This window comes from Corynebacterium tuberculostearicum SK141, from assembly GCF_000175635.1.
In the GTDB taxonomy this organism is placed as follows: domain Bacteria; phylum Actinomycetota; class Actinomycetes; order Mycobacteriales; family Mycobacteriaceae; genus Corynebacterium; species Corynebacterium tuberculostearicum_C.
The window spans coordinates 1-114,166 of the sequence record NZ_ACVP01000012.1; the positions used below are offsets into that span (position 1 = coordinate 1).

104 protein-coding genes, 1 tRNA gene and 1 pseudogene (1 of these 106 cut by a window edge) are annotated in these 114,166 nt (G+C 60.4%); 61 read left to right on the forward strand and 45 right to left on the reverse strand.

From position 1 onward, the window contains the following. Positions 1–238: 238 nt before the first annotated feature. The 3 genes from CORTU0001_RS03480 (at position 239) to CORTU0001_RS03490 (ending at position 3,952) form a co-directional block, all read left to right on the forward strand. The gene (locus tag CORTU0001_RS03480; protein WP_005327420.1) at positions 239–988 is read left to right on the forward strand and encodes a Bax inhibitor-1/YccA family protein; all 750 of its coding nucleotides are present in this window, start codon (positions 239–241) and stop codon (positions 986–988) included. 471 nt (positions 989–1,459) lie between these two features. Then, the gene (locus tag CORTU0001_RS03485) at positions 1,460–2,074 is read left to right on the forward strand and encodes a DUF3558 family protein (RefSeq protein ID WP_244262093.1); all 615 of its coding nucleotides are present in this window, start codon (positions 1,460–1,462) and stop codon (positions 2,072–2,074) included. A 306-nt stretch (positions 2,075–2,380) separates the two neighbouring features. Continuing rightward, positions 2,381–3,952, forward strand: coding sequence for a hypothetical protein (locus CORTU0001_RS03490; protein WP_005327422.1), 1,572 nt, complete (start codon positions 2,381–2,383; stop codon positions 3,950–3,952). Positions 3,953–3,995: 43 nt separating this feature from the next. Here the strand turns inward: CORTU0001_RS03490 and CORTU0001_RS03495 are convergent, their stop codons facing one another. From CORTU0001_RS03495 to CORTU0001_RS03505, 3 genes are all read right to left on the reverse strand, one after another. Next, on the reverse strand, positions 3,996–4,274 hold the full coding sequence (locus tag CORTU0001_RS03495) for a hypothetical protein (RefSeq protein ID WP_005327425.1): 279 nt from the start codon (positions 4,272–4,274) through the stop codon (positions 3,996–3,998). Between the two features lie 41 nt (positions 4,275–4,315). Further along, positions 4,316–4,837, reverse strand: a complete 522-nt coding sequence (gene greA / locus CORTU0001_RS03500; protein ID WP_005323614.1) for a transcription elongation factor GreA — start codon at positions 4,835–4,837, stop codon at positions 4,316–4,318. Positions 4,838–4,957: 120 nt separating this feature from the next. After that, positions 4,958–5,428 carry a DUF4307 domain-containing protein gene (locus CORTU0001_RS03505; RefSeq protein ID WP_034668116.1) on the reverse strand — a complete coding sequence of 157 codons (471 nt, stop codon included), beginning with the start codon at positions 5,426–5,428 and terminating at the stop codon, positions 4,958–4,960. Between the two features lie 95 nt (positions 5,429–5,523). Here CORTU0001_RS03505 and mca point away from each other — a divergent pair, with 95 nt between their 5' ends. From mca to CORTU0001_RS03520, 3 genes are read left to right on the forward strand one after another with little or no spacing between them, the layout of a single operon-like run. Then, positions 5,524–6,414, forward strand: a complete 891-nt coding sequence (mca, locus tag CORTU0001_RS03510) for a mycothiol conjugate amidase Mca (protein ID WP_005323612.1) — start codon at positions 5,524–5,526, stop codon at positions 6,412–6,414. 3 nt (positions 6,415–6,417) lie between these two features. Next, a complete protein-coding gene (locus CORTU0001_RS03515) occupies positions 6,418–6,729 on the forward strand; it encodes a hypothetical protein (protein WP_005323610.1) in 312 nt (103 codons plus the stop codon). Between the two features lie 12 nt (positions 6,730–6,741). Continuing rightward, entirely contained in the window at positions 6,742–7,518 is a 777-nt protein-coding gene (locus CORTU0001_RS03520; protein ID WP_005323608.1) for an isoprenyl transferase, read from the forward strand. Positions 7,519–7,521: 3 nt separating this feature from the next. On the opposite strand, the gene coaA is transcribed toward CORTU0001_RS03520, so the two are convergent. After that, the gene (gene coaA, locus CORTU0001_RS03525; protein WP_005327431.1) at positions 7,522–8,448 is read right to left on the reverse strand and encodes a type I pantothenate kinase; all 927 of its coding nucleotides are present in this window, start codon (positions 8,446–8,448) and stop codon (positions 7,522–7,524) included. A gap of 118 nt (positions 8,449–8,566) precedes the next feature. On the opposite strand from coaA, the gene glyA reads away from it, so the two are divergent. Next, positions 8,567–9,850: a serine hydroxymethyltransferase gene (gene glyA, locus CORTU0001_RS03530; protein WP_005323605.1), complete on the forward strand. Its 1,284-nt coding sequence runs from the start codon at positions 8,567–8,569 to the stop codon at positions 9,848–9,850. On the opposite strand, the gene CORTU0001_RS03535 is transcribed toward glyA, so the two are convergent. Beyond that, positions 9,847–10,176, reverse strand: coding sequence for a DUF5997 family protein (locus tag CORTU0001_RS03535; RefSeq protein ID WP_023021891.1), 330 nt, complete (start codon positions 10,174–10,176; stop codon positions 9,847–9,849). The two genes, glyA and CORTU0001_RS03535, sit on opposite strands and share 4 nt — an antisense overlap. Positions 10,177–10,247: 71 nt before the next feature. Here CORTU0001_RS03535 and CORTU0001_RS03540 point away from each other — a divergent pair, with 71 nt between their 5' ends. From CORTU0001_RS03540 to CORTU0001_RS03555, 4 genes are all read left to right on the forward strand, one after another. After that, positions 10,248–10,922, forward strand: a complete 675-nt coding sequence (locus CORTU0001_RS03540) for a LysR family transcriptional regulator substrate-binding protein (protein WP_005327433.1) — start codon at positions 10,248–10,250, stop codon at positions 10,920–10,922. 146 nt (positions 10,923–11,068) lie between these two features. Continuing rightward, the gene (locus tag CORTU0001_RS03545; RefSeq protein WP_005327434.1) at positions 11,069–11,686 is read left to right on the forward strand and encodes an LGFP repeat-containing protein; all 618 of its coding nucleotides are present in this window, start codon (positions 11,069–11,071) and stop codon (positions 11,684–11,686) included. A gap of 184 nt (positions 11,687–11,870) precedes the next feature. Then, on the forward strand, positions 11,871–13,235 hold the full coding sequence (gene phoH2, locus CORTU0001_RS03550; protein WP_005323596.1) for an RNA 5'-3' helicase PhoH2: 1,365 nt from the start codon (positions 11,871–11,873) through the stop codon (positions 13,233–13,235). Between the two features lie 78 nt (positions 13,236–13,313). Further along, complete coding sequence (locus tag CORTU0001_RS03555; protein ID WP_005327435.1) at positions 13,314–13,883, forward strand: GNAT family N-acetyltransferase; 570 nt, start codon at positions 13,314–13,316, stop codon at positions 13,881–13,883. A gap of 311 nt (positions 13,884–14,194) precedes the next feature. Here the strand turns inward: CORTU0001_RS03555 and CORTU0001_RS03560 are convergent, their stop codons facing one another. The 4 genes from CORTU0001_RS03560 to glpX all read right to left on the reverse strand — a co-directional run bounded on the left by CORTU0001_RS03560 (position 14,195) and on the right by glpX (position 19,054). Beyond that, positions 14,195–15,763 (reverse strand): MDR family MFS transporter, encoded by a 1,569-nt coding sequence (locus CORTU0001_RS03560; RefSeq protein WP_005327436.1) that lies wholly within the window; start codon positions 15,761–15,763, stop codon positions 14,195–14,197. Further along, entirely contained in the window at positions 15,757–16,380 is a 624-nt protein-coding gene (locus CORTU0001_RS03565; protein WP_005327437.1) for a TetR/AcrR family transcriptional regulator, read from the reverse strand. The genes CORTU0001_RS03560 and CORTU0001_RS03565 overlap by 7 nt, the downstream gene beginning before the upstream one ends. A gap of 174 nt (positions 16,381–16,554) precedes the next feature. Continuing rightward, positions 16,555–17,955 carry a class II fumarate hydratase gene (locus CORTU0001_RS03570; RefSeq protein WP_005323592.1) on the reverse strand — a complete coding sequence of 467 codons (1,401 nt, stop codon included), beginning with the start codon at positions 17,953–17,955 and terminating at the stop codon, positions 16,555–16,557. Positions 17,956–18,040: 85 nt separating this feature from the next. Beyond that, on the reverse strand, positions 18,041–19,054 hold the full coding sequence (gene glpX / locus CORTU0001_RS03575; RefSeq protein ID WP_005327438.1) for a class II fructose-bisphosphatase: 1,014 nt from the start codon (positions 19,052–19,054) through the stop codon (positions 18,041–18,043). A 188-nt stretch (positions 19,055–19,242) separates the two neighbouring features. Between glpX and CORTU0001_RS03580 the strand changes: the two genes are divergently transcribed. Continuing rightward, on the forward strand, positions 19,243–19,812 hold the full coding sequence (locus CORTU0001_RS03580; protein WP_005327440.1) for a DUF4245 domain-containing protein: 570 nt from the start codon (positions 19,243–19,245) through the stop codon (positions 19,810–19,812). Here CORTU0001_RS03580 and CORTU0001_RS03585 read toward each other — a convergent pair. From CORTU0001_RS03585 to xseA, 3 genes are read right to left on the reverse strand one after another with little or no spacing between them, the layout of a single operon-like run. Further along, complete coding sequence (locus CORTU0001_RS03585; protein WP_005327442.1) at positions 19,796–20,164, reverse strand: hypothetical protein; 369 nt, start codon at positions 20,162–20,164, stop codon at positions 19,796–19,798. The genes CORTU0001_RS03580 and CORTU0001_RS03585 overlap by 17 nt on opposite strands. Further along, positions 20,164–20,433, reverse strand: a complete 270-nt coding sequence (locus CORTU0001_RS03590) for an exodeoxyribonuclease VII small subunit (protein WP_005327444.1) — start codon at positions 20,431–20,433, stop codon at positions 20,164–20,166. The genes CORTU0001_RS03585 and CORTU0001_RS03590 overlap by 1 nt, the downstream gene beginning before the upstream one ends. 21 nt (positions 20,434–20,454) lie before the next feature. Beyond that, positions 20,455–21,696 (reverse strand): exodeoxyribonuclease VII large subunit, encoded by a 1,242-nt coding sequence (gene xseA / locus CORTU0001_RS03595; RefSeq protein WP_005327446.1) that lies wholly within the window; start codon positions 21,694–21,696, stop codon positions 20,455–20,457. Between the two features lie 141 nt (positions 21,697–21,837). Here xseA and CORTU0001_RS03600 point away from each other — a divergent pair, with 141 nt between their 5' ends. Then, a complete protein-coding gene (locus CORTU0001_RS03600) occupies positions 21,838–22,788 on the forward strand; it encodes a 4-hydroxy-3-methylbut-2-enyl diphosphate reductase (protein ID WP_005327447.1) in 951 nt (316 codons plus the stop codon). 65 nt (positions 22,789–22,853) lie between these two features. Here the strand turns inward: CORTU0001_RS03600 and CORTU0001_RS03605 are convergent, their stop codons facing one another. The 3 genes from CORTU0001_RS03605 to CORTU0001_RS03615 all read right to left on the reverse strand — a co-directional run bounded on the left by CORTU0001_RS03605 (position 22,854) and on the right by CORTU0001_RS03615 (position 26,296). Next, positions 22,854–23,657: a DUF6542 domain-containing protein gene (locus tag CORTU0001_RS03605; protein ID WP_005327448.1), complete on the reverse strand. Its 804-nt coding sequence runs from the start codon at positions 23,655–23,657 to the stop codon at positions 22,854–22,856. 62 nt (positions 23,658–23,719) lie between these two features. Next, on the reverse strand, positions 23,720–24,790 hold the full coding sequence (locus CORTU0001_RS03610; protein WP_034668173.1) for a DNA recombination protein RmuC: 1,071 nt from the start codon (positions 24,788–24,790) through the stop codon (positions 23,720–23,722). A 36-nt stretch (positions 24,791–24,826) separates the two neighbouring features. Beyond that, positions 24,827–26,296 (reverse strand): AI-2E family transporter, encoded by a 1,470-nt coding sequence (locus CORTU0001_RS03615; RefSeq protein WP_005327450.1) that lies wholly within the window; start codon positions 26,294–26,296, stop codon positions 24,827–24,829. Between the two features lie 47 nt (positions 26,297–26,343). Here CORTU0001_RS03615 and ychF point away from each other — a divergent pair, with 47 nt between their 5' ends. The 4 genes from ychF (at position 26,344) to CORTU0001_RS03635 (ending at position 30,673) form a co-directional block, all read left to right on the forward strand. Continuing rightward, positions 26,344–27,429, forward strand: coding sequence for a redox-regulated ATPase YchF (ychF, locus tag CORTU0001_RS03620; RefSeq protein ID WP_005323582.1), 1,086 nt, complete (start codon positions 26,344–26,346; stop codon positions 27,427–27,429). 130 nt (positions 27,430–27,559) lie between these two features. Beyond that, positions 27,560–28,093: a type 1 glutamine amidotransferase domain-containing protein gene (locus CORTU0001_RS03625; protein WP_005323581.1), complete on the forward strand. Its 534-nt coding sequence runs from the start codon at positions 27,560–27,562 to the stop codon at positions 28,091–28,093. 226 nt (positions 28,094–28,319) lie between these two features. Continuing rightward, positions 28,320–29,231 (forward strand): cation diffusion facilitator family transporter, encoded by a 912-nt coding sequence (locus CORTU0001_RS03630; RefSeq protein ID WP_005323580.1) that lies wholly within the window; start codon positions 28,320–28,322, stop codon positions 29,229–29,231. A 512-nt stretch (positions 29,232–29,743) separates the two neighbouring features. Then, positions 29,744–30,673 carry a PRC and DUF2382 domain-containing protein gene (locus CORTU0001_RS03635; protein ID WP_005323579.1) on the forward strand — a complete coding sequence of 310 codons (930 nt, stop codon included), beginning with the start codon at positions 29,744–29,746 and terminating at the stop codon, positions 30,671–30,673. 69 nt (positions 30,674–30,742) lie between these two features. On the opposite strand, the gene CORTU0001_RS03640 is transcribed toward CORTU0001_RS03635, so the two are convergent. Beyond that, positions 30,743–32,104, reverse strand: coding sequence for a dicarboxylate/amino acid:cation symporter (locus CORTU0001_RS03640; RefSeq protein ID WP_005327454.1), 1,362 nt, complete (start codon positions 32,102–32,104; stop codon positions 30,743–30,745). Positions 32,105–32,385: 281 nt separating this feature from the next. Here CORTU0001_RS03640 and CORTU0001_RS03645 point away from each other — a divergent pair, with 281 nt between their 5' ends. The 5 genes from CORTU0001_RS03645 to nrfD all read left to right on the forward strand — a co-directional run bounded on the left by CORTU0001_RS03645 (position 32,386) and on the right by nrfD (position 39,730). Beyond that, positions 32,386–33,468 carry a thermonuclease family protein gene (locus tag CORTU0001_RS03645; protein ID WP_005327456.1) on the forward strand — a complete coding sequence of 361 codons (1,083 nt, stop codon included), beginning with the start codon at positions 32,386–32,388 and terminating at the stop codon, positions 33,466–33,468. A gap of 189 nt (positions 33,469–33,657) precedes the next feature. Continuing rightward, entirely contained in the window at positions 33,658–34,245 is a 588-nt protein-coding gene (locus CORTU0001_RS03650) for a pyroglutamyl-peptidase I (RefSeq protein ID WP_005327458.1), read from the forward strand. Between the two features lie 47 nt (positions 34,246–34,292). Continuing rightward, on the forward strand, positions 34,293–37,559 hold the full coding sequence (gene fdnG / locus CORTU0001_RS03660) for a formate dehydrogenase-N subunit alpha (RefSeq protein WP_244262083.1): 3,267 nt from the start codon (positions 34,293–34,295) through the stop codon (positions 37,557–37,559). Continuing rightward, positions 37,560–38,618 carry a 4Fe-4S dicluster domain-containing protein gene (locus CORTU0001_RS03665; RefSeq protein WP_005323573.1) on the forward strand — a complete coding sequence of 353 codons (1,059 nt, stop codon included), beginning with the start codon at positions 37,560–37,562 and terminating at the stop codon, positions 38,616–38,618. Next, positions 38,615–39,730, forward strand: coding sequence for an NrfD/PsrC family molybdoenzyme membrane anchor subunit (nrfD, locus tag CORTU0001_RS03670; RefSeq protein WP_005327464.1), 1,116 nt, complete (start codon positions 38,615–38,617; stop codon positions 39,728–39,730). Before CORTU0001_RS03665 ends, nrfD begins: the two co-directional genes overlap by 4 nt. Here the strand turns inward: nrfD and CORTU0001_RS03675 are convergent. The 3 genes from CORTU0001_RS03675 to CORTU0001_RS03685 form a co-directional block, all read right to left on the reverse strand. Continuing rightward, entirely contained in the window at positions 39,727–39,969 is a 243-nt protein-coding gene (locus CORTU0001_RS03675) for a hypothetical protein (RefSeq protein WP_050776581.1), read from the reverse strand. The genes nrfD and CORTU0001_RS03675 overlap by 4 nt on opposite strands. Before the next feature lie 69 nt (positions 39,970–40,038). After that, the gene (selD, locus tag CORTU0001_RS03680; RefSeq protein WP_005327469.1) at positions 40,039–41,022 is read right to left on the reverse strand and encodes a selenide, water dikinase SelD; all 984 of its coding nucleotides are present in this window, start codon (positions 41,020–41,022) and stop codon (positions 40,039–40,041) included. A gap of 12 nt (positions 41,023–41,034) precedes the next feature. Then, a complete protein-coding gene (locus CORTU0001_RS03685; protein ID WP_005327472.1) occupies positions 41,035–41,592 on the reverse strand; it encodes a hypothetical protein in 558 nt (185 codons plus the stop codon). 213 nt (positions 41,593–41,805) lie between these two features. On the opposite strand from CORTU0001_RS03685, the gene CORTU0001_RS03690 reads away from it, so the two are divergent. From CORTU0001_RS03690 to selB, 3 genes are all read left to right on the forward strand, one after another. Further along, positions 41,806–41,900 (forward strand) — tRNA-Sec (locus CORTU0001_RS03690). A 79-nt stretch (positions 41,901–41,979) separates the two neighbouring features. After that, positions 41,980–43,242 carry an L-seryl-tRNA(Sec) selenium transferase gene (gene selA / locus CORTU0001_RS03695; protein ID WP_050776582.1) on the forward strand — a complete coding sequence of 421 codons (1,263 nt, stop codon included), beginning with the start codon at positions 41,980–41,982 and terminating at the stop codon, positions 43,240–43,242. Beyond that, on the forward strand, positions 43,243–45,015 hold the full coding sequence (selB, locus tag CORTU0001_RS03700) for a selenocysteine-specific translation elongation factor (protein ID WP_005327475.1): 1,773 nt from the start codon (positions 43,243–43,245) through the stop codon (positions 45,013–45,015). 27 nt (positions 45,016–45,042) lie between these two features. On the opposite strand, the gene CORTU0001_RS03705 is transcribed toward selB, so the two are convergent. Next, entirely contained in the window at positions 45,043–46,128 is a 1,086-nt protein-coding gene (locus CORTU0001_RS03705) for a hypothetical protein (protein ID WP_005327476.1), read from the reverse strand. Positions 46,129–46,321: 193 nt separating this feature from the next. Here CORTU0001_RS03705 and CORTU0001_RS03710 point away from each other — a divergent pair, with 193 nt between their 5' ends. Then, the gene (locus CORTU0001_RS03710) at positions 46,322–48,259 is read left to right on the forward strand and encodes a BCCT family transporter (RefSeq protein ID WP_005327477.1); all 1,938 of its coding nucleotides are present in this window, start codon (positions 46,322–46,324) and stop codon (positions 48,257–48,259) included. 34 nt (positions 48,260–48,293) lie between these two features. Then, positions 48,294–49,091 carry a zinc transporter ZupT gene (gene zupT, locus CORTU0001_RS03715; protein ID WP_005323563.1) on the forward strand — a complete coding sequence of 266 codons (798 nt, stop codon included), beginning with the start codon at positions 48,294–48,296 and terminating at the stop codon, positions 49,089–49,091. A gap of 27 nt (positions 49,092–49,118) precedes the next feature. Here zupT and CORTU0001_RS03720 read toward each other — a convergent pair whose 3' ends face one another. From CORTU0001_RS03720 to CORTU0001_RS03730, 3 genes are read right to left on the reverse strand one after another with little or no spacing between them, the layout of a single operon-like run. Beyond that, positions 49,119–50,066, reverse strand: coding sequence for a DUF808 domain-containing protein (locus tag CORTU0001_RS03720; protein WP_005327478.1), 948 nt, complete (start codon positions 50,064–50,066; stop codon positions 49,119–49,121). A gap of 3 nt (positions 50,067–50,069) precedes the next feature. Continuing rightward, positions 50,070–50,606: a ribonuclease FAU-1 family protein gene (locus CORTU0001_RS03725; protein ID WP_005323560.1), complete on the reverse strand. Its 537-nt coding sequence runs from the start codon at positions 50,604–50,606 to the stop codon at positions 50,070–50,072. After that, positions 50,607–51,383 carry an Rv1157c family protein gene (locus CORTU0001_RS03730; RefSeq protein ID WP_005323559.1) on the reverse strand — a complete coding sequence of 259 codons (777 nt, stop codon included), beginning with the start codon at positions 51,381–51,383 and terminating at the stop codon, positions 50,607–50,609. A 227-nt stretch (positions 51,384–51,610) separates the two neighbouring features. Between CORTU0001_RS03730 and typA the strand changes: the two genes are divergently transcribed. Next, positions 51,611–53,521, forward strand: a complete 1,911-nt coding sequence (gene typA / locus CORTU0001_RS03735; protein WP_005327480.1) for a translational GTPase TypA — start codon at positions 51,611–51,613, stop codon at positions 53,519–53,521. A gap of 11 nt (positions 53,522–53,532) precedes the next feature. Here typA and CORTU0001_RS03740 read toward each other — a convergent pair whose 3' ends face one another. Further along, on the reverse strand, positions 53,533–54,195 hold the full coding sequence (locus tag CORTU0001_RS03740; protein ID WP_005327481.1) for a GOLPH3/VPS74 family protein: 663 nt from the start codon (positions 54,193–54,195) through the stop codon (positions 53,533–53,535). Positions 54,196–54,284: 89 nt separating this feature from the next. On the opposite strand from CORTU0001_RS03740, the gene CORTU0001_RS03745 reads away from it, so the two are divergent. The 7 genes from CORTU0001_RS03745 to CORTU0001_RS03775 are packed head-to-tail and all read left to right on the forward strand — an operon-like array spanning position 54,285 to position 60,047. After that, positions 54,285–55,916 (forward strand): ABC transporter family substrate-binding protein, encoded by a 1,632-nt coding sequence (locus tag CORTU0001_RS03745; protein ID WP_005327484.1) that lies wholly within the window; start codon positions 54,285–54,287, stop codon positions 55,914–55,916. Further along, entirely contained in the window at positions 55,906–56,775 is an 870-nt protein-coding gene (locus tag CORTU0001_RS03750; protein WP_005327487.1) for a PIG-L family deacetylase, read from the forward strand. Before CORTU0001_RS03745 ends, CORTU0001_RS03750 begins: the two co-directional genes overlap by 11 nt. Further along, positions 56,775–57,152: a hypothetical protein gene (locus tag CORTU0001_RS03755; protein WP_005327488.1), complete on the forward strand. Its 378-nt coding sequence runs from the start codon at positions 56,775–56,777 to the stop codon at positions 57,150–57,152. The genes CORTU0001_RS03750 and CORTU0001_RS03755 overlap by 1 nt, the downstream gene beginning before the upstream one ends. 53 nt (positions 57,153–57,205) lie before the next feature. Next, on the forward strand, positions 57,206–57,529 hold the full coding sequence (gene fdxA / locus CORTU0001_RS03760; protein ID WP_005327491.1) for a ferredoxin: 324 nt from the start codon (positions 57,206–57,208) through the stop codon (positions 57,527–57,529). A gap of 3 nt (positions 57,530–57,532) precedes the next feature. Beyond that, positions 57,533–58,621, forward strand: a complete 1,089-nt coding sequence (dapC, locus tag CORTU0001_RS03765) for a succinyldiaminopimelate transaminase (protein ID WP_005327493.1) — start codon at positions 57,533–57,535, stop codon at positions 58,619–58,621. Then, a complete protein-coding gene (locus tag CORTU0001_RS03770) occupies positions 58,578–59,453 on the forward strand; it encodes a pseudouridine synthase (protein ID WP_244262085.1) in 876 nt (291 codons plus the stop codon). The genes dapC and CORTU0001_RS03770 overlap by 44 nt, the downstream gene beginning before the upstream one ends. Before the next feature lie 30 nt (positions 59,454–59,483). After that, a complete protein-coding gene (locus tag CORTU0001_RS03775) occupies positions 59,484–60,047 on the forward strand; it encodes a GtrA family protein (protein WP_005323549.1) in 564 nt (187 codons plus the stop codon). A 189-nt stretch (positions 60,048–60,236) separates the two neighbouring features. On the opposite strand, the gene CORTU0001_RS03780 is transcribed toward CORTU0001_RS03775, so the two are convergent. The 6 genes from CORTU0001_RS03780 to CORTU0001_RS03805 form a co-directional block, all read right to left on the reverse strand. Further along, a complete protein-coding gene (locus CORTU0001_RS03780) occupies positions 60,237–60,719 on the reverse strand; it encodes a hypothetical protein (RefSeq protein ID WP_005327497.1) in 483 nt (160 codons plus the stop codon). Beyond that, positions 60,712–60,921: a helix-turn-helix transcriptional regulator gene (locus CORTU0001_RS11855; protein ID WP_005327499.1), complete on the reverse strand. Its 210-nt coding sequence runs from the start codon at positions 60,919–60,921 to the stop codon at positions 60,712–60,714. Before CORTU0001_RS11855 ends, CORTU0001_RS03780 begins: the two co-directional genes overlap by 8 nt. A gap of 54 nt (positions 60,922–60,975) precedes the next feature. Continuing rightward, entirely contained in the window at positions 60,976–61,836 is an 861-nt protein-coding gene (locus CORTU0001_RS03790) for a type IV toxin-antitoxin system AbiEi family antitoxin domain-containing protein (RefSeq protein WP_034668122.1), read from the reverse strand. Between the two features lie 313 nt (positions 61,837–62,149). Next, positions 62,150–63,481, reverse strand: a complete 1,332-nt coding sequence (locus tag CORTU0001_RS03795) for an amino acid permease (RefSeq protein WP_244262094.1) — start codon at positions 63,479–63,481, stop codon at positions 62,150–62,152. A 99-nt stretch (positions 63,482–63,580) separates the two neighbouring features. Then, positions 63,581–64,552: a 2,3,4,5-tetrahydropyridine-2,6-dicarboxylate N-succinyltransferase gene (gene dapD / locus CORTU0001_RS03800; RefSeq protein WP_005327503.1), complete on the reverse strand. Its 972-nt coding sequence runs from the start codon at positions 64,550–64,552 to the stop codon at positions 63,581–63,583. Positions 64,553–64,569: 17 nt separating this feature from the next. Continuing rightward, the gene (locus tag CORTU0001_RS03805; RefSeq protein WP_005327504.1) at positions 64,570–65,928 is read right to left on the reverse strand and encodes an amino acid permease; all 1,359 of its coding nucleotides are present in this window, start codon (positions 65,926–65,928) and stop codon (positions 64,570–64,572) included. An 89-nt stretch (positions 65,929–66,017) separates the two neighbouring features. Between CORTU0001_RS03805 and dapE the strand changes: the two genes are divergently transcribed. From dapE to CORTU0001_RS03835, 7 genes are read left to right on the forward strand one after another with little or no spacing between them, the layout of a single operon-like run. After that, complete coding sequence (gene dapE, locus CORTU0001_RS03810) at positions 66,018–67,106, forward strand: succinyl-diaminopimelate desuccinylase (protein WP_005327505.1); 1,089 nt, start codon at positions 66,018–66,020, stop codon at positions 67,104–67,106. 2 nt (positions 67,107–67,108) lie between these two features. Further along, the gene (locus tag CORTU0001_RS03815; RefSeq protein ID WP_005327506.1) at positions 67,109–67,873 is read left to right on the forward strand and encodes an LOG family protein; all 765 of its coding nucleotides are present in this window, start codon (positions 67,109–67,111) and stop codon (positions 67,871–67,873) included. A 14-nt stretch (positions 67,874–67,887) separates the two neighbouring features. Next, positions 67,888–68,700, forward strand: coding sequence for a dihydropteroate synthase (folP, locus tag CORTU0001_RS03820; protein ID WP_034668124.1), 813 nt, complete (start codon positions 67,888–67,890; stop codon positions 68,698–68,700). Beyond that, positions 68,697–69,419: a glucosyl-3-phosphoglycerate synthase gene (locus CORTU0001_RS03825; protein ID WP_005327509.1), complete on the forward strand. Its 723-nt coding sequence runs from the start codon at positions 68,697–68,699 to the stop codon at positions 69,417–69,419. Before folP ends, CORTU0001_RS03825 begins: the two co-directional genes overlap by 4 nt. Before the next feature lie 3 nt (positions 69,420–69,422). Continuing rightward, a complete protein-coding gene (locus CORTU0001_RS03830) occupies positions 69,423–69,716 on the forward strand; it encodes a DivIVA domain-containing protein (protein WP_005327512.1) in 294 nt (97 codons plus the stop codon). Positions 69,717–69,728: 12 nt separating this feature from the next. Continuing rightward, positions 69,729–69,896, forward strand: a complete 168-nt coding sequence (locus CORTU0001_RS11400) for a DUF3117 domain-containing protein (RefSeq protein ID WP_005323535.1) — start codon at positions 69,729–69,731, stop codon at positions 69,894–69,896. A gap of 9 nt (positions 69,897–69,905) precedes the next feature. Next, positions 69,906–70,772 carry a methyltransferase domain-containing protein gene (locus CORTU0001_RS03835; protein WP_005327514.1) on the forward strand — a complete coding sequence of 289 codons (867 nt, stop codon included), beginning with the start codon at positions 69,906–69,908 and terminating at the stop codon, positions 70,770–70,772. A 340-nt stretch (positions 70,773–71,112) separates the two neighbouring features. Here the strand turns inward: CORTU0001_RS03835 and CORTU0001_RS03840 are convergent, their stop codons facing one another. Beyond that, positions 71,113–72,555 (reverse strand): GH32 C-terminal domain-containing protein, encoded by a 1,443-nt coding sequence (locus CORTU0001_RS03840; protein WP_005327515.1) that lies wholly within the window; start codon positions 72,553–72,555, stop codon positions 71,113–71,115. 12 nt (positions 72,556–72,567) lie between these two features. Next, complete coding sequence (gene glgA, locus CORTU0001_RS03845; RefSeq protein ID WP_034668178.1) at positions 72,568–73,722, reverse strand: glycogen synthase; 1,155 nt, start codon at positions 73,720–73,722, stop codon at positions 72,568–72,570. Between the two features lie 109 nt (positions 73,723–73,831). On the opposite strand from glgA, the gene glgC reads away from it, so the two are divergent. Further along, positions 73,832–75,049, forward strand: a complete 1,218-nt coding sequence (gene glgC / locus CORTU0001_RS03850; RefSeq protein ID WP_005327517.1) for a glucose-1-phosphate adenylyltransferase — start codon at positions 73,832–73,834, stop codon at positions 75,047–75,049. On the opposite strand, the gene CORTU0001_RS03855 is transcribed toward glgC, so the two are convergent. Further along, positions 75,046–75,693: an O-methyltransferase gene (locus tag CORTU0001_RS03855; RefSeq protein ID WP_005327519.1), complete on the reverse strand. Its 648-nt coding sequence runs from the start codon at positions 75,691–75,693 to the stop codon at positions 75,046–75,048. The genes glgC and CORTU0001_RS03855 overlap by 4 nt on opposite strands. 151 nt (positions 75,694–75,844) lie before the next feature. Between CORTU0001_RS03855 and sigE the strand changes: the two genes are divergently transcribed. The 3 genes from sigE to CORTU0001_RS03870 all read left to right on the forward strand — a co-directional run bounded on the left by sigE (position 75,845) and on the right by CORTU0001_RS03870 (position 77,599). Then, the gene (sigE, locus tag CORTU0001_RS03860) at positions 75,845–76,474 is read left to right on the forward strand and encodes an RNA polymerase sigma factor SigE (protein WP_005323510.1); all 630 of its coding nucleotides are present in this window, start codon (positions 75,845–75,847) and stop codon (positions 76,472–76,474) included. 100 nt (positions 76,475–76,574) lie between these two features. Then, the gene (locus CORTU0001_RS03865) at positions 76,575–77,024 is read left to right on the forward strand and encodes an anti-sigma factor family protein (protein ID WP_034668126.1); all 450 of its coding nucleotides are present in this window, start codon (positions 76,575–76,577) and stop codon (positions 77,022–77,024) included. A gap of 23 nt (positions 77,025–77,047) precedes the next feature. Continuing rightward, positions 77,048–77,599, forward strand: coding sequence for a twin-arginine translocase TatA/TatE family subunit (locus CORTU0001_RS03870; RefSeq protein ID WP_005327521.1), 552 nt, complete (start codon positions 77,048–77,050; stop codon positions 77,597–77,599). 4 nt (positions 77,600–77,603) lie between these two features. Here CORTU0001_RS03870 and CORTU0001_RS03875 read toward each other — a convergent pair whose 3' ends face one another. Further along, positions 77,604–78,734, reverse strand: coding sequence for an Mrp/NBP35 family ATP-binding protein (locus CORTU0001_RS03875; RefSeq protein WP_005327523.1), 1,131 nt, complete (start codon positions 78,732–78,734; stop codon positions 77,604–77,606). A gap of 105 nt (positions 78,735–78,839) precedes the next feature. Between CORTU0001_RS03875 and CORTU0001_RS03880 the strand changes: the two genes are divergently transcribed. Next, complete coding sequence (locus CORTU0001_RS03880) at positions 78,840–79,580, forward strand: hypothetical protein (protein ID WP_005327525.1); 741 nt, start codon at positions 78,840–78,842, stop codon at positions 79,578–79,580. Positions 79,581–80,032: 452 nt separating this feature from the next. Here CORTU0001_RS03880 and CORTU0001_RS03885 read toward each other — a convergent pair whose 3' ends face one another. Then, the gene (locus CORTU0001_RS03885) at positions 80,033–83,755 is read right to left on the reverse strand and encodes a multifunctional oxoglutarate decarboxylase/oxoglutarate dehydrogenase thiamine pyrophosphate-binding subunit/dihydrolipoyllysine-residue succinyltransferase subunit (protein WP_005327527.1); all 3,723 of its coding nucleotides are present in this window, start codon (positions 83,753–83,755) and stop codon (positions 80,033–80,035) included. Positions 83,756–83,932: 177 nt separating this feature from the next. Continuing rightward, a complete protein-coding gene (locus tag CORTU0001_RS03890; protein ID WP_005323499.1) occupies positions 83,933–84,667 on the reverse strand; it encodes a hypothetical protein in 735 nt (244 codons plus the stop codon). A gap of 116 nt (positions 84,668–84,783) precedes the next feature. On the opposite strand from CORTU0001_RS03890, the gene CORTU0001_RS03895 reads away from it, so the two are divergent. The 3 genes from CORTU0001_RS03895 (at position 84,784) to CORTU0001_RS03905 (ending at position 88,434) form a co-directional block, all read left to right on the forward strand. Further along, positions 84,784–86,487, forward strand: coding sequence for a carboxylesterase/lipase family protein (locus CORTU0001_RS03895; protein ID WP_005327529.1), 1,704 nt, complete (start codon positions 84,784–84,786; stop codon positions 86,485–86,487). Between the two features lie 81 nt (positions 86,488–86,568). Beyond that, complete coding sequence (locus tag CORTU0001_RS03900) at positions 86,569–87,417, forward strand: hypothetical protein (protein ID WP_005327531.1); 849 nt, start codon at positions 86,569–86,571, stop codon at positions 87,415–87,417. 174 nt (positions 87,418–87,591) lie between these two features. Beyond that, positions 87,592–88,434: a hypothetical protein gene (locus tag CORTU0001_RS03905; protein ID WP_005327533.1), complete on the forward strand. Its 843-nt coding sequence runs from the start codon at positions 87,592–87,594 to the stop codon at positions 88,432–88,434. Here the strand turns inward: CORTU0001_RS03905 and CORTU0001_RS03910 are convergent. Further along, on the reverse strand, positions 88,431–88,949 hold the full coding sequence (locus CORTU0001_RS03910) for a hypothetical protein (RefSeq protein ID WP_236587076.1): 519 nt from the start codon (positions 88,947–88,949) through the stop codon (positions 88,431–88,433). The two genes, CORTU0001_RS03905 and CORTU0001_RS03910, sit on opposite strands and share 4 nt — an antisense overlap. A 112-nt stretch (positions 88,950–89,061) precedes the next feature. On the opposite strand from CORTU0001_RS03910, the gene CORTU0001_RS03915 reads away from it, so the two are divergent. Beyond that, positions 89,062–90,303, forward strand: a complete 1,242-nt coding sequence (locus CORTU0001_RS03915; protein ID WP_005327544.1) for an MFS transporter — start codon at positions 89,062–89,064, stop codon at positions 90,301–90,303. A 14-nt stretch (positions 90,304–90,317) separates the two neighbouring features. On the opposite strand, the pseudogene CORTU0001_RS03920 reads toward CORTU0001_RS03915, so the two are convergent. After that, positions 90,318–91,610, reverse strand: a pseudogene (locus tag CORTU0001_RS03920) (Nramp family divalent metal transporter). 93 nt (positions 91,611–91,703) lie between these two features. Further along, the gene (locus CORTU0001_RS03930; RefSeq protein ID WP_005327554.1) at positions 91,704–94,826 is read right to left on the reverse strand and encodes a DEAD/DEAH box helicase; all 3,123 of its coding nucleotides are present in this window, start codon (positions 94,824–94,826) and stop codon (positions 91,704–91,706) included. Positions 94,827–95,141: 315 nt separating this feature from the next. Here CORTU0001_RS03930 and CORTU0001_RS03935 point away from each other — a divergent pair, with 315 nt between their 5' ends. Continuing rightward, positions 95,142–95,396 carry a hypothetical protein gene (locus CORTU0001_RS03935; protein ID WP_244262086.1) on the forward strand — a complete coding sequence of 85 codons (255 nt, stop codon included), beginning with the start codon at positions 95,142–95,144 and terminating at the stop codon, positions 95,394–95,396. On the opposite strand, the gene CORTU0001_RS03940 is transcribed toward CORTU0001_RS03935, so the two are convergent. Continuing rightward, positions 95,383–95,778 carry a (deoxy)nucleoside triphosphate pyrophosphohydrolase gene (locus CORTU0001_RS03940; RefSeq protein ID WP_005327558.1) on the reverse strand — a complete coding sequence of 132 codons (396 nt, stop codon included), beginning with the start codon at positions 95,776–95,778 and terminating at the stop codon, positions 95,383–95,385. The genes CORTU0001_RS03935 and CORTU0001_RS03940 overlap by 14 nt on opposite strands. 133 nt (positions 95,779–95,911) lie before the next feature. Between CORTU0001_RS03940 and CORTU0001_RS03945 the strand changes: the two genes are divergently transcribed. Continuing rightward, positions 95,912–97,258 (forward strand): YjiH family protein, encoded by a 1,347-nt coding sequence (locus tag CORTU0001_RS03945; protein ID WP_005327560.1) that lies wholly within the window; start codon positions 95,912–95,914, stop codon positions 97,256–97,258. Between the two features lie 8 nt (positions 97,259–97,266). On the opposite strand, the gene hutG is transcribed toward CORTU0001_RS03945, so the two are convergent. Next, positions 97,267–98,199, reverse strand: coding sequence for a formimidoylglutamase (hutG, locus tag CORTU0001_RS03950; protein WP_005327563.1), 933 nt, complete (start codon positions 98,197–98,199; stop codon positions 97,267–97,269). A 63-nt stretch (positions 98,200–98,262) separates the two neighbouring features. Here hutG and CORTU0001_RS03955 point away from each other — a divergent pair, with 63 nt between their 5' ends. Next, positions 98,263–99,006, forward strand: a complete 744-nt coding sequence (locus tag CORTU0001_RS03955) for an IclR family transcriptional regulator (protein WP_034668180.1) — start codon at positions 98,263–98,265, stop codon at positions 99,004–99,006. A gap of 78 nt (positions 99,007–99,084) precedes the next feature. Beyond that, positions 99,085–100,638 (forward strand): histidine ammonia-lyase, encoded by a 1,554-nt coding sequence (gene hutH / locus CORTU0001_RS03960; protein ID WP_005327570.1) that lies wholly within the window; start codon positions 99,085–99,087, stop codon positions 100,636–100,638. Here hutH and CORTU0001_RS03965 read toward each other — a convergent pair. Next, complete coding sequence (locus CORTU0001_RS03965) at positions 100,616–101,407, reverse strand: SGNH/GDSL hydrolase family protein (protein ID WP_244262087.1); 792 nt, start codon at positions 101,405–101,407, stop codon at positions 100,616–100,618. The two genes, hutH and CORTU0001_RS03965, sit on opposite strands and share 23 nt — an antisense overlap. A gap of 189 nt (positions 101,408–101,596) precedes the next feature. On the opposite strand from CORTU0001_RS03965, the gene hutU reads away from it, so the two are divergent. From hutU to CORTU0001_RS03985, 4 genes are all read left to right on the forward strand, one after another. Continuing rightward, on the forward strand, positions 101,597–103,273 hold the full coding sequence (gene hutU, locus CORTU0001_RS03970; RefSeq protein ID WP_005327580.1) for a urocanate hydratase: 1,677 nt from the start codon (positions 101,597–101,599) through the stop codon (positions 103,271–103,273). Continuing rightward, positions 103,274–104,443 carry an imidazolonepropionase gene (hutI, locus tag CORTU0001_RS03975; RefSeq protein WP_005327582.1) on the forward strand — a complete coding sequence of 390 codons (1,170 nt, stop codon included), beginning with the start codon at positions 103,274–103,276 and terminating at the stop codon, positions 104,441–104,443. A gap of 43 nt (positions 104,444–104,486) precedes the next feature. Continuing rightward, on the forward strand, positions 104,487–106,346 hold the full coding sequence (locus tag CORTU0001_RS03980) for a DEAD/DEAH box helicase (protein ID WP_005327584.1): 1,860 nt from the start codon (positions 104,487–104,489) through the stop codon (positions 106,344–106,346). Between the two features lie 148 nt (positions 106,347–106,494). Then, the gene (locus CORTU0001_RS03985) at positions 106,495–107,721 is read left to right on the forward strand and encodes an HNH endonuclease signature motif containing protein (protein WP_005327586.1); all 1,227 of its coding nucleotides are present in this window, start codon (positions 106,495–106,497) and stop codon (positions 107,719–107,721) included. A 20-nt stretch (positions 107,722–107,741) separates the two neighbouring features. Here the strand turns inward: CORTU0001_RS03985 and CORTU0001_RS03990 are convergent, their stop codons facing one another. From CORTU0001_RS03990 to putP, 3 genes are read right to left on the reverse strand one after another with little or no spacing between them, the layout of a single operon-like run. Next, a complete protein-coding gene (locus tag CORTU0001_RS03990; protein WP_005327587.1) occupies positions 107,742–108,191 on the reverse strand; it encodes a hypothetical protein in 450 nt (149 codons plus the stop codon). Positions 108,192–108,235: 44 nt separating this feature from the next. Then, the gene (locus CORTU0001_RS03995) at positions 108,236–108,814 is read right to left on the reverse strand and encodes an HNH endonuclease family protein (RefSeq protein ID WP_005327589.1); all 579 of its coding nucleotides are present in this window, start codon (positions 108,812–108,814) and stop codon (positions 108,236–108,238) included. Between the two features lie 37 nt (positions 108,815–108,851). After that, positions 108,852–110,417 (reverse strand): sodium/proline symporter PutP, encoded by a 1,566-nt coding sequence (gene putP / locus CORTU0001_RS04000; RefSeq protein WP_005327592.1) that lies wholly within the window; start codon positions 110,415–110,417, stop codon positions 108,852–108,854. Positions 110,418–110,584: 167 nt separating this feature from the next. Here putP and CORTU0001_RS04005 point away from each other — a divergent pair, with 167 nt between their 5' ends. After that, positions 110,585–113,620, forward strand: coding sequence for a DEAD/DEAH box helicase (locus CORTU0001_RS04005; RefSeq protein WP_005327594.1), 3,036 nt, complete (start codon positions 110,585–110,587; stop codon positions 113,618–113,620). 3 nt (positions 113,621–113,623) lie between these two features. After that, on the forward strand, positions 113,624–114,166 hold the 5' portion of the coding sequence (locus CORTU0001_RS04010; protein WP_005327595.1) for an SWIM zinc finger family protein. Its footprint extends 279 nt past the window's final position; the window shows 543 of its 822 coding nt (coding positions 1–543); the start codon lies at positions 113,624–113,626; its stop codon lies beyond the right edge, outside the window.

A 114,166-nucleotide genomic window follows, 5' to 3' on the forward strand; every position in this document is an offset into this window, starting at 1 on the left:
TCCGAACCAGACACCACTGGGGGCACCATGTGAAGTCTCGAGACATCGTTCCGGTCGGTGTCTCGAGACTTTTCTCGTTAACAGGTCTTCACAGGGTTGATGTAGAAGTTGCACACAAAACTTCTAGCTAAATGGAAAGAATGTGGAACTTTATGGGGTGGTGTCTCGTTGAATGGGGTGAGATAGCTAATTTGCACCTCTCTTAGAAAGGACAACCGTGCGTTCAAGCAATCCGGTAATGAGTTCTCTGACCGAAAATAGTAGCCGCCAAAACTCTGGTTATGAGGACGTATCTACTCGTCCCATGACCGTGGATGACGTAGTGACCAAGACGGGCATTACCCTCGGCGTCATCATCGTCGCCGCAGCCATCAACTTCGCCCTGGGAATGCTAGTAAGCCCAGGTATCGCCATGGCCTTGACCTTGGTCGGTGGTATCGGTGGCTTCATTACCGTGCTCGTTGCCTCTTTTGGCAAGAAGTGGGGTTCTGCTGCAGTCACCCTGATTTATGCCGTATTTGAAGGCCTATTTGTCGGTGGCTTCTCCTTGATGTTCTCCAACGTCAACTTCCAGGGCGAGGGCGGCATGGCCATCATTGGCCAAGCGATTGTCGGCACCATTGGTGTATTCATTGGCATGCTGATTGTGTACAAGACTGGCGCAGTGAAGGTGACTCCGAAGTTCACCAAGATCCTTTTCGGCCTGATTGCTGGCGTTGCTGTCATGGCTCTTGTTAACTTCTTGGGCGCGATTTTCTTTGACTTCAACCCACTGCGTGATGGTGGCCCGATTGCCATTATCTTCTCGCTCGTCTGCATCGTTCTGGGTGCCCTGTCCTTCCTGACCGACTTTGATCAGGCTGACCGCATGATCCGCGCTGGTGCTCCTGCTAAGAACGCTTGGGGCGTAGCTCTTGGCCTCGCTGTGACCCTGGTCTGGCTCTACACTGAGATCCTCCGTCTGCTGAGCTATTTCCAGCGAGACTAACTGACTCTTTTGCATTGGCCCGCACTTCGGTGCGGGCCTTTTTGTTGCCAAAAATCGCTTACAAACGTGTAATTTCTGGGGTAATTCTGGGGGATAAAGTGCGGGTTTAGCCTTCATTTGGTCTACAAAACCACTCCCCGGGGTGGTACAGCTAATGAGCAGGAAATTTCGCCCTTTAGACGTTATGGATGTGACATATGGGGCAAATAATTTTGTTAAATTGCCGTTAACCTTTGCGGTTGCATAGAAAATTCTTGGGGCCTCATGCATGCTGTGTACCGGAACGGGAAATACGAAGTGAAAAGTTCTCTGTTTCACTTTTCCTGTTCCTCTCGTCAGGAAGTGAGTGCGCGAAGGATTGTTGTGAAGCGTCAGGTCACCGTAGCAACGTTGATGGTCAGCAGCACCGTTATGCTGAGTAGCTGCGTTGCGGACATCGGTACGAGGAGCGCGTCAGAGGAGACCACCAAGGTGGACGAGGCTGGCGGCATTAGTTCGGCCGACGGTGCAGGGGGAACCAACGGGGACCCGGGGGATGATGCGGACGACAATCAGGGGGAATCGGCACACACTAATGGCGGGGAGAATGCGGACGGCGCCGGCCAACCGGGGGAGGCCGGCGCCACGGGGTCGGGAGACACTTCCGGCGTCCTACCGCCACTGGGGGAATTCGATCCGGCAGACCCGAGTTTCGAGCTTTTTGATCCGTGTACGGAGATTCCGTACGGCAGATTAGAAGCTTCTGGGATACATCCTGAGCCTATTTCGGTTCATCGGGAGTCAGGATGGAGTTTCTGTGGATTTCGTGGCTCTGAGGCGAGGTATGGAAAAGCCTCTATCACTTTGGCGTCAAAGAATTTGGGGATCGATCAAGAAACAATCAAATTTACCGGTGAACCAATTTTGACTGGCGAGAATCTACCTCTCGTAGCTTATCCAGAAGATGGTCCTTTGGGCCGATACTGTTCGGCATTTCTAGAGACTAAAGGTGGAACAGTGAAAGTTAGCTTTTCCAATCTTCAAGAAGGTTCTGTAGAGACTACCTGCGAAAATGCCGAGCAAATATTTGAAGACCTTACAATGTAAATAAAAATCGGGGGAGCAATGAAGCTGAATAGTCAGAATCTTGAGCTGAATTCTATGGCAATTAATGAATTTCAATCAAGAATTAGTGAAGTAGGAGCGGGGATAAATTCTCCACTTAATGCAGGATTTTCTTCAGTTAATGGAATTGATCATGTAGGTGCGGTTCACCAGAGGGTTCTTGAGACTGACCCGGGATCTGCGTGTGAATCAATCAAGACCTTTTCAGAGCAATTAGAATGGTTGTACGACAGTCTCGGGCGGGAGGCTCGAGGGTTTCAGGCACAGGAAGACGCGAATAGTCGGGGAATGGAGATCGCGGATGCGGGTGGGGATATCGGCATTGAGTCGATGCCGATTATGAACCAGCCTGAGCCGGGGTACAGCCCATTTGGGTTTTCCATGCCGGTGGTGAATGTCGGTACGGACATTGTGAAGCTGGCTACGGACCTGATGTCGACGCAGATTTGGAATGTGTCAGAGGCGAATGCGCGGTGGAGCTCGTTGGCGTCGGAAGTCGACGATATTGTTAGCGGGTTACAGGAAGCAGCCGGGTCTTTGGAAGGCGAGAACGACAGTGAGGCAACGTCGAGGGCGGCGGCAAAGATTAGGGAAGTGGCGGCGTCGGGAAGCCACTTTGTAGCAAATGCCAAGGTCATGGGGGAGAAGCTGACCGGATTCCACGCCAAGTTGATGGGCATGCAGCCGACTGCGATGGCCATGGCGATGGAAGTGATGGCCATTCCAGAACCGGTGGAGCGCGAGATTGCGGAAAAGGCCGCATTGGCCGCGTTGCAACCTGACCTGCAGCGCTTCGCGGTAGAGGCAATGCCGTACCAGCACGCTTTGATGGAACAATCGCCGGCGTCGGGAGGCGGCGGCGTTGAGGCCGGCCTCGCCGGAGTTGACGGTGATGGGCAGCGCTACACCACCGATGCTGTGGTATGGCCAAAGAAGATTGCGGAAGCGATAGCGCGAGGAGATTTGGGGCCGGGGAACTTCGACGTCGTCAATGGCAATGTGGACGGGCTAGAAGCAGTGGGGATGAGCCCACAGGAAATTACTGATTTTCACCAGCAGATGCATACTAGCGGCAGGAATGCGCTGGAAAAGCTGGGCCTAGGAGACCACGTAGCCATCGGCGGCAATGACGTGTCCACCCAAGGTGCATCCATGCCGGGCGTAACTGCGCCGAACGGGGCGATGGGGCAGGTTCCTAGTGGCACGGCGCATCCGGTTGCCGCAGGAGCAAACGCTGGCGCGCTTAATAACAGTGGTGCGATGGCGCCGACAGCTACAGCGCAATCCGCTACTTCTGGGATGGCGCCGATGATGGCAGCTGGAAGGCCTGCGGATGCGGGCCGTGGCGTACTCGGCGGTCAGTCGCTACGAGGCGGAATTGGATCCGCTGCAGGAAGTGTAAGTGGCGGCGCCGATATTGCGCGTGCCGGAAAAGGGGCGCAGTCGGGCCTGCACCTTGGACGCGGAGCCGGAGCGCCCTACGCCGGTGTTGGTTCAGGCGTGCGCGCTGGCCATAGCAATGCACTCGGCGGCGGTTCGGGTATGCGCGCTGGTCTTGGCAGCGGTGCTGGTGCGGGCATGCGGCCCGGCGTGGGTGGCGGCCTTGTTCCAGGAACAGGTGGCAGCGAAAGCGCCGCGGCAGCGCGCGGTGGCAATGCAGGCCGCTCAACCGGAGGGGCGCGAGCCTATGGTCCAATGATGGGGATGCGCGGAGGCAAAGACAGTGAGAAAAAGCGCGTAAAGTCCGTCACCACGCAGGTCGAAAGGGACCCGAATAAGCGCGACCTCCTGGGGGAGCCGCCCGCTGTCGTACCCGGTGTCATCGGGGATTGGGTGCGAGAAGTGGACCCAGGAAAATAGCATGAAAAAGGGCCGAGGATATCCCTCGGCCCTTCAAGCCTTATTACTGCTGTGGCAGTTCGGTGGCGGTACCGTTCAAGTGCGGCTGTGCAGGCTCTTCTGGAACACCGGACTCGACTACAGGTGCTTCCTCTTCAATAACGGTCTCTGGTGCGGAAGAGCTGGTCTCAGCAGCCTTCTGCATCGGGGCCTCACCAGTGAAGGTGGAGGCATTTTCTACCTTGGAATCAGAATCCTGCTGGTTCGGTGGGTGGCAAGCAGCGAGGGAGAGGCCAGCGGTGAAGACCAGGCCAGCGGCGGCGAAACGGGAGAACTTCTTCATGGGGATGTGCTCTTTCTCCAGAGTAGTAAGTGGTTAAAAGTTTAGGACTCGCGTGGAGCAGCGGCCTTAGCAGAATCATACGGCGCTGCGGATTCGATGGTGACCGAAATGGTCTTGCCATTCGGAGCGGTGTACTCGCGGGTCTCGCCCTCTTGTGCACCAAGGATGGCAGCGCCCAGCGGGGACTGCTCGGAATAGGTTTCTAGGTCCTTGTTATCGGAAGCAGCGGCGCGGGTACCGATGAGGAAGGTCTCCTTATCGTCCTTGTCACCGTTGTAGTAAACGTGAACTACGGAACCGGTGTGGGCGACGCCTTCCTGAACAGCACCGCGCTCGGTGGTGGCATTCGCAAGAACCTCAGAAATCTGCTTGATGCGGGCCTCTTCCTGGTCCTGCATCTCACGTGCGGCGTCGTAACCGGCGTTCTCTTTGAGGTCGCCTTCCTCACGACGCTCGTTGATCTCAGCCGCGACTACTGGGCGGTGGTCGATGAGCTCCTGCAGCTCGGCCTCGAGCTTCGCCTTGGTTTCCGGGGTGATGTACTGCTTTTGCTGCTCAGCCATTCTGCAACCTTCCGTAGATAGGAATTGTGGTCAAAGCCCCTGCTAATCCCTGGGGCTATAAGTAAAAGTGGAACGGGGCATATGCCCAGTTCTAGGCGCTACAAATCCTAGCACACGCGGCTAGCGGCTTTCCGCGTAGTCAGGGTTATCCATATCTAAGTATTCGGGGATATTGCCGGAACAACCATAGGCCCCGCCAGCTACGGCACGAGCGTTGGTCGGCACGTCGACAGCGATGCGCTGGGTTTCGTTTCCGCCCGCGGGAACAGGGAATTCGCGGCGGCCTACTTCGGACTTGGAATAGTCAAAGGCCTGGACAATGCAATAAGCATCTTCATCGGTGTGATTGCGGGTGACATCGACCCAAACGCGGGTGGAATCATCGCTCAAAACCTCCTGGGTCACGATGGACACCTGTGCGTTCACGCGTTCCTTTTCCTGGAAGTACCGGAATCCGAAGAAAATAAGCGCGATAAAAATGGCGACAAAGATGAGCACCAGCGCCTTATTAGTCCAGCTACCAGAGTTCTTTTCAGAGGAGCCGCGGGAGCCGTAGCGGGCGACTGAGCGAGATTTTCCGGCGGAAGTCATGGCTTCCACTCTAGCCGAGGACCACTGTTTTCCAATTATCTACTAGGATAATCATCTGTTCAAAGAACCTAGATTAATAAGGGGATGGATTTTCAGTGAGCGATTTTCGCCTACTAGCGATCCACGCGCACCCAGACGATGAATCATCCAAGGGTGCTGCAACCACCGCGCGCTATGCCGCAGAAGGCAATGAGGTTTTGGTGCTAACTTGTACCGGCGGCGAGCGCGGCGATGTGATTAACCCCGCCATGGATCGCCCGGGAATCAAGGAAAAGATGGGCGAGGTGCGCCGGGAAGAAATGGCTAACGCTGCGCGGGCGCTGGGCGTACAACACCGCTGGCTGGGCCACGTTGATTCCGGATTGCCCGACCCAGTTGAAGGCAAGACTATGGAGGAATTGCTTCCGGAGGGCTGTTTTGCGTTGCTGGGCGATGACACCGTCGCGCAGGAATACGTCCAGGTTATCCGCGAATTTCGACCACACGTCATTGTCACCTATGACGAAAATGGCGGTTATCCGCACCCAGACCATTTGGTGGTGCACCGGGCTTCCATGATCGCGTGGGAGAAGGCAGGCGATGCCGAGTACCACCCAGAGCTGGGTAAGCCGTGGGAGCCGCTGAAGCTGTACTATTCGCACGGCTTTGTTTATCAGCGCATGAAGATGTTCCATGATCTGCTGCTAGAAGAGGGTAAAACCAGCCCTTATGGGCCGATGCTGGCGCGCTGGGACACCACTTTTGGAGATATCATGGCGCGTGTCACCACCCAGGTGGAATGCGCGGATTACTTCAGCAATCGCGAGGAGGCCTTGCGGGCGCACGCTACGCAGATCGATCCGGCGGGTGCCTTCTTGGCGACGTCGGTGGAGGTACAGCAGCGCCTTTGGCCCACCGAGGAGTTCGAGCTGGCGAAGACTCGCGTTTCTACCTCCCTGCCAGAAAATGACCTCTTCGCCGGCATCGAAGAGGAAGAGGAGGCTTAAGATATGAGCATGTATGGTTCTTTCGTGCTTGCCGCACATGACGTATTTGTACTTGCCCAAGGAACCGAGGGCGCCGAAGGCGGCCCAATGGGCCCTGAATTTGGCAAAGCTTCGCCCATTGGCCTGCTGATCCTGGCGCTTATGGGCGTTGCGGTACTGTTTGCAGGCTGGAATTTCCATCGCCGGTACTCACGCTTTCGCCGCCGCATGATGTTTGCGGAGGACCACGGAATCGATCCGTTCGATGAGGAAGCCGTGGATAAGGCGATGAAGGAAGCCGGCATTTACGATAACCGCAAGAAGTCCATTTTCTAGGCGGATAGACTAATGAGCGTGAGTTCTCTCAAGCAGCTGGCTTACCCAGCTTATGAAGCCCGTCTGGCGCGCCTGATCAAGGGCAAGCCGCAGCCTAAGCACATCGCCATCATGGCCGATGGCAATCGTCGGTGGGCGCGTGAGGCTGGGTTTACCGATATCAGCCATGGTCACCGCCAAGGCGCAAAGAAAATCGGAGAGATGATCTCGTGGTGCCGCGATACCGATATCGAAGTGGTCACCATTTATTTGCTGTCCACGGAGAACCTGAAGCGCAGCGAGCAGGAAGTAGAGCTGCTCTTTGACATCATCTCGGACGTGGTCACGCACCTATCGCATAGCGACGTCGGCTGTCAGGTGCGCCTTGTTGGCCACCTCGATCTGCTCCCGGACGAAATTCGCCAGCGCATGGTGACGGCGGCGGCGGAAACCGAGGACAATACCGGGGTCATCGTCAATGTGGCGGTGGGCTATGGCGGGCGCCAAGAAATTGTGGACGCAGTGCAGAACTTGGTGCGCGCGGAAGCAGAGAAGGGAACTACCGCAGCGGAGATGGCGGACCGCGTTACCGCAGAGTCCATTGGGGAGCACCTGTACACCAAGGGACTACCGGACCCAGACTTGGTTATCCGCACCTCTGGTGAACAACGCCTGTCGGGCTTCCTTCTGTGGCAGGCCGCGTACTCCGAAATCTGGTTTACGGATACTTACTGGCCTGCATTCCGCAAGGTGGATTTCCTTCGCGCCTTGCGGGACTACTCCCAGCGTTCGCGCCGCTTTGGCAAATAGGCTCTAGAGCTTGCGCATTCGCACCTGTTCTACCAGGTGATGCGAGCCCTTTTTCAGCACGAGGGAGGCTCGCACACGGGTGGGCAGGATATTTTCCACCAAGTTCGGCAGGTTAATGGACTGCCAAATTTCGCGGGCCTGGTCGCGGGCCTCCTCATCGTTCATGTCTGCAAAGGCAGAGAAGTGGGCGTTGGGCTCGCGAAAAGCGGTGTGGCGCAGAGTAAGGAAGCGGTCGATATACCACTGCTCGATATCGTCGGTGCGGGCATCAACATATACCGAGAAATCAAAGAGGTCCGCCACGGTCAACGTGGGGCTCGTTTGTAGTACATTGAGCCCTTCCAGAATAAGGATGTCGGGCTGGTGAACTTCTTGATATTCCCCGTCCACAATGTCATAGGAGATATGGGAATAAAGCGGCGCCTTGACCAGAGGCTTTCCTGATTTTACGTCCGTGACAAAGCGAAGGAGTGCACGCCGGTCGTAGGATTCTGGAAATCCCTTGCGCTGCATGAGGCCGCGTTTCTTGAGGGTTTCGGTGGGGAAGAGGAAGCCGTCGGTTGTCACGAGCGCCACCTTGGGGTGGGACTCCCAGCGTTGCAAGAGCACCTGAAGGAGGCGGGCGGTGGTGGATTTTCCCACTGCCACGGAGCCGGCTACACCGATGACAAAGGGAACGTGCGTCGGAGGGTTGCCTAAGAAAGATTCGGTAGCCGTGGTGAGCTGCTGGCGTGCCATGACCTGCATATGGATGAGGCGGGAGAGGGGGAGGTAGACATCAGCTACCTCGTCCAAGTCGATGCGGTCTCCTAGGCCGCGAAGCTTTTCCACCTCGGTTTCCGTGAGTACCTGGGGCATGGATTTACGCAGTTCACGCCAGGTCTCGCGGTCAAAATCTAGGTAGGGACTCGAATCCAATGTGCGCGCCATGGCTCCATTGTTGCACTTGCATAATCTGTGGGTAAAAGTATGCCCCCTTAGGGTGCATGGCACGATAAGATATGCAGCAGCCCATACCGCATGATTTTGAGAAGGGGACCACACCTTTATGGCTTCTTTTACCTCTGACCTCCGCGACCTCGATCCGGACGTATTCGGCGCAATTCAGGGAGAGATTTCCCGCCAGCGCGAAACCCTGGAAATGATCGCCTCTGAGAACTTTGTGCCTCGCGCCGTGCTCCAGGCACAGGGCTCCGTGCTCACTAACAAGTACGCCGAGGGCTACCCGGGTCGCCGCTACTACGGCGGCTGCGAGCATGTCGACGTCGTTGAGGACCTAGCCCGCAACCGCGCTAAGGAACTCTTTGGTGCGGAATTCGCCAATGTTCAGCCGCACTCCGGCGCGCAGGCGAACGCCGCGGTTCTTTCCACCATCGCTGAGCCGGGCGACAAGATTTTGGGCCTGTCCCTGGCTCACGGCGGCCACCTTACCCACGGCATGAAGCTGAACTTCTCCGGCAAGCTTTATGATGTCGCAGCCTATGAGGTGGATCCAGAGACCATGCGCGTGGACATGGATAAGCTGCGCGAGCAGGCGCTGAAGGAAAAGCCGAAGGTCATTATCGGCGGCTGGTCTGCCTACCCGCGCACCATGGATTTCGCGGCCTTCCGTGAAATCGCTGATGAGGTCGGCGCTTACCTGTGGGTAGATATGGCCCACTTTGCGGGTCTTGTGGCGGCGGGCCTGCACCCGAGCCCAGTTCCTCACGCGGATATCGTGTCCACCACCGTGCATAAGACCCTGGGTGGCCCGCGCTCCGGCATGATTTTGGCCAAGCAGGATTATGCCAAGAAGATCAATTCCAACGTCTTCCCGGGCCAGCAGGGCGGACCGCTGATGCACGTGGTCGCTGCCAAGGCCATTGCTATGAAGATTGCTGCTACCGAGGAATTCAAGGAGCGCCAGGAGCGCACCTTGGAGGGTGCTCGCATCCTGGCAGAGCGCCTTACCGCAGATGATGCCAAGGCGGCTGGCGTGGACGTGCTGACCGGCGGCACCGATGTGCACTTGGTCTTGGCGGACCTGCGCAATTCCGAATTGGATGGACAGCAGGCAGAGGATCTGCTGCATGAGGTGGGCATTACCGTTAACCGAAATGCCGTGCCGAATGACCCGCGTCCGCCGATGGTCACCTCCGGCCTGCGCATTGGTACTTCTGCGCTGGCAACCCGCGGCCTCGATGCCGAGGCCTTCACCGAGGTTGCAGATATTATCGGCACCGCCCTAGTCCAGGGCAAGAATGCCGATGTGGAGGCCCTGCGCGCTCGCGTGGACAAGATTGCCCAGCACTACCCGCTGTATGAGGGCCTCGAGGACTGGAAGCTGGTTTAGTCCTTCACCTCATGGCCACGGGCCTGCGCCATGGTAGCGCGGGCCTGCTGAAGCCATTCCGGCTGCTCTTGGAGGAGCTGATTGATTTCCGCTGTGGTCAGCGGCTTATCCATATCGTTCTTCTTGAGCGCGGTAACAGAGATTCCCAGCTTATGGGCAACCTCGGGGCGGGGGTGGGGCCCTTCGCGGCGCAAGGTTTGCAGCCACTCGGGTGGGTTATGCTGCAGTTCGCGCAGCTCTTCGTGGCTAATGGCGCTATTTTGGAACTCGTCCGGCGCGGCGGGCAGGTAGATGCCTAGCTTCTTCGCCGCGGTTTGGGCACGCATGGCGGTGCCGGATGGTTGCTTTTGTTCTTCAGTCACGCTTTTACCGTAGCACTTTCAGTAGACTGTCCTCTATGCTGCGCTTAGCTTTTGCCACGGGTACAGAACCTGGAAAGTGGTTCCGCCGATTCGAGGAAAATACTGCTCATGGTGGCTTGTCCACCATTGATGCGGACGATGCGCTTGCCCCGCTGGTAGCCGGCGAGGTGGACCTAGCTCTCGCGCGCTTGCCGGATGCGCGGGTGGATGACACCTTTCACGTGGTGCGACTTTATAAAGAGGCCCCTGGCATTGCCGTTCCCAAAGACTCGGTCTATGCGGAGGTGGGCGAGGAGCTTGCGCTTGCCGACGTCGCCGATGAACACCTCAACTACCGCCTCGCCGATTCCGGGCGTGTCGATGTCCCCGCAGTCCGCGACGCCTTGCAGGTAGTGGCGGCCAACGTGGGTATCGCGATTGCGCCGCGGCCCCTGCTGAAGGTCCTGAGCAAAAAGCAGGTGGTGCCGTTGGGCCTTAAGGACGAGTCCGTGCCGGTTACGGAGATTGCGTTGGTGTGGCGCAAGGATGAGGATGGGGAGGCGATCCAGGACTTCGTGGGCGTCGCTAAGGGCCGTACGGCTCGTTCCTCCCGCCAAGAGAAGCCGAAGCGCAGCGCCAGGGAAAAGGCGAAGGCGAAGCAGGCGCGGAGAAACGTTAACAATTCGTTACAAAAGAAAAAGAAGGTCCCTAAGCAGCGCAAACGTAGGTAGGCCTTTACTGTTTGCTGTCTACTTCCTGTCCGGACGGGTGGCGCCAGCTGGGAGTCGTCGTTACGGTGGTCGTTGTTCGCCATAAAGGGTGATTTAACAATAATTTTAGAATTAACTTACTTTCTCGATGAAAGGATGATGCAGTAATGCAGAAGATGACCCGTCGTATCGCAGGTGGCTTTGCAGCCGCAACCCTGTCCGTTGCTCTCGTAGCGTGCTCCGATGCTGAGGATGCAGCTAACGACGCTAAGGATACCGCCGGCTCCGTAGCTGCAGACGCTACCGACGCTGCTGGCTCCGCTGCTGCTGAGGCTACTTCCAAGGATGACGCCGACGATGCGGACGCTTCCGAAGGTGCGGATGCTTCCGACGACGCCGATGACAAGGGCGGCGCTACCAAGTCCATCGCTACCGCTAACGGTGACGTAGACGTTCCGGCTGATTTCGCTTCCGCTATTGAAGAGAAGAAGGCTGAGTGGGGCGACGTAAAGAGCATCGAGCAGGGTGACGATGATGAGTTCCTCGCTAACTTCGATAACGGCAACCTGCTGACCTTCGACGACGATGAGGGCGCTCAGCCTATCGTCGGCAAGATTGCTGAAACCTGGAAAGAGCAGGGCGGCTTGGACTCTGAGGTAGGCCTGCCTAAGGCTGCTGAGGAGAAGGCTGCTCAGGGCAAGGGCTGGACCCAGCAGTTCGACAATGGCGTAATCTCCTGGATCCAGGACGAGAGCGGTAAGTTCACCTCTTCCGTAGAGAAGTAAAAAGCTCCTTTAGAGCTTCTCCCTCTGCAGCAAGTGCTGCGGAGGGATTTTTCGTTTTCTTAATGTTCATCTTGCACCCATGTAATTTCAACCTTCGGTGCCTACTTTGGGTGGCAACCCCGTGGATCCGGGGTGATTCGGAAGAAGTCTGATCTACCGCACACTAAGGGAGAACCCTGCCATCATGTCTCGTCCCTCTGTACTTTCTACTCCGCTTGCCGCTACTGATAACACCGTCGCTACCAAGACCTATGTAGTGGATACCTCGGTCTTGCTTTCTGACCCTTGGGCCCTGCGCAAATTTGCGGAACACGACGTGGTCCTTCCCGTTGTAGTTATTTCTGAACTGGAAGGAAAACGTCATCACCCGGAGCTTGGCTGGTTCGCCCGCCAAGCTCTTCGCTTTTTGGAGGAGCTGCGCGCTACCTATGAGGCCTTAGACCAGCCGGTTCCCGTCAACGTCGATGGCGGCACCCTGCGCGTGGAATTGAACCATCAAGACCAATCCTTGCTGCCTACCGCATTCCGCGGGCCAGAAGGTGACCACCGCATCTTGGCGTGCGCGCTTAACCTTGCGCACGAGGGGAAGGACACCGTGTTGGTCACGAAGGACGTGCCCCTGCGCGTAAAGGCCGGCGCGGTTGGCGTGCAGGCGGATGAGTATCACGCCCAGGACGTAGTCTTGACCGGCTATACCGGAATGGCGACGGTGCAAACCAGCTCGGATGTCATCGATGCCCTCTATCGTGATGGGGAAGTCATGCTAGACGGCGTCGAAACTGAAAAGGGTACCGCCGTTGAGGATCTACCGGTGCACTGCGGTTTGACCTTGGCGGCAGGCGCGCAATCCGCGCTGGGTCGCATGAGTGCTGATGGCGTGGTCGAGCTCGTACGTGGTGATATCAATGCCTTTGGCCTCCAGGGACGCTCCGCGGAGCAGCGTATCGCTTTGGATTTGCTGATGGATCCCAACGTAGGGATTGTCTCCATCGGTGGCCGCGCCGGCACCGGCAAGTCGGCACTTGCGCTGTGCGCCGGCTTGGAGGCGGTGCTCGAGCGCGGCGAGCACCGGCGCATTGTGGTCTTCCGCCCGATGTATGCGGTTGGCGGGCAGTCGCTGGGATACCTACCGGGCACGGAATCGGACAAGATGAACCCGTGGGCGCAGGCGGTCTATGACACCTTGGAAGGCTTGGTGTCTGAAAACGTCATGGAAGAGGTGCACGAGCGCGGCCTCATCGAGGTCTTGCCCCTGACGCATATTCGCGGTCGCTCGCTGCATGATGCTTTTGTCATCGTGGATGAGGCGCAGTCCTTGGAGCGAAACGTCCTACTTACCGTGCTTTCCCGGTTGGGGAAGGGCTCGCGAGTAGTTCTTACTCACGATGTGGCGCAGCGCGATAACCTTCGCGTAGGCCGGCACGACGGAGTGCAGGCAGTGATTGAAAAGCTCAAGGGGCATGAGCTTTTTGCACATATTACGCTGCAGCGTTCCGAGCGCTCGGCCATTGCGGAGCTCGTTACTGACCTATTGGAAGGCGGCAACTAGGCCAAGTTCGTTCGCGTTGGGCGATCTTTATGTGTACAGCGTGGCGAAGCTGGGCATGTCCCAGTAATAATGTTGTATATGAGCGAGAACGCCAAGCAGACGTCTTCGGACGATAAGAAGAAAGATTTCCGCATCCGCCCCTTCACCGCGGCGGATTACCCGCAGATGCGAGAGATCTATGAACAGGGGCTCAATACTGGGCACGCCACCTATGAGACCCGATCCCTGACCTTTGAAGAATTCAAAGCCGGCAAGATCATGCCTTCGGTGCATGTGGCCGTTGAGGCAAATGATGATTCTAAGGTCTTGGGGTGGGTTTCCGCGGCCCCTGTATCTACCCGCACCGTCTTCCACGGAGTAGTGGAGGACTCCATCTACCTAGGTGCCGAGGCACAGGGCCGTGGTATCGGCGGCGCACTTCTGGATCGCCTGATCGAGGTGTGCAAGGACCTGCACAAGTGGGCTATCCACTCGTGGATTTTCCCTGAGAACGCAGGTTCTGCGGGGCTGCATAAGTCGCGCGGCTTCGTGAAAGTAGGCACCTACTCGCACATGGCAAAGATGACCTACGGCGAGCTTGCGGGCCAGTGGCGCGACACCGACGTATATGAGCTGCTTTTGCCCAAGCCGGAGGAAAAGAAGCGGTAGCTTCCCCGGCGCATACTAGCCCCTGCTCGTACCACACTCGTGGTAACGATGGCAGGGGCTTTTTGTTTAGGCCTTAGAACCAGGGGAGCGGCAATAAAAATGCCCCGCCTAGGGCGGGGCATATCGGCCCACCGTGCGCGCGGGCTTGCGCCACACTTCGATGGGACCGGCCTGGATTTGTAACGCCGCTTGGAGGCCGCCGGGGGCATAGCCGAGGGCGGATTCAATGGGGGCGTCGGCAAGCGGGAGTGCATCGCGCAGGGCATGCAGCTACCGGCTAGTGGCCTGTATTTCTGCAGGTGAAGGTGATATTAGTCAATCGTTTCCTTCAGTCGCTCCTCGCGCAGTGGCAGGAGGAGGATGAGGGCGACGATAACCAGCGGAACCATGAGGGCGATGACCGGGGTCAGTCCGTCATTGTAGGAGTTGAGGATTGCTTCCTCGATGGGCTTGGGGAAGGACGCAACCAAATCCGGGGTGAGGCTATTGGCACCGCCATTGGCGTCGCCGAACTTCTCCGCGTAGGCGGCGCCCTCCGGTCCCATCTTCTGGAAAGCCTCTGGCAAGCGGGTGGCCATCTCATCCTTCATATTGTGGATGAACATGGAGCCAACCAGGGAAGCACCCAGTGCGGAGCCGATCTGGCGGAAGAAGTTATTCGCCGCGGTAGCCGTACCCACCTGGGACAGCGGGAAGGAGTTCTGGACGATGAGCACGAGGACCTGGATAACCATGCCCAGGCCGATGCCGAAGACGAGGAACTCGCAGCCCAGCTGCTTCAGGGAAGTCTCTACGGAGAGGTGGGACATCCAGAACAGGGCGCCGGCGGTAATCGCCAGGCCGATGATGGGGTAGACCTTGTAGTGGCCGGTGCGGGCGATGATAAAGCCCACGCCAGTGGAGGTGCCGATAAGGCCAACCATCATCGGGATCATCATGAGACCCGCCTTGGTTGGGGTCAGGGTGTGCACCATCTGCAGGTAGGTAGGCATGTAGCCCAGAACACCGAACATTGCCAGGCCAAGTACCACGCCGGAGAGGGTAGTCAGGGCCATGTTGCGGTTCTTGAATAGGCGAACCGGGATGAGCGGTTCTTTAGCGCGCAGCTCCACAAAGACGGTGATGATGGCGCCGATAATGGTGATGGCACCCAAGGTGAGGATCATGGAAGAGCCCCACTCGTACTCGGTGCCGCCCCAGGTGGTCATGAGGATAAGGGAGGCGGTGGTGATGGCGATGAAGGTGGCACCTAGCCAGTCAAAGCGCTTCATATCGGCATCACCTACGCGCAGGTGCAGCACGAGGGTGCACACGATAATGGCGAGGATACCCAGCGGGATGTTCATCCACATGCCCCAGCGCCAGCCTGGGCCGTCGGTGAACCAGCCGCCGAGGACGGGGCCGAGAACCGAGGACAGGCCGAAGACGCCGCCCATGATGCCCATGAACTTGCCGCGCTCACGGGAGGAGGTGACCTCGGCGATGATGGACTGGGAGGAAATCATCATAAAACCTGCGCCAAAGCCCTGCACAGCGCGGGCGATGATCAGCAGTGTCATGGAGTTTGCAAAGCCGCCGAGGGTAGAGCCCACGACGAAGGTGGCGATACCACCGATGTAGAGCCACTTGCGGCCCAGCATGTCACCCAGCTTGCCGGAAATAGGCATGGCGATGGTCATGGTGACAAGGAAGGCGGAGATGACCCAGCTCATGTGGTCGACGCCGCCAAGCTCACCAACGATGGTGGGAAGAGCAGTAGAGAAGATCATTTGGCCCAAAGAGCTCATCAGCATGGTGAGCATCAAAGCCGAGAAGATAAGCCCGAGGTTATCGGCTCGGGACTGGCCCTGCGTGGGGGCCTTAGTAGCCGTATCTACCATCGCATTCCTTTCATAAAATCTGTTATTAGCGTGAGGGAGGTATCGAGTCGCGCGTGGAGGTCCTTGCTGCAATCCGCATCGGGGGATGCCATCGCGAGCCAAAGTGCCTCGCGGACGAGGCCGGCGATGAGCATCGCCTCGGTACTTGCGGAGCAGTTATCGAGGACGCGAAGCTCCGGTTCTGTGGTGAGGCGTTCTTCAATGAGATCGATAAGCTCAATGGACTTTGCCCGCTTCCGGCTTATTGCCGCCGCGGCCGCATCCGGATCATTAGAGATGCGCTTGCGGCGGTCCCGGATGGTCGGGTTGATGTGGTGGCCTTCCATGTGTTGCCTGACCAACTGGAGGACGAGTCCCACCATGCTGGTCGTTGGCTCCGTGAGGAAGAATTCCCGCATCTCCTCCGTAAACTCGGTGCTCGGGGCGCCCAGCACGGCGGATTCTTTGGAGTCGAAGTAATTGAAGAAAGTGCGCCGAGAAATACCGGCTACTTCGCAGATCCTCTCAATCGTGACCGCGCTAAAGGATTGTTCATCCACCAGCTTTGTGGCGGCATCCTCAATGCGCAGGCGCGTCTCGAGGCGCTTCTGCTCGCGTAGTGATAATTCTTCTTGCACGGCATGCAACTTTACACTCGGTGCAAACTTGCACCAAGTGCAAAAGTGGTGATTTTAGAAGTGCGTTTCCACTAATGTGTGCTATGCCATAGCGCTTGCCGACGCCCCCTTACCCCAAGCATGCGAAAACCCCGCCCGAGTCCTGCCCGGGCGGGGTGGCGGTGCGGCGATTACTTAGAAGTTATCGCGGTCGCGGTTAGTCATGCTCAGCACGTTGAGGCGCTTATCCAGCTCTTCCTCGGTGAGGTTTTCGCCGTCGACGAAACCCAAGTCAATAACGGCCTGGCGGACGGTGATCTTCTCGTGCAGGGCGTGCTTTGCTGCCTTTGCTGCGTTCTCGTAGCCGATGGCAGAGTTGAGCGGGGTCACGATGGAGGTGGAAGACTCCGCAAAGTGCTTCATGCGCTCCTCGTTGGCTTCGATGTGATCGATGCACTTATCGGCAAAGACGCGGGAAGCATTGGCCAGCAGGCGAGCGGACTCGAGTACGTTGCGCGCCATCATCGGGATGAAGACGTTGAGCTCGAAGTGGCCCTGAGCGCCGCCGAAGGCTACGGCTGCGTCGTTGCCTACCACCTGGCCCGCCACCATGGTGACGGCCTCTGGGATAACCGGGTTGACCTTACCCGGCATGATGGAAGAACCCGGCTGCAGGTCCTTTAGGTGAATCTCGGCCAGGCCGGTCAGCGGGCCGGAACCCATCATGCGCAGGTCATTGGCAATCTTATTGAGGGATACAGCAACCGAGCGCATGGCGCCGGAGAATTCTACCAAGCCATCGCGGGCAGCCTGTGCCTCGAAGTGATTTTCTGCTTCCTTCAGTTCCTTCACGCCGGTGAGCTTCTTAAGCTCCTCGGTCACCTTGGCGCCGAAGTCAGCGGAGGTATTCAGGCCGGTACCGGTGGCGGTGCCGCCGATGGCCAGCTCACCCAGACGCGGCAGGGTGGCCTCAATGCGTTCAATGCCCAGCTCGATCTGGCGGGCGTAGCCGCCGAATTCCTGGCCCAGGGTAACCGGGGTGGCATCCATCAGGTGGGTGCGGCCGGCCTTGACCACATCAGCGAATTCCTTGGCCTTCTTGGTCAAGGACTCGTGGAGGACCTTCAGGCCCGGGATGAGGTCATTAACGGCAGCTTCCGTAGCAGCCACGTGCGTAGCGGTGGGGAAGGTGTCATTGGAAGACTGGCCCATGTTCACGTGGTCATTCGGATGAATTTCCACGCCATTGTTATGTGCCAACGAGGCGATGACCTCATTGGTGTTCATATTGGACGAGGTGCCGGAACCGGTCTGGAAAACGTCGATAGGGAAGGCATCGTTATGCTTGCCCTCGGCGATTTCGGTAGCGGCGGCAATAATGGCATCGGCCTTATCTGCATCCAGCTTGCCGGAATCCTTATTTACCTGGGCGCAGGCTGCCTTGAGCAGGCCAAGAGCGCGAATCTGCGCATTTTCCAGGCCACGGCCGGAAATAGGGAAGTTGTCCACTGCGCGCTGGGTCTGTGCACGCCACAGGGCATCTGCAGGAACCTTAACTTCGCCCATGGTGTCATGTTCAATGCGGTATTCAGTCATGTGAAGATCACCTCAGTTAATTGGGGAGTGTGTGCTATCCAGTATGGCGGAGAACTACAAGAAGGGCCGCCTTCGGGGGTGAACCCTAGTTTTTGGTCGGGGTGGTGTAATCCACTACGGAATACTCCTGCAGCTTAGATAGCTTATGGATGGAGTCGATGTAGCGGATGGTGCCGGACTTAGAACGCATAACCAGGGAGCGGGTCGTAGCGCCGGAATTGCGGTAGGAAACACCGCGCAGCATGTCACCATTGGTCACGCCGGTGGCAGCGAAGTAGCAGTTTTCAGAGGAGACCAGATCATTGGTCTTGAGGACACGGTCCAAATCATGGCCGGCGGCGCGGGCCTTTTCTGCTTCCTCTTCATCCTTCGGCCACAATTTGCCCTGGATTTCGCCGCCCATGCAGCGCATAGCGCAGGCAGTGATGATGCCCTCCGGGGTGCCGCCGATGCCCATCATCATGTCGATGGAGTTCGAATCCTGGCAGGTGGCGATGGCGCCGGCTACGTCACCATCCATGATGAGGCGCACCTTGGCGCCTGCGGCGCGAATTTCAGAGATGAGCTGTTCGTGGCGGGGACGGTCAAGGACCACCACGGTCAGATCGGTAGGGCGAATATTCTTCGCCTTAGCCACGGACTGGATATTCCATTCCACGGATTCGTTGATGTCAATGGCACCTACGGCCTCTGGGCCGACAGCAATCTTTTCCATGTAGAAGACTGCGGAAGGGTCATACATGGTTCCGCGCTCGGCGGCTGCGATGACGGAGATGGCGTTGGGGCGGCCTTCCGCCATCAAACGGGTACCGTCGACTGGGTCCACGGCGATATCCATGGCGGCACCCTCGCCGGTGCCGACCTCTTCGCCGTTAAAGAGCATGGGGGCCTCATCCTTTTCGCCCTCACCAATGACAACGACGCCGTTCATCGCTACAGAATTGATGAGCTTGCGCATGGCGTCGACCGCCGCGCCATCGCCCTCATTCTTCTGGCCGCGGCCTACCCAACGGCCGGAAGCGAGTGCTGCTGCCTCGGTGACACGAACCAGTTCCATTGCCAGGTTGCGGTCAGGAAGATAAGACGTATTTTCGGACATGTGTAGTGGTTGCCTTCCATAGTTTTCTCATCGAGGGGTGTTCCCCTTGATGCTCTACCTTTCCATTCTCGCACTTTTTTGCTCTAATGGGTTCGATTTTGCGCCCCATTTGTGGGGGATTGACAGATCTTTCGGGGCAAAAGGGGCCGTGTGGCTTTTTGAAAGCAGGCCGTGCGATACTAAGGCGCGTGGCTGCAGAAGAAAGACCAAAGATTTTTGAAGGCGCGAAGGATATTTCCCTGTCCCTCGCCGTCGTGGTGATTATGATGCTGCTCGCCGTGGGAGCGACCGGCCTGTGTTCAATTAACTCCGAAACCCAGCAGGGAGCGGTGCAGGAAGTGGATGAACAAACCTTCCTAAACACCCAAGCCCGCGCAGGGGTCGGTGCAATTCGCAATCCCGAAATGCCGGAGGGCTGGGAGGCCAATGCTGCCCGCCGCGTAGATATGGGCGGCGAGAACGCCACCGTGGTCAGTTGGGTGACCGCTGACCAAGGGTTTGTGGAATCTACGCAAACGCAGGTCGCGGCCGATAAGGCAGGCGAGGCGTACGATGCCAACTACCGCGGCATCGAATCCGCCCGCGAGGTCAAGGGGCACCAAGTGCGGGTGCTAGAAAGCGACGATGATTCCGTGCGCCGCCTGTGGGTTACGGATTTGGGCGATGCCCGCCTCATCATTTCCGGCGCCGCGGACGACAGTGACTTTGAGGCTGCTACCGCTGCGTTTATCGACGCCGCACCTATAGCCGAAAAATAACCTCGCCCAAGCCTTCTTCCGCGGCGGTGGCGCTAAGACCGTCGCCGGCCTGGGCAATAACCTCCGCCAAAGCCTCCGCATCCAGGCCGCTGAGGCGTGTCTTTCCTACAAAGACATCGACGCGCTCACGTTGCGAGCGCTGCGGATAAACGGCGATTTCGCGTACTTTGTCGTCCGTAAAGCGCAGCACCACGGATCGGGAGAAGTAGCTCACCTCATTATCGTCGCGGGTGTGTGCAGGACCGAAGAATTCTTCTACGAAATCTCGGGAATCTCCCGTCATGATGGAACCGGCGGCCGCGGATTTCGACACAAAATCCACGCGCTCGCCTGGATAACCATAGATCTGCACTACTCGTCTCCTTCAGCGTCTGCGTCCTCGGCCTTATCGAGCGCGTCTTCCACACGCTTCGCCGCGCCGTCGAGGTGCGCCTCGCACGCACGGGCAAGGGCTTCGCCGCGCTCCCAGTACTTCAGCGACTCATCCAAGCCCATCTGCCCAAGCTCGAGAATCTTCACGGTTTCAATGAGCTCATCGCGGGCTTGCTCATAGCTCAATTCTTCTACTGGGGTAAAAGCATCCTGGCCTGGCTGGCCGGTACCAATGGTGTCATCGGACATGATTTTCTCCTCGGTTGGTGATTAATCGGCGGCCTGGGAGGCCATAGAAACTGCGGTAATAGATCCGTCGCCCACTCGAATGCGCAGTTGAGCGCCAGGCGGGGATTGCTTATAAGAGGTGACAACCTCGGGCCCGGAACCGTCCTTGGGCACTACCTGAACAATGGAGTATCCGCGGGCGAGAGTTGCCGACGGTCCCAACGCCGATATGCGGGCGCGCAGCGATTCCACGTGGCGGGTTTCCCGCTCCACCATGACTTCAATTTCTCGCCGCATGGTAGCGCGGGTTCGCTCCACCTCCTCGCGGCGCGCACGGATAGGGGTCATCGGGTCTGCCATGACAGGCCGGGAACGAATATTGTCGAGGCCGCGACGTTCCCTTTCCACCCAGCCGCGCAGTGCGGCCGCCATGCGAGAGCGAGCCTCTGCGACGATGGCGCGTTCCTCGGCTACAGAGGGCACGACGCGTTTTGCGGCGTCGGTAGGCGTGGCGGCGCGCAGGTCGGCGACGTTATCGAGTACTGGGCTATCCGGCTCGTGGCCAATGGCAGAGACTACCGGGGTGCCTGCTGCTGCTACTGCGCGTTGCAGTGCTTCTTCCGAGAAGGGCAGCAGATCTTCCACGGAGCCGCCGCCACGGGCGATGATGATGACGTCCACCTCAGGATCCGCATCAAGCTGCTGGAGCGCATCAATAACCTCAGGTACGGTATTCGCACCCTGAACCGCGGTATTGAGGACGCGGAATTGCACCGCCGGCCAGCGGTCGTGGGCAACCGCCATCACATCCCGCTCTGCAGCCGAGCCGCGTCCGGTAATCAGCCCAATTTTGTGTGGCAGGTAGGGGAGGGGCCGCTTGCGTGCGGGATCGAAAAGGCCTTCAGCAGCTAGCTGTTGGCGCAGCTTTTCAATGCGAGCAAGCAGATCGCCAATGCCCACATGACGAATTTCGGTGGTCCACAGTGAAAAGGATCCGCGTCCAGCGTAAAAGGCGGGCTTACCGTGGACAATGACGCGGTCGCCGTCTTTCAGCGGTGCAGACAATGACTGCAACATCGATGATGGGCAAGTCAATTGCACGGACTTTTCCTGCTGTACGTCACGCAGAGTGAGGTAGGACAGCTTCCAGGTGGGCTTGAAGTTAATTTGGGTCAACTGACCCTCTACCCACAGGTAACCCAGGCGCTCAATCCAGCCCTTGACTTGGTCATTGACCTTGCCAACGGGCCAGGGAGTATCCGGAGTATTTGCCGGTTGATTCACACAGCCTCCCTTTCTTCAGTCTGCCGTGTTCTTCCGTCTAGTTTAGGGGCCAGCGCGGTCTATTGCCCCGCTCGGGGTAGCCAGAAAGGTGACGTTAGGCCCCACTATTGTTTTGCGTAGTGTTTCGATACTCTGGGAGCCATGACTGATGGTAAAAATGTTCTCCTCGCGGCCCCGCGCGGATACTGCGCAGGCGTGGACCGCGCGGTCGAGACCGTAGAAAAGGCGCTGGAAAAGTACGGCGCGCCCATTTATGTACGCAAACAAATCGTGCACAACCGTTACGTCGTAGAATCTCTGGCAGAACGCGGCGTCATCTTCGTCGACGAGGCCTCTGAGGCACCAGAAGGCGCCCACCTAGTCTTCTCCGCCCACGGTATTTCCCCTGCCGTGCGCGCAGAGGCAACGCAGCGCAAGCAGCTTACTTTGGACGCCACCTGCCCATTGGTGACCAAGGTGCACAAGGAAGCCCAGCGCTTCCAGCGCGATGGCTATCACATCCTCTTGGTTGGCCACGAAGGCCACGAAGAAGTAGAAGGCACCGCCGGCGAAGCACCCGAGGTCACCCACCTCGTAGATGGCGTCGAGGGCGTCGCCAAGCTGCCAGAGTCCCTGCAGGATGAGAAGCTTATCTGGCTGTCCCAGACCACGCTATCGGTGGATGAGACCATCACCATCGTCAATAAGCTGCGCGAGCGCTTCCCGCACCTAGAGAACCCGCCTTCAGACGATATTTGCTACGCCACCCAAAACCGCCAAGAATCCGTCAAGGCCATCGCCCCACAGTGCGACCTGATGATTGTGGTGGGCTCTAAGAACTCCTCTAACTCGGTGCGCTTGGTTGAGGTGGCGCTGGAGGCAGGCGCCAAGGCTTCCCACCTCGTGGATTTTGCCAAGGAAATCGACGAAGCCTGGCTGGAAGGCGTCCAGACCGTCGGCGTAACCTGTGGTGCTTCGGTACCTGAATTGCTGGTACGCGAAGTGCTGGAGTTCCTAGACGAGCGCGGTTATAGCGACGTAGAGCAGGTAACTACCTCTACCGAGACGATTACCTTCGCCCTACCGCGCGACCTGCGCCCAGCACGCACCTAAGTAGCGTTCGCCTATACGGCGGTGAAAACGAAAGAAAGGCCCGGAAACGGGCCTTTCTTTTTGCTTTAATCCTCGTCGTAGAGGTTATCGTCCCAGCCTTGCTTAGGCTGTTCCTTCTCCTGCTGAGACGCCGGGACGGAATCGCCAGCGCGCCGGGCTGGATCCGGGCGCAGCGGATTGTCGCGTTCCTCTTGTTGCATTCGGCGGCGCTCTTCACGGTCGCGCCCACGCAGGCGATCCTTGGGCGCGGGGCGTGACTTCTTTAACGTGTGCGAGGCGCGGGCGCGCTGCGGTGCGGCTTGCGATTTCTTAGGTTGCTTTGCCGGCTTATCGCGCGCCATCAAGTCTGCAACCGATAGGCGTTCCTCGCGGTTGCGTCGGTCTTGTTCGGCGTCGGCACGGCGGGAAGCGGTTTCCATTGCGGCGGTGCGCTTGGCCGTCTTGCGATAGCGTGCCCAGCGCAGCCAGGCGATGATTGCCGCACCCACGAAGGCAATGAGGAGCCACAGGAACCTCTGGACAAGGGGGAACGCCGCGGTGACGATCGCCGTCTTGGAAAACGCCGATGCGCCGTCTGGCAAGTTGGCCTTGGTGATAAAGAAACCGGCCACGCCCACCGTTATGGCATACACAATGGGGATAGAAGCCACGGTGAGGAAGAGGCCGCGTTCTTCTACGATGAGCGCCACCAGCAGCGAGCCGATGACAAGGAACGCGAGGTAAGCCCACCCGATGGAACCCATCAGGATGGAAATCAACGCGCCCGTGAGCAAGAGTGCCGCGAGCAGCCCAAGGCCCTTGCCCAGCGAGATGCTGGGGAGACCGGAGCTTTGGGCGGCGGAGGACTTTCTTTGCTTGGCTTGTGACACGTCGGAAGATCCTACCGGTTGCCACAAGCCCATGGCTATTTCCACGCACTAAAGCGGCGGATTTATAGTGCCGAATTTCCGCGCGGCCACGTATCGATAGGCAAGGGCTCCCGCGGGGTGCGGTCCGTGCGGCCCGGGATATCCATCTCATGCAGTTTGCGGGCGGTGACGCCCACGCGGGAATCAAGCGAGGAAAGCGTGGCGTTATAGGCCTCGACTGCCTTTTCCAGGTTATGGCCCACTTTGCCGTAGTGATCAGAAAGTGTATTTAGGCGCGTATACAGTTCGCGCCCCAAGCGCTGGACCTCCTTAGCCTTGGCGGAAATGTCTTCCTGGTGCCACCCCATGGCCACCGTGCGCAGGAGGGCAAAAAGCGAGCTGGGGGTGGCGATGACTACATTGCGTTCAAAGGCGTACTCGATAAGTTCCGGATCCACCGATAGCGCGGCATCAAGGAAAGGGTCAGCGGGAACGAAGAGGATGACGAACTCGGGCGTTGGTTGAAACGCCTCAATATAGTCCTTCTGCGATAGTGCTTGGACATGGCCGCGCATTAAATGCGCGTGACGGCGGAGGAAGCCGGCGTGTTCTTCCGGGTCATCGGTTTCTAGGGCGTCAAGGTACGAGGTAAAAGGAACCTTGGCATCGACGATGATGTGGCGGCCACCGGCCAAATTGATGAGCATGTCAGGGCGGACGATGCGCCCGCCCAATGGGGCGGAGACCTGGCAATCAAAGTCCACATGCTTGGTCATACCGCCGAGCTCAACCACGCGCTCCAATTGCACCTCGCCCCAACGGCCACGCACATTGGGTGAGCGCAGAGCGGTCACAAGTTTGTCGGTGCGTTCGGTCAAGCGGGAGGAGGTGCGGGTCACCGCCTGCACCTGGCTGGAGAGGGAGGCGAGCAGCGCGGTGCGGTCTTCCTCAATTTCTTGGAGCTGAAATCCCAAGCGGTCCATGGCCTTTTCTAGCGGCTGGAGCTCGGCCTGGCGGCGCTGCGAGTCTTGCAGCGCGCGGTGCTCGGCGCTCGGCGCGGAGCGGGTAGCGGAGTAGGAATGTGCTAACCAGCCCATTACCGCGCCGAGAATGAGGCCGATAAAAAGTAGCAGCACGGGCAAAGTGGAAGTCATGGTTTCCAGCATGGCACGCGCCGCCGACACGACCCACTATTTTTTCGAATCTCCGTTCAAAAGGCCTTCGAAGGCGTCGCGGGCGCGGCGCAGGTTTGCGCGCATGCCGGGCTTTTCATGCTTCTTGGGGGTGGACTCCACGTTGAGGGCGGCGTCGAGGGAATTGGAATCGCCGTCCGCGGAGACGTCGGCAAACGCGCCTTCTGGGGCTGCATAGTCCGGCATCTTGAGCCATGCCTCGCGCTTATAACGCCCTTGGTCTTCGGTGTAGCGGCCGATGAGATAACCAGCCACGGTAGAAAAGTCCAGATCCGCGGCGGTCTTTTCGCCTGACTGTAGCTTCATCATGTCTTGGCCGTAGCGGTAGGCCACCGCAAACATAGCGGCCGCGGGAACCGCGAGGAAGCCACCTATCAGGCCAAAGAGAGCCGAGCCTACCGTCACGGAAACCAGGACGATGACCGGGTGCAGGTCCATGGCCTTGGACTGCAGCCAGGGCGAAAGAACATTGCCTTCCAACTGCTGGACCAGCAACACCAGGCCGAGGACGAGAAGAGCCTTGGTGACGCCAAGGGAGACCAACGCGATGGTGACGGAGAGGGCGCCGGCCACAATCGCGCCGACGAAGGGGATAAATCCAGCAATAAAGGTGATGATCGCCAAAGCCATGGCCAAAGGGACACCGATGAGGGCGAGGCCGACGCCGATAAAGACGGCGTCGACAAGCGAGACAATTGCTTGCGCGCGAATGAAGCCGCCCAGTGTCGCCCACGCGCGGGTAAGAAGCTCAGTGAGGTGCCAGCCGGCGCGCTTGCCCGTGGCATCGCGCAGCCAGGGAAGGAACTTTGCGCCGTCCTTCAGGAAGAAGAAGGTCAGCACCAGGACGATGAAGAGGGTGACGAGGATGGAGGTAGCAGTGCCGATGCCGGTAAAGACCGAGCCTGCGATGGCGCCGGCACGTTGCTGCAGCCAGGACGCCGCCTCGTCGATGTAGCTACTCATGTCATCGCTATCGAGGTTAAGCGGCGGGCCTTGGGCCCAGAGCTGCAGGCTTTGGATGCCGGAGACCGTCTGCAAATACAGGGACCGGGATTGCCGCATGAAATCTGGGGCAACAAACGCAATGAGGCCGCCAACAGCCGTGAAAGAAACCAAAATGGTTACGGCGGCCGCCAACGCGGCGGGAAGGCCAATATTACGCAGCTTCTTCGCCACTGGCGCCAGAACGGTGCAAATAATAAGGGCCAAAAGAACTGGCAAAAGGCCCTGCCAGAAGTTGCCCAGCAAACGGTAGAGGGCGTAGAGGAAAACGCAGATGATGAGCAGGCGAACGGCCCATAGAGATGCGGCCTTAACCACCTCGCCGGCGATGACGGAGCGGTCTACCTGATCGCCCGGCGGATGTGGGGATACATCCTCCAGCTTGCTGGTGTCGAAGCTTTCATCAAACTTATCGCCCAGGCCCGCTTGGGGGTCATCGGGCAGCGGTTGGTTATCAGAATTCACCCCACCATCTTGCCTTAAAAGAAGGCGGGTGCGTTAGGATTGGCCCCGTGAGTCTTACACTAGGAATCGTCGGCCTGCCCAATGTGGGCAAGTCCACTTTGTTTAATGCCCTGACCCGTTCCGAGATCCTGGCGGCCAACTACCCGTTTGCCACCATCGAGCCCAACGTGGGCTTGGTGGAGCTGCCGGATTCCCGCCTGACCCAACTGGCGGAGATGTTTAACTCTGAGCGCATCCTTCCTGCCACCGTGTCCTTCGTGGACATCGCCGGCATCGTCTCCGGCGCTTCGCAGGGTGAAGGCATGGGCAACGCCTTCCTAGCCAATATCCGCGAGGCAGACGCCATTTGCCAGGTAGTGCGCGCCTTTTCTGATGACAATGTCATTCACGTCGATGGCAAGGTTGACCCGCGCAACGATATCTCCGTTATTAATACCGAGCTCATTCTTGCGGACCTCCAGACCATCGAAAAGGCCCTGCCGCGCCTGGAAAAGGATGCGCGCAAGAATAAGGACTTGGCCGCCGAGGTGGAAGCAACCAAGAAGGCCCAGGAGATCCTGGAAGATGATCGCACCCTCTTCGCCGCAGCGAAGGAAGGCGAGATTGACCTCTCCCTCGTGCGCGATCTGCACCTGATGACCGCGAAGCCCTTCCTCTATGTCTTTAACTCGGATGAAGCAGTGCTTACCGACGACGCTAAGAAGGAAGAACTCCGCCAGCTCGTCGCCCCGGCTGAGGCCGTATTCCTCGATGCGCAGACCGAAACCGAGCTGCTCGAGCTAGAAGAAGACGAAGCCCGCGAGTTGCTCGAGGCTGTAGGCCAAGATGAGCCGGGCCTAGCCACCCTGGCTAAGGCAGGTTTTGCCACCTTGGGTCTGCAGACCTACCTCACTGCCGGGGAGAAGGAGGCCCGTGCGTGGACCATTAAGCAGGGCTCTGCCGCACCGCAGGCAGCCGGAGTCATCCATACCGACTTTGAAAAGAAGTTCATTAAGGCCGAGATCGTTTCCTTCGATGACCTTGTAGCCGCTGGCTCCATGGCTGAGGCTCGTGCGCATGGCAAGGTCCGCCAAGAGGGTAAGGACTACATCATGCAGGACGGCGACGTGTGCGACTTTAAGATCGGCGGCTAATTCCACACCGCTTGGAACCGGCCCTTTGTCAGAGGGAGAAGGCGCCGCCCACTCGCGCGCAAGAGAAGGTAGCGAAGACGAAACTTCCGCGTTACCGTGGGCGGCGTACTCGAACAAAGCAGGCTGCAACATGGCTGAACTAGATAATAAGACCATTGCCATCATCGCTACCGATGGCTTCGAAGACTCTGAGCTGACCTCCCCGCTAGAGGCCGTGAAGAACGCCGGCGCTACCGTGCGTGTCCTCGCTCCAAAGGCCGGCACCATTACCGGCAAAAACGGCACGGAGATTTCCGTAGACGCCGCTACCGCTGACTCCACCGGCGAGTCTTTCGACGGCATTATTCTGCCTGGCGGTACCGATAACGCCGACCTCATCCGCTTGGATAAGGCCGCGGTGGAAATCGTGCGCAACCACATGAGCAAGGATCTGCCGCTCGGCGCTATCTGCCACGGTGCTTGGATCCTGGCTGATGCTGAAGCCCTCAAGGGCCGCGCCCTGACGTCCTTCCCGTCCCTGCAGACCGACCTGCGCAATGCAGGTGCCACCTGGGTAGATGAGGAAGTTCACTGCGACCAGGGCTTGGTCTCCTCCCGCACTCCAGATGACCTGCCAGCCTTTAACGCCAAGCTGGTAGAAGAGTTTGCAGAGGGCCAGCACTAAAGCTTCACGAATTCAAGCCACGGGAGTTTCCCGTGGCTTTTTCGATCTTGCGCCGGTGTCACCTGCCCTATAAAGTTGGGGTTTCCTGAAGGGGAGTAGTTCCCTCGGTTAATTCTGAGATGACTGGTCGACATACTGGCGTTTAGCCCGGCCAGCCAGCGCCCGCAGTGCCCGCGGCCGTGAACGAGACCTTCGGTCCGCAACCGAACCGAAGGGAGAAGTGACTATGTCCTCCATGGGCTCAGAACAGCGCATTCTTGAGCGCTTCATGCAGCTATCCATCGCCGCCGCAGTGGCTACCATCCTCCTCAAGGCCTTGGCCGCGTGGTTTACGGGCTCGGTGGGCTTCCTCTCCGATGCCTTCGAATCCATCGTGAATCTCGTCGCGGCCGTCGCCGGCTTTTATGCCCTCCGGATTGCCTCTAAGCCGGCCGACGATAACCACCAGTTTGGCCACGGCAAAGCCGAGTACGTCTCCGCCTTGGTAGAGGGCGCAATGATTTTTATTGCGGCCGGCATGATCGTGTACACGGCGATCCAACGCTTCTTTGTTCCGCAGCCGATTGAAGAGCCGGGCTGGGGCTTGGCGTTGTCAACGCTTTCCTCCGTGCTCAACGGCGCGGTGGGCATCGCGCTCATCCGTGCAGGTAAGCGCTACCGGTCCGCCACCTTGGATGCGGATGGGCACCATTTGCTTACCGACGTCTGGACTTCCGTAGGCGTCCTTATAGGCATCGCCGCCGTATTCCTTACTGGTTGGTGGTGGCTGGATCCTGTAGTGGCGCTCGCAGTGGGCATCAATATCTTGTGGACAGGCTATAGCCTCCTGCGCGATTCGGTGAGTAGCCTGCTTTCTGAGGCGCTTCCCGACGACGAGCGTCAGAACATTAGGCAGCTCCTAGCTCGGCTGGAGCAGGAACACTCGGTAAACTTCACGGATCGTCGCACCGTGGCCTCTGGCCGCCAGCGGTTGGTGTACCTGACCATGGAGGTGCCAGGGGAGTGGAGCGTCATGCACTCTCACGAGGTTGCAGACTCAGTGGAAATTGCCCTCGACGAGCTGTACCCAGGCTGCAGTGCGATCATTCATGTGGAACCAGCGGGCCTGGAAAATCGGCGTCCGTACCTATTCCGCTAAGGCTTAATCTTCTAAGTTTGCTGCCCATCACTGTGGTGTATGTGTACTAGACCAATATGTGTGTAGGCCCGTTCGGGTGTACGGGCCTGTGCACCGCCTGTGGATACTGGGATAAAAGTACACCCTCGTTAAAGAATCCTGTGGGGTAGTTGTCACCGCATTTCGGGGTGTGGTGAACAGTGGACGATTTGAAGATCGTGAAGGGGTGTGTCTAGGGCGCTACGGGCGAGGGAATCGACATCCGGTTTCCTCAATTCGGGCGCTTATGGTGCAGATTTTCCAATGTTATAGAACTGTTACCAACCGTTCTGAGCTGCATGAAGCCTGATTTCGGTGAACGAAATTTAGAAAATTTTTGTCTGCCGGTCGAAAAATTTTGATTTCTCCGTATGGTGGTTGTTACAGCAATCAATTGGAGATTTTCACCCCCATACTCCACGTGTCGGGGGTAGAAAATGTCCTTTTGTTTGGTTGAAGATAGCTATACCAATAGCAGAAAGGATTTACTGACAATGGGTAAGAACATTAAGGACCTCTTTAACGCAACCGCATACGACAAGAACGGCGAGAAGCTGGGCGACGTTAACGAGGTATTCGTTGATGACCAGTCCGGCCAGCCTACCTTCGTTGAGGTTAACCACGGCCTGTTCGGCATGAACTCCAGCCTGGTTCCGCTGCGCGGCCACGACTTCTCCGGCGATGACCTGAAGCTGGGCTTCTCCAAGGACCGCATCAAGGATGCTCCGGACTTCGACTCCGATAAGCCGCTGACCCCTGAGGCACAGTCCGATATCTTCAAGCACTACGGTCTGGATAACGCACACGACGTTACCGACTACAAGGATTCCAACCTTGACTCCAAGCGTGACGCTCAGGCTGGCGCTGACAAGGATCACAACCTGACCGCAGGTGCCGGCGCTGCTGGTGCTGGCGCAGGTGTTGCAGGTGCAGGCGCTGCTGGTGCACACGCTGATGAGAAGAAGGCAGCTACCCACACCACCGACGCCGCTGCTACCGAGCGCAAGGCTGGCGTAGCTGATGACGCTGCAGCTGCACGCACCAACAACGATGGCGAGCTCATCCGTTCCGAGGAGCAGCTCAACGTCAACAAGGAGCGCGTGGCTACCGGTGAGGCTCGCCTGCGCAAGTACGTTGTGACCGACACCGAGACCGTTGAGGTTCCGGTTGAGCGTGAAGAGGTTAGCGTCGAGCGCACCCCGATCAGCGCTGAGGATGCCAAGAACTACAACGGCACCATCTCCGGTGACTCCGAGGAAGCTTCCGTCACCCTGCACGAGGAGCGCGTAAACGTGAACAAGGAAACCGTTCCGGTTGAGAAGATCAACCTGAAGAAGGACACCGTTCGCGACACCGAGACTCACACCGAGGAGCTGCGCAAGGAGCAGATCGACACCGATGGTGTTGACGGCCTCAAGAAGTAAAAGCGCATAGCTAAACGCCCGCAAGGAATACCTTGCGGGCGTTTCTTTTGCCTTATTTAGGAGACTGGTTTAAGCCTTGACGCCGATAGCCTCAGCCGAGTCAGAATCCATAATGTGCTTGACGCCGTTCTCGGCAGCATCCCAGGTTGCCTTGTCCTGGATGCCGGCGCGCTTAGCCACGATGGTGGCGCACAGCACCTGTCCGGTGACGTTCAGTGCGGTACGGCCCATGTCAATGATCGGCTCGATGGCAAGCAGGAGACCAACACCGGCCAGCGGCAGGCCGAGCGTGGAAAGCGTGAGGGTGAGCATCACCGTTGCGCCGGTGGTGCCTGCGGTAGCGGCGGAACCGATAACGGACACGAAGATGATGAGCAGGTACTGGGTGAAGTCAAGGTCGATGCCATAGAACTGGGAGACGAAGATGGCAGCGATGGCTGGGTATACGGAAGCGCAGCCATCCATCTTGGTAGTTGCGCCCAGCGGAATAGCAAAGGAAGCGTACTCGGAGGGAACGCCCATAGCCTTTTCGCTGAAACGCTCGGTAGCTGGCATGACGCCCATCGAAGAACGGGTGACAAAGCCCAGGGAGGTCACAGGCCATACGCGCTTGAAGAAACCAATGACCGGGATCTTGTTGAACTTCAGCACTGCCGGGTAGACCACGGCAAATACCAGGCCCATGCCGACGTACATGGCCAAGACGAACTTGCCCAGCGAGCCCAGTGCATCCCAGCCGTAGGTAGCTACGGCCTTGCCGATGAGGGCCGCGGTGCCAATCGGGGCAAGGCGGATAATCCACCACAGGATGACCTGAATGACCTTCAGGAAGGACTCGGTAAAGCGCAGGAAAGGCTCGGCAGACTTGCCAGTCTTGACGGCGGCGATACCAATGGCCAGCGAGATGACGAGGAGCTGGAGGGCGCCAAAGCTGAGGGATACTTCGCCGTCGGAAAGCGAGGCAGAAAGGCCCACGAAGTTCTGGGGTAGAAGCTGCTCAAAGAACGCGGTCCACGAGCCGACGTGGGAAGGATCCTGCGCGGTGGAAGCATCGATGCTCGTGCCGATGCCCGGCTTCATCACGACGGCGACGATGATGCCCGTCAAGACGGAGAAGAATGCGGTGATGGCAAACCATACAAGCGTGGAAATTGCCAGGGAAGCGGCGTTGGCCACCTTGCGCAGATTAGCCACGGAAGTAACAACAGCGGCGAAGATGAGTGGCGGGATCATCACCTTGAGCAGCTGAACGTAGGCGCCGCCGACGCCCGTGAGCAGAGTGGTCAGCCAGCCCGGGTTGTCTGGGTCGGTATCCATGCCAGAGGCGATGAAGCCCAGGATGAGGCCGATGATGAGGCCCGCGATGACCTGAGCACCGAATCCCGTGGCCCAGCCGGGAAGCTTGGAGCGCGAAGATTCTTGTTGAGACATAAAGATTCCTTTGAAAATAAAAATGGACAGATCGGACTATTTTCCAGATACTGTCCTGTTCAACTTCAACATCGCTCAGCTTATTCCTTCTGCGTCCATAGGCACAAAGTGCGAGTTATATGCAGTGGCCGCAACCTCATCCTTCGCGCTCACGGAGAGGTGGTTTTGTGCTTGCTTTTCGACGCCAGTGAGCGCGAAGGGAAGGGACCTTGAACTACCACGTGTGTCCCATTGCTAACTTTAGATAGCTACTCTCTCTATCTTTCTCAGGAGGAACATTCATGGGCTGGGTTAAACCTCTCGTTGGCATTTTCGCAGTTGGCGCAGTGGCTTCCGTTGCTTTAGGCGGCGGTGATGAAGATACTGTGGTGGTCAACCGAGTGATCGATGGCGACACCATTGACGTCGACATAGACGGCGAAAATACCCGCGTCCGGCTACTTAATATTGATACGCCGGAGATCGGCCATAACGGCGAACCGAGTGAGTGCCTCGCGGAGGAAGCGAAGCAGTACCTGGAAGGGCGGCTGCCAAAAGGGACGGAGGTTCGGTTGGAATATGACTCCGAGCGGACCGACAAGTACGGCCGCACTCTTGCCGGTGTCTTTATCGACGATGACTTCATTAACGCGGATGTCGCGGCCGAAGGGTTAGCCACGGCGGTTGTATTTGGCGGAAACGACAAGTTTTATGACGAAGTGCGCAATGCCGAACGCGGCCCTAAAGACGCCGGCGAAGGGATCTTTGGGGTCTCAGACGAGTGCAAGGTTTCCAGCGATAAGAACATGGCCGAGGCGGTTAGCGGCGCTGAAGCTGCAGCGGCAGCATTTGCAGCTTCCGGGGAAGCTGATATTGCAGGGTACGAGGATGTACTGGACAAGTCAGCAGCTGCGAAGGCCGGATTGGCGGTTCTGACTCGCCACAAAGATGATCGAAGCACCTTCCAGAAAGCAGCGTATCCGGATGCTCCCAAGGAGATTGCCGCGAAGAAGGAACGCGAGCTTGAGGGGGAGGAGAAACAAGCCCGCGAAGGGCTCGAGAAGTTGGAGGAGAAAGAGCGGGAGGAAGAGAAGCGTGAAAAGGAGCGCCAGGAAGAAGAACGCCGCCGTGCAGAGCAGCGGCAAGAAGAGATTCATCAGCAGGAGCACTACGCGCCGGAAGTAGAGGTAGCGGAGCAGCCAACGCACGATGAGGTGGCTGACTACCAAGCCCCCGAGCAGCAGCCGGCACCTCAGCCGGCGCCGGTGGTCGATAACTACACCGGGTGCCGAGCTTATGGCGGAAACTATGCCTTGACGTCCGTGGATAAGAAAGGGCGTTCCTACGCGAAGATCGACTGCACTACGAAGCAACAGATTGGTTAGGCAGCCTGCCCTTCGCGCTCACGGGCAGGGCCCTGAGTGCTTTGAGTATGGCTCCCGGTGAGCGCGAGGGGAGTGGGGATTGTGGCCTACGCCCTTGCTGCTCACCGGGGCCAAGGGGAAGCGCCATTTAGGTGCTGCCGGTGAGCGCGAAGGGGGTGGGAGGGCCCGGGGATCTGGAATACTGGCAGCATGAAAATCCTCGTAACCGCATTTGACGCCTTCGGCGGAGAGAGCATCAACCCCACGGAACGAGCGCTTCAGCAACTGCCGGATCGCATTGGAGACGCGGAGCTCATCAAGCTGGTGATCCCGACGAAGTTCGGGGAATCGCTGCGTCGGGCGATCGAGGCCGCGGAGGGCTCGGCGGTCGATGCAATTGTATGTTTGGGCCAGGCCGGTGGGCGGGCGCATATCACCCCGGAGCGGGTCGCGATTAACGTTATGGATGCCGATATTCCTGATAATGCGGGTTATCAGCCGGTGGATGTACCGGTTGTGGAAGGCGGCCCGGCGGCATACTTCTCTACGCTGCTCGTAAAGGAAATGGTTGCGGCAATGGAGGATAGTCCGGCGCGGTTGTCGAATACGGCCGGGACCTTTGTATGCAATCAGCTGCTCTATGGTCTCCTGCACCACTTTGCAGCGACGAGGGTGCGTGCAGGATTTGTCCACGTCCCGTTCATTACAGAGCAGGAGAAAACGGATAAGCCCATGATGGAGCTGGCGGACATCGTTGAGGGGATTAAGCGGGCACTCTGGGCGGTGCAAGCTAGTTAGGGTAGCCTTGGTGGCTTTTTTAATCGGTGAAATATAGATTAAAGGACATGTCTCGCTTTAGCCCTCTCAACTGGCCGGTTGTGCGCCAGCTGCGCAGTGGCGATCCCTTCGGAAGGGACGTCAATACGCAGTCTCAAAAGAGTAAAGATAAGCATGGGCGCACCGTGGAAGCAGACCGCGTGGTGCAGTCGGTGTGCCCGTACTGTGCGGTTGGTTGCTCGCAGCGCGTATATGTCAAAGATGACCGCGTCATCCAGGTGGAGGGCGATCCGGATTCGCCCATTTCTCGTGGACGCCTGTGCCCGAAGGGGTCTGCGTCGGAGCAGTTGATCAACTCCGCTACGCGCCTTACCAAGATCAAATATCGTGCGCCGCACTCTACGGAGTGGCAGGATCTTGATGAAGATACCGCGATGGAAATGATTGCGGATCGTTTCTTGGAAGCCCGCCGCAATGGCTGGCAGGATGTGGACGATGAGGGTCGTGCGCTCAATCGCACGATGGGCATCGCCGGTTTGGGCGGTGCGACCTTGGATAATGAGGAAAACTACCTCATCAAGAAGCTATTTACCGCTGCTGGTGCGATTCAGCTCGAGAACCAGGCGCGCATATGACACTCCGCCACTGTTCCTAGTCTAGGAACTTCGTTTGGCCGCGGCGGCGCAACCCAACCGCTGCAGGATATGGCGAATGCGGACTGCATCGTCATTGAGGGTTCTAATATGGCCGAGTGTCACCCAGTGGGATTCCAGTGGGTGGTGGAAGCCAAGAAGCGTGGTGCACGCATCATTCACGTGGATCCGCGTTATACGCGCACGTCTGCCTTCGCGAATCGCCACATTGGCATTCGCGGCGGCACGGACGTGGTGCTTTTGGGCGCAGTCATTAACTACTTGCTGGACAACGAGCTGTACTTCCATGACTACGTGGTGGCGTATACCAATGCGCCAATGATCATCTCGGAGGACTACCAGGACACCGAAGATCTGGACGGCCTGTTCTCTGGTTATGACCCAGAGACCGGCAAGTACGTCACGGACTCGTGGCAGTACGTACAGAAGCCGGAGGGTGCGTCATGGAATGTAGAACGCGATGAGACGCTGGAGCATCCGAATTCGGTCTTCCAGATTCTCAAGCGGCACTACGCGCGCTATACGCCTGAGGTAGTGGAGGAGACCTGCGGTATTGCGCAGGAAGACTTCTATTACTTGGCGGAGTCGATCGCGCAGAATTCCACGCCGGATCGCACCACCTGCTTTGCCTATGCGTTGGGCTTTACCCAGCACACCCTGGGTGCGCAGTTCATTCGTACCGCGGCCATCTTGCAGCTGCTTACCGGCAATGTGGGTCGCCCAGGTTCGGGCATTATGGCGCTGCGCGGTCACGCCTCGATTCAGGGTTCTACCGATATCCCGACGTTGTTCCACTCGTTGCCGGGGTATTTGCCCATGCCGAGCGTCGATAAGCAAAGCTGGCCAGAGTTCGTTGATGCAATCCGTAACGAGTCGCAGAAGGGCTTCTGGCAGATTGGTGAGAACTACGCAGTCTCGCTGATGAAGTCCTATTGGGGCGATGCGGCAACCAAGGACAATGGATGGGGCTATGACCTCATGCCGCGCATTTCTGGTGCGCATTCTACCTATGAAACGCTCATGGCCATGTTGGATCAACAGGTGGAAGGCTACTTTGTCTTTGGCCAGAACCCGGCCGTCGCGCAGTCCAATGGCGGCATGCAGCGCCGCGGCTTGGCGGCGCTGAAGTGGCTGGTCGTACGCGATTTCCAGGAGATTGAGACCGCCTCTTTCTGGAAGGATTCGCCGGAGATTAAAAACGGCGAGCTTAAGACCGAAGACATCGGCACTGAGGTCTTCTTGATGCCGGCGGCTACCCACGTGGAAAAGGCAGGAACCTTTACCCAGACGCAGCGCATGTTGCAGTGGCGTTTCCAGGCAGCCCCGCCGCCAGGCGATGCCAAGAGTGACCTGTGGTTCTTCTACCAGCTGGGCAAAAAGATTAAGGAACGCCTGCGCGATTCCACCGATCCGCGAGATATTCCTCTGCAGAAGGTCACGTGGGACTATGTGGAAACCGAGGAAGGCGAGCCGAATTCTGAGGACGTCCTCAAGGAGATCAACGGCTACTACCTAGAGGGCCCGAAGAAGGGCGAGCTTTTGCCTGCCTTCGTGGAGATGAAGAATGACGGCAGCACCTCGGGCGGTTGCTGGATCTATACCGGCGTGTTTAAGGACGGCATTAATCAGTCCGCGCGCAAGGTACCGGGGTCGGAGCAAAACGAGGTAGCTCCCGAGTGGGGTTGGGTATGGCCGGCCAACCGTCGCCTGCTCTACAACCGTGCTTCGGCGAAGCCGGACGGCACTCCGTGGTCGGAGCGCAAGAAGTATGTGTGGTGGGACGCTGACCAGGGTCAATGGGTTGGCGATGACGTGCCGGACTTCCCGGCTACCAAGGCCCCGGACTACAAGGCTCCGGTCGACGCCGTGGGCCCGGACGCCCTCGATGGCACCGATGCCTTCATTATGCAGGCAGATGGCCGCGGTTGGCTCTTTGCACCGACCGGGCTTTCCGACGGCCCATTGCCCACCCACTATGAGCCGCACGAGTCCCCGGTGCACAACGTGCTGTACAAGCAGCAGCAGTCGCCGACGCGCCTGACCATTAAGCGCCCAGACAACCTGTCGCGCCCAGAACCTGGCGAGCCGGGCTCCGAGGTGTTCCCGTTTGTCTTTTCCACCTATCGCCTCACCGAGATGTATACCTCGGGTGCGATGTCGCGCCGCCTGCCGTATTTGGCGGAGCTGCAGCCGGGCCTTTTCTGCGAGGTCGATAAGGCCTTGGCAGAAAAGCGTGGCTTGGAAAACGGCAAGTGGGCCACCATCGTCTCGCCGCGCGGCGTGATTGAGGCACAGGTCTTGGTCACTGACCGCATGCAGATGATGAAGATCAACGGTGAGGAGTTCCACCAGATCGGCTTGCCGTATCACTATGGCGAGTCCGATTCCACGGCCGTTGCAGGCGATGGCGCCAATGATCTGCTGGGCCTTACGCTGGAGCCGAACGTATTCATCCAGAATTCCAAGATCGGCGCCTGCGATATCCAGCCGGGCCGTCGCCCGCGCGGCGAGGCTCGTGTGGAGATGCTCAAGGAATATCAGAAGCGCGCGCACCTGAACCTGGATTCCGGCAATGATCTGCTCACCGTGGATGATTCCTTCACCTATAACCCAGAGCCGCAGCAGCCCGCGGATGTGGATGAGCACGGCGAAAAGGGCGAGGAAAGCGAAGAAGGTAAGTAAATGACAAATCTTCTGACCGAAAATGCGAGCCGGCATGGCTACGACAAGTACCGCCGTATGGCCTTTTTCACCGATACTTCCGTGTGCATCGGGTGTAAGGCCTGCGAGGTGGCGTGCAAGGAGTGGAACCGCAACCCGGTAGAAGGCTATGACGTCACGGGTGATTCCTATGACAACACCGGCGCACTGGGAGCAAATACCTGGCGGCACGTGGCCTTTGTGGAGCAAAACAATGACCGCATCGAGCAAGCCCGCGAGGAGGGAAAGAATCTCATTTCCCTGGGTATGCCCTCGGTAGGGGCGCAGGCCCCAGAGGTTGATACCACCCCGCCGGATACGGATACGTTCCGGTGGCTCATGTCCTCGGACGTGTGTAAGCACTGCACGCATGCGGGCTGCTTGGACGTGTGTCCTACCGGCGCGCTGTTCCGCACCGAGTTTGGCACCGTTGTGGTCCAAGATGATGTGTGCAATGGCTGCGGTACCTGCGTGGCCGGCTGCCCGTTTGGCGTCATCGAGCGCCGCGATGACGGCGGTGTGGCGCTGAAGTATGACAAGACGGCCACGGTGGATTATGTGGATAATTCCCATGCCGGCGTGAACGTGCTGAAAAAGCTTAAGCAGCTTGCCCCGCAGGGGCCGGACCACACGCCAGGCGAGTCGATGCCGATTAAGAACTTGGGCGTGGCCCAAAAGTGCACCATGTGCTACGACCGCCTGAAGCAGGGCGAACAGCCAGCATGTTCTAAGACCTGTCCTACCGATTCCATTCAGTTCGGCCCGTACGAGGAGATGGTGGCCGCGGCCAAGGAACGCGTGCGTGTATTGCACGAGCAAGGCCTTACCGAGGCCCGCCTTTACGGCGCCAACCAGGACGATGGCGTGGGCGGAACCGGTTCCATCTTCTTGCTGTTGGATTCACCAGAGGTCTACGGTTTGCCGCCGGATCCGCGCGTGCCGACGGCCGATTTGCCGCAGATGTATAAGACCGCAGCCAAGGCTATCGGCGGCATGGCGCTGGCCGTGGCTGGTTCCTTCCTGATTGGGGGACGCAAATGAGCAACTTTGATGAATACCGTCCACCGCAGCCGGAGCGCCGCAATCGCTACCGGAAGTTCGACGGTACAAAGCCGAAGAAGAAGCGGAAGCGGCCGGGCGCGGGTGCGCAGGACGGCTCCAAAGAGGAGCGCATGGCGCAGGACTTCGAGTTCTCGTCTTACTATGGCCGACCAGTGGTGAAGGCTCCGCCGTGGGAATGGCCCATCGGCGCCTACTTCTTCCTGGGTGGCGTGAGCGGCGGCTCGGGGCTCTTGGCCGCTGGTGCACAGGCCGCCGGCAATGCGCCGCTGCGGCGCACCACGCGGATCTCTGCCTTTGGCGCGGCGGCCGTGGGATCGGTCTTTTTGATTCTGGATTTGGGCCGCCCGGAACGCGCATTGAACATGTTCCGCGTCTTCAAGGTGACCTCGCCAATGTCCATGGGCTCGTGGATTTTGTCGGGCTTTGCCAGCGCGGCCGCGCTGCCTGCCGCCGCGGAAGTGGACGCGGCGACTGGCCACAAGCTGCCGCTGCCGAAATTCGTGCGCACGGCGCTGAAGAAGTCGGCCGGGCCGGCGGGCGCGGTCGCGGGTGTACTCGGTGGTCCGCTCGCAGGCTATACCGCGGTATTGCTGTCCAATACCTCGAACCCGGTGTGGAATGACATGAAAAAGCACCTGCCGTATGTCTTCGTTTCCTCGGCAGGTGCGGCGTCGTCAGGCCTGGCTATGGTGACCACTCCGGTCGAGCACGCGGGACCGGCCCGTGTGTTGGGCATGGCCGCTGCAGCAAGTGATCTGGCAGCGACCAAGGTGCTGGAGGAAGGCATGGAGCCGGAGCCGCGCGAAGCTCTGCACCAGGGTAAGCCGGGCGCGTTGATGAAGGCTTCGGAATACTTCATCGCAGCCGGCGGTGTCGGTAGCGCGGTGGCTGCGGTGACGAAGTCGCGGGCGGTCTCGGTGGCTGCGGGGCTATCGCTCTTGGCTGGCTCGGCGTGCACGCGCTTTGGCGTGCTCAACGCCGGCTTGGAAGCGGTGAAGAACCCGGAGACCACCATCGGGCCGCAGAAGCGCCGGGCGGAAAAGCGCCGGCGCGAGCAGGGCCTCGACCACGATGTGGTGAGCCCGGACTAGTCCAGGTCCTGCAGGGCGGGGGCGAGCTCCGCGCCGATGTCTTCCATGCGTTGTTGCTCGGCCGCGGAGTCGCGGCCATCACGGTGGAGGTAGTAGTTCAGCGCTACATCGCCCACGGTGGTCACGCACGTGGTAGATACTGACTCTTCGACCGGCCAGGCGGAGCAATAAAAGCGCCTGTCAGCGGCGGTGAACTCGAAGGGGGAGTACTCATTGGCGATGCCCCCTCGGACGAGCACCCCACCAGCCCCACCCCGGCAAGGGCGATGGAGGCGAGGGTGAGGAAAGCGGGGAGGCGTCGGCGCATCTTAGGCCTTAATGAACGCATCGCCGGTGCGCTCGGTGGTATGGCCGATGATGGGGTAGCCGGGAACCTCGCCGATAAGGAGGAGGCCACCGGAAGTCTGGGCGTCGGCAAGCAGCACAAGCTCTTCTTCGCTCAAGGAGGTATCGAGGTGCGGGCGCACCCAGTCCAGATTGCGGCGGGAACCGCCAGGGATGAAGCCCTCCGCCAGCGCCTCTTTCGCGCCCTCGACGGTGGGCACGGCGGAAAAATCGAGCTCCGCGGCGATGCCGGAGGCGCGGCACATCTTGTACAGGTGGCCGAGCAGTCCGAAGCCGGTGACATCCGTGGCTGCGCGCACGCCCGCCTCCACCGCAGCGCGGGCGGCCTCACGGTTCAAGGTGGTCATGGAATCAACCGCGGCCCGGGAGACCTCGCCGGTGGCCTTGTGCTTGTTGTTGAGGATGCCCACGCCGATGGGCTTGGTCAGGGTGATGGGCAGGCCGGGTTCGGCGGCGTCATTGCGCATGAGCTTGTCGGGGGCCACGATGCCGGTAGCTGCCATACCGTACAGGGGCTCGGGCGCGGTGATGGAATGCCCACCTGTTACGGAGATGCCGGCCTCGGTGGCTATATCCATGCCGCCGCGCAGGACCTCGCGCAGCACATCCAGGCCCAGCTTTTCATTGGGCCAGCCCACCAGGTTGATGGCGGTAACCGGGGTGCCACCCATGGCATAGACATCAGAGAGCGCATTGGCCGCGGCCACCCGCCCCCAGTCATAGGGGTCATTGAGCATGGGAGTGAAAAAGTCCGCGGTGGAGATAACCGCCAGGCCATCTTGAATCTTTACGGCTGCGGCATCATCGCCATCGTCCAAACCAACGAGCACGTTGGGGTCGGCCTTGCCAATGAGGCCTTCGACGGCGGATTCCAGCTGCCCAGCGGGGATCTTGCAGGCGCAGCCGCCACCAGCTGCGAAAGAGGTGAGCTTAATATCTTCGGTCATAGCGCCATTTTACTAGCCCCAGGAAATTGCCTCCGCGCGGTCGAGGCGGTTGAAGGAGGGCACGTGGAAGTGGAACTGTGCCCCGTGGGGATCGCTTGCCGCATGGGCAGGTTCTGTAAAGGAAACCAGTGCGGTGCGATAGGTTTGGCCTACCTTGGGTATCGCAGGGACCTGGCTATAGGGGCAGCTTGCCGCGGCGGAGTTGGGCACCTCATTGGCGCGCGAGCCGTCAGCGGTGGCTGGTGCGAGGTCTGGAAAGGAAGTCGGTGCGGAGGTATCCGCAGCTCCGAGGTAAGTCAGCGATACTGGGAAACAGATGGTGGAGGCGGACTCAGGGAGAGTGAAGTCTTCCGAAGAGCCGGTAGGGCGGATGTTGTCAGCGAGGCGTGGGGCATCTACCCGAACCTTAAAATAACTTATATTTCCCTCGCGAGATTCTGTGAGGACGGAGGCCGTCTCGCCATAGTGCAAGTGGGTGCCAGGCTCGGTGGCAGTGAAGCCATGTGGGGCGCCGGCTGCGTCCTCGGTGAAGGCTTCCAGCTGCTGCGACTCCACCTCTGGTCGGGTCATGTTGGGGGACTCCGCAGGTGGGGAAGTGGCAGGGGAGCACGCGGTGGCGAGAAGGGCGAAGCCGAGTATGCAACCGGCGCCCGCGCGCCGGCCAATCTCTCGCCGCCTTAAACCTGATAGGAACATAAGTGGAATCTTAGCCCGAATCTTAGAAAAACGTTAATTATACGGAGAATCCCGGGAAATTTCTTCCTCCGTGTAAGGTGAGCACACGGAGGCGTACGTGTCCTGGTGGGCGCCCCGGTCTTCAAAACCGGTGAGGCCGAGCATCTCGGTCTGGCAGGTTCGATTCCTGTCCGTCTCCGCCACCCGCGCGCAAGGAGGAATGCCACAGTGCCCACGCCCACGCCTGCTGCCAGCCCGGATCCCCGCAGGAATATTCCCCGCATGGACGAGCTGCTCCAGCTGCCGGAAGTAGAATCCGCGCGCCAGCGCCTAGCCGAGCACGCCATCCGCGCGATTATCCAGGGCGCAGTCACCCAAGCGCGCCGCGGCCAGCTGCCGGTCAGCGATATACCCGCAGAAATTGCGCAGCGCCTGGAACAAAAGACAGCGCATTCCTTGCAGCCGGTCATTAACGCCACCGGCGTCATCATTCATACGAACTTAGGGCGTGCCCCGCTTCCCAGCGCCGCGGTAGAGGCCCTGCAGGCCGCTGCCTCCTATACGGATGTGGAAATGGACCTGGACTCGGGCAAGCGATCAAAAAATCGCGGGGCCGGCGCCACGGCCGCGCTGCTCGCGGCCTGCCCCGGTGCAGAAGATGCCTTAGTGGTCAATAACGGCGCCAGCGCCTTGTTGCTTGCCACCGCTGCGCTCGCTCCCGGCAAAGAGGTCATCATTTCGCGCGGCGAGCTCATTGAGATTGGAGCGGGCTTTCGCCTGCCGGAACTCATCGAGTCCACGACCACGCGCCTTAAAGAAATTGGGGCGACTAACCGCACACACCTGGCCGATTATGAACGCGCGCTAGGCGATAACACCGGCGCCATCTTGAAGGTGCACCCTTCCAATTTCCGCATCGAGGGCTTTACCGCCGCAGTCGGGGTAGAGGAACTGCACCGCCTAGCGGTGGAGAACGATACGCGACTCATCGTGGACTTGGGCTCCGGCCTGCTCACCCATGACCCGGCGCTGCCAGAAGAACCAGATATCCAGGCCCAGCTGCGCGCCGGGGCCGATATCGTCATTGCCTCTGGCGATAAGCTGCTCGGCGGTCCGCAGGCAGGAATCTTGCTCGGCACCAAGGAGGCGATTGCCGCGGTGAAGAAGCACCCGCTGGCCCGTGCGGTGCGCATAGATAAGCTGCGGCTTAACGCGCTGGAGGCGGCCATTTCGACGCCCTCGAATGCGGTGCAGGACGCCCTCCACCTTGATCCCCAGACCCACCGCGCGCGCACGGAAGCCATCGCGCAGGCAGTCGGGGCAGAAGTGGTGCCTCATGATGGCCGCGTGGGCGGTGGCGGGGCGCCCGAGTACCCGCTGCCGGGCTTCGCGGTGAGCCTGCCCGAGCGCTATGCGGACGCGCTGCGCCGCCAGGCCCCGCCCGTGGTAGGCCGCGTGCATCAGGGCCGCTGCTTGGTGGATATTCGCTGCGTTCCCGCCCACCACGACGCCGCGGTTATTGCCGCTATTAAGGCGGTGGGATAGGTGTACGTCGTCGCCACTGCCGGTCATGTGGATCACGGCAAGTCCACCCTGGTGCGGGCTCTTACGGAGATGGACCCGGACCGCTGGGAGGAAGAAAAGCGCCGCGGGCTCACCATTGATTTGGGGTTTGCCTGGACCACGCTGCCTTCTGGCGCGGATGTGGCTTTCGTAGATGTGCCCGGCCATGAAAAATTCTTAGGCAATATGCTCGCTGGCGTGGGCCCAGCCCCGGTGGTCCTCTTTGTGGTTGCGGCCGATGAGGGATGGCAGGCCCAGTCCACCGACCACCGCGATGCCTTGCGTGCGCTGGGAGTAGAGCACGGCATTATTGCGCTCACTCGCAGCGATCGCGCCACCGTGGACCGCACCGCAGAAATCCGAACGCAGCTGGCCGGCACCCCGCTTGCCGACGCCCCCATTATTCCCGTATCCGCTCCTACCGGCGACGGCATTGCGGCGCTGCGGCAGGCGCTCGATGAGGTCCTTGCCGCAGTGCCCGTTCCCGATGCGCAGGCGCCCGTGCGCCTGTGGGTAGACCGCGCCTTTAGCGTGAAGGGCGCGGGCACCGTGGTGACCGGAACGCTTGCCGCGGGTACCCTGCGCGTGGGCGATAGCCTTAAGGTGGTCACGGCCGGTGGGGAAAGGGACGTGGAAGTCCGCGGCCTGCATAGTGAAAATCGCGCGCAGGATTCACTCGGCCCCGTCACTCGCGCGGCCGTCAACCTGCGTGGGGCGGATGCCGCCGATATCCACCGCGGCGACGTGCTGCTTACCCCGGGTGCGTGGCGCCTGGTGGACCACCTCGATGTCCGCCGCACCTTTGGCGCGGATCTCGATGGGCTGCCCGATAACCTCGTCGTGCACACTGGTACCGCCGGGGTAGAGGCTCACCTGCGTCCCTTGTCTGGCGATTTCGCGCGCATCAGCCTGGCACATCCGCTGCCGCTGCGGCTCCTTGATCGCTTCGTAGTGCGCAGCCCTGGCGGCCGGCACGTCGTCGCTGGGGTAGAGGCAGTAGATCTGCGCCCGCCGGAGTTTAACCGGCGCGGTGACGCCCGCCGCCGCGCAGAAGAGCTCAGCGCCCAGGACTCTTTCCGCGATCCCGCCTCCTACCTGCGCCGCGTCGGCTTCGCCCGTGTGGATGACTTAGCCCGCGACGGCTTTATTACCGCAGCGCCGCCGCAAGGCATTATCGCCTTCCGCGACTGGTGGATTGCGGCCTCCCAGGTAACTCGGTGGAAGCACGCGCTTACCGACGCCCTGCAAGCCCACGCTGCTGCACATCCCCTGGCACCGGGAATGCCCCGCAAAGCAGCCTTGGATGCCCTCGGCCTGCAAGAAGAAGGCTTGCTGGGCCTTGCCATCGCGGCTACGAAGGCGGAAAGCAGTGAGGGAGTGTTGCGCTTTCCCGGGCAGCGGGCGGACCTCGGTGCGGCGGAGCGCGGGGTCGCTGCCATCGAGGAAAGGCTTAAGGTAGAACCTTTTGCGGCACCCGAGGCAGATGACCTAACGGAGCTGGGCCTGGGCCCAAAGGCACTTGCCGCCGCCGAGCGCGCCGGGCGCCTCCTGCGCCTCAAGCAGGGAATCGTGCTCTTGCCCTCGGCACCGGAGGAGGCGCGCCGGCGCCTTAGCGTACTGGAGCAACCCTTTACGCTTTCGGCAGCCCGTAAAGCGCTGGGCACCACGCGACGGGTAGCCATCCCGCTGCTGGAATACCTCGACGCCCAGCGGATTACGCGCCGCGGCGACGGGGGCCAGCGCACCCTGCGCTAGCGAGGCCTCTGTGGCCGAGCATCACACCTATTTGCGGTGATTGCCCCCGCGGTGGTGAGACGTGTCGCGTGCCACGCGCCGGGCCCGCACGCGCGCGGATTCGGAGGAAAAGCGGCCCGGTTCTTCGGCTACCGGGAGCGCACGCCAGCTGAAGTTCTGCTCTCCTGGGATAGAGGAGACCAACTCCGCCAGCTTGGCGCTGGCCTGCGGTTGTTGTGCTTGCTCATTGTGCTGCTGAGCTGGCGCATCTGGCTTAGCGGGTGCAGCCGGCTGGGCCTGCGGCCCTTTCGGGCGGCGCGAGCCGCTGGGCAGTGCCGTCACGATGGCTTCGCCGGAAAGCGTGTGCTCCCAGACCTCGGGCTGAGCCGGTGTGGCTGCGCGCGCGGCGGCGGGAATCGCAGGTTGTGGCGCGGGCACGCGCAGTGGCGGAACAGCGGGGGAGAAGAGCTCCGCGGTGGTGGCCTCATCGGCGGGGATATCGACGGCAAGCATGCCGTGGCTCGCGTAGGCGCGGGCAGAAAGCCCCGCCCCAGAACCGTGTGCCGCAGCGAATGCGGCGCGCAGTCCAGGGAGCGCGGCACTGTCGCCGAGGGGACCGAGAACCGTATCGTCGCAGGTCGCCACCGCGGTGCCGGCAAGGTCGTCCAGTGTGACGAAAAATTGCTGCGTGCCCATCTGCTCAAGCTGAGCGGGCGATAGGTCGCCGGCAGCGGTATCGATCAGCACGCCTCGTCCGCCGGAGAGCAGCGCGGTTCCTTGCGGTTGGTCATTGACCGGCACCATCCAGGGCCACAGGCCCAGTGACACGGCAACCTCGACCTGGCCGTCAACTACCTCCACGGTGGCGATCGTCTGCGGCTGTGCAGAGGAGGCCTTCAATCGCTCCAAGGCGGGATATTCCGCCGCCTCGACCTCGTCCAGAAACCCTAAGAAGCCGAAGTCTGAGCGAACGCGCCAGCCGTTGGTGTAGGTATCGGGTTCTAGGGAGACGTCGACAAGCGCAGCGTGCTTCGCCACGCCGGGGATACTCAATGCGGTGCCCAGCACTGGGTGCTCGAGGACCGCAACATGCTCCACGCCGAAGTAACTAGTCGCGAGCGGGTATAGCGCCATAGAAAGTCACTCCCAAGGTTAAAGGCCGGTAAACAATGCGTAGCTCATTTTACGCATATGGGGGAAGGGCTGGCGCCAGCTTTATATCCTGCGAGTTTTTATTAATGTATAGACAGCTCTCTTAAAAGTGACACCCGGAAAACAGAATAGGAGTAGACCCATCTCTTCTTCATCGTCTTCCTCATCCCGCCCTGTGCGTGGGGTAAATAGCTCGGAGGAAAGCAAAAAGCGCACCCGCAACGCCAAGCGCATCCTAAAGGACATTATGTACCCGCATAATATCCACCCCGCGCTGGTACCGGGCGTCTCCATTGAGGACCAGAAGGTCAAGTACGGAGTGGACAAGCCGATCCTCTTTGTGGTCGGCGGACTGGTCGTCGCCTTCGTAATCTGGGGTGTGATTGCGCCCGAGCAGGTCTTCGATGCTTCTTCGGCAGCGCTCGATTGGGTGATGCGTAACTTGGGCTGGATCTTTACCGCCTTGGCGACGTTCCTGATGTTTTTGCTCATCATCTTGGCCATTTCAAAGTACGGCAAAATCCCTCTCGGACTAGATGGGGAGAAGCCGGAATTTTCCACGGTGAGCTGGGCTGCGATGCTCTTTGGCGCCGGCATTGGCATCGGCATTATCTTCTTCGGCCCCTTCGAGCCGCTGAGCTACTACCTTTCGCCGCGCCCGGGCGCCTATGAGGCTGCGAGCGATGAAGCGGTGCTGGGCGCCATGGCGCAGGCAGCCATGCACTGGGGCTTTAATGCCTGGGCAATTTACGCCATCGTGGGCCTGTGCGTGGCCTACGTGTCCTTCCGCCGCGGCCGCGTGCCGCTGATGAGCTCCATCCTGATGCCGCTCTTTGGCAATCGCTCCTCTGATTCCCTGCCCGCGCGCATCATCGATGGCCTGGCCATTATTGCCACTCTCTTCGGCACCGCCGCCACGCTGGGCATCGGTGCGCTGCAGATCGGCCGCGGCGTGGAATTGGTTAGCGGCTGGTCTACCACCGGCAATGCCGCGGCGCTGGTAATCATCGTGGTACTGTCCATCGGAACGATCTTCTCGGCCGTCTCCGGCGTGGCCAAGGGCATTCGGTGGCTCTCCAATATCAATCTGGTGCTGGCCATGGCACTGGCCCTGTTCTTCTTCGTCGTGGGGCCGACCGCCTTCTTGGCCAATATGCTGCCGGCCGTGGTGATTGAATATCTCGATGAAATGCCGCAGATGCTCTCTGCCAATATGGGCCAGGGGGAAGATATGGTTGCGTTCCTGTCCTCTTGGACCACCTTCTACTGGGCGTGGTGGGTATCCTGGTCGCCATTCGTGGGCGTCTTCGTAGCCAAGATTTCCCGCGGGCGTACCATCCGCCAGTTCGTGCTTGGCGTGCTGCTTATTCCCTCGGCCATCATTGTTGCCGCTTTTACCATCCTGGGCGGTACCACCATTTGGTTGCAGCGCCGCGATGGCGATATCGCCTCAGATGGCACTATTGATTCCATGCCGGCGGCAGAAGACATCTTTTTCAAGGTCTTGGACCACTTCCCAGGAGCGGAGTGGATGGCGCCCATCGTCATCATCATGCTGGTGGTCTTCTTCATTACCACGGCTGACTCCGCATCCATTGTGAACTCGCAGCTCACCCAGCGCGGCAACCCCAAGCCCAACCCGGTGGTTACGGTCTTTTGGGTGGTATGTATGGCCGGCATTGCTGTGGTCATTTTGCTTGCCGGTGGCCGTAATGCGCTGCAGGGCCTGCAGAACCTTATTACGGTGACGGCTTTGCCTTTCGCGGTTATCATCGTGCTCATGTGCATCGCGTTGGTGCGCGAGCTGCGCCATGATCCTGCCTCCATCCGTCATTTCTACGAGGACGAAGCGGTCTCTAATGCGATCGTGCGGGGCGTGCGCGATTATGGCGATAACTTTGCCCTGTCTATCGAGCCGACAGACGGCGACTACGCAACGGGCGCGCACTTTAACTCCACTGCAGCAGAGGTGACCGATTGGTACGCGCGCACGGACGAAGAGGGCCGCGCCGTGGGCTATGACTATGAGGCAGGCGAGTATGTGGACAACGATCCATCTATCAAGAATGGCGAGTTCATCTCTCCGGTACCGGAAGATAAGGAAGAAAATTAATACTTGACAATTATTGGCTGGTAGGGTGCCAGCTATGACTTTTAGTACCTTTGCCTTTGCCTTCGCCTTGGTGCTGCTGTCGGGTCTATCGACCTCGATTGGCGGCGCTTTGGCGGTGGGAAGGCGCGAGCCGGGGCCGGCTTTTATGGCCGCTGCACTGGGGCTTTCGGCCGGCGTGATGCTGTATGTCTCCTTTATGGAGATCCTGCCGGAAGGCATTGCGCAGCTTTCCGACGCCCTCGGCGAGGAAACCACCGGCACCTGGGCCGCCGTCGGGGCGTTCTTTGCTGGCATCGCCGTCATCGCCATCATTGACCGGCTCGTGCCGGAGGAGATTAATCCCCATGAGCCGGCCACCACGGCCGAAGAAGCCCGCCGCAAGAAGCTAATGAAAACTGGCGTATTTACCGCCTGCGCGCTGGGCCTGCACAATTTCCCCGAGGGGTTTGCCACCTTCCTTTCCGGCCTGGATTCTAAGGAAGTTGCGGTGCCGGTGGCGGTGGCCATCGCCATTCACAATATCCCGGAAGGCATTGCGGTGGCTGTTCCGCTGCGCGAGGCCACTGGCTCCCGCAAGAAGGCCTTTTGGTGGGCCACCTTGTCTGGCCTGGCCGAGCCGCTCGGCGCGCTCATCGGCTTCGGCCTTCTCTTGCCGGTTATTGGGCCGGCGACGATGGGCATTAGCTTCGCCGCCATCGCCGGCATTATGGTCTTCATCTCGCTGGATGAGCTATTACCCACTGCTGAGGAAACCGGCGAGCACCATCACGCTATCTACGGCTTGATTGCCGGCATGGCCGTGATGGCGGTTTCGCTGATGCTATTTATGTAGCCGGCTATGCAGCCGGGCTACGGCGTTTTAAGCCTCCGCCGGCTGGGCGGAGGTGGCCGAGGTCTTGCCAAAGGAGGCCTTGACCGCCATCACGATGGTGGCAACCACTGTGCCAAGCACCAGGCCGCAGACCATGGACATACCGGTATCTGCCAGCCACGCCAGGGCTCCGTTGGAAATATTTTCGGTCACGGAGGCAATGAACTCGTGTGGCTGATCCATTCCGAATTCGTGCAGGCCTTTGACTACGATGTGGCCGCCTACCCACAGCATGGCGGCGGTACCGATGACGCCGATGATATCGAGTACGACCGGCATGCCCTTGACCAGAGCGGTGCCGATGGTGGAGTTGCCATTGTGGCGCTTATTGAGGGCCATGCCAATATCGTCCATCTTGACCAAGAGGCCTACGGCGCCGTAGACACCCAGGGTCAGCAAGATGCCGACGAAGATGAGGGCACCCAGGCGCATCCAGAATGGCTGGTCGATGACCTCATTCAAGGAAATGACCATGATCTCGGCAGACAAAATGAGATCCGTGGTGATAGCGGACTTGACCAAGCTATCTTCGGCGTCTGCGCCCTTTTCCTGGACTGATTCAGTTTCCTTCTCTCGGTGGGGAAGAAGGTGATGCAGGATTTTTTCCGCGCCTTCAAAGCATAGATAGGTACCGCCGCACATCAAGATGGGCGTGAGCGCCCACGGCGCGATCCAAGAGAGGATCATGGCGATGGGCAAGATGATTACGAGCTTATTGATGAGCGAGCCCTTGGTAATGCGCCAGATCATCGGCAACTCGCGCTGGGGCTTAATTCCCTCCACGTATTGTGGGGTTACGGCAGCATCATCGACTACCACACCTGCGGCCTTCACGGAGGTCTTGCCCGCAAGGGCGGCCACATCGTCAACGCTAGAGGCAGCGGAGCGGGCGATCAGGGCGACGTCGTCAAGCAGGGCAAAAAGGCCACCGGCCATAAATTATCCTTCTGGGGTTAAGGTGATGTTATCGGACCACGTTAAGTGTATCCCCTGATGCGCCAGCCAAGCCATCGCATCATCACCGCTGCGAGTAATGCCCTCGACCGCGGCAAGTGTGGTGTCGATCGCCTTCTCGGCGTCCTCGGCGGAAATCAAACCGGCGGAGGTTGCGGCAGAGAGTTCATCAATATCGAGCACGGAAATGGGCTCGCCGCGCGTGGCAACAAGATCCACATAAAGATCGCGGGTGGTCCACACCGCGCCATCGCGTTGGATTTCGGCCACATCAATATAGAAGTCCTGGTGGACGTCTACACCAGGGCGGAAATGGAAGATATTGGCACGCAGGTTGAGATCGGGCAGCAGCCACGATTCCAGGTAGCCAAAGCGCGGGTGATCGGCGCCGCGAGCCATGTAGAGGCCGAAATCCGTCTCGGTGTACGTGTCGACCTCGCGCAGGAAACCCTTGGGGTCGGTATTGGTGTACTCGGCGGTATTAAAGGTCTCGCGCTTGACCGGATGGAGATCCGCCGGCATCTACTTCACCTCAAGGAAGGCGGCGGTGGGGGCGAAATTGCAGCGGGATTCCTGGGTGTTTACGCCGCCAGAAAGCAGTGCGATGACGGTGCCCTTGCCAGTCTGGGCGGTGCCGGACAAGGTGGTAGGGCCGTCTTGATTGATGCCGTTGTTATTCAGTGGGGTGACGCCGCTGCGCAGGGTGTCAAGGTTGAACCACTGCACGTTCATCCCGCCTTGTTCGCGTGCGGCCGGTGGGGTGCCGAGGGCGGTGAAGAGGAAGACGGTTTCGCCAGGCTTTGCGCCCGGTGCCGGCATTTCGGTGGGGCCAGGAACGGCGATGGCCGAGCCCATGGCATCGCTGGTGCCGCCAATGCAGTGTGCGGAAACTGTGGGCCAGTAGAACTGGCGGAAGTTCGGGTTATTGCCCTCTGGCATGGCTACGCCGCCCTTGCCATTGCCGCCGCCGGCGAAGAATGCGAGGCCCGACAAGATGGCGTTGCGAACATCCTCGGGAATCCAAGGTTGTGCCGCAAAAGCGCGGATGCGGTCCTGGGTTTCCTGATTGGGGCGGCCGAGCTCGTCCAGCGGGCTATGGGAGGATGCCTGCTGCACCAAGGAAGAAAGATCCGGTGCGGAAGCCTGCGCTGGGGCGACGAGGGGAGAGGCGAGGCCGATGAGCGCGGCCGTGGCAGCGGCGATATAACCGGTGCGGCTGGACAGGCGCCAGGTGGTGCGGGCGTGGCTCACGTTATCAATTCCTTGGGTGCGGTCTCGGGATGGGCGTTCAAGCCCCATTAGTCACATTTGTAACAATATTACCTACAGTAACGATAGTGATGCTTATGGGAGTGTCAAGTGCATTCGCAATCTATAAGATTTTTCGCCCGTTCTATACGGTGCGTTACGGGGTAAAGCCATCCCCAATGCTGCACTTGGCCCTTTAAGGGGGTATCGTGGGAGCTCGTTCAAGATCAATTTCGCGCGCGCAAGCGCCGTAGATCCTCCGAAGGAGAACCCCACTAGTGAGTAATACCGAGTTCCGTAATGTTGCCATCGTCGCGCACGTTGACCATGGCAAGACCACCCTGGTCAACGGCATGCTGGAGCAGTCCGGCGCCTTTGGTGACCACGGTGAACACACGGACCGCGTCATGGACTCCAATGATCAGGAGCGCGAGCGCGGCATTACCATTCTGGCCAAGAATACGGCCATTCACCGCAAGGGCCTGGGCAAGGACGGCCAGGACCTGATTATTAACGTCATCGACACCCCAGGCCACGCCGACTTCGGTGGCGAGGTTGAGCGCGGTATTTCCATGGTGGATGGCGTCGTCTTGCTTGTCGATGCCTCCGAGGGCCCGCTGCCGCAGACCCGCTTCGTGCTCACCAAGGCACTGGAAGCCAAGCTGCCGGTTATCATCTGCGTGAACAAGACTGACCGCCCGGATGCCCGCATTGACGAAGTTGTCTCCGAGTCTCAGGACCTGCTGCTGGAAATCGCCGCCGGCCTGGAGGACGAGGAAGCTGCGGCCGCCGCCGAGGAGCTGCTGGACCTGCCGGTTCTCTACGCTTCCGGCCGCGCCGGCGTTGCCTCTACCGAGAACCCAGGCGATGGCAACGTCCCTGAGGGCGAGGATCTGCAGCCGCTTTTCGACGTCATCTATAACGTCCTGCCAGAGCCTTCCGCTACCGTCGACGCCCCACTGCAGGCGCACGTGACCAACCTGGACGCCTCCGACTTCCTAGGCCGTATCGCGCTGCTGCGTATCTACGCCGGACGCATTAAGAAGGGCCAGCAGGTGGCCTGGATCCACTACGACGAGGATGGCAACCAGCACACCAAGACCGTGAAGGTCGCCGAGCTGCTGCGCACCGTCGGCTTCGAGCGCCAGCCCGCTGAGGAGGCCATCGCCGGTGACATCGTTGCTATCTCCGGCATCTCTGACGTCATGATTGGTGACACCATCGCCGATCCAGAGCACCCAGAGGCCCTGCCGCGCATCACCGTAGACGAGCCGGCCATCTCCATGACCATCGGCGTGAACACCTCCCCGATGGCAGGCCAGGGCGGCGGCGATAAGCTCACCGCGCGTATGGTCAAGGCCCGTTTGGAGCAAGAGCTCATCGGTAACGTTTCCCTGCGCGTGCTGCCCACCGAGCGCCCCGACGCATGGGAGGTCCAGGGCCGTGGCGAGATGGCGCTGTCCGTGCTTATTGAGTCCATGCGCCGCGAAGGCTTCGAGCTGACGATTGGTAAGCCGCAGGTTGTGACCAAGGAAATCGACGGCAAGACCTACGAGCCATACGAAATCCTTACCATTGACTCCCCGTCCGAGCACCAGGGTGCTATTACCCAGCTGCTGGCCGCCCGCAAGGGCCAGATGCAGGCCATGGACGTGCGCGAGGGCGACTGGGTACGCATGATCTTCCGCGTTCCTGCCCGCGGTCTCATCGGCTTCCGCACCCAGTTCATGACCGAGACCCGCGGTGCCGGCATCGCTAACTCCATCTCTGACGGCCTGGATGTCTGGGCCGGCGAGATCAAGTCCCGCCCGACCGGCTCCCTGGTGGCTGACCGCACCGGCCAGATCACCCAGTACGCGCTGATGCAGCTGGCTGACCGCGGCAACTTCTTCGTCGAGCCGGGCGCCGAGGCTTATGAGGGCATGGTCGTTGGTGCCAATAACCGCGATGAGGATATTGACATCAACATCACCAAGGAAAAGAAGCTGACCAATATGCGCTCCGCCACCGCGGATGCCACGGTCACCCTGGCTAAGGCACAAACCCTTTCCCTGGAAGAGGCGCTGGAGTTCTGTGGCAACGACGAGTGCGTCGAGGTCGCCCCGGACGTTCTGCGCGTGCGCAAGGTTGAGCTTTCCGCTACCGACCGCAAGCGTGCCGCCGCCCGCGCGAAGCAGATGAATAAGTAAAAAGCCGCACCCTAGGTGATGGTGATTGCTGCTGAAGTGGCCACCATCGCCGCAACCGCTGCCGCCTCCTCAACTACGGCCTTGACCGCAGAGGAGGCGGTTTTGTCATACTCGACCTCTTTCTTGATCTCCTGAATGCGTGCCCGCATCTCGCGGCGCTTCATTCCCTCCGCATCGTTTTTCAGCAGGGTATAGGCGCCGCTGACCTCGCGGAGGATATCCAGGATGATGACGTCATTGACCGTGGCTGGTCGCTGCGCCTCCAGGACTGCAACCAACCGTTCGCGCAGTTCCTTTTCCAGCTCCAGGTCCGTCATGATGTAGCGGTCGCCGCTAATCTGCCACCACTTGGCCTTTTCCACATCGAGCTGTCCATTCGCGTGGAAATCCAAGGCGATGATTTCCCGCGGGGTAAACCACGAAGCCTCCAACAGGCTCTGCATGCTGGTGGCCTTGTGCTGCTGCAGCTCTTCCCAAGCCCAAGCCAACACGGGGTGCTCCGGGCGCTGTGGAGTAGTCTCTACCTTCTTTTTCTCACCGAGCTCTACGTGCCCGCCCAGCAGCAGGTCCGCGAGTACGGTGGCGCGCAGAGCGGCCTCATTATTGGACACCCAGTCTTCCTTCTTGCCGTTGTCCTTGGTCAGTAGAAGGAACATTTCCTGGCAGATGAGCATTTGGGCCTCCTCAAAAGTAGCGGTCTATGGCCGAGTCTAGCGCCAATAATCTTCGTTTCGGCGGGGGAAAAGGACTAAAGTAGTCCGCGATGAAAAAGAATCCGGCTTCACCAAGGCGCGCGGCGTCGGCAATCGCAGCGGTACTCAGCACCGCCAGCCTTGCACTACTTAGCGCCTGCGCGGCTAACCCCGGCCCACCACCGGTGGTGGAGGACCATTCCTCCGCGCTGCAAGAAGATCAGACCACCAGCACGCCAACCCCGGAAGAAGAGCAGCCGCAGGATGCTGACTCCGCCAAGCGCCCCACCATCTCGGTGGGCGTGGATCCCTTGCGCGCGGGATTGAACCCGCACCTGGTGGCCAATAACTCCGAGCTGGTCGACCAGATTGCAGAACTGGTGCTGCCCTCAGCGTTCCACAACGGGCAAAGGGACGCCGATATCCTCGAATCCGCCTCTGAGGTCACCGCGCCTAAGGGCGTGGCGCAGCGGGTGCGCTACGTCATTGCCTCGCCCGCACAATGGTCCGATGGCACACCCATTTCCGGTGCGGACTTTAGCTACCTGTGGAAGCAGATGACCACCACCGCCGGTGTGCGCGATCCCGCCGGCTACCACGCCATATCGGCCGTCAATACCTCCGATGGTGGCCGCGTAGTCACCGTGGATTTTTCTGAGAAGGTGAAAGATTGGCACCTGCTTTTTCATAATTTGCTGCCTTCCCACCTGCTGCAGGACGATAACTTTGGCTCTGCCTTGGCCGATAAGATTCCGGCATCGGCCGGGCGCTTCCTCGTCGACAGCGTGGACCGCGGCCGCGGAGTCATTACCTTGAACCGGAATGACCGCTTCTGGGGTGCCAATCCGGCGCAGGTGGACGTCATTCAGCTGCGCGAGGTGCGCGATAGCACCCAGGCGCTCAATATGCTGCGCTCCGGGCAGATTGGTTTCGCGGACTTTACCCCGGATCAAACCTCGCAGGAGGCACTGGGTCTTTTAGGGCATGTTTCCGATAAGACACTGACCCGCCCGCGCCAACTGCGCCTGCACATGTCCACCGCGGATGGAGCGCTGGAAGAAAGGGCAGCGCGCCGCGGATTGGCCTCGCTGATTGATACGGACCAGGTCGCGCGCTTGGCCACCGGCCGCGCTTCCAACCTAGAGCCCGGGAATAACCCGATAAGCAAGGATGTGGATCTCACTGCGCTGCGCACCCGCGCTAGTAAGAAGCCGATTCGCTTTGCGGTAGACCCCACCAGCCCCACGGCCTTGGCTGCGGCCAATACGCTTTATGACGTCCTCGAAGCCCACGGGATCGCTGCCGAGGTGGTGTCCGAACGCCTGACCACGATCACCTCCAAGCTCCTGCCCGAAGGCGAGGTGGATGCGGTAGTGACCTGGGAGGATATCTCACTGAACTCGGTGTCCGCGGCGAATATCTTCAGCTGCGATGACAAACAGCCGCTCGCCGGCGACCTGTCCGGAATCTGTCCGGAGAACGCGGATGAGATTCGCGAGGAGATTTTGTCCGGAGCCATGAGCCCGAAGGAAGCGCTCGGACGCATTCGAGATGTGAACTCTAAGGAGGCCCTCTACGTGCCTTTGGTGGATGAGACGCGTATCCACGCGCTCGGGGAGGGTATTGTAGGCCCCGGCCAGAGCATTGATGATTGGGACGAGGGTCTTATCACCGCGCCCCGCTGGAGGATAGATGAAGACTAAGGACTTAACCGGCTACCGCGTGGTGGCAGTGCACGCCCACCCAGATGATGAAACCCTCTTTATGGGTGGCACCCTGGCCACTCTAGCCGCACGCGGCGCCGAAGTTTCCGTCATTACGCTTACCTTGGGCGAGGATGGCGAGGTCATCGGCGAGCCTTACCAAGGCCTGGCCGATCACGATCAGCTCGGCGGTTTCCGCGCCCGCGAATTGGCCAATGCCCTCGATGCGCTGGGCGTCAAGGGAGCTCAATTGGGCGGATTCGGGCATTTCCGCGATTCCGGCATGGCGGGTTCTCCCTCGCACGAGAACCCGCGTGCACTGGTCAATCGCATCGAGGAGGCGGCCGAGTTTCTCAGCGACGAGCTCGAGGCCATCCAGCCCCACGCCATCTTGACCTACGGGCCCGATGGTGGCTACGGGCACCCAGACCACATTGCGGTGCATAAGGCGGTGATGAAGGCGGCTCCGCCAAGCACGCGCATTTGGTACGGCATTTTTGAACGCGCCGCCAATTATGCCGGCCTGGACACCCTGGATGCGCCGGCCGGGTGGACCGAGCCCAGCCAAGAGTACTTGGACAATTTCACTAACGAGGGCGCCGATGTCACCGTCGCTCTTTCCGACGCCGCCCTGGACGCCAAGCGCTGCGCCATGCGCGCCCACGCCTCCCAAATCTGGGTGGCCGATGGCACCACCACCCGCACTAACCCCGAGGCCGCCGTGGCCGCGTTGCACGAACCCGAGCACGTGCCCGGAGCCTATGGTCTATCCAACCTGCTGGTCATGCCCCTGCTGCGCGCCGAGTACTTCCAGCTGGGCCAAGGCGAGCCGGCCGATGATCTGCTGGGCGGCCTGTAATGCGCACGGATTTTAGCCGCGGCGAGCAGGTCACCGGACTGGTGTGGCTGGCCATCGGCGCGTTGCTCTCGGTCTTCCTCGAGGTGATCTACCTCACCGCCCGCATTCCGCTATCCAATGGGGCGAGTGTGGCTTTTCCCATCACCATCCTGCTTGCGTGGTGGTTTAACTCCGTGCTCACCCGCACCGCCCGGTTATGGAGCCCCGCGCCGATGGTCGGCGCCATCCCGCTCATCGTCTGGTGCTTGGGCTTTTTCGCCTTCATGCTCCTCGTACCGATGACAGGAGACATGCTCTTGGCCAATAATATTCTCAGCCTGCTCCTGCTTTTGGCCGGGATAGGCGGGGGCGTTTGGCCATTTTTCAAGCAGAAGTGACATACTGTTAAACATCCCAAATCCGAGAAATCAGGAAGCTTCAAGGAATCTCCATGACTTATACGATCGCACAGCCTTGCGTTGACGTAATGGACCGCGGCTGCGTTGAGGAATGCCCTGTTGACTGCATCTACGAGGGCAAGCGCATGCTCTACATCCACCCGGATGAGTGCGTGGACTGCGGCGCCTGCGAGCCGGCTTGCCCAGTCGAGGCCATCTTCTACGAGGATGACGTTCCCGATGAGTGGCTGGACTACAACGACGCCAACGCAGCCTTCTTCGATGACCTGGGCTCCCCGGGCGGCGCGGCGGCCCTCGGCCCACAGGACTTTGACGTCCCGATGATTGCCGCGCTTCCGCCACAGAATCAGGAGTAAGACATGGCACGCACACCGCTAGGAAAGACGCTTCCAGATTTCCCTTGGGATTCGCTGGCTGGCGCCAAGAAGAAAGCCCAGGCCTACCCGGGTGGAATCGTTGACCTCTCGGTGGGCAACCCCGTTGACCCTGTGTCCCCAGGCGTGCAGCTCGCGTTGACTGCAGCCGCGCAGGACCCTGGTTACCCGCAGACCGCCGGCACCCCGGAACTGCGCGAGGCTATCGCCGCCGCGCTCACTCGCCGCTATAACATGCAGGTGGACCGCGTACTGCCGGTGGTCGGCACCAAAGAGGCCATCGCCTGGCTGCCCACGCTTCTGGGAATGCGCGGCGAGACCGTCGCCTTCCCCTCGGTGGCCTATCCCACCTACGAGGTGGGCGCCCTGCTCGCCGGCGCCACGCCGCTGCGCGCGGATTCCGATTTCCAAGACGCCTCCCTGGTCTTTTTGAATTCGCCGTCCAATCCCACCGGCCGTGTGCTCGGCGTGGAGGAGCTGCGCCGCATCGTGGCGTGGGCGCGCGAGACCGGCGCCATCATCGCCTCCGATGAGTGCTATATGAGCTTGGGATGGAATGACGATAACCCGCCGGTATCCATCCTCGATCCGCGCGTGACCGATGGCGATAACACCGGGCTTATTGCCATGCATTCGCTATCCAAGACCGCGAATATGGCCTCTTATCGCGCCGGTTTCTTCGCCGGCGATAACGACCTCATTGCTGAGCTGCTCCAGCTGCGCAAGCACGCGGGTCTCATCGTTCCAGGTCCCATCCAGGCCGCCATGGTTGCCGCGCTCAACGACGACGACACCGAAGCCCTCCAGCGCAACCGCTACGCCTCCCGCCGTGCGGTGCTCATGCACGCGCTTGTCGACGCCGGCTTTACCATCGACCACTCCGATGCCGGCCTGTACCTGTGGGCCACCCGGGGCGAGAACTGCCGCGAGACCATCGACTGGCTTGCAGAGCGTGGCATCCTCGCGGCCCCCGGTGACTTCTACGGTCCGGCCGGCGAGAAGCATGTGCGCATCGGCCTCAATGGCACCGATGAGCGCATCGATGCCGCCGTGGACCGCCTCGCCGGTGCCTAATTCCGGGAGGCCTCCCGCCCGCGCGGGCATTTCCCCGCGCAAAACGGTTCTGCGCGGCCGCGTGCCGGAGGAAGGGGAGTACTTCGCCGCCCGTGCCGGCGACTCTCCCTTTTCGCCCGGCACCGCGCTGCCGCCCGGCGCCGCACTCCCGCACCCCGTGCCCGCCTGGTACCACCCTGCGGTGCCGCCGGAGCGCCCGATTCCTTTCGACTACTCCGTGGTCCACGCCGACCGCGACTTCATCGTGGCCGATAAGCCGCACTTCCTGCCCACGACCACCAACGGCCGCCTCCAGCGCGAAACGCTGCAAACCCGCCTGCGCGTGGATTTTGGCGAAGACGACATCGTACCTCTGCACCGCCTGGATCGCCTGACCGCTGGCCTCGTCATCTGCTCCCGTAATCCCGAAACCCGCGCCGCCTACCAGCGCATCTTTCTGGAGGGGAGTGCGGTGAAGAGGTATCGGGGCGTCGTCAAGCAGCCGCTTTTCGTGGACCAGGAAATTGCCCTGCGCATGCACAAGCCCCGCGGGTCGCGCCAGGTGTTCGTGGCCCCCGAAGGTACGCTGACCTCCACATATGTGCGCGCCGCCGGCCGGGAGGTGACCATGTGGCCGCGCACCGGCCATACCCACCAGTTGCGCGTGCTGCTCAATCACCTCGGCCACCCACTGCTTGGCGACGATACCTATCCCACCCCGCGCAAGCTCGACCTCTATGACTTCCGAACCCCGCTCGCGCTGCTCCATGAGGCTATAACTTTTATAGATCCTCTATCACATTCCGAGCGCCAATTTTTCAGTTCCCAGGCCTTAAGAACTACAATCGAGTAGTTATTTAATCACTGGCTAGAAAGGCGGCCCATGGCAGACCTCAGCGTCGCGCGCTTTGTGTCCAATTTTGGGCAGTTTCTCAAATTCGGCATTGTTGGCGGCTCGGGTACCGCGGTTAATCTCTTTGTGGTCTATTTGTGCAGAAAGATTACTTGGTGGTCTGGCGGCATCGAGGCGGATGACCCCTTCATCAATCTCTTCGGCTCTGTTTTCCATATCCGTTGGTACCATGTGTTTTTGACCATTGCGTTCTTGGTCGCCAACACTTGGAACTACCAGCTGAATCGCATGTGGACTTTCCGATCGGTGGCGAAGGTGTCTTGGCTGCGCGGTTTCTTCCCATTCCTTCTCGCTGGAATTGGAGCTTTTATCGTAAGTCAAGTTGTGGCGACACTGTTAATGAATCCGACTTCGCCGCTGCACTTGCCCTCAGACATTCTGGATGATTCGACCGGTTTGCGTACAAAGGTGTACTGGGCATCGGCCATTTCTATCATTGTCGCTATGCCGATTAACTTTATTTTGAACAAGCTTTGGACCTTCCGCTCGCAGCCGAAGACGCCTCAACTTGTCGAAGAAACCGAGCCAGCCTAGCTAGGTCCCGTATTTCCTTCCTCTCCGCCCCTCGCGCTCACCAGCGCAGGCTGGCGGAGATTTTTCTTTCTCCCCGTGAGCGCGAAGGGCACAGTACCTTCCGTCGCGCTCACGGGGAACGAAATCAGAGAAAACCCGCCGTCCGCGGTGAGCGCGAAGGGCGGGTGGAGGGAAGGGGCGGGAGGGGGATTAGTCTTCGAGCTCGGCATCGAGGCGAGCCTGGTCGCGACGGTGCTGGCGGCGACGAATGAAGGGGGTGAGGATGAGGACGGCGATAACACCGACGGCGGTGCCGAGGAGGTAAGAGGCGGGGCTGTGGCCGTCGGCAGGCGCGTAGGCGTTATAGGCAATGCCGGCGAACATGGCAATGAGCGGGATGAAGTAGACGGCCATTGCGGTCCAATTTCGGCCCACTGGTGGGGTGGCGACGCGTTGGCGCATCCACGCGGTGCCGATGGAATTGCCGAGGATGGATGGTACGAGCGCGAGGAAGCACAGCATGCTCATTCGGCCGGGGAGGACCCAGGCGAGGATTGCGGCGACGACGAGCTCGAGGAATGGGATGAGAGTGATGCCAATTGCGCAGGCTTTATAGAGCGTGTCGCGTTCGAATTCATCGCGGGTTGCGCGATCGATTTCATTGAGGGAGTAATTGGCGATGGCGTTAATCATGTTGTTCAGCTCCAAAAATTTCTTCGACGGTTTTTCCTAGTTCGTGGCAAATGTCCAGCGCGAGGTGCACGGAAGGGGAGTAATTGCCCCGTTCGATATTGGCGATGGTTTGGCGGGAGACGCCGGCTTTATCAGCGAGTTCGGCTTGTGATAATTCGAGCCAGCGGCGCCATTTGCGGACCATGTTGGGGTGGTCGGCCATCTGGACTCCTTTACTGTGTGTCTTGCTTACATGTCCTAATGTAAAGGATAGTTGTCATTGGGGCAAATGTCTCACACATAGATGCCACTTCCAATAAGGCTGAGCTGCTGAGGTCGGAAGCTCAGGGTTGCGGCCTTTAAGCACCTCAAGAGTGGCTTTGATAAGTAGGATGGCTTCGCTGAGGTGGTATTTGATGTCGTCGGCAGTAAAGCGCAAGACCGTATATCCGTGGGCGACGGCCGCGTTTTGTTTGGACCGGTCAGCTTGAAAGGCCACGCTGTGTTTGTGGTATTCCCAGCCATCGACTTCCACAAGGAGCCTTCCAATCCTGAGATCAAAGCGGTACCCCGCAATGAGGGCATTGTGTTCAGGGAAAATTCCTTCAGTGCGCAGCTTTCTGCTTAAAGTGCGCTCCGGTGGGCTATCCGCTCCGATCGCAGCGTGCCGAATCGTCTCCTTTAGACTCCTTGGCACGCGCCGCATTCGCCGACGGTCCGTTTCTAGACGGCCGGGTCCGTGCTTTCCTCGATAGTGTTCTTCCAGAAGAGGCCTGCACGCACGCGAAATCCTACGCGCGGCCCACAACGGTTGCACCACCGGAAGGCCGTTGACATTGTGCGTGGCTTGAAGTCGCGAGTGCGAAACGCGAAAGTTCTTTCCCTTCAAAGTACGCGGTCCCTCCGCTTCCAGAGGAAATGTCAGCTGCCGGCCGAGGTAAATCTCCTGCGCCGTCTTTCCCGTGAAATGGATGCGGCTGAGCCCATGCGCCAGCGCCCGCGCCACCGCCCAGGGCGTCCATTCATCGGTATAAATCCCCCTGTGCACGCGAAAGAGCTTCCCCTCGCGAACCTTGCGACGAATCGCATCCTTGCTCAAACCTTGGCCGCGCAGTTCCGCGGTAGTCCATTCCCCCATGGGGCTTAACCTAAGCGGTCGTGTTGAGCTGTAGCTATGCGCGTCGCGGCATCCTGTGGATAACCCTGGGGTTGGGGGCGATTTTTCGCTGCGTGGTCTGGATAGCTGTGGATAACTTCCCTTCGCGCTCACCGGCGGCCTCGGGTGGCCCTGATTTGTGCTCCCCGTGAGCGCGACGGGAGGGGCGTGGGCAGAGCTCGCCGTAGGCGCTCACCAGGTGACGAAAAAGAGAGACCCCGCCTCGTGCCGGTGAGCGCGAAGGGCGGGGAGGGGCCAAGGGGAGTGGGCGAGCCGTGCCTCCAGGGGCGAGGGGCTAGGTGAGGGGCAGCGTCGAGGTCGGGTTGATGCCGCGAACCTTGGAATTGATAACGCCGGCGATGGCGAGCACCACGAACATGGCGGCGGCGGAGAGGAGTTGGGTGCGGGCGGTGGCGTCGGTAAGCATGAGTACCGCGATGGCCGCAAAGAGGGCGAGGGCGAACCAGGTGAGGTAGGGGAAGGCCCACATGCGGATGGGGAGGGGATGGAGGGCCTCAAGCTGGCGGCGCAGGCGCAGCTGGCTGACGGCGATGAAGACCCAGACGATGAGCAGGGACGCGCCGGCGGCGTTGAGCATGAAAGTAAGGAGCCAGCCGGTATCGGCGTAGTTGAGCACCACCATGACGGCCGAGAGGAGGACAGACAGGCCGATGGCGGTGGTAGGAACGCCGTCCTTATTGGTGGTGGTGAAGATGCGCGGGGCCTCGCCGCGGGAGGCTAGGGAGTGCATCATGCGGGAGGAGGCGTAGATCTGCGAGTTGAAGGCGGAGAGTAGCGCGAGCACGATGACGACTTCCATGATGCCGGCCGCGCCCGGGATGCCGGCGCGTTCGAGAACCATGGTGAAGGGCGATTCTGCGGCCGAGGAGGCACCGCCCAGGATGGAATAGGGCAGGAGGAACGTGATGACGAGGACGGAGCCCAAGTAGAACACCGAGATGCGCAAGATGGTGGAGCGCACGGCATTAACCAGGGATTTCTCGGGATCCTCGGATTCGGCAGAAGCGATGGCGACCACCTCGATGCCGCCGAAGGCGAAGGCCACTGCGAGCAGGCCGGCCGCGACGCCGCCGAGGCCATTAGGCATGAAGCCGTCCTCCAGGAAGACGGAGGTGCCGATGAAGGAATGTCCGGGCAGAAGGCCCAAGATGAGCAGCGCGCCGATGATGAGAAAGGCCACGATGACGACGACCTTGATGAGGGCGAACCAGTACTCGAATTCGCCGAAGCTGCGCACGCGCAGCAGGTTGATGATGCCGAAGAGGACCACGCAGACGGCGGCGGGGATCCACGGCGAAACGTTGAACCAGGAGCCAATGAAGCCGGCCGCGCCGGTGATTTCGGCGCCAAGGACGGCGACCGTGGCTAGCCAATAGATCCAGCCCTGGGTAAAGCCCGCCCAGCGGCCGATGCCGTGTTCGGCGTATTCGGAAAAGGAGCCGGAGGCGGGGATAACGGTGCCCATCTCGCCCAGCATCTGCATCACCAAAATGGCCAGAAAGCCAGCGATGACGTAGGCGAGGAGCACGGCGGGGCCGGCGGCGGAAATGCCGACGCCGGTGCCCAAGAAAAGTCCGGCACCGATGGTGGAGCCTAGCCCCATCATCGTCAGGTGGCGGACCTTCAGACCAGAACCGAGGGTGGAGGAGTTATCAGTCACCCCTCCATCTTATTTTGCCCGATTGGGCTATAGGAATCGGGGGTATTAATTCTTGTGCAGCTCGTCGTTAAGCGCGACGGCCTCGGCCTTCCACTCCACGGCCTCAACCGCACCGGAGACGGAGTTGCGGCGCAGCAGCATGCCGGAGGCACCGGAGAGCTGGGAGCCCTTGATGTTCTCGCCATTGCCGACGCCGAGTGCTTCCGCGACCTTGCCAAAGACGGTTACCTTGGTGCCGGCGGTGACGTAGAGGCCGGCTTCGACCACGGCGTCGTCGCCAAGCGAAATGCCAATGCCGGAGTTGGCGCCGAGGAGGCAGCGCTCGCCGATGGAGATGACCTCCTTGCCGCCGCCGGACAGGGTACCCATGATGGACGCGCCGCCGCCGATATCGGAGCCATCGCCCACGACGACGCCCGCGGAGATGCGGCCCTCAACCATGGAAGCGCCGAGGGTGCCGGCGTTGAAGTTGACGAAGCCCTCGTGCATGACGGTGGTGCCCTCAGCCAGGTGGGCGCCCAGGCGCACGCGGTCTGCGTCACCGATGCGGACGCCGGACGGCACAACGTAGTCCACCATGCGGGGGAACTTGTCCACGGAGTAGACAACGACCGGGCCGCGGGAGGCCAGGCGTCCGCGCACCATCTGGAAATCGGACACGGCGCACGGACCGTAGTTGGTCCAGACCACGTTATTGAGGTGGCCGAAGATACCGTCCATATTCAGGCCGTGCGGCTTGACCGCGCGGTGGGACAGGAGGTGCAGGCGCAGGTAAGCATCGTAGGTATCGACGGGGGCGTCATCCAGATCCTTGATGGAGGTCTCAACGGCGACGCGGGCCACGCCACGCTCCTCGTCCGGGCCTGCCAGTGCGGAGAACTGCTGGGGAACCTCTTCCAAGCGCTTGGTCTCGGTGGTCTCTACGTTCTTATCGGTGTATACGGCCGGGAACCATACGTCCAAGACGGTGCCGTCATGGGTAATGGTTGCTAGGCCGCGTGCGGATGCAGAAGTCATGCCCGCTAGCTTAGCAACTACTTCCGCGCCTCCGCGCGCTGGCCGGTGGGAAGCACGAAAGACAAGATGACGAGCACCGCGGCCAGGATGAGCACCGAGATGACCTGGTTGCGCGCGGCCGGATCAAAGAGCATCAGCAGGGTCAGTCCGGCCAGGGCGGCGGCCGTAACCCACGGAAGCCAGGGGAATCCGGGTACGTGGATCTCGGTCAGCTCGCCATTATCGCGCAGGACGGGGTGCAACTTGATAAAGGAAGCCACGATGAAGGACCAGATGACCAGCAGGCACCCTCCGACCGCGTTGAAGAGGAAGGCCAGAAGCCCTGGCGGGTTCCAGAACTGCAGGCCCACCGAAGCGAAGGCGAAGACCATGGACAAGATGACGGCGTTGATGGGGGAGCCGGCGCGGTTTTGCTTGAGGAAGAAACCCGGGGCGCAGTGGTCCTTGGTCATATCAAAGACCAAGCGGGAGGTGGCGTAAATCTGCGCGTTGAAGGCAGACAGCAGTGCTAGGGCGATAATCGCCTCCATGAAGCCGGCCGCAAAAGGAATCTTGGCGGCCGCGAGCACCAGGGTGAAGGGGGAATCCGCCGCCACATCGGCGTCCTGGATGGAGCTAAACGGCAGCGCCATGGTGATCACCACGATAGAGCCGATGTAGAAAATCATGATGCGCACGATGATGGCGCGCACCGCAGTGGCCACGTTATGCGCCGGATCCTCGGACTCGGCGGCCGCGATGGTCACCAGCTCGATGCCGCCGAAGGCAAAGGCGACAGCCAGCAATCCAGCGGCGAAGCCAGGCATGCCATTGGGCAGGAAGTTATCGGTGAAATTGGTACCGGCCAAGGAGACATCCATGCCCGGCAGGATGCCCAGCGCCATGAGTGCGCCGATGACGAGGAAGGCGACGATGACTCCGACCTTGATGATGGCGAACCAGAACTCGAACTCACCAAAACCGCCCACGGCCGCGAAGTTGACCACCGCGAAGAAGGCCACAGCAATAAGCGCTGGAATCCACGGGGCAATATCAAACCAGTTGGAAATGATGGCGGCCGCGCCGGTGATTTCAGCGCCCATGACCATGATCAGCATGAACCAGAAAATCCACCCCATGGTAAAGCGCGCCCAGTGACCGAAGGCCTGGCCAGCGTAGGTGGAAAATGACCCCAAAGAGGGGCGGGCGGCGGCCATTTCACCCAGCATCCACATCACCAGTGCGATGAGCGCGCCGGCTACGGCATAGGAGATGAGCACGGAGGTGCCGGAAATCTGGATGCCGAGGCCCACGCCGAGGAAGAGGCCGGCGCCTACGGCGGAGCCAAGGCCCATCATCGTGAGATGGCGGGATTTCAATTGAGTGCCTTCGGCCATTGTTATCACCTTAGGGAGGACGAATTATTTGCAGTGAAGTGAACTTTACACAATGCGGTGAGCTGCGCGGAGCGCTAGCATGGCGCTTTGTGACTTTAGATCTATATGCAGACCCCATCGAACTAACCAAGGCGCTCGTGGATATTCCGAGCCCCTCCCACCATGAGGAGGCCATCGCAGACGCCATCGAAGAAGCGCTGCGCGGTTTGGACGTCGAGGTTGCCCGCTACGGCAATACCGTGTGCGCCCGCACGAACCGCGGGCTAGATTCCCGCGTGGTGCTCGCCGGTCACATTGATACCGTTCCGTTGGCAGAAAATGTACCGCATCACATGGAAACCTCTGAAGGCGGGGTAGAGATTATGTGGGGCTGCGGCACTGTGGACATGAAGTCCGGCATGGCCGTCTACCTCAATGCCTTTGCCCAGCTGCACGAAGCCGGTGAGCTCAAGCATGACCTCACCGTCATCGCCTACGAGGGCGAAGAAGTAGCCACTGAATTTAATGGCCTGGGCCACCTGCAAAAAGACCACCCAGAGTGGCTCGAGGGCGACTTCGCCCTGTTAGGCGAGCCCTCCGGCGCCATGGTCGAGGCCGGCTGCCAGGGCTCCATCCGCCTGCGCGTGACCGCCCATGGCACTCGTGCGCACTCAGCCCGCGCCTGGCTCGGCTCCAACGCAGCACACAAGCTCGCGCCCATCATGAGCCGCATCGCCGCCTATGAGTCCCGCGATGTCACCATCGATGGCTGCACCTACCGCGAGGGCCTCAACATCGTCCACCTCGAGTCGGGCGTTGCCACCAATACGCTGCCGGATGAGGCATGGATGTTTGTGAACTTCCGCTTTGCGCCGGACCGCACGAGCGACGAGGCGCTGGAGTATATGAAGTCCATCATCGGCGAGGAAGAAGATGTCACCATCGAGATCGATGACATTGCACCGGCCGCCCAGCCCGGTTTGGGCCAGCCGGCGGCCAAGGCTCTTATCGACGCCGTCGGGGGCAACGTTCGCGCCAAGTACGGCTGGACCGACGTTGCCCGCTTCTCTGAAATGGGCACCCCGGCCGTAAACTTTGGCGCCGGTGACCCCGGGTTCGCGCATAAGAAGGATGAGCAGGTCCCCACCGCGCAGATCACCGAAGTATCCACCGCCCTCCTGAACTACCTGAAGGGATAACCATGACTCCTGAGCAGATGCGCACCCTGCGCGGCCCGATGCTGCTGCGCACCGAAGGCGAGCAGGCCTCCACCTTTGACCAGCGGCTCTTGGAGTCCGGCGCGGACCATGAGTGGCAGCACGCCGATCCGTGGCGCGTCCTGCGCATCCAAGGCGAGTTCGTCGCTGGCTTCGATGCGCTTTCCAAGCTGCCGAAGGCCGTTACCGTCTTCGGCTCCGCGCGCACCACGCCGGAGGATGCGAGCTACCAGCTCGGCGTCGAGGTCGGCCGCAAACTGGCCGAGCACTCCTATGCCGTCATCACCGGCGGCGGCCCCGGCATCATGGAGGCAGCCAACCGCGGCGCCCACGAGGCCGGCGGGCTCTCCGTGGGCTTGGGCATCGAGCTTCCCCACGAGCAGGGCCTTAACGAGTATGTGGATCTGGGCCTGAATTTCCGCTACTTCTTTGCCCGCAAGACGATGTTCTTGAAGTACTCGCAGGCCTTCATCTGCCTGCCTGGTGGCATGGGCACGATGGATGAGTTCTTCGAGGTCATGTGCATGGTCCAGACCGGAAAAGTGACCAATTACCCCATCGTGCTCATGGGCACCGAGTACTGGTCCGGCCTGCTGGAATGGATGGAAAAGACCCTGGCGGCCAGCGGCTATATCAACGAAGGTGACCGAGAGCTTTTCCTGCTTACCGACGACCCCGATGAAGCCCTCGCCCACATCATCCAGCGCCACCAAGTCATGAGCGATAAGCGCATCAGGGAGCCGCGTTGAGCCTCGCGCGTGTGATGGCGATTGTCAATCGCACCCCGGATTCCTTCTATGACAAGGGCGCAACCTTTGACCTTGACCCGGCGCTGCGCCGTTGTGATGAGGTGATCGCGGCCGGTGCGTCGATCGTCGATATTGGCGGTGTGAAGGCTGGCCCCGGCAAGGCCGTGAACGCGGCGGAGGAAATCGACCGCGTGGTGCCGACCATCGAGAAGGTGCACGAGCGCCACCCGGACGTGCTCATCTCCGTCGATACTTGGCGCAGCGAGGTAGCCGAGGCAGCCATCGCAGCCGGCGCCGGCCTGGTCAATGACACCTGGGCCGGTTGGGACCCCGAGCTCATCGAGGTCGCCGGCCAGCACCGCGTGGGATACGTGTGCTCGCACACTGGCGGCATTACCCCGCGCACTAGGCCGCACCGCGTGCATTTCGATGATGTGGTGGCCGATGTCATCGCGGAAACCACCCAACTGGCCGAGCGCGCCGCCTCCCTCGGCTGTCCGGAGGATTTGACCTTCATCGATCCGACGCATGACTTTGGTAAGAACACCTTTCACGGGCTCGAGCTCCTGCGGCGCATTGACGAGATCGTCGCCACCGGTTGGCCGGTGCTCATGGCGCTATCCAATAAGGACTTCGTGGGCGAGACGCTCGACCGCGGGGTAGGCGAGCGCGTGGCCGGCACCCTGGCCGCTACCGCGTGGTCCGCCGCCCGCGGCGTGGCCGCCTTCCGCGTCCACGAGGTGGCCGAGACCGCCGATGTCATCCGCATGACCGCCGCCATCCAAGGCGAGGTGGCCCCGCTAGTCACTACGCGAGGCCTTGCATGAGCGTCTCTGTAATCATTCCAGCGCTCAACGAGGAGGGCACCGTCGCGGACGTCGTGCGCGCCTGCCTCGCCGATGACCCCCTGGAAGTGCTCGTCATCGACGCTGACTCCACCGACGCCACCGCCTCCCGCGCTGCCGCTGCCGGAGCGGATGTGCGCAATTGGCGCGATATCCTCCCGGAGGAACCGCGCCCCGGTAAGGGCGAATCCCTCTGGCGCGGGGTTGCCGCGGCGAAGGGAGATATCGTCGTCTTTGTCGATGCCGACCTCGAATCCGCCGCGCCCGGCATGGTCTCGGCCTTGGCCGCGCCCTTCGCCGACCCCGCGGTGGAGATGGTCAAAGCCCGCTACCGCCGCAGCCTCAACGGCCAGCCCACCGGCGGCGGCCGCGTGACCGAACTGACCGCCAAGCCGCTCATCAAGCAGTTCTTTCCCGAGCTCGCCCACATCGCTCAGCCCCTTGGAGGCGAATACGCCCTGCGCCGCGCCACCGCCCTAGAACTGCCCTTCGTGGAGGGGTATGGGGTGGAAGCGGGGCTAATGGTGGACGTCGGCAAGCGGGGCACAATCGCACAGGTAGACCTGGGCACGCGGGTACACCGCAACCGGCCGCTGCACCAGCTGGCGCCGATGGCCGAGGTAGTCGCGCGCACGCTGCTCGCCCGCGCCGGGGTCATCGCTCCCGTTGCTCAACGCCCGCCGCTAAAAGGTAAGGTTTAAGCCATGCTGTCTTGGATTATGCTCCTGCTCGTCCTTATCGCCCTGACCGTCATCGGCACCTGGGTGTGGGGTTCCATCTTTGGCCGCGGCGAGGTCATGCACCCGCTCGACGAGCCGCAGAAGGTGCGCGAAAATAACCGCGCCGCCCTCCGTGAAGGTCGCCTTGACCAGGTAAAATTCGAGGTGGTTCCCCGTGGATACCGCCAGGACCAGGTAGACGATCTCCTCGCGCAACTGGAGGAACAACTATCTTCCGCGCAGAAAAGGTCTAAGCTGGAAGGAAAAGAAGTTAACTAAAGGAGACTCACTATGGCAGCAATGAAGCCGCGCACCACGGGCGGAGAAATGGAAGCAGTAGAGGAGTCCCGCAAAATTGTCATGCGCATCCCCTCGGATGGCGGCGGTCGCATCGTCATCGAGCTGAGCAAGGACGAGGCCGCCGAGCTCGGTTCCCTGTTGACCGAGGTTTCTAGCTAGTCTAGGTACATGCTTTCTCATATCGTCGACATTCTGGCCGATCCCAACGATGGCACCGCGCTTTCTGGTGCCGATGATTTCTCTCGCCTCGTTTCGGAATCCGGCCACTCTTATGATGTGGCCAAGCAGGGCTACGTCACCCTCGCGGCCGGCGCTGGACTCAAGCACAAGGGCGATGACATGGATATGGTCAACGCCCGTGAGACCTATCTGGCCATGGGCCATTTCGCGCCCTTCGTCGAGGCCGTAACCGGGGCCGTCCAGGACGCACTGGATTCCGCTTCCTTGGCCGAGTCCACGCCCGCCTCCCTGCTCGAGGTGGGCGCCGGCACCGGCTACTACCTGGCCCATACTCTGGACTCCATCGCGGAGGCCCGTGGCGTTGGCCTCGATATTTCCCCGCACGCCGCGAAGCACTTGGCTAAGTGCCACCCGCGCGTCGGCGCCGTTGTGGCCGATGTGTGGGAGCGCTTGCCCCTCCGGGATGAGTCCGTCGACGCAATCTCCGTCGTCTTCGCCCCGCGCAATCCCGCCGAGTTCCAGCGCGTGCTCGCCCCAGGCGGCCAGGTCATCGTCTTGACCCCCGGCGCCGGACACCTAGATGAGCTGCGCGAGCCGCTCGGCATCCTCGGCGTGGAAGAAGGCAAGGTCGAGCGCATGTATGAGCAGGCCGAGGGCTTCCTCGAGCAGGCGGCCGACCCGGTCGATATCTCGTTCCCCATCGAGCTTGATAAGGCCTCCGTTGCCGCCCAGGTGGGCATGAGCCCGTCCGCGCGCCACATCAGTGCCGGCGAACTCGCCGAGCGCATGGCCGCGTTGCCCCCGACGCTCACGGTCACCGCCCGCGCCCGCTTGGATCGCCTCCGCGCCGTCTAGCTCCCGGCTGGCCCCAGCCACCTCCACCGTCCTTCGCGCTCACCGGAAGCGCGTGGGGCGGTTCTTTTCGTCTCCCCAGTGAGCGCGAGGGGAGGTTTCCCCCTTGCCGCTCACCGGCACACGCTTTCCGACGCCCCAGCTTCTCCCCGTGAGCGCGAAGGACGCGTGTGAGGGAGCTAGGAGAGACGCAGCCCAGCGATGTGGATTGAAAACGAAATCCCCGCTCTTGCCGCTCACCAGGAGAGGCGGAACCGCGGTGGGCGGCCGCGCCGGTGAGCGCGAAGGGCGGGGGGAGGGACGGAGAGAGACGGGTTGGGTGAGGAGGGGCGAGCCAGGAGGATTAAAGCTTGGAGCCGGAGCGCTGCCAGTCCTGCTCGATGACGGCATCGCCGGAGGTCTCGACCCGCAGGCCGGAGCAGCCGCCTTCGAAGTAGACGCGGGAGGCCATCGCGATGAGGCCACCGTCGACGAATACCTCGACGGTGGAGCCGTCTTGAATGATGGTGAGGGTATCGGAGTCGCCCTCGGCAAGCGTGGCGGTGGCGGGCTCGGAATCGGCGAAACAGTGGTCGAAGGCTTTGTTCATGGAGCGATCGAGGCTGATGTCATCGCCGGAGTGGCAGATGGTGGCGGCGGGGTCACCGGCGCCGTCGAGAAGCGTGACAGTCACGCAGGAACCGGAAGGGACCTCCATGACGCCGGTCCAGGAACGGGCGTAATCGGAGAGCTTGACGGCATCGGGCAGGCCGCGGGCGGGTGCTTGGTAGAGGACGCCGCCCTCGAGGGTGACTCGGCGGGGCAGGGACAGGGCATTGGCCCAGCCTTCGGCCTCCCAGGAAGCGTGCTTGGTGGCGTCGTCGCCGCGGCCGTTGCCGTTGAGGAGGCCGACGATGACGGCCCGCTCGTAGCGCTGCTCTGGGGTGAGAGTGCCGGTGGTCGTATTGGTATTGCGCGGACGGGAGAAATCGTGGCCGAAGTCTACGCGGCGGAAGCCGGAGACCACGGTAAAAGTAGTGCCCTCCAGCCGGCCGACGAGGTAGCCGGAGACGTCGCGGCCGCCGCGCTCTAGGGTGACGAAGAGGACGTCGTAGATATTGCCGTCGACCTCATCGCGCAGGCGGACCAAGCGCGGCGAGACGACCGGCGGGATGGGCGAGGTAGCGGGGACCTCGCCTTCGAGGAAGCCAGGGTCGCCGTCGAACTTGAGGCTGCCGCGCAGCCGCCAAGACACGCCATCGGCAGATTCGAGGATGACGGGAACCGGGGCGTCGGAGTGGCCGGTGAGCGCGAGCATGAGCCAACCGTCGTGGCCGTCATCGCGGTCCTCGGAGGCCCAATCGGGCACCACGGAGGGGGAGCGGAAGTGATCAAAGTTGCGGGTATTGCCTACGACCTCGCCAAAACGAACGACATTGGGGTCGAGGGCCTGGGGGTCATCGGAGACCTCGCAGATCTCGTCCACATCGGCGTAGCGGGCGAGGTGAACGGAGATACCGGCGGCGGTCACGGAAGTGAAGTAAAGGTGGATATCGTCCGGGCCTTGGGCTACGGAACCGGCACGCAGGGAGAGCTCGCCGCCAACGGGCGCGAGGGCATCGTCGCAGTCCAACCAGTCAAAGGGAGACTCTTCGGAGTAGGTGTGTCCCCAGCGGGCAGGGGAGTCCGCGGTGGGGCGGTACTGGTGGAACAGGTGCCAGGTATCGCCGTCACGCAGGATTCCAGCGGGGGCGTCGAGGACGCCGTCTTCGGGGACAAAATGCAGTTCGGGGCGGTGAGTTGTCACGGCTATCCTTCCTTAAATCAGGCTGCGGTAGATATCGACGGTCTGGGCGGCAATGGTAGCCCAAGAGAAATCACGGATGGCGCGCTCTCGGCCGGCGCGGCCAAATTCCGCGGCGCGCTCTTTATCGGCGGCGACGTCATTGACGGCGGCGGCGAGGTCGGCTTCGAAGGCGGTGGTAGCGGCGGCGTCGTAAGGCACCAGTATGCCGGTTTCGCCATCGACCACAACCTCCGGAATGCCGCCTACGTTGGAGGCGACAACGGCCGTGCCGCAGGCCATAGCTTCCAGGTTGACGATGCCGAGCGGCTCGTAGATGGACGGGCAAACAAACACATCCGCACCGGAGTAAATCTGCTGGACCTCGTTGCGCGGGAGCATGTCCTTGACCCAGAAAATGCCATCGCGCTGGGCACGCAGTTCCTCCACCAGCGCCTCGGTCTCCGCCGCGATTTCGGGCGTATCGGGCGCGCCGGCGCACAGCACCAGCTGGATATCCGGGTCGAATTTCTGCGCCGCCTGCAGCAGGTGCTTTACGCCCTTTTGTCGGGTAATGCGGCCAACGAAGGCAACGATGGGGCGTTGCTTATCGACGCCCAGCTTGTCCAACACATCTCCCTCTCGCGGCTGCCACAGCTCGGTGTCGATGCCGTTGAGGACGACGTGGACCTTGGAGGCGTCGATCCGCGGGTAGGCATCCAGGATGGAGTCCTTCATGCCGGCGGAGACGGCGATGACGGCGTCGGCATATTCCATGGCGTTCTTCTCGGACCACGAGGAGACGTCATAGCCGCCGCCGAGCTGCTCGCGCTTCCACGGGCGGTGCGGCTCCAGCGAGTGGGCGGTGACCACGTGCGGAATATCGTAGAGCTGGGCGGAAAGATGGCCGGCGAGGCCCGTGTACCACGTGTGGGAATGGGCGATGTCGATATCGGAGGCGGCATCGGCCATGCGAAGCCCGGTGGACAAGGTCTTAAGCGCGCCATTGGCACCCTCGAGTGCGGGGTCTACGCCGTGTACAAAGACGTCTTCTTCTTCGCGCGGGGAGCCCATGCAGTGCACGGAGACATCGATGATATCGCGCATAAAACGGGTGAGTTCAGCTACGTGAACTCCGGCCCCGCCGTAGATTTCCGGCGGGTATTCTTTGGAAAAGATTCCGGCTCTCATGCCCACCCAGAATACGTATCTCTGGTGCCGCGTGCAGAAATACGGGATGGGGGTAGAAATGTGCATATATCTGCTGCGAAATGTGGGATTTGCGGTTAGGTTTGAAAACGTGAGAAGCCTGCCAAATGTCCTAGCCATCGTCCTCGCCGGCGGCGAGGGAAAGCGCCTTTTTCCCCTGACCGAAGACCGCGCCAAACCCGCCGTGCCTTTCGGAGGTTCCTACCGGCTCATTGACTTTGTCCTGTCCAATCTGGTCAATGCCGGCTACCTCAAGATTGCGGTGCTGACCCAGTACAAGTCCCACTCCCTGGACCGCCACATTTCCCAGGCATGGAACTTGGCGGGGCCGACGCCGCAGTACATTGCCTCGGTGCCTGCCCAGCAGCGCCGCGGCAAGCGGTGGTACAACGGTTCGGCGGATGCCATTGTGCAGTCGCTTAACCTCATCTATGACGAGAAACCGGATTACGTCATCGTCTTCGGCGCAGACCACGTCTACCGCATGGATCCGGCGCAGATGGTAGAAGAGCACATCGCCACGGGGCTGGATTGCTCGGTGGCCGGCATTCGCGTGCCGCGCGAGGAGGCAACGGCCTTTGGATGCATCCAGGCCGATGGCATGGGAACCATCACGGAGTTCGTGGAAAAGCCTGCGGACCCACCGGCCACTCCGGATGACCCAAATATGAGCTATGCCTCGATGGGCAACTATGTCTTTACGGCGCAGGCGCTTATTGACGCCCTCTTGGAGGACGAAAAGAACGAGGACTCCGCCCACGATATGGGCGGCGATATTATTCCGTACTTTGTGAAGCGTGGGCAGGCGCATGTCTATGACTTCATGGCCAATGAAGTGCCGGGATCTACCGAACGCGATCACGGCTACTGGCGCGACGTGGGCACCATCGATTCCTTCTACGAAGCGCACATGGACATGATTTCGGTGCACCCGATCTTTAACCTCTATAACCGGAATTGGCCGATTCACTCCACGGATGACTCCAATTTCCCGCCGGCGAAGTTCGTGCAAAATGGCATCGCGCAGTCCTCGATGGTGGCGCCGGGCTGTATTATTTCCGGCGGCACGGTGCGCAATTCCGTGCTGGCGTCCGATGTCCACGTGGCCGATGGTGCCACGGTCGAAGGATCGGTCATCCTGCCGGGCGTGCGCATCGGCCGTGGTGCGGTGGTGCGCCGCGCGATCCTCGATAAGAACGTCGTCGTCAGCGATGGCGCAATTATCGGCGTGGACCGTGAGCGCGATGAGGAGCGCTTCAAGGTTTCTGACGGCGGCGTGGTTGTCGTCGGCAAAAACCAGAAGGTCTAGAGCTTCGTTACGAGGGTGAGCCCGGACCCCAGCGGCAAGCGGGTGACGTTTGCGCCCTCGAGCTCGCGCAGGTACTCGTCTGCTTCGCGGGCGGCGGCGGTGTCGCGGTCGGTCCGGGAGGCGTCGGCAAGCGTGCCATCGAGCAAAGAATTAGCCAAGACCAGGGTGCCGCCCTGGTGCAGCAGTGGCCACGCGGCCTTGATGATGGCGGGGAGCTCGAGCGCGGCGACGTCGGCGTAGATGACCTGGTAGGCGTCATTAGCCAGGCGGCCCATGACTTCGAGTGGGCGGGACGGCAGGAAGCGGCCGCGCGAGGGCGCATAGCCCGCCTCGCGGAAGGCGGTCTTGGCGCTGCGCTGGTGTTCAGCCTCGGGGTCGATGCAGGTCAAGATGCCATTATCGGGCATGCCGGCAAGCAGGTAGAGGCCTACCACATTGGCGGCCGGGGTGATCGCCACGGACTGGGGGCGTTCGGTAGAGCCGGCCGAGGCGGCCGTCAGCGTGGTGAGCAGCTGGCCCGTTGATTCATCTGGAACGGGCAGACCGTACTCTTCGGCGTGGTCGCGCGCGCCACGCAGGGCAGCGGAGGGCTCGCTGGTGGTCTCGATATAGGAACGCAGTGCTTCATATGCGGTAGTAGTCACGTAATAGACCTTAGGGAAAAGTGTCCGCCGATGTGGCAAAAACGCGCCTAGCCAGCGAGGTTGTGGTGGGTGGGGATAATGTGACGGACTCACAGGAAATTATCAGCACTGTGGCTGGAGTTTCACCATGAAGTGTAGAAAGATGACATGCATGACAACAACGAAGCGCGATGCCGAATCCCTTCAGCCCGCCACCCCTGAGGCGGAGTTGACCGGTACCGCGGCGTTCGATGCCGGCGAAGCCGACATGCCAGCCTGGGGTGACCTCGTGGCCGAACACGCCGATGGCGTCTACCGCTTGGCGTATCGCCTCTCCGGCAACCAGCACGATGCAGAGGACCTGACCCAGGAAACCTTCATGCGCGTCTTCCGCTCCCTGGATAAGTATCAGGCCGGTACGTTTGAAGGCTGGTTGCACCGCATTACCACCAACCTCTTCTTGGACATGGTTCGCCATCGCTCCAAGATCCGCATGGAGGCCCTGCCGGAGGATTATGAGCGCGTGCCCGGAACGGATATGACCCCGGAGCAGGCCTATACCGTGGCCAACCTGGACCCGGCGCTGCAATCCGCGCTCGATGGCTTGGCTCCCGATTTCCGCGTGGCCGTGGTGCTGTGTGATGTCGTAGGTATGAGCTATGACGAGATTGCGGAGACCCTCGGCGTCAAGATGGGTACGGTTCGCTCCCGCATCCACCGTGGCCGTTCCCAGCTGCGTGCGGCGCTCGAAAAAGAGGCGCAAACCAATGCGGAAACCCGCATGCTGCTGCGCACGCGTTAAACCATCGCGCGCTAAACTCTAAAGAAACTGCATAGTCCCCGCCGCCGGCGGGGACTTTCCGTGTCACTGAAGGCCAAGCAACTAGTGGAGGAGGGTGTCGATGGACTCGCTGCGAGGACGCCGGACCGTGTCCACGCTGAGCGTGCGCGGCGGATTCGATGCCGCCCAGGCCAAAGCCCGCGATAAGGCGAAAGCCAAGGCTCGGCGCAGCGATACCATCGGGCACCTCGGCCCAGAGGCTGTCGTTGCCTTCGTAGACGGGGAGATGGAGCCGAAATTCATGCACCGCGTGCGCATCCACTTGGTGCACTGCGCCGAGTGCCGCGCGGATGTGCACCAGCAGCGCCATGCCTCAGAGTGGGTTCGCCACTGCGCGGATTCCGCTAAGGTCAAGGCGCCGCAATCCCTGCTGGCAAAGCTCGCGGGCATTGCCACCGAAGAGGTTGCGCCCGGGCCGGATGCGGCAACGCCCGTGCACCGGCCGCAGCAGGATTTTTTGGACAAGGTGGAGATGGTGGTTCGCGCAATCAAGCACAATCAGCGCGGCTAAGAGTGAGGGACTAGTATTTAACCGTGTTTTCTTCCATTGGTTGGCCCGAGATTTTCGTCATCGTGGTTTTGGGCATCATCGTCATCGGCCCGGAGCGCATGCCCGAGGTGATTAAGGATGTGCGCGCGGCCATCTACGCGGCGCGCAAGGCCATCAATAACGCCAAAGCGGAGCTCAATGGCGAGATGGGGTCGATTACCTCGGAATTCGATGATATCCGCGGCCCGCTCACCCAAGCAGCCCAGTGGACGCGCCTCGGCCCGAAGGGCGCAATTACCAAGGCGCTTTTCGACGGCGACGATTCCGCCTGGGACGATTTCAACCCCAAGAAAATGGCAGAAAACGTCAAGACCGCTACCGCGCCACAGGAGCCGGAGGAACAGCCGCAGCCTCAACCGCAGCAGCAGCGCCGCCCGAGCTTCGACTACTCCCAGGTCTATGCCGAGCAGCCGCAGCCAGAGCCTCAGCAACGCCCTCAAGCGCCCCAGCCAACGGAGCAGCCCGCGCCAGAGAAAAAGCCGCCACGTGGTGGGGAAGAATCCACCGGCGGCGGCTTGTGGGGCGATGTAACCTAAGGCGTTAGTTCACGCCCAAGTTGAGGTTTTTGCCCACCAGGGAATCAGAACGTATGGCCAGCTTATCGGCCACTGCCTGGATCTGTTGGGCGGCGGGGGACTCGGGGGAATCGAGAACAATCGGTGTGCCGGCATCGCCACCGCTGCGCAGGGTGGGATCCAACGGCACGGAGGCCAGCAGTGGCACCTCATGGCCCAAGATGACGCCTAGGCGATCGGCCACAATCTGTCCGCCGCCAGAGCCAAAGACATCCATGGTGGAGCCATCCGGCATCACCATGGCGCCCATGTTTTCAATTACGCCGGCCACGCGCTGGCGGGTCTGCTGGGAGATGGATCCGGCGCGCTCTGCCACCTCGGCCGCCGCGGCCTGCGGGGTGGTGACAATGAGTAGCTCCGCATTCGGGATGAGCTGGGCTACGGACAAGGCGACGTCGCCAGTGCCCGGAGGCAGATCCAAGAGCAGCACGTCGAGGTCGCCCCAGAAAACGTCAGCCAGGAATTGCTGTAGCGCGCGGTGGAGCATGGGGCCGCGCCAGACTACCGGGGCATTACCCTCCACAAACTGACCGATGGAAATGTGCTTAATGCCATGAGAAATCGGCGGCAGCAGCATCTCATCATCGAGCACGGTGGGGCCGTCGGTGCAGCCCAGCAGGTTGGGTACGGAGTGGCCGTAAATATCGGCGTCCACGATGCCAACCTTGAGGCCCTTCTGGACCAATGCCGCGGCAAGGTTGACGGTCATGGAGGACTTGCCTACGCCGCCCTTACCGGAGGCCAGCGCGAAAACGCGAGTGGTGGAATCTGGCTTTGCAAATGGGATTTCCGGCTCGGCTTGGCCACCGCGCAGCTTCTTCTTCAGCTCGCGGCGCTGCTCGTCGCTCATGGCTTCCATCGTCACCGTGACGTTTCCAACGCCCTCGATATCCTCTACCGCAGCGCGGGTATTGGACTCGATGGTGGATTTCATGGGGCAGCCAGCGATGGTGAGGTAGATTTCCACGGCCACGTCATTACCGGTGACGGTAACGGACTTCACCATGTTGAGTTCGGTGATGGGGCGGCCGATTTCGGGGTCTTCGACGCGGGAGAGTGCCTCGCGTACGGCGGATTCAGTAATAACGCTAGACATAACCCTTGCCATCTTAGTCACGCCGCAACAGGAGGTAAACACGCCCTCGGTGTAGAATCAGCTAGACGCTCACGCGCCGCTAACTAAAAGGAGAAGAGTATCGCTATGCGCAGCTTTGCCCGCCCCGCCCGCGCCATTGCCGGTGTGGTGCTGTCCGCAACGCTGCTTACCGGCTGCTCTTCCCAGTTCGATGCCAACCCTTTTGCCAAGAGCCCCCAGAGCGAGCCCATCGGCATTTTGGTGGATACCAATGAGACCGACCAGCTTGTCCTTGCGGAAATCTTCCGCCAGGAGCTGATGGGGCAGGGCCGCGAGGCGTCCATTGTGAAGGAAGACATTTTCCTAGACACCAAGGGTGGGCGTTCCATGAACCCGGGCGGCAATTTCTATGTAGGCTGCACCGGCGCGTTCCTTAATATCCTTAACCCCGGTGAGGCGCGGGCGATTTCTAAGGATTACAAGAAGGCACAGAAATCCTCCGAGCCCGGCGGGGAGGACTACCTGGCCCGCACCCACATTGCGCTCATGTCGAGCTTGCCCACGGATACCACCACGGTCGAGCCTTCCGGTGCCAGCGGCTGCGAGGAGGCTGAGCCCGAGTTGCCAGAGAATTTCGTGGTGCTCTATCAAGACGATCTTTTCGACCGCGAAGAGCGCCAGGCCGTGGCCTCGCTGACTAAGTTCATTACCCAAAAAGATCTCTCTGACATGGTCGAAGAGGTAGAAAACGACGACTCCAGCGCGGAGAAGGTCGTACGCTCCTGGATGAATTCCTCCGGTGGCGACATCGCCCATGAAGAAGGCGACTCCGATTCTTCCGGCGGGTCGAATCTCACTGGTTCTTAATATTTGACCGTTGGCAGGTTTGTGTGAGTTTCCCGGGCTTGTTGGCAACTTGGAGCTCCTGATGGTTAGCAACCGGCAGACCAACACCTCCACAGGATCAAGGACACGTGTGACTCGATATGGAACCATTCTGGGCTCGTGAATACCGACGCTAGTGCTTTTCATTGCTCCCGGGTTTGAGTGACAAGCATCCGCGACACGATTGGACATATCGAGTAAGCGCGTTACTTCTTAACCCGCTCCCTTGGCGCTCATGGGAAAGCGACCGCCAAGACAACAGTGTTCCGCTGGTGAGCGCGAAGGAATCGGAGATGAGAAAAGACGTGAGAGGGCAAGAACGCCGAGGGAGTGCTCCGGCAGAAGCAAGAACTGAAGTTTTACTAATGCTGACGTCGGCATGAGTAAACCCCAGCGAGGAGGTCCTCACTGGGGTTTAAACGGGGTAGAGGCGACTAGATGTCGAAGGCCTCTTCCAGCAGGTTCTTCTGCTCAATCTGGTGCACCTTGGCGTTACCGGTGGCAGTAGAGGACTGAGCACGGCGGGAAACGCGTACCAGCTCCGGCATATCCGGAATCAGGGTGCGCAGGTGCTCGTTGTAGAACGGCCATGGGCCCTGGTTGGCCGGCTCGTCCTGAACGAAGCGGACCTGGGTGGCATTCGGGTAAGCCTCGAATGCCTCGCGCAGGCGGTTGAACGGAATCGGGTGGAGCATCTCCACGCGGACGATGGCGATGTCATCGCGGCCGTCGGCCTCGCGCTTCTTTTCCAGATCCCAGTACAGTTTGCCGGAGACCAGCATGATGGTCTTGACCTTGTCGGTATCGCCGACCTTCTTGCCGTTGACGTCAACGAAGTTCGGGTCGTTGATAACGGACTGGAAGCGCTTGACCTCGGTGAAGTCTTCCACGGCGGAGGTAGCTGCCTTGTTGCGCAGCATGGACTTCGGGGTGAAGACGACCAGCGGGCGCTTCATTTCACCGAGTGCCTGGCGGCGCAGGAGGTGGAAGTGGTTAGCCGGGGTAGAAGGCTGAGCCACGGTCATGGAACCCTCAGCGCACAGCTGCAGGTAGCGCTCGATGCGGGCGGAGGAGTGGTCTGGGCCCTGGCCCTCGTAGCCGTGCGGCAGGAGGAGTACCAGGCTGGACAGCTGGCCCCACTTCGCCTCACCGGAGGAGATGTACTCGTCGATGATGGTCTGGGCGCCGTTGGCGAAGTCACCGAACTGTGCCTCCCAAGCCACGAGAGCGTCTGGGTTGCCCACGGTGTAGCCGTACTCGAAGCCCATGCCGGCGAACTCGGTCAGAGCGGAGTTATAAACCATGAACTTGCCGCCGTTGCCCTTGGAGGTGGCGATGGCGTGCATCGGGTTGTACTCGTTGCCGTTGCGTGGATCGAAGGTGACGGCGTGGCGCTGGGTGAAGGTACCGCGACGGGAATCCTCACCAGCCAGGCGGACAACCTTGCCCTCGCCGGCCAGGGAACCGAAAGCGATGAGCTCGCCCCAGCCCCAGTCGATGCCGCCCTCGCGGGAGGACTTCTCGCGCTCCTTGGCTACCTTGCCCACGCGCTTGTGGTACTCGAAGTCCTCTGGTGGGTTGCCATAAGCGGCACCCAGCTCGGCGAGTTCCTCAGCGGTAATGGAGGTATCCAGGCCGCGGGTGAGCTCCTGGGAGGAGGTGATGCCGGTCTGCTCCTTCGGGCGGGCCTTGCCAGCTTCCTTGTGCTCAGCAAAGACGGATTCCATCTGGTCGTGGAAGTCGCGTGCGGCTGCCTCAGCGTCCTCGGCGGAAAGGTCACCACGGCCGATGAGGTCGTTGGTGTAGTGCTCGCGCACTGCCTTGTGCTCGTCGATGACGGAGTAGAGCTCCGGCTGAGTCATGGACGGGTCATCGGCCTCGTTGTGACCGCGCAGGCGGTAGACCATCAGGTCAATGAAGACGTCCTTGCCAAACTGGCGGCGGTACTCGGCTGCCATCTGACCAACCCAGACAACTGCCTCTGGGTCATCGCCGTTGACGTGGAAGACCGGGCAGTCGAAGCCCTTGGCCAGGTCGGTGGCGTAGTGGGTAGAGCGGCCGGAGTCCGGGGTGGTGGTGAAGCCCACCTGGTTGTTGACCACGATGTGGACGGTGCCGCCGTTGGTGTAACCGCGCAGCTGGGACAGGTTGATGGTCTCCTGAACAATGCCCAGGCCGGTGAAGGAAGCATCACCATGGAGCATGACTGGAACAACGGTGTGGCCCTCTGGACCCTTGTCCAAGATGTCCTGCTTAGCGCGGGCGATGCCCTCCATGACCGGATCCACGGCCTCAAGGTGGGATGGGTTGGCGGCGAGGGTGACCTTGATTTCGCCATCGCCAAACATCTGCAGGTGGTGGCCCTCGGAGCCCAGGTGGTACTTCACGTCACCGGAGCCGCCGAGCTGGCCGCCCTTGTAGTTGCCGTCGAACTCGCCGAAGATATCGGCCAGTGGCTTGCCCACGATATTGAACAGGACGTTGAGGCGGCCGCGGTGCGGCATGCCGATGACGACCTCGTCCAGATCCTGGCCGGCGGCGGTATCGATGATGGAATCCAGCAGCGGGATGAGGGTCTCGGCGCCCTCGAGGGAGAAGCGCTTCTGGCCCACGTACTTGGTCTGCAGGAAGTTCTCGAATGCTTCTGCGGCATTGACCTTCTGCAAGATGTACTTCTGCTCCGCGTTGGTCGGCTTCGGCATACCCGCCTCCAAGCGGTCCTGCAGCCAGCCGCGCTCATCGCGGTCGAGGATGTGGGTGTATTCGGAGCCGACCTTCAGGGTGTAGGCGGCGCGCAGGCGGGACAGCACCTCGCGCAGGGTCATCTGCTCCTTGCCGCCAAAGCCACCGACGTTGAAGGTGCGGTCCAGATCCCAAATGGTCAGGCCGTGGGTCGCGATGTCGAGGTCGCGGTGGTCCGGGTTAGGCAGGCCCGGCTGTACCCAGCCCAGCGGGTTGGTATCGGCCAGCAGGTGGCCGCGGGAGCGGTAGGACTCGATGAGCTGCATGACGCGGGTGTTCTTGTCCACGCCGGAGTTCGGCACGTCCTGTGCCCAACGCAACGGCTCATAAGGCACGCCCATGGAGGAGAAGAGGTCGTCCCAAAAGGCGCCGTCGACAAGCAGCTGGCCAATGGTACGCAAGAATTCGCCGGACTCTGCACCCTGGATGACGCGGTGGTCATAGGTGGAGGTCAGGGTAACCAGGCGGCCGACGCCCAGGTCTGCCAAGCGGTCCGCGGAAGCACCGGCGAACTCGGCCGGGTAATCCATGGAGCCCACGCCAATGATGGAGCCGGCGCCCTTGGTCAGGCGGGCGATGGAGTGGCGGGTGCCGATGCCGCCTGGGTTGGTGAGGTTAATGGTCACACCAGAGAAGTCATCCATGGTGAGCTTGTTCTTGCGAGAACGGGTAACGATGTCCTCGTAGGCCTCAACAAACTCGGAGAAGGACTTGCTCTCGCACTCCTTGATGGCGGCGACGACCAACGCGCGGGAGCCATCCTTCTGCGGCAGGTCAATGGCCAAACCCAGGTTAATGTGCTCCGGCTGGATGACATAAGGCTTGCCATCCTTTTCCTCGTAGCGCACGTTCATGTCAGGGTGCAGCTGTACGGCCTTAACCATGGCGTAGCCGATGATGTGGGTAAAGGAGATCTTGCCACCGCGAGTGCGCTTGAGGTGGTCATTGATCATGGAGCGGTTTTCCCACATGAGCTTGACCGGCATATCGCGCACGGTGGTAGCGGTAGGAATCTCCAGGGATTCCTCCATGTTCTTCGCAATGGCCTTGAACATGCCCTTGAGCTGGTGCTCCTCGCCGCCCTTGTAGTCTTCGATGCGGTCGAGCGGGGACTCGGACTTCTTCACGGACTGCTTGGCCTTAGCGGACTTTTCCTGCGCCTTGGCCACGGACTTATCCACGTTGGTCTCGCGGGCCTCCTGCTTGCGGGCGGTAGTCGTACCCTCAGTCTTCTTCGCGGCAGGCTTAGACGGCTTCTTCGGGGCTTCCTTGGCAGGTGCCTCAGACTTGGGCGCGCCGTTTGCTTCGAAGTAGTCGCGCCACTCCTTATCTACGGAGCTAGGGTCCTTGGAGTACTGCTGGAACTGCTCGTCTATCAGCCACGCATTGGGGCCGAAGATATTCGATGTGCTCACGGCAGGTATTCGCCTCATTTCTCTGCTTTAAAATGGTCGTTTATTCGACTTTAGTGCGGCCTTTGCACGAGCGCATGCGTCACTCGCCAAAGAGTCTGCCTACATGATACGGGTCATACCCCTAAACTCACTATGTTAGGGGTATCAATTGCCCCACTTATCGGTTCCCGGCTACCCCTAGGCTTGGGTGAGGGGAGAAAGCTGCTCGCTGGCGTGCTCGATGACCTGCTTGGCCAGCTTGCGGTTGGCGGTAGTGCCGAGCACGGCGCCGATGCCCATGGGCATGAGCTTGCTGATCCACGCCCACTCCAGGCGCTTGGTGATCTGCTTGGTAAAAAGCTTGGTCAGGCGGCCGTTGATTCCAGACAGCGTCGGGCCGGAGAAACGGGACAGGCTAGCGGCCGAGCGCATGCCCGCCACGCTATTGAGATCACCCACAAAGGTATCCACCAAAGCGGAGCCCTTCGAACCGGTCAGCACCAAAAGTACAAGGGCGCGGCGGCGCTCGGGGGACTTGATGTCATCGCCATGCAGGTAGGCCGAAGCCAAGATGTACCACGCGGTCGCCTCCAAAAAGACCACGGATTCGCCGGCGATGGTAGCTGCGCCGGTTACCAAGCCAACACCTGGGATGGCAGCGGAAGCGCCCGCGGCCGCACCCGTGCCGGAGGTGATATTAAGGAAGTGCTTGTCAATGAGCTCCTGTAGCTGCTGCGGGCTCGCGTCCTTATTACGCTTCTTTAAGTTCTCGACGTACTTGATGATGACGCCGGACTGCACGGCCACTGCGCGGTCCAGGGAATTGAGGAGCGCGGAGGTAAAGCGGTTGGTATCTTCCGGATCGATGTCATAGGTATCGACGGTGTCGACCTCGGCGGAGTTGTCCTTTTTGTCTTTAGTAAATAGACCCATTTTTCCTTCTCTTTCGCTAAAACTTATCTGCGCCCAGCATAGTAAAGGCTCTATTAATGCGCCGCCGCGCCGCAACGAGATCGCCGAGGGCATGCAAGCGACCTAAGCTAGTGGGTATGGTTACGCCGCACGAGAACAACCGCGACTCCGAGGGTTTCCCTCTGGAGGAGTCTTCTGCGGCGGCGCGCCTTAAAGCGGAGCAGGCCCACGAACGCGCCCGCCGCGCGCACGAAGAGGCCCAAAACGCCCTGGCAGATGAGCTCACCGTGCGCACTACCTCTGGGTGGGTGCGCGGCGTTATAGAGGAGGACCTGCGCACCGATCGCCCCATTAGCGCCGGGCCGGTGCTTACCTGGCGCGGCATCCCGTTTGGTGATACCACCGCCGGGGACAACCGCTTCCGCGCCCCGCAGCCCGCACCGGCTTGGGAGGGTGTGCGCGATTGCAGCCAGTTCGGCCCACCGGCCCCGCAGCCCACGTATTCCTGGACCGACCGCATTATCGGCTCCGAGGACTGCCTGCACCTCGACATCGTGCGCCCGCGCACCGAAGAGAAGCTTCCCGTGGTGGTCTACCTGCACGGCGGCAGCTTTATCATGGGCTCCTCTCACATGCTTATGCTCCGCGGTTTTGAGCTGGCCACCCGCATGGACGTGGTCTACGTATCCATTAACTTCCGCCTCAACTCCCTGGGCTATTTGGATCTGCGCAGCCTGGGCGGGGACTGCAGCGCTAACCCGGCGGTGGCCGATCAGATCCTGGCGCTGCAGTGGGTGCGCGACAATATCGCAGCCTTTGGCGGCGATCCTGATTCCGTCACCCTGATGGGCGAGTCGGCCGGTGGCGCGGCGGTGCTCACCCTCATGACGAGCCCGGCCGCGGAAGGCCTCTTCCACCGCGCTATTGCCCAGTCCCCGCCGATTGCCATGATCCATTCCCGCGCCCAGTCCACCTTGTGGGCGCGCGAGCTGGTGCACCGCATGGCCTTGCCCCGGCGCACCTCGGTGGAGGACCTGCGCCAGGAAAACTTTGCCGATCTGGTGCGCTCGGGCCAATCCATGATGTGGCGGGCCGGCGAGCTCATTCACCTCAATTCCTGCTACGCGCCCACGGTGGATGATGAGCTCATTCCGGAACACCCCATCGCCGCCTTTGAAAACGGGCACCAGCACCAGATTCCGCTGCTCATCGGCACGAACTCGGACGAGGCTAGCTTTGGCAAATTCCTCTTCCAGCGCCAAAGCTCCCGCGAGCGCGCCGCCTTGCGCCTCCTGGCTTCCTTCGATCCCCAGCACGCCCCCGAGGTCGTCGCTGCCTATGACGGGGCGGTGGCCCGGGAGGACTTTGCGCACCTGCTTGCCGACGCCCTCTTTTGGGCACCTTCCACCCGCATCGCCACCGCCCATGCCAAAGTGGCACCCACGTGGATGTATCGCTTCGACTTCGCCTCTGCCGTGCTCAAGTGGTTGGGCCTCGGTGCCATGCACTCGATGGAGCTGGGCAATGTCTTCGGTGACCCTTACTCCTCGCGCGCATCTTTCCTTACCAATTGGGGCTCGCGCGCGGAGATGGAGGAACTTACTGCCACCATGCAGCAACACTGGTCTGCCTTTATCCACGGCGGCCGCCCGGAGATGAGTTGGCCGCGCTACGGGTCCACTCAGCGCGCCACCATGATCTTCGATGCCGAGGCCTATATTGAGCACGCCCCGCACGAGCTCAAGCGGCAAGCCTGGGAGGGCTACCGCATGTTGGAGTGGGGAAGTGGGCGCCCGGAGCTGGTGAGATCTTTGGGCTTCCAACCATCCGGGTGGGAATAACGGTAGACTCCACAGTGACCGCGGGCGGCGGCTTGCCTACCGTGGGAACCTCTGCTTCCGAAGGATGGATTTTAAACCACCATGAGCTTTTTCGAAGATATTGCTTCTGCATTGGATGCCGAGGGCATCGAGTCCCGCGTCAACGATGACGTCATGTTCGTTCCAATCACCTCTGATCTGGAAATCCAATTTATTGAAATCGATCCGCTTCTCCCCGCCGCGAACGTCTACATTGCCGCGGCGGATGTTGATGAAGACGATGAGGAATTCGAGGCAGTCCTTGTCTCCGTCGCCTTCTCGGTAGATGATGCCGTGGAGGCGGTATCCCGCCACATCGCCACCGACCAGGTCGTCACCGTCCTGCGGGACCTGCTGGAGGGCACCGATGAGCGCATCGCGGAACTGGAATTTGCCCAAGATGAGCTCAACCCGCACCTCGTCGTGGCTGAAGTGGCCAATGACTCGGAGCTGCGCGTGCTCGTGGAAACCATCGACGGCGTCCCGTCCGCCATCGTGCGCTTCCTTGCCTTCGACTTCGACGAAGACGATCTCGATGACATGGAGGATGAGGCAGTCGCCCTCGCCTGGGAAGTGGACGAAGAGGATGAGGACCTCGACGAGGCTGACCGCCTCGCCCTCTTTGATAACGCCGAGTTTGATGATGTTCCCATCGTGGAGGTTCCCGCCGAGGCCCTTGAGCTTGGCACCTACACCGACTTCGATCGCCTCTTTGATGTCCTAGGCCTCGTCTCCGAGCAGGCCCTGGACTGGGAAGCACAGCTCGTTTCCTTCGATGACGAAGACTACGAAGAGCCTGACGTCTACGACATCTTCGGCGAAGACGACGAGGACGAAGACGAGGACTACTTCGACGGCGACGATGCCGACCTGGACGACGAATCCGACGCCCCCGCAGCCGACGAAAAGTAATCCCGGCCTTCCCATAGCCCAGCCCCGCCGCCTTCCGCGGCCGGGCTGGGCCTTTCCCGTTTTAGGGGCCCTTTTGTGTTGCTACTTTCGCGCGCCGCCAATTAGGCTTTAGGGCATCCCCAGCCTGCAGCTGGAAATCCGCCCTAAACCTAGCCTTGTGAGGAGGAGAAGACCATGGCGATGACCCGCGATACCACGTGGCGCTACGTCTTTGTTGTAGTAGCCGTGGCACTCTCGCTTGCCGCGTGGTTATGCACCGTCTTTGGGGTGTACTCCACGGTAAATATGACTTTCGAGTCCTACCTGACCGCCAGCGTCTGGGTCCTCCTCCTAGCGGCCGCGGTGCTGCTATATACCTCGCAGCATGGGCTGGTGCCTAACTGCATCCTCCTGTATCCGATCTTCGGCGCCTCCATCAACCTGCTGTTGGGCTCGTTGACGGTGCGCACGCAGGTGCCGATGTTCTTCGATGCTGTCGGCACCGCCATCGTCGCCATCATCGCCGGTCCCGTGCTCGGCATGGCCACGGGGCTTACCACCACCGTATTGGGCGGAGCGTACTTTGCCTATAATCTCGCCTTTGCGCCCGTAGGTATCTTTATCGGTGCCGCAGTAGGCCTGCTGGCTCGCCGCGGGGTATTCAACAAGCTGTCCTGGATCATTTTCTCCGGCCTCGGAATAGGCATCGGCTCCGGCGTGATGAGCGTGTACGTACTCATCTTTTCCTTCAGTGGTCACCCACGCAAGGGGCCACAAAACCTCACCAAGTTCTACGAGATGATCGTCCAAGACGAGCGCCTGGCCATCATCTTGCAGGGCCTTACCTCGGACATTCTGGATAAGGTCTTTACCGTCCTCATCGCCTGCTTGGTCCTGCGCTTTATGCCAAAGGCAATCGCCCGCCACTATACGGTGACCTTCAACCACGAGGTGATGAAGAAGGTGCTCCACGCGCCTGACCCGCATGCAGAGTCAGACGCATCTGCGCAGTCAACACAACAGCGAGCGACCGCCTAGGCGGCTTGGCTGAAGCCGGCGAAGAGCGACTCGGGGGAGTGGACCGGCTGATAGGAGCTATCCACGAGCCACACATAAGTGGCATTCGGGCCACGGGAGACCTCGTGGACTGCACCCACCATCTCTGCCGGCACGAGCGTGCGTATCCAGCCCTCGGCCACAGCTGGATCTACCGGCTGACCAAAGTTCTCGGTAATGCGGATGGTAATCAGATACGCCGGAATGCGGTCTTGCCCAAAGCCACGCACGCGGGCCTTCACGCGCGCACCCACGCGGTGGCGGGTAATGCTCATGCAGTACTCTCCGCCCGGTCCACCGGCGGGCGTCGGCAGTTGCTTTATCGGTGGGCGCCAGGTGGGAGTGGGGCGCGCCAGGGAGCGCGGGTGGTGCATGATGGCGGCGATGGAATTGATGGTGTCATATTCGTGGTAGAGCAAGTCCGCCGCAATCTCGGAAGCAGACTGGGGCAGGTTCATTGCGGTGGGCTGGGGAAACTTCTTTTGTACGTTGTGCATGGCCATCACACTAGAACCCAACGCGGACACAACCCCACCAAAAACAAACAAATGTTCGAACATAAGTCGCAAATAGCTTTCCCTGACGCCAAGGATTAGAGTTGCAGCCGATATGATGAATACACGCAGTGGGGAAGTAGAACACGAGGAAGCACCCAAGATTCCGCGCGAAATCTGGGTCATGGTCACGGCCGCCTTTATTATCGCTTTGGGCTACGGCCTCATCGCCCCGCTGCTTCCGCAGTTCGTGGTGAGCTTTGATGTCTCCATGGCTGCCGCGGGCCTTGTGGTCTCCATCTTCGCCGCCTCGCGCCTTATCTTCGCGCCCATGTCCGGATCGCTTGTGGATCGCGTCGGCTCGCGCCGCGTCTATCTCATCGGGCTCATGACCGTCGCGGTGACCACGGGCCTAGTCTCCATTGCGCAAAGCTACTGGCACATCGTGGCCCTGCGCGCCCTAGCCGGCATTGGCTCGACCATGTTCACCGTCTCCGCCATGGGTCTTATCGTGCGCATGTCTCCGCCGACGATTCGCGGCAAGTGCTCTGCCACCTACGCCACGGCCTTCCTGCTCGGTAACGTCGCCGGCCCGGTTCTTGGTGCCAGCCTGTCCTTCCTGGGGTTCCGCTGGCCATTTTTCATCTACGGCGTGGGCGTGGCACTAGCCGCGTTCGTCGTCTGGTGGCAAATGCCTCGCGTCAACCACAAACAAGCCAGCAAGGATAAGCTGCCGCCCATGCGCCTGCAGGAGGCCTGGGGCGATACTGCCTACCGCGCGGTGCTGACCTCCAACTTTGCCCATAGCTGGATCAATATGGGCGTGCGCGTATCCGTCCTGCCGCTTTTTGCCGCCTCCATCTTCCACAATGGCGCGGCCGCCTCCGGCCTGGCGCTCGCGGTCTTTGCAGCCGGCAACGCCATCGTGTTGCAGTTCTCCGGCAAGTGGTCCGATATCCACGGCCGCAAACCACTTATCCTCATTGGCCTCGTTGGATCCGCCATCTTCATGGTGCTCATGGGCATGGCCACCAGCGTGTGGTTCCTCCTGCTCGTCTCTGCCTTCGCCGGCGCCTCTTCCGGGCTAATCAACCCCTCCCAGCAGGCCGCGGTGGGTGACATCGTCGGAAATGATCGCTCCGGCGGCAAGGTGCTATCCACCTTCCAGATGGCAGGAGACTTCGGCCAAATCTTGGGCCCCATGCTCATTGGCCTGCTTGCCGACGCCTCCGGCTTCCCCCTTGCCTTCACCGTCTGCGGCGCCATCGCCTTCATCGGCATCATTGCCTGGGTATTCGGCCGCGACCCGCACGCCGGGGTGGGGAACAAGCCGAAGCGAGTTCCGCAGGAGAAGTAGGCACGTATTCTCGGCTAGAGAATTTCACCCAATTGGGAAACGCAAAGGTAAACGAAGGCAACGGAGATTACCGCCATCAACGTGTTGACGATCCAACCGTTTCTCCATTGTTTCGGGGTGTGTTTGGTATTCAGCAGGACCAAAAGCGTAAGGCCTAAGAACGGCATAAACAATGCGCCCAGGACGCCGTAGGCGATGATGAGTCCGGTTGGCTTTCCAAGGAGCAAAAGCAGCATTGGTGGGAAAGTTAGCCAGATGAGGTAAGCGCGGTAGTACTTTCCACCAGTACTGGTCCGGGGATCGCCTTGCGGGATCTTTTTGAGGTGACCTATGTAGTCGGCAAACATCAGGGATACACCGTTCCAAACACCAAGGCAGGAAGAGAACGCGGCGGAGAAGAACCCGACGATGAACAACTTAGACATGAACGTTCCGTAGCGGTCCTCGAGAACGTCCGCCATATCAACGAGACCCTGATCATTATCGGAGACCGCGACGTTGGCGCTGTAGAGGAGTTCAGCGCCCAGTGCCAGTGTAGCCAAGACAAAAATTCCGGTGACTGCGTAAGCCACTGCATTGTCCATGCGCATAACCTGCATCCATTTTGGCGTGTACCATTCCTTTTCTCTCAGCCAGTAGCCATAAGCAGCAAGCGTGATTGTGCCGCCCACTCCGCCGGCGATGGACAACACGTAGACGAAGGAGCCATCCGGAATCTGCGGTACCAAACCGCCGATGACTTCGGGAAGGTTCGGAGCCGTAATGGCTGCGATACCCACCACGGTGACAAACATGATTCCGACCAAGATGGCTGATAGCTTCTCGAAAAGCTGATATCGCCCAAGCCAAGTTAGAGTAAAGCAGGATATTCCGGCAATAATTGCCCACATTTCTAGGCTGGTACCTGGGAAAAGAGCGCTAAGGGCGAGACCAGCGCCGGACATCGATGCGGCACCGTAGACAAGACCCCAAATAACGATTTAAGGGGCAAAATACCAGGAAGTCCACCGTCCCAACTCGCGCCAGCCATGAAACATTGTGTTTCCGGTAGCAAGGCTATACCGACCGACGCCTTCGACCAGCACAATTTTCATAATTGTTCCGATAATGACCGCCCAAAGGAGTGCGTAGCCATAGCGTTGACCGGCAATCATGGTGGCAACTAGGTCGGCTGCGCCGACGCCTGTTGCTGCCGCAACTAGCCCCGGACCGACCAGGGTCCATTTCACTTTTGTCTGGTCGGTTGATTCTGTGTCGTGCTTGCCCCCTGCAGGCCGGGCGGAATTCGATTCGCTGGTCTGGCTCATAGCACCCTCTCAATTGATTGTGTTTCTAATCACTATAGGGAGAGTGCTGCCTAGTATCAGGAAAACGAGGAATTCAATTCCTCGAGCGGAGATTTAAGCCACCGTTCTTCCCGCAGCATAAAGAGCCTTGGGCATTGACCTCTGGAGCTTCCACTCAAATTGAATTGGCTTTTCCCCATGGTGGGAAACATAATCCACTGCACCGAGGTAGGTATATGCGCTCGCAGTCCCTACTTCGTTTTTCTTGGTAAAGCGCGAGGCAATGAGAATTTTTCCATCACGCTCCTGGTGACCGATATATCGCCTAGCCGCCTTTGATTTCAGCGTCGTTGTTGATTGAGATTCCCAGTGCAACAGATCGGGTGATATTGGATAGTCTCGGTAGTTCGTGGAGGCACTGACTTGCTCGTCCTTTTGAAACGTCACCAAGAAAAGATCAGTGTTGATATCGGGAAAATATTTCACACCTTCGCGTGGCAGGTTTACAAGCTGCTGAAGGCTTCCTGACTCTAAAGCACCAATAAGCTCGGCCAACGAGTAATCCGCATGCGTTTCCAAAACTGAACTATCGCTATGCTGTGGAACGATGCGCGAGGAGTCACTGCTCAGTTGCATAACCTGCTCCAACTCCCAAGCAACTTGTGGATGCTGGCGCAAAATCGTCAGGGCGGCGTCATAGGAACCAGGGTGCGGAGAATTTGAGTTCGCCCAGAATCCGAGTACGAGCATTCGGGTGAAGGCCTGGTCGGATGGCCCCATGTCGGCGTAGTGAAGACTTGGGGTGGAAAGGATGCGCAGATAGGCATCGATTCGGTGTGGATCGTTGACGTGAAGGAAGACTCGAATTCTGTTAAGTAGAAATGATTCGGTCTCATCCGTGTTTTGCTGTAGTAGCCCTTCTTCTCGAAGTAGCCGGGTCCATGAATATTTGGATGGACGGTAGATATCCTCTAATTGCAGGTTCGAATCCTCAAGGAACTCTTTGAGATTCGTGGTTCGAATTTCAGAGAGCAATGCACGCACTTTGCGTAAGGAATTCCGTGAGACCTTCTTGACGTTTCGGAGAACCTGCTCGGTCGTCGATTGATCGAATTGAATATGCGAACCCGGTGGGGCGGTGGGAAAGCCCTGCTCAATTTCTTCAGCTAAGCGCTTACCCCGCTTCCGGGTTAAGGCATGGAACTTTCTCTCAAAATCAAAATCGACATGCTGCTGGCCAATGAAATCGAGAATGACGCAGGAGTCCTTGCCTGGAGATAGACGAAGACCGCGACCCAGTTGTTGTAGAAAGACCACAGGGCTTTGTGTCGGGCGGAGCAAAAGAAGGGTGTTTACAGCAGGGATATCAACGCCCTCATTAAATATATCTACTGAGAACAGGACTTTGACGTCGCCATTCTCCAGATCTTTAATGGCCTGAGCACGCTCGGTTGCGGTGAGATCGCTTGTGACCGCTCGCGCTGGGATTCCAAAATGCTGGAACTGCCGCGCCATATATTCTGCGTGAGCAATCGTGACGCAAAAGCCGATAGCTTTCATATCTGAGAGATCGAAGATGCGTCGGTTTAGCTCGTTAACAATGAAGCGGGTGCGCTTCTCTCCCGCTTTGATGTAGAACTCGGAGAGCTCTTCTGTGTTGTAGTCCTTTTTTTCTCGGCTCCAAGTCAATGAGGAAAGGTCCGTTCCGTCGGCAATCCCGTAGTAATGCATAGGGACTAAGAGCTGTAGACGCAAGGCATCCCATAAACGCAGTTCATGAGCTACGCGATAGTCAAAGTACTTCTGTACGTTTTCGCCATCACCACGTTCTGGTGTTGCCGTTAAACCCAGGAGCTCTTGAGGCTGGAGGTGGTCCAAAAGTGCTTTATAAGTGGGGGCCTGTGCGTGATGAAACTCGTCGATTACTACGACATCAAAATGCTTGCTATTTAGGTTTTGTAAACGGGAAGCGCTGAGAGATTGCACACTGGCGAACACATAGTCCCAGCGGCGAGGCTCAGCGCCGTCGACTAGCAGCTCGCCAAAGTCCGCGTCTTTAAGCACTTCCTGGAATGTCCGGCGGGCTTGTTGAAGAATTTCTTTCCGGTGTGCAACGAAAAGCAGCCGAGGGCGTCGCTTCCATTGTTCGCATAGGTTCCGGTAATCCAGTGCGGCAACTACTGTTTTTCCTGTTCCTGTAGCAGCAACCAGGAGGTTCCTATGCCGATCTTTTACCTCACGCTCTGAGCGTAGAGCCTCGAGCATTTCTTCTTGGTAGGGGTAAGGAGTTACCTCAAGGCCAGATAACTCCAGTTGGCGAAGTGCTCCGGAGGCCTCACTACCCTTGGCAACGCGGAGAGACTGCTCGAGTCTCTCCATGTCGCGATTTGGGTCGAAGGTCTTGAAATGGCTGTCGTGCCAGTAGCTATCGAAAGTCTTGATGAACTTATCGATTACTTCAGGAGTCGCGGTATTGGACCCGCGGACATTCCACTCCCAACCATCGACGAGAGCAGATCGGGAAAGGTTGGAACTGCCGATAAAGGCAGTATCGAATCCGGACTTTCGGCGGAATAGCCAAGCTTTGGCATGAAGGCGAGTGGATTTGTGCTCATAGCAAATCTTTACTTCGGCCTGATACTTTTCAACCAATCGCTCGAGCGCAGCTGCGTCGGACGCACCGCAGTAGGTAGAAGTGAGTAGCCGGAAAGGGATCTCGTTATCGCGAAGGTACTCGAGTTGTCTATCAAGAACGCTGATGCCGGAGTTCTTGATGAACGCACAGAGCAGATCAACCGAATCAGCAGTTTTGATTTCTCTCTCGATTTCGCTGGTTAAACTAGATTCTCCTTGGGCGTTAGTGAATAGTGCACTCTTGGTGAGTGAAACATCCGGAAGTAAGGGAGGGTCCGCCAATCCGGAGTTGTATACGGCGTAGAGAAGTTCTTCGGAATCAATTTCCTCATCTTCGCCCAGTAGAAGCGCGATGTTATTGATTAGGGCAACCCGGTCTTCGGGTGACTTCAAACCGTATAGCCGTCGCTCTAGGAGTGAACCAATATGTTGTGAAACCGCCGAGGTATAGCGGCCATGAGCCTCTTTATCGGAGCTTCTTCCAATACCGAATCCTGCAGCAGGATGTTGGCTTAGCGTTTCGTTCATTCGTTCACGAATTCGGGCCGTAATAGGGGTCTCGTAAACGCCGAAAGGTAGGGAAGAGTCAGGGTTGGTACTCATAATGACCAAATTCTAAAGGCTTCGGTATGCAAATTGGCTGATTCAAGGATTGGCGAAGTAAATTTTCTCCAGACGGTGTTGCCCTTCAGTGATCTTCATTATTCGCATTCCCCAGAGACTTTGAACTCGATTAAGAAGTGCAATCCCAGCAGTCTAAATTTTTATCCCTGTTGACTGGAGACTGGATTGAGAAGTCCAAAATGGCTACGAGATGAGATTCTTTTGGTCGCCGAAATTGGAATCCGTTTAGGATGGCCGGCTAAAGGACCTAAGGAGGAAATATCTCGGGTTTCCAACCTTCTGGCCAGGGGAGTCATGTATGGAGATGAGTTCCAGCCAGGTCCTAAATTTAGGAATGTCAATGGCGTGAGCCGGAAATACTTTGATCTCTACTCGGCGCGCCCCTCCTATGAAGGACAAACGACAAACGGAGGCAAGGCAACGCAGGAAATCGCAGCGTTGGCGGAATCCGATCCGCAATTGGTAATGCGTTTGGCGGAGAATATCCGCCGAATGCTGGCAGAAGGAAAATACGAAAGGAAGAATCTTTCTTTCCTTAGCTGTGACTAGAAGCAATAGCTTCTACTGCCGGGATATCTGCGGGAGCCCACGTCAGATGCGCGGCCTCTGTGGAGGTAACCCATTTTGTAGCGTCGTGATCGGTCAGGCGTAGGCGGCCGTCGACAAGCGTGCAGTAGAAAGTGGTTAGCTCAATCGTCGCAAAATCGTACTCGTAGGTTGTTGTCGTCACTTTCTGGCCGACCTCGGCGATGAGGTTGAGCTCCTCGCGGATTTCTCGCGCTAGTGCTTGCTCAGGTGTTTCACCAGGCTCGATCTTTCCACCCGGAAATTCCCAGTGGCCTTCCAGTGGCTTGCCTGGTTTCTTGCGGCAGGCGAGGAACCGCTCGCCGTCGTGGAAGACGGCGCCAACGACGCGTATGGGGTTAGACATGACTCCATTGTGCCTTGGATCTCGGAAACATCTAGACAGTGAGCTGTTACTTAGATAACATATCCCCAATGTTCGCGTAAGGCTGTCACGCGGGCTTGATTTTTGTATGCAAGCTTGAGGGGACGGTTTTACTGTGACTTCTACCGAATCTGTCTACACCTCGCACCAGAGCCATGACGGGGAGATCCCGCAGCCTGGGGGACGGTGGAAACTCTTTTTATATAGCGCCATTGGCGCGTTCGTATTCTTCCTGCCGGTGACGTATCAGGATAAGCGCTCCATTCCTTTGGACCACATGGTCACCATGGTGCGCGAGGGGATTCCAGCGGCGGTGCCGTGGATTATCTTTGCTCTTGCCGTCTATGGCACGGTGCGCAGCTTTACCACCGGAGCATTTAAGGAAAGCGCGCTGCAGGCGGTCTTTGCAGTGCTCAATATCGTGGGCGCGGTGGTCTCCTTCCTCATGGTCATCGATGCGCTGCCGTGGGTGCTTGGTGATGAGGACCTAGTGCCGTTCCTGTGGAACTCCATCGCGATTCCGGTAGGCCTCATCGTGCCTATCGGAGGTGCTTTCCTGGCATTTCTCATTGGCTTTGGCCTGCTGGAATTTGTTGGCGTGCTCATGCAGCCCATCATGCGGCCGCTGTGGAAGACGCCGGGGCGCTCCGCCATTGACGCGGTGGCCTCGTTTGTGGGCTCGTACTCGCTGGGCATTTTGGTCACAGACCGCGTCTACCAAAAGGGCGGCTATACCGGGCGCGAGGCGGCCATTATTGCCACCGGCTTTTCGACGGTCTCTGCGGCCTTCATGGTCATCGTTGCTAAGCAGCTTGACCTGATGAAAGTCTGGGGCACCTACTTTATTGTCACGCTCATCGTGACCTTTGTGGTGACGGCCATTACCGTGCGCATTCCGCCGCTGCGTACCATTCCGGATGAGTACTTTGCTGAGGCGCACCCAGACCCGGAAAAGCCGGTGGAAGGATCGCGCATCAAGAACGCGTGGCGTGAGGCCATGCTGGCACTGCAGCGCGCGCCGTCCTTGTGGGAGTCCATCTGGGAGAACCTGCGCGATGGCGTGCGCATGGCGGCGGCCATCGTGCCTTCCATCATGTCGGTGGGCCTTATTGGCCTACTGCTTGCGCGCTTTACGCCCATCTTTGAGTGGATTGGCTACCTGTTTTATCCGTTCGCATGGGTAGTGCAGCTGCCGGAGCCGGTACAAGCCGGCAAGGGCGCGGCCATGGGTATTGCGGAGATGTTCCTGCCCGCCACCGCAGTGGCAGGCAGCGACAGTATGGTGCTCAAGTTCGTCATCGGCGTGGTGGCAGTCTCCGCCATCATCTTCTTCTCCGCGCTGGTGCCGTGCATCCTGGCTACCAAGATTCCGGTGAAGCTCACCCACCTGGTCATCATCTGGTTTGAGCGCGTGGCGCTGACCATCCTCATCGCCACGCCGATTGCCCACCTGCTGTTTTGAGGTAGGAGCTAGGCCCCGAGGTGGGCCGTGACGATGTCATCGATTAACCGCGCCGCTGCCTTGGCGGTGCGGTTATCTATATCAAAGGTGGGGTTGAGCTCGACGACGTCCACCAGGGCCAGCTTGCCCGTTTGCGCAATAGCCACGGCCATCGCGCGGATGCGCTCGTAGCTGACGCCTAGCGACGCCGGTGCGGATACGCCCGGCGCGGTGGATGCTGGCAAGACGTCGAGGTCGATGGATAGGTGGACCTTGTCCTTGCCCTCGGTAGCGCGGGCGGCAAGCTCGCCGCATTCGGCCGGGGAGAGGTTGACCAGCTCTTCGTCTAGGGTGATGGCCACGCCGAGGGACTCGGCTTCGTCGAAAAGCACTGCGGTGTTATTGGGGCGGGAGATGCCCAGCACGGTGTAATCGAAGTCATCGGTGAGCTCCGAAATCTGCTTGAACGGGGTGCCGGAGGTGGCTTGATCGGCGCGGCGCAGATCGAAGTGGGCGTCCAGATTAATGATCTTGGTGGCGCCCACCACGCGGTAGAGGCCGCGGTGGGAGCCAAAGGCAGTTTCGTGACCGCCGCCCAGAATGATGGGGAGGGTGCCGGCTTCGACAAGCTCCTGGACCTTATCGGAGAGCGCATCGTGGGCGCCGTCGAGGTCGTCGGCTTGGGTGGTGATTGTGCCGGCGTCGGCAAGCGCATGCGCATGGTGTACCGCCAAGGAACCCAGCGCGGAACGCAGTGCGGCCGGGCCTGCGGCTGCACCCTGGCGGCCGCCGTTGCGCAGCACGCCCTCATCGGAGGCAAAGCCCACCAGGGTTACCGGGGCGGGGGAGTCGGTGGACTGATTGATAACGCTATGCCAGCGGGCATGCTCTGGGCCAGGGCCATCGGAGCGGCCGGACCATTCGGGGGCGGGGGTGAAAAGTTCAGCTTTTTCGGTGTTCATGGTTACCGAGGGTAGGCAAGAACGCGGGATATGGCAGGGAAATTCTGCCTACAATCACTAAGTGTGAGTACAAATCGAGTTCCAGCGGCCCGTCACGCGTTAGAGATTCTTAAGTTGCTATCGACGATTGACGTACCTATTTCTGCTGCCAGGATACAAGGTGAACTGGGACTGCCACGGTCATCTACCTATCACTTGCTAGCGGAGATGGTGGATGCCGGCTTTGTGGCGCACTTGCCGGAACATAAGACATATGGGCTGGGCCTTGCGGCCTATTCCATGGCTTCGGCCTATGTAACCCAACAGCCTTTGGTGCGAATGGCTACTCGGGACTTGGAACGGTGTGCGGATCTGGTGGGTGGATCGGGGCACTTGTCTCGTATGGCTGGATCGGAAATCTTGTACTTGCAGGAGGTCCGTGCCGCAGAGGCAATCTCTTTGGTGACCGAGGTTGGTGTGCGATTGCAAGCGCATAAGACGGCGTCCGGGCGCGTAATGCTGGCGCATCTTCCTGACGCGGAGGTGCGCGCCGCATTCGATACTGCGGGTGGTAGTGGCTTTTCTGCTTTGAAGGAGCGCTTGCGGTTGGTGGCCGCGCGGGGTTGGGACCAAGAGGTGGAGGAAATTACTCGTGGCCAGGCTTCTGTAGCGGTGCCCATTCTGGACCATCTGGACCGCCCAGCGGCGGCGGTGGCGGTGACGTATCCGGTAGGGACGCCAGATGCAAAGGTGGATGGCGCCATTCGGGCACTGCAGGAGGCGTCAGACAAGGTGGCGGGGAAAATGTACCGCAATCGAAGAAAGTGATGTAGCATACATCTATCGCGTTGGGTTGTCGCGCGACACATTTTTGATTATCAATCCCTACTCCAAGGAGTTTTTGCCATGCCTAACGCTTACCCATCCACCGTGACCGTCAATGTCGGTGCGCTGAGCATCGAGGACGTCGTTGCCGTTGCCCGCTATGGGGCGAAGGTGGAGATTGCGCCCGAAGCTCTCGAAGAAGTGGCCGCTACCCGCGAGCGCGTGGAAGAACTGGCACAGGATCCCACTCCGGTCTATGGCATTTCCACTGGCTTTGGTGCACTTGCCCGCCGCCATATCCCGGAGGAGATGCGCGCCCAGCTGCAGCTTTCCCTGGTGCGATCGCATGCTGCGGGAACTGGCCCGGAGGTGGAAGAAGAGGTCATCCGCGCGCTTATGCTGCTGCGCCTGTCCACCTTGTGTACCGGTCGTACCGGCGTGCGCCCCGTGGTGGTAGAAACCTATGCCAAGGCGCTGAACGCTGGCATCGTTCCGGTGGTGCGCGAGTATGGATCGCTGGGCTGCTCTGGCGACTTGGCGCCGCTGGCTCACTGCGCGCTGGCCCTGCTGGGCGAGGGCGAGGTGCGTGTCAACGGAGAGCTTAAGGATGCGGGCGACGCCCTGGCCGCTGCCGGAATCGAGCCGTTGCAGCTGCGCGAGAAGGAAGGTCTTGCGCTTATTAACGGCACCGATGGCATGCTCGGCCAGCTCTGCCTGGCCATTACTGACCTGCGCGCGGCCGCAAAGACCGCCGATATTGCTACTGCTATGACCGTGGAAGGACTGCTCGGCACCCTCGTGGTCTTTGCCGATGACCTGCAGCAGCTTCGCCCGCACCCAGGCCAGGCCGATGCCGCGGCGAATATCCTCCAGGTGGCTGAAGGCTCGGAGATCCTGGAGGCCGCGCTCGAGGAGTTCAAGAAGAACCAGGTGCAGGATGCCTACTCCGTGCGCTGCGCCCCGCAGGTTGCCGGCGGGTTCCGCGATACCCTGGCCCACACCGCCCAGGTGGCCGAGCGCGAGCTGGCCGCCGCCGTGGATAACCCGGTGGTGACCAAGGACGGCCGCGTGGTCTCCAATGGCAATTTCCACGGCGCGCCGGTGGCCTATGCGCTCGATTTCCTCGCCATCGTCACCGCGGACTTGGCCTCCATTTCCGAGCGCCGCACCGACCGCTTCTTGGACCCGGCGCGCAACCGCGGGTTGAATGCTTTCCTTGCTGATGACCCTGGTGTGGACTCCGGCCACATGATCGCGCAGTACGCCCAGGCTGGCATCGTTAGTGAGATGAAGCGCCTAGCTAATCCCTCCTCGGCCGATTCCATTCCGTCTTCGGCCATGCAGGAAGACCACGTGTCCATGGGCTGGTCCGCCGCCCGCAAGCTGCGCAAGGCCGTTGATGGGCTGCAGCGCGTGCTCGCCGTAGAGATCCTCACCGCCGCCCGCGCCATCGACATGCGCGAGGGCACCCCGGCCAAGGGAACCGGCGCGGTGATTGAGAAGCTGCGCGAGACTGTGGAGGGGCCCGGCGTGGACCGCTACCTGTCCCCGGAAATCGAGGAAACTGTACGCCTAGTCAAGGAGGGCGCTCTTATCGACGCCGTCGAGGACGCTACTGGAAAGCTGCGCGGCTAAGGGCTTGGGCCATGGCCACCTGTCCGGCGTGGGTGGGGTGCATGGGGAAGGAATTAGTGTCCTTGCCCGTAAAATCCACCCACGGTGAGGGGGAGCAGGCGGTGTGGTCTAGGGCGGCGTCGGCAAGCACGTAAGCAGCCCCGTTGCGCTCGGCGGCCTCGCGCACTGCCTGGTTGATGCGCTCGATGGACTCTGCCAACCATTCCCGGTCAGTGGCCGGGATTTTTTCTATGTAGGGGCAGGTCTCCCCATGTTTAATGAGTGGTAGGTAGCCGGTGGCGAGGACCTTCGCGTTGGGGGAGCGGCGGTGAATCTCTTCGTAGACCTTGTCCAGCCGGCGGGGTAGATCGCGGATTTCCAGGTCAATCTGCGCGCCGGATTCCGCCTGGCAGATACCGTCCGTGGCGCACTGGGTAAGGCGCACGAAGCTGGCGTCATTGCCGCCGATGGATAGGCTCACCAGGTCGGTGTCCTCGCGTAGGGCGTCCACCTGGGCGGGGTGCTCGCCGGCCGAGGAAAGTACGTCGAGGGTGCTAGCGCCCTGGCAGGCTACATTGGTGAGCTTCGCGTCCATTTCCTTGGCTGCAAGCTCGGGGTAGGAATCCTGAGCGCGCACGCAGGTATTGGGCGGATCGAGCGGCAGCGTGGTCGAGCCCATGGCCGCATAGGAATCCCCCAGCGCCACATAGTGGGGCGGCTGCGGTTCCTCGGCGGGGGTGGAACAAGCGGCGAGGAGGGCCACGGAAAAGAGGGGGATGAACCGACGCATGCAGGCCATCGTAGATCATTCCGCGGGTGTCTCATATACGAGACAGTTCGGGTTTGTGTGGCATGGTGCACAGAGCTGGGTCACAGTACCTTGTGACATGTGACGCTGAACAAGTCCTCGGGGACAGCCCCGGGACACCGGCCTAGGGGGCTTGGGAAGGCGTCGAACAAGCACGACGAAAGGAAGCCCATGTCTGAACCACGCGAAGTACGCGCGCCGCGCGGAACCGAACTGTCCGCCAAGTCCTGGCAGACCGAAGCGCCCCTGCGCATGCTCATGAATAACCTCGACCCCGAGGTTGCCGAGCGCCCCGAGGACCTCGTGGTCTATGGCGGTACCGGCCGCGCAGCACGCAGCTGGGAAGCCTTTGACGCCATCGTTGAATCCCTCAAGGACCTCGAGTCCGATGAGACCCTGCTGGTGCAGTCCGGCAAGCCGGTGGGCATCTGGAAGACCAACGAGTGGGCACCGCGCGTGCTCATCGCTAACTCCAACCTCGTGGGAGACTGGGCTAACTGGGAGCACTTCCGCAAGCTCGAGGACGAGGGGCTCATGATGTACGGCCAGATGACGGCCGGCTCCTGGATCTACATCGCCACCCAGGGCATCCTGCAGGGCACCTTCGAGACCTTCGCGGCCGTGGCCAAGAAGCGCTTCGGCGGCAGCCTGGCCGGCACCTTCACCCTGACCGGTGGCTGCGGCGGCATGGGCGGCGCACAGCCGCTGTCCGTCACCCTCAACGGCGGCGCCTGCCTCATCGTGGACGTAGACGAGACCCGCCTGAAGCGCCGTCAGCACAAGCGCTACCTGGATGAGGTTGTCACCGACCTCGACGAGGCCCTCAAGCTGGTCCTCGAGGCAAAGGAAAACAAGAAGCCGCTGTCCGTCGGCCTCGTGGGCAACGCCGCCGAGGTCTTCCCGGAGGTCCTGCGCCGCCAGCGCGCCGGGGAATTTACCGTAGACATCGTCACGGACCAGACCTCCGCGCACGACCCGCTGTCCTACCTGCCTTCTGAAATCACCATGGAAGACTGGCACAACGAGGCCAAGGCAGACCCGACCACCTTTACCAAGAAGGCTCGCGAGTCCATGGCCGCCCAGGTGCAGGCCATGGTCGAGTTCCAGGATGAGGGCGCCGAGGTCTTTGACTACGGCAACTCCATCCGCGATGAGGCCCGCAAGGCCGGCTACCAGCGTGCCTTCGAGTTCCCGGGCTTCGTTCCGGCCTATATCCGCCCGCTCTTCTGCGAGGGCCTGGGCCCCTTCCGCTGGGCCGCGCTTTCCGGCGACCCAGAGGACATTAAGATCACCGACCAGGCGCTCAAGGAGCTCTTCCCAGACAACGAGCACCTGCACAACTGGCTCGACGCCGCCGAAGAATACGTCGAATTCGAGGGTCTGCCGGCACGCATTTGCTGGCTGGGCTACAACGAGCGCCACAAGGCCGGCCTGCTCTTCAACGACCTGGTGCGCGAGGGCAAGATCAAGGCGCCGATCGTCATCGGCCGTGACCACCTGGATTCTGGCTCCGTGGCCTCCCCGTACCGCGAGACCGAGGCCATGCTCGATGGCACCGATGCCGTGGCCGACTGGCCGCTGCTCAATGCCATGACCGCCGTATCTTCCGGCGCTACCTGGGTTTCCCTCCACCACGGCGGTGGCGTGGGCATGGGCCGCTCCATCCACGCCGGCCAGGTTACCGTTGCAGACGGCACCGAGCTCGCCGCGGCCAAGCTGCGCGCGGTGCTCACCAATGACCCGGGCATGGGCGTTATCCGCCACGTCGATTCCGGCTACACTCGCGCGAAGGAGGTCGCCGACGAGCGCGGCGTCCGCATTCCGATGGAATTCAAGGCAAGGGACTAGATGAGCACACTTTTTACCGGCATTTCAGAACTCCGTACGGTCAGCGAGCGTGGCACGCTTAACGACGCCGCCATTATCGCCCAATCCGGCACCATCGCCTGGGTCGGCCCAGCCTCCGAGGCACCGGCCGCCGACGAGAAGGTGGACTTGGGCGGCCGCGCCGTCCTGCCCGGCTGGGTAGATTCGCACACCCACATGGTCTTCGACGGTGACCGCTCCGCCGAATTCGAGGCCCGCATCTCCGGCGGTTCCTATGAAGCAGGCGGCATCGCCGTGACCATGGACGCCACCCGCCAGGCCGGTACCGACCGCCTGGACAAGCTGGTGGCGGATCGCGTGGCCGCCGGCCGCCGCGGTGGCACCACCACCTTCGAGACCAAAACCGGCTACGGCCTTAACACCGAGTCCGAGGTGGAGGCCGCCAAGGTAGCCTCCCGCCACGTCGATGATGTGACCTTCTTAGGTGCGCACCTGGTCCCGCCGGGAGCGGACGCGGAGGAGTACCTCGACGAGGTCGTTGGCTCCATGCTCGAAGGCGTTGCCCCCTACGTGCAGTGGATCGACGTCTTCTGTGAGCGCGGCGCCTTCAACGAGGAACAATCCCGCCGCGTGCTGGAGGCCGGTAAGAAGTTGGGCTTGGGCCTGCGCGTGCACGGCAACCAGCTGGGCGAGGGCCCAGGCGTTGCCCTCGCCGTCGAACTGGGCGCCGCCTCGGTAGACCACGTCAACCACTTGAGCGACGAGGACGTCGAGCTGCTGGCCAACTCCGATACCGTGGCCACCATGCTGCCGGCCTGTGACCTATCGACTCGCGAGCCGCTCGCCCCAGGCCGCACGCTTCTCGACGCCGGCGCCACCCTCGCCATCGCCTCCAACCTCAACCCCGGCACGTCCTATACCTCCTCGATGAACTACTGCGTGACCACCGCGGTCCTGCAGCAACACCTCTCCGTCGATGAGGCCATCCACGCCGCCACCACCGGCGGAGCGACCGCCCTGCGCCGCCACAACGTTGGCAACGGCCTCGACCCGCAGGGCCGCCCCGCTAAGGGCACCATCGTGGAGGGCGCCGCCGCGGACCTGCACGTGCTCGACGCCCCCAGCGCCGTGCACTTGGCCTACCGGCCAGGCATGCCACTGAGCTACCGCACTTTCGTCGCGGGCGCTTAGGATATGGAGTTTGGGGCGGCAATCGCGTAGGGTTGGTGAAGCAATGAGCATTACCGATAACGCCACCGGCGGCGTCAACGAGCCGGAAGATTTTAATAAGTCGGAATCTCAGGACAACTCGCAAGGTGTCACCAAGGACACCAGGGCTGCGAATACTTCTGAGGACACCGGCGCTGAGTCCCAAGATTCAGCCAACGACAACTCCCAGGGGTTCGCGCATCTTGGCCTGCCAGAGAAAATTCTGGAGGCCGTTGCGAAAGTAGGCTTCACCAAGCCGTCCCCCATTCAGGAAGAAACCATCCCGATCTTGATGGAAGGCCGCGACGTTGTCGGCCTTGCCCAGACCGGTACCGGCAAGACCGCAGCCTTTGCGCTGCCGGTTCTGTCACAGATTGACACCAAGGCCCGCCATCCGCAGGCACTCGTGCTCGCCCCAACCCGCGAGCTGGCCCTGCAGGTGGCGGACTCCTTCCAATCCTTCGCCGAGTCCCTCAAGGGCGTCGAGGTGCTGCCTATCTACGGTGGCCAAGCCTATGGCATTCAGCTTTCCGGTCTGCGCCGCGGTGCGCAGGTTATCGTGGGCACCCCGGGTCGCGTCATCGACCACCTGGAGAAGGGCTCGCTGGACCTGTCCCAGCTGCAGTTCCTCGTCCTCGATGAGGCCGATGAGATGCTGAACATGGGCTTCCAAGAAGACGTCGAGCGCATCCTGGAGGACACCCCGGACCGCAAGCAGGTGGCGCTTTTCTCGGCCACCATGCCGAACGCTATCCGACGCCTGTCTAAGCAGTACCTCGACAACCCCGCCGAGGTCACGGTGAAGTCCGAGCGCCGCACCAATGACAACATCACGCAGCGCTTCCTCCTCATTCCGCACCGCGCAAAGATGGATGCCTTCACCCGCATCCTCGAGGTCATCAATTACGACGCCATCATCGTCTTCTGCCGTACCAAGCACGAGACCGAAGAAGTGGCCGAGACCCTGCGTGACCGCGGTTTCAGCGCCGCCGCCATCAACGGCGATATTGCGCAGGCTCAGCGCGAGCGCACCGTCGATCAGCTCAAGGATGGCCGCCTAGACATCCTCGTGGCTACCGACGTCGCCGCCCGTGGCCTCGACGTCGAGCGCATCACGCACGTGGTCAACTTCGATATCCCGAACGATACCGAGTCCTACGTGCACCGCATCGGCCGCACCGGCCGCGCGGGCCGCTCCGGCGAAGCCATCCTGTTCGTCACCCCGCGCGAGCGCCGCATGCTGCGCTCCATCGAGCGCGTGACCAACGCCCGTCTGGAAGAGATGGACCTGCCGTCCGTCGATGAGGTCAATGAAAAGCGCAAGGAAAAGTTCGCGCAGTCCATTACCAACTCCATGGATAATAAGCAGGCGGACTTCTTCCGCACCTTGGTGCGCAAGTACTCCGAGGACAATAACGCGGCCATGGATGACATCGCTGCAGCCCTCGCCGTCATGCTGCAGGGTGGCAAGAACTTCCTGATGGAAGACAGGCCGCTTCCCAAGCCGAAGCGCGACCGCGACCGCCGCGACGATCGCAAGCGCGATTTCAAGGGCGGCGGCAAGGGTCGCGGCCCCAAGCGGCCGGACGGAGACTTTGAGACGTACCGACTGGACGTCGGCAAGCGGCAAAATGTGCGCCCGGGAGCCATCGTGGGTGCTATTGCCAACGAGGGTGGCTTGTCTGCCAAGGACTTCGGTCGCATCACCATCGCGGTGGGCCACACCCTGGTTGACCTGCCAAAGAACCTCGACCCGGCAGTGCTGGACCGCCTGAAGGATACCCGCATTTCCGGCCAGCTGATCAAGATTCAGAAGGACACCGGCCGCCCACCTCGCCGTGACCACGGCGGTGGACGCAAGCGCGGTGGACGCTGGCGCGACTAGCATTTTCGCCTGAATGGGCCTCTTTGGAGGCCCATTTTTTCGTGCCCTTTGACCTGCGGTTTTCCTATAAACGGGGGTAGTGTGTCGGAGGCGTTTTATATACTGAAAGCGCAAACATGTTCTAGAGAAACTTCTGCGGGGGAAGTCCATGAATGCGCCCTACTTTGCCAATACCAATCCAGCAAATTCCACATCACAAGCAGCAACAGACATTCGCAAGGCCGAATACCTCCTTTGGAAACGCCTGCATCCAGACCCGGATGACGATATCGAAATAATTAGCCAATCACTGTCGGATCTCACCGGAACACGGCAGTCCCGAATTAGAAATATCATTTTCGCCTTTGAGCGATTACAGGAGCTGCCGCGCCTTAAAGCCCGGCTGGAAGAGCACTACCACTTAGATTTAGACCGCTTAATTACCATCGACCAGACGCTCTCCAAGTTGGGAGAGATTGGCACCGAACAATGCCTGCTTATCGACGCCGAATTAACCACCTACCTCACCCCCAAACGCCCCAACCAAAAATTACCGTCCCATCGCAACCTGCGGCGAAAGCTGCGGGAGCTCATTGTCCGCCTCGATCCGACCATCGCCGCACGCGATCCGCGGCGCAAGGAGTCCTATAACCTCGAGCCTACGGGCGGGGAGTGGGCCGCCGTTTGTCTCGACGTGGGCTTAGAGACTGCCGAAATCATCGACCGAAATATTCGCGGTGTAGCCACGGAGAAGGACATTCCCTTGGCTCAGGCTGCGGTCGAGTTGCTCACCGGTGAGGCCGAAGCCAAGGCGAAGGTGGTGCTCAATATGTACCGCTGCGATCTGCCGGATGCTCCCGCCTTCGTCCAAAGCTTGGGTTGGGTTTCGCCTGAGGTGGCCGATGACATGCAATCGCGGGCCACGACCGTGCGCGACATGGAGAAGGCGGCAGAAGATGAAAGCGGAAACTACGTCACCCCGCCGCATATTCGCGCCTTTGTGGAAGGGCTCGATGGAACCTGCCGGTGGCCCGGATGTACGCGGCCGGCGATGGCTTCCCAGATGGACCACCGGCATGACTTCGCTGACGGAGGACCTACTTCGGCGGCAAACTTGACCTGCCTGTGTCAACATCACCACAACATCAAGACTGATGGGCGGGCGTTTTATATCAAGGACCCGATTAGCGGGGACGTCGTCTGGCTCTTTGAAGATTCGACTTGGGTCTATGACGAAGCCAGCGGGCCGCTCGCGCCGAAGAATCGGAGGTGGGCCCAGACTGTGGCGCAGGCGACGCGGCGGCGTCGAGAAAATGCGCACGAAGATGCGCAAAAGCTGAAGGAAGAGCTAGAAAACGAGAAAAGGGACAGTGAAGGCACTGTCCCAGAGGAGTAAATGGCTTTCTAGAAGGCCACTTAGAAGTTGACGTACATCAGGATGAGGCAGATGATCCACAGAAGGTTGAATACGCCGCCGAATGCGGACAGTGGCTTCTTAGCTGCCGCGTAGTCGAAGGATTCAGTGGATTCGAGGGCGGCCATTGCCTTCTTCTGCTTTGGCAGAATGACGAAGAAGAGCAGGCACCATGCGATGATGGCAACCAAGATGGCGATGTGGAAGTTCACTTCGGACTTGTAAGCGCTGATATCGGAAAGGAATACGCCGAGGCCGAGGATAGGCACGATGGCAGAGATGTATCCGTAGGTATTGGTGATGTTGTGCAGGACGCGAGCGGAGCCGAGCGCCGCGTGGTCACCCTGTGCTGCCTTGGCCATTTGGGTCTGGAAGCTAGAGGTGGATACGCATACCGGGCCGATCAATAGAATGGCTGCGGCCACGTGGAGGAATACAAGGAAAGAAGTCATTGAAAGAACCCTTCAATCGCGGAAAGTTGCCACGTCAACCCTAATCAATTTCCGGTGAGTACGGCTAACCGACATTGCCTTTGCATCACCCGCACGTCCTTGGAAGGGAGGGGAAGGGCGTACTTTCGGGCTATGTCAGCAAGGCGGCGGGAATAGTCGCAGCGGTTAGCAGGAGGTAGCCATTCCGCGGGGAGGGCGTCTGACTTTTCTTGGTTGAGCTCACGGCTGGTGGCTACGAGATTGAGCGGGTCGTTGCCAAAGCGGACCTTGGTTTCGCGGTCCCACTCGGAAGCGCCAAGGTCATAGGCCGCGGAGAGGGGAAAGATGTGGTCGATCTCAATGGGAGAGGTAGCGGGAATGGTGGTGCCACTATAGGGGTCATAAAGAGTCCCGCTGCGGGCGTGGCAGGCGTGGAGGGGATCGCTGGATTGGCTTTCTAGAATGACCTCGCGGGTGGTGCAGGCGCCGTGGGGCTGCCAGATGCCGAAGTCTTCACGGTTGTAGCCGGCGGCTTCGGGGCGGGAGGGGAGCGTGGTGACGTCAAAACGCGGAAAAGGCCACGCATACCATGCACCGATGAGGACGGTGATGCATGATAGCGCGGCCAGGTAATAGGACTTCATGTCCTATTGGACTGCGAGGAGTCCGCGTTGGTTCCGATTACTTATCAGTGACCTTTTCTGCGGCTTCCTCAAAGTCGAGGTCGGAGTTATTTTCCACGAGCTTGGCCAGCTTGGTGGCCTCTTCAAACTCGGCAACAACCTCCGGCTGTGGTTCCTTGGTGAGCTTGGTGACTACGACGGCCACGAGGAGGGCCAGGAAGAAGCCTGGGACCATCTCATAGAGGATGTCGGAAAGCGGGGACATGCCCCAGCCAATGGCCACGACGGCGCCGGTTACCATGCCGGCAATCGCGCCGGTGGAGTTAAAGCGCTTCCAGTACAGGGACAGCAGAACGATGGGGCCGAAGGCGGAACCGAAGCCTGCCCAGGCGAAGCCAACCAGGCCGAGGATGGAATCGGACGGGTTGATGGCCAGCAGGGCGGCGATGACCGCGATGGCCACGATGGCGGTGCGGGAGAGGTTGATGAGGACCTGCTCGCTGGGCTTCTTCTTAGCAAAGATGAGGAAGAGGTCCTCGATGAGGGAAGTAGAGACGACGAGCATCTGGGACGACATGGTGGACATGATGGCGGCTAGAACCGCGGTCAGGACGAAGCCGGCGGGGAGTGGGTGCATCATGGCCTGAGCCATATCCAGGAAGATGGTTTCGAAGTTGTCCTGGTCGGTGATGCTGTGGCCGGTCTGGGTGAAGTAAACGGTGCCAGAGAGAGCGACGAAGATGGCGCCGATGACGGACAGGCCCATCCAGGTAACGCCGTAGAAGCGGCCCTGGCGGGCGTCGGAAGGCTTACGCAGCGCCATGAAGCGGACCACGATGTGTGGCTGGCCAAAGTAGCCCAGGCCCCAGGCCAGGTTGCCGATGATGACGCCAGCGGAAACGCCCGCGAACATGGAGAAGTAGTTGTCATTTTCCACTACGCCATCGGTGCCGTAGGCATTATTGCTGGCGAAAGAGAAGATGGAAGCAGGATCGCTGAGAGAGACGATTGCCATAATCGGCACGATCATCAGGGCGACGAACATAAGCACGCCCTGGACGACGTCCGTGTAGGACACCGCCAAGAAGCCGCCGACGAAGGTGTAGAAGATGGTCACCGCGGCGATAACAAGCATGCCGGTGAGGTAGTCGCCACCGAAGGTGGACTCGAAGTAGCGGCCGCCGGAGACCATGCCGGAGGAGACGTAGAAGGTAAAGAAGAAGATGATGATGGCTGCGGAGATGATGCGCAGCAGGCGGGACTTATCGTGCAGGCGGTTTTCAAAGAAGGACGGCACGGTAATGGAGTTGGCCGCGATCTCTGAGTAGGAGCGCAGGCGCGGCGCGACCCACTTCCAGTTTGCCCAGCAGCCGACAAGCAGGCCGATGGCCATCCATAGCTCGGACATGCCGGAGAGGAAGAGCGCGCCAGGCAGGCCCATGAGGAGCCAGCCGGACATGTCGGAAGCGCCGGCGGAGAGAGCCGCTACGAATGGGTGCAGGCCACGGCCGCCCAAAACATAATCGTCATATTGGTCGGTTTGCTTGTAGCTCCAATAGCCAATGGCTGCCATTGCGAGGAGATACACGATCATCGCAATGACGTACCAAGTTGAATCTTGCACGTTTTACTCCTTGTAGGTGTGTGATGACATTCTCACGTTAACGGGGTCACAAGGTTAACCCAAGCGAAAATACAGGTGTGGCGCAGATCTCCGTTTCGATTTTCTGTCGTTCAACTGGGAAAAGGGTGGAACATAACGAGCCTGTAACAAAACCAAAAGGGGCTGCTATGCTGGCGGCTATGGCTTCTTACCTCGTGCATGGACTGTGGCTCCCCGTTACGGGACTAGGTCTATGGATTGAACAGGTAGAAGGGCACAAGATCGTCATGCCCAATGCCGTTCCTGAGGGCACCTTCCCGCCAGCGGTGGAGTCCATCCTGGCGAAGAAATCCTTCCGCAACCGAGCGCGGGTATCGCTGCGCACGCCCAAGGGCAAGGATGTCTCCCTGATGGTGCCCATGGCGATGTTCGGACCCGAAGAGGCCGTGGCGGCGCTTGCCCAAATGGAGCACCTGAACCACAAGCCGCCGGCCACCATTGCGCCCGACCTCCAGTGGCTGATCCATGCCTACAGCGGGCTGTGCAAGTTCGTGCGCGCCGGCCGCGTGACCTTCCGGCTGGCTTACCAGGCCAATGAGTGGTTCCCCATGTGGCAGCTGGCCTCCGGCTTGGGCGAGCGCGGCTGGCTCGCGGAGATGATGGCGGCCGCGCCGGGCATCTTGCACGTGAATAACCGGGCACTCTCAGATGACATGGCCGATGAGCTCACCCACTGGATTGCCTTCCGCGAGCTGCGGCCCGTGGCGGAGGCTCCGCGCCCGATGCCGTGGCACGAGTTTGCCCGCGCCCTGCTCGATACGCGGCCGATCCGGCGGGGACGCTCGCAGCTGCTGCGTGGGCTCAATGAGTGGAAGAATTCCATCTACGAGGTAGAACTCCAGCTGGTCTACATCGTGGAGGAGCCGCTTGACGTTGACCCGGATGCGGCCAAGTGGCCAGTGCGCGTGCGGGTGCGTTCGGGCACGGATTCTCCGCGGCCGGTGTCGGCGCAGAGTTTGGATAGGGCGAGTGTGGAAAAGCTGCGCGAAGCTCACCGCAAAGCCGTGCGCATCGCACCCACGCTGGGGGAGACCGCGCAGCTGCCGCAGCCTGGCGACGGCGACTGGGACGTCTACCTAGAAACCCACCAGCTCACCCACTTTATTACCCACGAGGTGGATAAGCTCAAGGCCAGCGGCGTGACCGTCATGCTTCCCAAAGCCTGGGCGCAGATGGAGACTAAGGCCAAGCTGGAAACCCACGAGGCCCGCGATCCGGCCGAGGCCGCCACGAAGAAGCACATCGGCATGAATAAGCTGGTGGACTATAACTGGCGCATGTCCGTGGGCGATGTGGAGCTGACCGAGGAAGAGATGGAGGACCTGGTCAATTCTAAGTCCGGCCTCATCCAGCTGCGCGGCAAGTGGGTCATGGCCGATAAGCAGGTCGTCTCCCAAGTCTCCGGCTACATGGACGCGCTGCGGGAGAAGGCCATAGCGCGCAAGAAGAAGGAGCTCGAGCAGCTAGCCGCCTCCGCGGAAATGGCCAAGCAGCTCGACCAGCCAGGGTGGGAAGCCCTGATGGCGGACGTGGAGCGCCGCCGCCAAGAATTCAACGAGGGCGGCGAGGAGCACGAACAGGTCACCGTGGCCGAGCTGCGCGAGCTGGCGCTAGAGTCCATGACCCAAGAGCCCATCGAGTTCACCGGCAGCACCTGGCACACGGCGCTACTCGGCGGGGTGGACAAGGTTGCCCCAGAGCGCGTGGAGATTCCCGCATCCGTACACGCGGAGCTGCGCGAGTACCAGCGCCGCGGCGTCGACTGGCTGTATTGGATGTCGCGCAGTGGCATTGGAGCAGTGCTTGCCGACGACATGGGGCTCGGCAAAACCCTCCAACTACTGTCCCTCCTCGCGGTGGAGAAGGACCGCGGGGAGCAGACCGGCCCCACCCTCGTGGTGGCACCAACGTCTGTGGTGGGCAACTGGGCCCGCGAGGCCCAGCGCTTCGTCCCAGACTTCAAAGTCATGGTGCAGCACGGCCCCAGCCGCCCGCGCGGGGAGGACTTTTTAAAGGAGGCCAGCGAGTGTGACCTCGTCATCACCACCTACGGCACCGTGGGCCGCGATTTTAAGGACATGGGCGAAGTCGGCTGGCAGCGCGTCGTCCTCGACGAGGCCCAGGCGATTAAGAATTCCGCGACGCGCTCGTCCAAGGCCGTGCGCTCGCTGCCCTCGGAACACCGCGTGGCGCTGACCGGTACCCCGGTGGAAAATCGCCTCTCTGAGATGCGCTCCATCCTGGATTTCTGCAACCCCGGCGTGCTGGGCACCGCCTCGTTCTTCCGCAATCACTTTGCCAAGGCCATCGAGCGCAATAATGACGAGGAAATGTCCGAGCGCCTGCGCCAGCTCACCGCGCCGTTTATCCTCCGCCGCGTCAAAACGGACCCGAATATCATCGATGACCTGCCGGAAAAGTCCGAGCAGATCCTCACCGTATCCATGACCACCGAGCAGGCCGCCCTATATAAGGCACTGGTCAACCAGGTGAAAAAGGACCTGCAGGAGGCGACGGGCATCAATAAGCGCGGGCTCGTGCTAGCCTCGCTGACCCGCATTAAGCAGATTTGTAATCACCCCGCGCACTACCTGGGCGATAACTCGCCGGTGACGCTCAAGGGAAAGCACCGCTCGGGCAAGGTCAAAGAGCTCATGCGCATCGTGGACGAGGCCACCGAATCCGGCGAGCGACTCCTCGTCTTTACGCAGTACAAAGCCTTTGGCGATATCCTGCAGCCCTATCTGAGTGACCAGCTGGGCCGCGATATCCCCTTCCTCCACGGCGGGGTAAGCAAGAATAAGCGCGACCAGATGGTGGAAGATTTCCAGTCCGAGGACGGCCCGCCGGCGATGATCCTTTCGCTCAAAGCCGGCGGCACCGGTCTGAACCTGACGGCCGCCTCTATCGTCGTGCACATGGACCGCTGGTGGAACCCCGCGGTGGAAAACCAGGCGACGGACCGTGCCTTCCGCATTGGCCAGCGCCGCAATGTGCAGGTGTATAAGATGATCACCGCAGGTACGCTGGAGGAATCCATCCAGGATATCTTGGACGGTAAGACGCAGCTGGCCGGCGCCGTGGTGGGCGAAGGCGAGGGCTGGCTCACGGAGCTAGACCCAGATCAGCTGGCCGCACTCATGAGCTACCGGGGGAGGGAGTAATCCATGGCCGTCAAAGGCGACGACAACGTTATCTATGCCAATTTTGGCACTCGCAAGCGGGTAAGCACCCCGGCCGAGGTCAATCACGTGGACCGCAGCGGGCGCATCCTGTCCACTACCGCATCGCGTATTGCGGCCTTTACCTCGCAGGGCGCGGATCGTGGCAGAATTACCCGCGGCCGCCAGTATGCCGAGGGCGGACACGTCGTGGGCCTCGAGGTGCGCAATGGCGCCATCCATGGCCGCGTGGCCGGCTCCCAGAACGAGCCCTTTGCGGTGCTCATCCAGCTGCCGTACCGCAATAACGACGATATTGCCCAGCTGGCCACCGAATTCGCCCGCACCCCCAATTCCGTGGCCAACGCGCGCAAGGGCATGCTTTCCGACGCCGCCTTGGACACCCTCTTCGCCCCCGAGGCCGAAGACCTCCGCTTGACCTGTGATTGTCCGGATGGCGAGTACGTGTGCAAGCACATCGTGGCGGTGGGCGATAAGCTCGCCACCCGCGCTGATGCGGACCCGGCCGTCATCTTTAATATGCGCGGG

Bases quoted from the DNA above. Each gene is read 5' to 3' on its own strand.
- CORTU0001_RS03995 (WP_005327589.1), bottom strand. From the start codon at position 108,814: ATGAAGTCCTATTACCTGGCCGCGCTATCATGCATCACCGTCCTCATC.
- CORTU0001_RS03890 (WP_005323499.1), bottom strand. From the start codon at position 84,667: ATGGGTCTATTTACTAAAGACAAAAAGGACAACTCCGCCGAGGTCGAC.
- CORTU0001_RS03990 (WP_005327587.1), bottom strand. From the start codon at position 108,191: ATGACTTCTTTCCTTGTATTCCTCCACGTGGCCGCAGCCATTCTATTG.
- phoH2 (WP_005323596.1), top strand. From the start codon at position 11,871: ATGTCTCGTCCCTCTGTACTTTCTACTCCGCTTGCCGCTACTGATAAC.
- greA (WP_005323614.1), bottom strand. From the start codon at position 4,837: ATGGCTGAGCAGCAAAAGCAGTACATCACCCCGGAAACCAAGGCGAAG.
- sigE (WP_005323510.1), top strand. From the start codon at position 75,845: ATGACAACAACGAAGCGCGATGCCGAATCCCTTCAGCCCGCCACCCCT.
- CORTU0001_RS03835 (WP_005327514.1), top strand. From the start codon at position 69,906: ATGCTTTCTCATATCGTCGACATTCTGGCCGATCCCAACGATGGCACC.
- coaA (WP_005327431.1), bottom strand. From the start codon at position 8,448: ATGGCGCGCACATTGGATTCGAGTCCCTACCTAGATTTTGACCGCGAG.
- CORTU0001_RS03650 (WP_005327458.1), top strand. From the start codon at position 33,658: ATGAAAATCCTCGTAACCGCATTTGACGCCTTCGGCGGAGAGAGCATC.
- CORTU0001_RS03515 (WP_005323610.1), top strand. From the start codon at position 6,418: ATGAGCATGTATGGTTCTTTCGTGCTTGCCGCACATGACGTATTTGTA.
- glyA (WP_005323605.1), top strand. From the start codon at position 8,567: ATGGCTTCTTTTACCTCTGACCTCCGCGACCTCGATCCGGACGTATTC.
- CORTU0001_RS03770 (WP_244262085.1), top strand. From the start codon at position 58,578: ATGAGCGCATCGATGCCGCCGTGGACCGCCTCGCCGGTGCCTAATTCC.
- CORTU0001_RS03560 (WP_005327436.1), bottom strand. From the start codon at position 15,763: ATGGTAGATACGGCTACTAAGGCCCCCACGCAGGGCCAGTCCCGAGCC.
- dapC (WP_005327493.1), top strand. From the start codon at position 57,533: ATGGCACGCACACCGCTAGGAAAGACGCTTCCAGATTTCCCTTGGGAT.
- CORTU0001_RS03895 (WP_005327529.1), top strand. From the start codon at position 84,784: ATGGTTACGCCGCACGAGAACAACCGCGACTCCGAGGGTTTCCCTCTG.
- CORTU0001_RS03775 (WP_005323549.1), top strand. From the start codon at position 59,484: ATGGCAGACCTCAGCGTCGCGCGCTTTGTGTCCAATTTTGGGCAGTTT.
- CORTU0001_RS03905 (WP_005327533.1), top strand. From the start codon at position 87,592: ATGGCGATGACCCGCGATACCACGTGGCGCTACGTCTTTGTTGTAGTA.
- CORTU0001_RS03880 (WP_005327525.1), top strand. From the start codon at position 78,840: ATGCGCAGCTTTGCCCGCCCCGCCCGCGCCATTGCCGGTGTGGTGCTG.
- CORTU0001_RS03865 (WP_034668126.1), top strand. From the start codon at position 76,575: ATGGACTCGCTGCGAGGACGCCGGACCGTGTCCACGCTGAGCGTGCGC.
- CORTU0001_RS03625 (WP_005323581.1), top strand. From the start codon at position 27,560: ATGGCTGAACTAGATAATAAGACCATTGCCATCATCGCTACCGATGGC.
- CORTU0001_RS03780 (WP_005327497.1), bottom strand. From the start codon at position 60,719: ATGATTAACGCCATCGCCAATTACTCCCTCAATGAAATCGATCGCGCA.
- CORTU0001_RS03520 (WP_005323608.1), top strand. From the start codon at position 6,742: ATGAGCGTGAGTTCTCTCAAGCAGCTGGCTTACCCAGCTTATGAAGCC.
- CORTU0001_RS03635 (WP_005323579.1), top strand. From the start codon at position 29,744: ATGGGTAAGAACATTAAGGACCTCTTTAACGCAACCGCATACGACAAG.
- CORTU0001_RS03740 (WP_005327481.1), bottom strand. From the start codon at position 54,195: ATGCTCATCTGCCAGGAAATGTTCCTTCTACTGACCAAGGACAACGGC.
- selD (WP_005327469.1), bottom strand. From the start codon at position 41,022: ATGACCGAAGATATTAAGCTCACCTCTTTCGCAGCTGGTGGCGGCTGC.
- CORTU0001_RS03875 (WP_005327523.1), bottom strand. From the start codon at position 78,734: ATGTCTAGCGTTATTACTGAATCCGCCGTACGCGAGGCACTCTCCCGC.
- CORTU0001_RS03730 (WP_005323559.1), bottom strand. From the start codon at position 51,383: ATGGGGCTTGAACGCCCATCCCGAGACCGCACCCAAGGAATTGATAAC.
- CORTU0001_RS03790 (WP_034668122.1), bottom strand. From the start codon at position 61,836: ATGGGGGAATGGACTACCGCGGAACTGCGCGGCCAAGGTTTGAGCAAG.
- CORTU0001_RS03915 (WP_005327544.1), top strand. From the start codon at position 89,062: ATGATGAATACACGCAGTGGGGAAGTAGAACACGAGGAAGCACCCAAG.
- CORTU0001_RS03540 (WP_005327433.1), top strand. From the start codon at position 10,248: ATGCTGCGCTTAGCTTTTGCCACGGGTACAGAACCTGGAAAGTGGTTC.
- CORTU0001_RS03665 (WP_005323573.1), top strand. From the start codon at position 37,560: ATGACAAATCTTCTGACCGAAAATGCGAGCCGGCATGGCTACGACAAG.
- CORTU0001_RS03755 (WP_005327488.1), top strand. From the start codon at position 56,775: ATGCGCACGGATTTTAGCCGCGGCGAGCAGGTCACCGGACTGGTGTGG.
- CORTU0001_RS03590 (WP_005327444.1), bottom strand. From the start codon at position 20,433: ATGTCCGATGACACCATTGGTACCGGCCAGCCAGGCCAGGATGCTTTT.
- CORTU0001_RS11400 (WP_005323535.1), top strand. From the start codon at position 69,729: ATGGCAGCAATGAAGCCGCGCACCACGGGCGGAGAAATGGAAGCAGTA.
- CORTU0001_RS03725 (WP_005323560.1), bottom strand. From the start codon at position 50,606: ATGCCGGCGGATCTCCATCCGGTCAAGCGCGAGACCTTTAATACCGCC.
- CORTU0001_RS03640 (WP_005327454.1), bottom strand. From the start codon at position 32,104: ATGTCTCAACAAGAATCTTCGCGCTCCAAGCTTCCCGGCTGGGCCACG.
- glpX (WP_005327438.1), bottom strand. From the start codon at position 19,054: ATGTCCGAAAATACGTCTTATCTTCCTGACCGCAACCTGGCAATGGAA.
- CORTU0001_RS03795 (WP_244262094.1), bottom strand. From the start codon at position 63,481: ATGATGGGGCTAGGCTCCACCATCGGTGCCGGACTTTTCTTGGGCACC.
- CORTU0001_RS03900 (WP_005327531.1), top strand. From the start codon at position 86,569: ATGAGCTTTTTCGAAGATATTGCTTCTGCATTGGATGCCGAGGGCATC.
- CORTU0001_RS03940 (WP_005327558.1), bottom strand. From the start codon at position 95,778: ATGTCTAACCCCATACGCGTCGTTGGCGCCGTCTTCCACGACGGCGAG.
- CORTU0001_RS03610 (WP_034668173.1), bottom strand. From the start codon at position 24,790: ATGACTTCCACTTTGCCCGTGCTGCTACTTTTTATCGGCCTCATTCTC.
- CORTU0001_RS03980 (WP_005327584.1), top strand. From the start codon at position 104,487: ATGAGCATTACCGATAACGCCACCGGCGGCGTCAACGAGCCGGAAGAT.
- hutH (WP_005327570.1), top strand. From the start codon at position 99,085: ATGCCTAACGCTTACCCATCCACCGTGACCGTCAATGTCGGTGCGCTG.
- CORTU0001_RS03750 (WP_005327487.1), top strand. From the start codon at position 55,906: ATGAAGACTAAGGACTTAACCGGCTACCGCGTGGTGGCAGTGCACGCC.
- CORTU0001_RS03825 (WP_005327509.1), top strand. From the start codon at position 68,697: ATGAGCGTCTCTGTAATCATTCCAGCGCTCAACGAGGAGGGCACCGTC.
- nrfD (WP_005327464.1), top strand. From the start codon at position 38,615: ATGAGCAACTTTGATGAATACCGTCCACCGCAGCCGGAGCGCCGCAAT.
- CORTU0001_RS03490 (WP_005327422.1), top strand. From the start codon at position 2,381: ATGGAGATCGCGGATGCGGGTGGGGATATCGGCATTGAGTCGATGCCG.
- CORTU0001_RS03745 (WP_005327484.1), top strand. From the start codon at position 54,285: ATGAAAAAGAATCCGGCTTCACCAAGGCGCGCGGCGTCGGCAATCGCA.
- fdxA (WP_005327491.1), top strand. From the start codon at position 57,206: ATGACTTATACGATCGCACAGCCTTGCGTTGACGTAATGGACCGCGGC.
- folP (WP_034668124.1), top strand. From the start codon at position 67,888: ATGGCGATTGTCAATCGCACCCCGGATTCCTTCTATGACAAGGGCGCA.
- CORTU0001_RS03570 (WP_005323592.1), bottom strand. From the start codon at position 17,955: ATGACTGAATACCGCATTGAACATGACACCATGGGCGAAGTTAAGGTT.
- CORTU0001_RS03685 (WP_005327472.1), bottom strand. From the start codon at position 41,592: ATGACCCGACCAGAGGTGGAGTCGCAGCAGCTGGAAGCCTTCACCGAG.
- CORTU0001_RS03805 (WP_005327504.1), bottom strand. From the start codon at position 65,928: ATGGCCGAAGGCACTCAATTGAAATCCCGCCATCTCACGATGATGGGC.
- CORTU0001_RS03935 (WP_244262086.1), top strand. From the start codon at position 95,142: ATGTATGGAGATGAGTTCCAGCCAGGTCCTAAATTTAGGAATGTCAAT.
- CORTU0001_RS03600 (WP_005327447.1), top strand. From the start codon at position 21,838: ATGACTGATGGTAAAAATGTTCTCCTCGCGGCCCCGCGCGGATACTGC.
- CORTU0001_RS03830 (WP_005327512.1), top strand. From the start codon at position 69,423: ATGCTGTCTTGGATTATGCTCCTGCTCGTCCTTATCGCCCTGACCGTC.
- CORTU0001_RS03705 (WP_005327476.1), bottom strand. From the start codon at position 46,128: ATGGCGCTATACCCGCTCGCGACTAGTTACTTCGGCGTGGAGCATGTT.
- CORTU0001_RS11855 (WP_005327499.1), bottom strand. From the start codon at position 60,921: ATGGCCGACCACCCCAACATGGTCCGCAAATGGCGCCGCTGGCTCGAA.
- CORTU0001_RS03480 (WP_005327420.1), top strand. From the start codon at position 239: ATGAGTTCTCTGACCGAAAATAGTAGCCGCCAAAACTCTGGTTATGAG.
- CORTU0001_RS03930 (WP_005327554.1), bottom strand. From the start codon at position 94,826: ATGAGTACCAACCCTGACTCTTCCCTACCTTTCGGCGTTTACGAGACC.
- glgA (WP_034668178.1), bottom strand. From the start codon at position 73,722: ATGAGAGCCGGAATCTTTTCCAAAGAATACCCGCCGGAAATCTACGGC.
- CORTU0001_RS03815 (WP_005327506.1), top strand. From the start codon at position 67,109: ATGACTCCTGAGCAGATGCGCACCCTGCGCGGCCCGATGCTGCTGCGC.
- selA (WP_050776582.1), top strand. From the start codon at position 41,980: ATGGACGAGCTGCTCCAGCTGCCGGAAGTAGAATCCGCGCGCCAGCGC.
- CORTU0001_RS03910 (WP_236587076.1), bottom strand. From the start codon at position 88,949: ATGCACAACGTACAAAAGAAGTTTCCCCAGCCCACCGCAATGAACCTG.
- hutI (WP_005327582.1), top strand. From the start codon at position 103,274: ATGAGCACACTTTTTACCGGCATTTCAGAACTCCGTACGGTCAGCGAG.
- CORTU0001_RS03535 (WP_023021891.1), bottom strand. From the start codon at position 10,176: ATGCGTGCCCAAACCGCGGCGAAGAAGCTAGGCATCTACCTGCCCGCC.
- CORTU0001_RS03965 (WP_244262087.1), bottom strand. From the start codon at position 101,407: ATGCGTCGGTTCATCCCCCTCTTTTCCGTGGCCCTCCTCGCCGCTTGT.
- CORTU0001_RS04005 (WP_005327594.1), top strand. From the start codon at position 110,585: ATGCTGGCGGCTATGGCTTCTTACCTCGTGCATGGACTGTGGCTCCCC.
- CORTU0001_RS03505 (WP_034668116.1), bottom strand. From the start codon at position 5,428: ATGACTTCCGCCGGAAAATCTCGCTCAGTCGCCCGCTACGGCTCCCGC.
- CORTU0001_RS03985 (WP_005327586.1), top strand. From the start codon at position 106,495: ATGAATGCGCCCTACTTTGCCAATACCAATCCAGCAAATTCCACATCA.
- CORTU0001_RS03630 (WP_005323580.1), top strand. From the start codon at position 28,320: ATGTCCTCCATGGGCTCAGAACAGCGCATTCTTGAGCGCTTCATGCAG.
- CORTU0001_RS03495 (WP_005327425.1), bottom strand. From the start codon at position 4,274: ATGAAGAAGTTCTCCCGTTTCGCCGCCGCTGGCCTGGTCTTCACCGCT.
- zupT (WP_005323563.1), top strand. From the start codon at position 48,294: ATGACTTTTAGTACCTTTGCCTTTGCCTTCGCCTTGGTGCTGCTGTCG.
- CORTU0001_RS03555 (WP_005327435.1), top strand. From the start codon at position 13,314: ATGAGCGAGAACGCCAAGCAGACGTCTTCGGACGATAAGAAGAAAGAT.
- CORTU0001_RS03720 (WP_005327478.1), bottom strand. From the start codon at position 50,066: ATGGCCGGTGGCCTTTTTGCCCTGCTTGACGACGTCGCCCTGATCGCC.
- CORTU0001_RS03545 (WP_005327434.1), top strand. From the start codon at position 11,069: ATGCAGAAGATGACCCGTCGTATCGCAGGTGGCTTTGCAGCCGCAACC.
- CORTU0001_RS03645 (WP_005327456.1), top strand. From the start codon at position 32,386: ATGGGCTGGGTTAAACCTCTCGTTGGCATTTTCGCAGTTGGCGCAGTG.
- dapD (WP_005327503.1), bottom strand. From the start codon at position 64,552: ATGACTTCTGCATCCGCACGCGGCCTAGCAACCATTACCCATGACGGC.
- hutG (WP_005327563.1), bottom strand. From the start codon at position 98,199: ATGAACACCGAAAAAGCTGAACTTTTCACCCCCGCCCCCGAATGGTCC.
- hutU (WP_005327580.1), top strand. From the start codon at position 101,597: ATGTCTGAACCACGCGAAGTACGCGCGCCGCGCGGAACCGAACTGTCC.